Genomic DNA, 87,431 nt, shown 5'->3' with positions numbered 1-87,431 from the left:
CGAGCCGCCTCGACCCGGCCCTTCCATTTCTCGTTGCCGAGCAGCCAGTCAAAGGACTCGGTCTGCAAGGCGAGAAGGTCGGGGACTTCGAGCGGCTCATCGATACGTGCAAAAGACACGGTACGGGGGCCGGCGGGTACGGCGGAGGCGTTGCGCGAGGCTGCCAACAGATGTCCTTCCGAGGGCTCGCGGACTGACTACACGCACGCCAGACGACCAGAGACTAAGCATTACTCAGAGAGACGGTCGTCAAAGGGCAGCGCAAAGGGGCAGTGTAGCCGATAGGCATACACCTGTCCACTCCGCTCTCGCTCTGCGCTCCACGTTGGTGGCAGCATCACCCGTCCAGGCCGAAACGTCAAGCCCGAGAGCCCACATTTCGCCTAACTGACGGGCACCACGCTGGGTGTTTCCCATCCGTTCGGCGCGCGAACTCCATCGGAACCTCTCCCTACCCGAGAGCCGGTCGAGGTAACGTTCCGTCACACGCACGAGCCAACGCTGACCGATGATCGACGTTGCCGTGCCAAAGGGTCTTCCCCGTTAAGTGCGTCCTAAACACAACCTTTGCGAACAATTGAATAAACCGCCTCAGCGGGCGGGCGTGTCCCCCAGCAGCGTCGACAGGTCGGCCGCCCGCCAGCCATCGCCGTCCGTCACCAGCACGAGGCGGGCCCTGCCCTGGCTCACCTGCTGCTCCGGATCTTCACCCTCGGCGCCGGCGCCGCTCCTGATCATGTTGACGAACACCAGCACCCGCACCTCCTCCGGGGTCGCGCTCTCGACGCCCGCCGCCGCCACCACAGCCTGCTGGACCAGCCGGCGGCGCCGGGCCTCCTCCGGGAGCGTCGCCGCCAGCTCGCCGTAGCGTCGCGCCAGCGCCCCCGTCGCGCGATCCCGCGCCCGCCGAAGATCCTGATCGATCGTACGGTAGTCGTACGACAAAAGATCAGGCGCCATGGTCCGGGCGGCCGCCAGAGCCGACGCTGACGCCGCGTCGGCCGCCTCGACCCTTCTCAGGTCCAGATACGTACGGCAGGCCGTCACGGCGAAGACCACGGACGCCCCCGCCAGGAGGACCAGGAGGACCAGGAGCAGGCGTCTCACTGCACGAGCTCCGACCGGGAGACCAGCCAGATGCCGCCGACCTTGCTGACCTCCATGCGCCAGCGGAAGAAGCGCTCCTCGGGAGCGGCCTTCCTGCCATCTTCCCAGTGGATCACCGCGTCCGCCGCGATCAACACCTCGGCCGACGTCCGGTCGGCGGACATGGATTCCAGCCCGGTCGCCCGCAACGCCCCCGTCTGGACGACCTTGTTGTCGAGCGTCGCCTGACGCAGCGCCGGCTCGCCCCGGATGAACTCCTCACGCTGCTCGCCCGTGGAGGTCGCCTCGACCCGCTTCATGTCGGCCTCGATGGTCCTGTGGTCGATCGACAACAGGCTGACCGCGTGCGCCGCGGCCGCACGAGTGGCTACTCGTCCGGCGTCCTGGAGCACCTGCGCCGCGTCACGTGCCTCGCCCAGCCGTACGGCCGCCGCGGCCAGTGCGGCGGCGACCACGAAGGAGACGATCAGCGTGCGCCACATGCGGCCCACCCCCGATCATGTCGCCGGACGCCGGATCCTATCCCGCAACATAGATCACCAGGCCGTGCCTGCCCATAGGGTCTGGATCCCGTACGGCCGGGCCCGGACATGCGAAAGGGCGGGTACACCCGGCACCTGGGTGGACCCGCCCTTCCGGCGAGGTGTTACTTGACGGTGACGCTGGCGCCGGCACCCTCGAGGGCGGCCTTCGCCTTCTCGGCCTGCTCCTTGTTGACCTTGCCGTCGAAGACCGGCTTCGGAGCGCCGTCGACCAGGTCCTTGGCCTCCTTGAGGCCCAGGCTGGTCAGAGCGCGGATCTCCTTGATGACCTGGATCTTCTTGTCGCCGGCGGCCTCGAGGATGACCTCGAACTCGTCCTGCTCCTCGGCCTCCTCAGCGGCGGCGGGGGCGCCGGGCGCACCCGCGGCGGCGACGGCGACCGGGGCGGCGGCCTTGACGTCGAAGGTCTCCTCGAAGAGCTTCACGAAGTCGGAGAGCTCAAGGAGGGTCATCTCCTTGAAGGTGTCGAGCAGCTCGTCGGTGCTGAGCTTCGCCATGGTGTTCCTCCAGTGGATCTAGCTAAAAACGATGAAAAGGGACCGCGGTGCGCGTCCCCCGCCCGCTTGCGCGGGACCTACTCGCCCGTCTCTTCGCGCTTGGCGCGCAGAGCCTCGGCGAGCCGAGCCATGGTCGTGGGCAGCGCGGCGAAGGTGGCGGCAGCCTGGGACTGCTTGGCCTTCAGCGCACCGGCCAGCTTCGCGAGGAGAACCTCACGGGACTCGAGGTCGGCAAGCTTCGTGATCTCCGAGGGGGTCATCGACTTGCCGTCGACGACGCCGCCCTTGATCACCAGGAGGGGGTTGGCCTTGGCGAATTCACGCAGACCCTTGGCCGCCTCGACGACATCGCCCTTCACGAAGGCGATGGCGGTCGGACCCTTGAGCAGGTCGTCCAGGGCGGTGATCCCGGCGCCGTTGGCCGCGATCCTGGTCAGCGTGTTCTTCGCCACGGCGAACTTCGCATGCCCACCGAGAGAAACGCGCAGCTCCTTGAGCTGGGCGACGGTGAGACCGCGGTATTCGGTCAGAACGGCGGCGCTGGAGCCTTCGAACTCACTCTTGAGTTCGGCAACCGCACCGCTCTTGTCCGCCTTCGCCATGGGCCTCCTTCCAGATGTGCCGCCGGCGAAGACCCGGAGAAACGAACAAGCCCCGGCGCAGGCGCACGGGGCTTGGGGGACGTGACACGTCCCTAAGCTCTCTTCACACCTACGCGGGTCGTCCGCTCACGCGGAGCCTTCGGTCGCCGTGCTACGAAACAGCCCGGCGACGACCGGCGGTCTTTGGCAGAAGACAGGATACGTGTCAATCCACAGGACGCCAAATCAGCCGAGAGGCACGTTGGTCGGCATCTCAGCGATCTGGCTGGCCGGCGGAGCAGTGATCTCCAGCTTCTCGTTGAACGACTTGAAGGTCATGGTGATGTCGACGGTGCCCTGCCCGCCCGCGTCGCTCTTGATCACCATCTTGCGGGGCAGGCCCTCGCCGTCGATCCAGACGTCGAACTTCATGTCCTTCATGCCCTTGAGCTGGCCCTTGAGCTGCTCCTGGGTCTTGGCGGGCAGCTGCTTGAGCGCCGCGTCCAGGGGGTAGCTGCCCGCGAAGTGCGTGGTGTCGACACCGCCGACCTTCTCACTGCCGACCTGCTTGACGTCCTTGGAGGCCGTCAGCATGGCGATGTTGGTCCGCATGTCCATCTGGTTCGCCTGGCCGAGGAGCTCGTCCATGTTCAGCCCGGACTGGGCGCCGAGCTTCTTGAGGTCGAGCTTGATCCATGCCTTGTCGCCGCCCATGAGCTGCTTGAGCATGTCCATCTTCAAGTAGGCGACGTCGCCGTTGAGGATCATCCGCATGCCGCCCGGGATGTCCTGGCCGCCGCTGGAGATCTTGTCGAGGGTCATGTCCATCGCGAGCTTCGGGCTGGTCTGCGCGCGCATGCTGCCCTGGATGTTCCCCGAGTCGCCCGTGGGACTGGCCATGTCCATGGCGATGTCCGCCGTGTAGGACGTGACCTTCTCGGCCTTCTGCGCCGTCTGCTGCAGGACCTCGGCCGCCGACAGCTTGACCTTGTCCAGGGCCGGGGTGTTGTTCGCGGTGGTGCTGCCGCACCCCGCCGCCGTGATCGCGACCGCCACTCCGGCGGCCACCAGGAATCGGCGCATCCGTATTTTCCTTTCATTCCCCCAATAGGTGCTCCCCGACCCTATGCCCGCGGGACCCCGCGCGCGCTGATTTATCGGAAACAACCGACATATAACCAGCCCTCAAACGGTACAAACAGGACGTTTTCTCCGTTAAACGATGGGGGTCGCAATAAAGCTGTAATAAGGAATCCGAGGAACGACCTGATCACACGGCCTGCCGCATGAACATGCACCCGGCCGTACGAACACAGCAGACACACCCGTACGGAAGATCCACAGAAAGCGAGAAACCTCCGCCCGGACGGGCGGAGGTTTCTCCAAAATTGTTGATCAAGGCCGGGAAGAGGCCCGGATCAGATTGATCAGGCGTCGATCTCGGCGGTCAGCGCCCGCGTCTCGTTCGGGTCGACCGGGATGCCCGGGCCCATCGACGTGGTGAACGTGACCTTCTTGAGGTAACGACCCTTGGCTGCCGACGGCTTGAGACGCAGCACCTCGTCGAGAGCGGCCGCGTAGTTCTCCACGAGCTGACGCTCGTCGAACGACGCCTTGCCGATGATGAAGTGAAGGTTCGCGTGCCGGTCGACCCGGAACTCGATCTTTCCGCCCTTGATGTCCGTGACGGCCTTGCCGACGGCGGGCGTCACGGTGCCGGTCTTCGGGTTCGGCATCAGACCACGCGGGCCGAGCACACGGCCCAGACGGCCGACCTTGCCCATCAGGTCCGGCGTGGCGACGACCGCGTCGAAGTCGAGACGGCCCTTGGCCACCTCGTCGATCAGCTCGTCGGAGCCCACGATGTCGGCGCCCGCGGCGCGGGCCTCCTCGGCACGGTCACCGGTGGCGAAGACCAGGACCCGGGCGGTCTTGCCGGTGCCGTGCGGGAGGTTGACGGTGCCACGGACCATCTGGTCCGCCTTACGCGGGTCGACACCCAGACGCAGGGCGACCTCGACGGTGGCGTCGAACTTGGTGGTGGCGGTCTGCTTGGCCAGCCGGACGCCGTCCAGCGGGTTGTACAGGGCGTCGCGGTCGACCTGCGCCGCCGCGTTCTTCCAGCTCTTGCTGCGCTTCATTACAGCTCCTCATGGAGTTCGTGGTGCGGGCCGGCGCACGGCCCTTCCACTGTGTCTGATTTGCCTCGCTTCGCGAGGCTGTTCGGGTCGCCTCCAGGCGAGAGCTTCCCTCGTCACGCTTGGTCGCTCCGCTCCCGCACGCTCCTCAGTCCAGCCCCTCGCCGCGACCCTCACGGTTTGATTTGCCTCGCCTCTGGCGAAGCGGCCGCCGTGGGTCAGTCGCCGATGGTGATGCCCATCGAGCGCGCGGTGCCGGCGATGATCTTCTCGGCCGCCTCGATGTCGTTGGCGTTGAGGTCCTGCATCTTCGTCTCGGCGATCTGACGCAGCTGGTCCTTGGTGAGCTTGCCCACCTTGTCCTTGTGCGGGACCGCGCTGCCCTTCTGCAGGCCGGCGGCCTTCTTGATCAGCTCGGGCGCCGGCGGCGTCTTCGTGACGAAGGTGAAGGTGCGGTCTTCGAAGATGGTGATCTCGACGGGGATGATGTTGCCCCGCTGAGCCTCCGTCGCCGCGTTGTACTGCTTGACGAATTCCATGATGTTGACGCCGTGGGGACCGAGGGCGGTACCGACGGGCGGCGCGGGGGTGGCCTGGCCAGCGGGAAGCTGGACCTTCACCAGGGCCGCGACTTTCTTCTTAGGAGGCATCTGTCCTTCTCCGGGTCCTTTGTCCTACAACACCTCACAGCGCACGGAAAGCCGGTTCGTCGACCGGCTTCCCGTTGTGCGCGTGAGGACGACTAGAGAGTCTATGTGACGTGCTCAGATCTTCGAGACCTGGTTGAACGACAGCTCGACCGGGGTCTCCCGGCCGAAGATCGAGACAAGCACCTTCAGCTTCTGCGATTCGGCGCTGATCTCGCTGACCGTCGCCGGCAGCGTCGCGAACGGCCCGTCCATGACGGTGACGGACTCGCCGACCTCGAAGTCGACTGTCGCGGCCGCGGCCTTGGAGGTCGCCTTCTTGACTTCCTCGCTCGGCTCGGGCGCGAGCAGCTTGGCGACCTCGTCGAGGTTGAGCGGGCTGGGCTTGTTGGACAGGCCCACGAAACCGGTCACCCCGGGCGTGTTGCGGACCGCGGCCCACGACTCGTCGGTCAGGTCCATGCGGACGAGCACGTAGCCGGGAAGGACACGCTCCTTGATCGGAGTCTTCTTGCCGCCCTTGAACTCGGTGATCGTGTGGGTCGGCACCTCGACCTGGAAGATGAAGTCCTCCATGTTGAGGGACCCGGTGCGGCTCTCGATGTTCTGCTTCACGCGGTTCTCGTAGCCGGCGTAGGAGTGGATGACGTACCACTCGCCGAACTGGCCGCGGAGCTGACGCTTGAACTCCTCGATCGGGTCGACGTCCGGCAGGATGTCGCCGTCCTCGTCGACCTGCGCGACGGCCTCGGTCGAGTCGGCGTCACCGTCGACACCGTCGGAGTCGGCGACCTCGTCGCTGACTTCTTCTACGGCTTCTACGGCCTCGTCCGGCTCGGACTCCCACTCATCGCGGGAGCCATCGACCGGGAGCGGAGACTCGGACACGGGACTCTTCCTTCTTCGATCGGTGAAATGGTGTGCTGACACACCTCGGGCTGGATCAGGATCCGCCGAAGACGGCCAGCACCACCTTCCCCAGCAAGGAGTCGATCCCGAACACGATCCCGACCATGATCACGACAAAGACGAGAACCACGGTCGTGTAGCTGATCAGATCGTTGCGCCGAGGCCAGATGACCTTACGAAGCTCGGCGACGACCTGACGGTAGAAAACAGCGGGAGAGGTGCGCTTGGCCTTCTTCTCACCGCTCGGCTTGCCTGGCTTTCCAGCGGTCTCGCCGCGGGTGTCGATCGCCACAGTCCTCACCTGATCCGTCGTGTCCATCGCATCTTGCGGCGCGCTCTAACGCCTTGGTGCGCGGACCGCACTCCGCAGGGCACGAGGGACTCGAACCCCCAACCGCCGGTTTTGGAGACCGGTGCGCTACCAATTGCGCTAGTGCCCTAAGCCGTGCACCACAATACCCGAGAAACGCGTGAGTTCGGCCTAACGTTCCTCGGTACATGGTCCACTAGACGCTGGAGTCTACGGGGGATCCGTCCCCACGTCGAACCAATACGTCCCGCGCAGCTCAAAGCTACCGCCCAAGTGCGTCCGGATCGCGGATACCGAGGGGAAACCGAGGGGCGCGTCTGGAACGATGGTGCGCATGACCCGACCTCGCATTTCCGCGCGTATCTCTGCGATCTCCGAGTCCGCGACGCTCGCCGTGGACGCTAAGGCCAAGGCGATGAAGGCGGCCGGTCGCCCGGTCATCGGCTTCGGCGCCGGCGAGCCGGACTTCCCGACGCCCGACTACATCGTCGAGGCGGCGATCGAGGCGGCCCGGAATCCGCGGTTCCACAAGTACACCCCGGCCGGAGGCCTGCCCGAGCTCAAGCAGGCGATCGCCGACAAGACGCTGCGCGACAGCGGGTTCCAGGTCGACGCTTCGCACGTCCTCGTGACCAACGGCGGCAAGCAGGCCGTCTACGAGGCGTTCGCCACCCTGCTCGACCCGGGTGACGAGGTGCTCGTGGTCGCCCCGTACTGGACGACCTACCCCGAGGCGATCAAGCTGGCGGGGGGCGTCCAGGTCGACGTGGTCACCGACGAGACCACCGGCTATCTGGCGTCCGTCGAGCAGCTCGAGGAGAAGCTGACCGACCGCACCAAGGTCCTTCTGTTCGTCTCGCCCTCCAACCCGACCGGGGCGGTCTACTCCCCCGCGCAGGTAGAGGAGATCGGCCGTTGGGCTCTGGACAAGGGCCTGTGGGTCGTCACCGACGAGATCTACGAGCACCTGGTGTACGGCGACGCGACCTTCTCCAGCATCGCGACGGCCGTGCCCGAGCTGCGTGAGCGCGTGGTCGTGCTGAACGGCGTGGCCAAGACCTACGCCATGACCGGCTGGCGGGTGGGCTGGATGATCGGCCCGTCGGACGTCGTCAAGGCCGCGGCGAACCTGCAGTCCCACGCGACGTCCAACGTCGCGAACGTGTCCCAGGCCGCCGCGCTCGCCGCCGTCACCGGTGACCTGTCGGCCGTGGCCCGGATGCGCGAGGCGTTCGACCGTCGCCGCCAGACCATGGTCAGGATGCTCAACGAGATCCCCGGAGTCGTCTGCCCCGAGCCGCTGGGCGCGTTCTACGCCTACCCCTCGGTCAAGGCCCTCCTGGGCAAGGAGATCCGCGGCAGGCGCCCGCAGACGTCGGCCGAGCTCGCCGAGCTCATCCTCGAGGAGGCCGAGGTCGCCCTCGTGCCCGGCGAGGCGTTCGGCACTCCGGGCTACTTCCGGCTGTCGTACGCGCTGGGCGACGACGACCTGGCCGAAGGCGTCAGCCGGATGGCCAAGCTCCTCGGTGAGGCCCACTGAGCATGTGAACGAGGGCCCGGGCCGTACGGTCCGGGCCCTCGTGCTGTCCGGACGGCCGTGCTCAGCCCCAAATCGCGCAGATCGGAGCCGCGATGATTCTCTCGCCGAGCTCGTAGACGCGCGGCCCCGTGTGCAGAACGACTCCTGCCACGAAGCGATCACCCAGCTCATCCCGGAGCCAGGTCAGATGCTTGGCGGCGTCTGCACGAGGGGCCGCGCCCGAGTTGACCTCTATTCCGATAATTAGTCCCATCCCCAACTCGAGGATGATGCCCACCTCGTGGCGCCCTGGTCCTGCCTGACGTGATACATCCGCGGCCGGCTTGCGCACACCGGCACCTCGGCGCGCAGCTGCTCGTACAGGGTTTTGTCAGTCACCACTCCGGCGGTGTTGAGGGCGAGCGCCTCCAGGTAGGCCCTCAACCGGACGGGATCGCGACGCCCGTCGAGCGTCTCGACCTGCCATTCGTCGAGGAGAACCGGCTCAGGCACCCTGCCGAGGGCGGCGTCCGCATCAGCCACGAATGCGGCATTCTCCTTTTCACGGTCAAGCCGGATCACCGTCTCGACGCGCCGGGCGGCCGTAGTGGTCTTCCCCGTTGCCCGGGGACCCACCAGCATGATCGCGGGCAATGTGCTGAAGATCTCATCGATCAGAGGATCCACCAGCCGTGGAATGTACGCGTCACGTGCTACAAGAAGCCGCGCTACCAATCTCCCCCAGGCTTCAGTACAAAGATGACCCAGCACCCGGGCCTCGCCGCGGGCTTCACCGAATCTCAGCGCGGCGGCCGGCTCGGTCGTCCGGCGGTCCGCGGTGGCCGTACGAGGCTTTCTCCGGCGTGACGTGCGAGGTCACGACGAGGACGAGAGGCGGATGCGGCAGGATATGGAGATGCCGCGCCCACTCGACATGCTCCCCAAGGCCCACCTGCATCTCCACTTCACCGGATCGATGCGGCATTCGACGCTCATCGAGCTCGCGCGTGAGCACGGCGTCCATCTGCCCGACGCGCTCGAACAGGACTGGCCTCCGCGGCTCCGGGCGACGGACGAGCGGGGCTGGTTCCGCTTCCAGCGGTTGTACGACATCGCGCGATCGGTGCTCAAGCGACCCGAGGACGTCTACCGGCTGCTGCGGGAGGCCGCTGAGGACGAGGCCGCGGAAGGCTCTCGCTGGCTGGAGATCCAGGTCGACCCGTCCGGCTACGCCCAGCGGTTCGGCGGGCTGACCGCGACCCTGGAGCTCGTCCTCGACGCCGCGGAGGCCGCTGCCTCGTCAGCCGGGATCGGCATGGCCGTCATCGTCGCCGCCAATCGCACCCGGCACCCTCTCGACGCCCGCACCCTCGCCCGTCTGGCCTCGCAGTACGCCGGCAGGGGGGTCGTGGGCTTCGGCCTGTCCAACGACGAGCGGCGCGGCCGGGCCAGAGACTTCGACGCCGCCTTCCGCATCGCCAAACGTGCCGGCCTGCTCGCCGTGCCGCACGGGGGCGAGCTCATGGGCCCGGCCAGCGTGGCCGAGTGCGTCGACGATCTCGGGGCGGATCGCGTCGGCCACGGGGTGCGCGCGGCCGAGTCGCCCCGCCTGATGGAACGGCTGGCCGACCGGCAGGTCACCTGCGAGGTCTGCCCGCTGTCCAACGTGGGCCTCGGCGTCGCGGGAAGCCCGGAGGACGTGCCGCTGCGCCGGCTGTTCGACGCGGGCGTGCCGATCGCGCTGGGCGCCGACGACCCGTTGCTGTTCGGCGCGCGCCTGCTGCCGCAATATCAGCTCGCCCGTGACGTGTACGGCTTCTCCGACGCGGAGACCGCCGAGCTGGCCCGGCAGTCGATCCGCTCCTCGACCGCCCCGGATCCGATGAAGAAGGAGCTCATGACCGAGATCGACGCCTGGCTGGCCACCGAATAGTCCGAAGAGTCCGTATGGCCGGGTCAGCGGACCGAATCGGCGATTCGCAGCGCCTCGTCCCGATCCGGCCCCTCCAGCCGGAGCCCGACCAGCCCGCGCTGCCAGATGAGCGTCGGCCCCGCCACCTGCTCCTCCTCCGGCTCGCCGCTGCGCGCGGGCACGTACGACACGCCGTGCGGCTGCTCGATCCACCAGCCCGGGAGCGCCGCGATCTGCTCGGGCCAGGGCGCTCCGAGTTCCTTCCTGAAGACCACTCCCAGCGTCCCGTCGTATTCGTCGAGCCGAACCCCCGGCCAGCGCAGGGTCACGACCCTGCCGCCGTCGGCGATCCGGACATCCGCAGGCTCCCCCAGGGCCGACGGCACGGCGACCGGGAAAGCCACCTCACGCTTCGCCTGGTCGAGCGTCACCCTCCGCTCGGACGGCAGCGGGCTCGGCGTGCTCGTCGGCAGGGGACGGGAGTCGTGGACCTCGATCTCGACGCCCGCGAACCTGAGCACGGACACGACGGCCGCGCGGCCCTGCGGAGTGGCCGCGATCAGCACGGCGAGGAACACCGCGACCGCCGCGACGGCCTTGCGGGGCGACGTCCACGGCCGCCGGCGCGCGGGCCGCGGCTCTTCCCTCGCGCCTTCGAGCCGGGTCCGTACGGCACGGGCCACGTCGGCGGGAGGGGGCGCGGGCGCATGCAGCGTCTCGCCGAGCGCGAGGAGTTCGGCCTCCAGCCCGGTCACCGGCTCGGCGAATCCGTCAATGCTGCGATCGCCTGGTGCGCCGGCCGCACCGCGGATCTCGTTGCCGAACCGGTCGTCGCCGGTCTGGTCTCCGGAACGCTCGTCAGAGGAGCTCATTGCCCACCCCCTCTCGCAGGCGCCGAAGGCCGCGGGACGTCCGCGACTTCACCGTTCCGAGCCGTACGCCGAGGACTTCGGCGGTCTCCGCCTCGGACAGCTGTAAGAAATACCGGCAGACCACCGCCTCGCGTTCCCGATCAGGCAGTCCGCGCACCGCGTCGAGAAGCCGGCGCCTGCCGTCGGCGGCGACCGTGAGGCTCTCGGGCTCCTCGGCGGCTCCTCGCTCGGGTTCCCGGCCCAGCCGTACGGCGAGGTCGGCGCGACGGCCACGGGCCCGGGTGAGGTTGTGGGTCTCGTTGGCGACGATACGCAGCAGCCAGGGCCGGAACGCCCCGTCCCTGCGGAAGCTTCCCAGGTGGCGGAACGCCTTGACGAACGCCTCCTGGACCACGTCTTCGGCCTCGTCACCCGCGCCCAGCAGGCCGGCCGTACGGTGGGCGACCATGCTGTAGCGGGCGACCAGCACCTCGTAGGCGTCAAGGTCGCCGGACAGTGCCCGCGTTATGGCTTCGTCGTCGTCCATCAATCATCGCTTTTGGAAATGACCAAGGAGCCTATTACGACGAATCGGACTGTGGCTATGGGAGGGCACTAGACTTTCGGGCACCCGTCAGAGCGCGTAAACGAGGATCGTATGTCTGGGTATGACCGTGTAGTCCAACCCGCCGCCGGAGACGAGGCACTGGAAAACCACCTGGGTGGGGACGAGGCCAAGAACTATCGGCAGTACGAGTTCGACATGGTCGCACCCCATGTCGGGCGGTCCATGCTGGAGATCGGGTCCGGCCTCGGGCATTTCGCGGAGCAGTTCCTGCCGCGGCTCGACCGGCTCGTGGTGAGCGACTTCGACCCCTACTGCGTCGAACAGCTCGGCAAGCGGTTCGCGGGCCGCGACGACATCTCGGTGCTGCAGTTCGGCCTGCCGACCGAGATCCCCCTGGACGACCCGGTGGACACCGTGATCATGATGAACGTCCTCGAACACATCGAGGAGGACGTCGAGGCGCTTCGTTCGCTCGCCAAGGTCACCAAGCCGGGCGGCCGGATCGTCATCTGGGTTCCCGGATACATGCAGCTTTACGGGGACTTCGACCGCAAGGTGGGCCACGTCCAGCGCTACACGCCCAAGACCCTCGGCGCGACCGTCGCCGGGGCCGGGCTCACGGCCGAGGTGCTGAAGCCGATCAACTTCCTCGGCGGCATCGCGTGGTGGGCGGCCGTACGCAGGGGCGGCGTGGGCTACCCCGACCCGCGGCTCGTGAAGATCTACGACCGGACCGTCGTGCCCGCCACCCGGCTCATCGAGCGGCTGATCCGCCCGCCGTTCGGGCAGACCGTGTTCTGCGTCGCCCGCGTCCCCGAATAGTGCGACTTGTCCCGGTAATCCGGCCTATACCAGAGCTGGCTACTCACTATTAGTAACCAGGCGTAACGTCGTAGTCATCGACCGCCTCTGGAGGCCGCGATGACCGATTACGCCAAGGCACGGGAAGTCGCCGAGCAGGCCCGCGAGAAGGAGTGGGCCCGGCCGAGCTTCGGAAAGCAGCTCTTCCTGGGCGACTTCCGGCTCGATCTCGTGCACCCCGCGCCGCGGTTGAGCGCGCGGGACGTCGAGAAAGGCCAGGAGTTCCTGCGGGCACTGCGGAGATTCCTGCAGGACAGGGTGGACCCGGCGCTCATCGAGCGCACGGCCGTGATCCCGGACGAGGTGGTCAAGGGCTTGGTGGCCCTGGGCGCGTTCGGGATGACGATCGACGAGGAGTACGGCGGGCTCGGGCTGAGCCACACCTATTACACGCGGGCGTTGCAGCTCACCGCGTCGTACTCCCCCGCGCTGAGCGCGTTGTTGTCGGCGCATCAGTCGATCGGGGTGCCCCAGCCGCTCCGGCTGTTCGGCACGCCCGAGCAGAAGCAGCGGTTCCTGCCGCGGTGCGCCGCCGGGGAGATCTCAGCCTTCCTCCTGACCGAGCCCGACGTGGGGTCCGACCCGGCCCGTCTGGCCACGACGGCGGTCCGCGACGGCGATTCCTACGTCATCGACGGGGTCAAGTTGTGGACGACCAACGGTGTCGTCGCCGACCTGCTCGTCGTGATGGCCAGAACGGGCCAGAAGATCTCCGCTTTCGTCGTCGAGGCCGACAGCCCGGGCATCACGGTCGAACGCCGCAACGCGTTCATGGGCCTGCGCGGCATCGAGAACGGCGTCACCCGCTTCCACCAGGTCCGCGTGCCCGCCGCCAATCTGATCGGCCGCGAGGGCCAGGGCCTCAAGATCGCCCTGACCACGCTTAACACGGGGCGCCTGTCCTTGCCTGCCACGTGCGCGGGCGCGGCCAAATGGGCCGCGAAGATCGCCCGCGAATGGTCCGCTCAGCGGGTGCAGTGGGGTCGCCCGATCGGCGGGCATGAGGCGGTGGCCAAGAAGATCGCCTTCATCACCTGTACGGCATACGCCCTCGAAGCCGTGGTGGAGCTGGCCGGCCGCCTGGCCGACGACGAGAACAACGACATCCGCATCGAGGCCGCCCTGGCCAAGCTCTACGGCTCGGAGATGGCCTGGCAGATCGCCGACGAACTCGTGCAGATCAGGGGCGGGCGCGGCTACGAGACGGCGGACTCGCTGCACGCCCGCGGCGAACGCGGCGTGCCCGCCGAGCAGGTACTGCGCGACCTGCGGATCAACCGCATCTTCGAAGGCTCCACCGAGATCATGCACCTGCTGATCGCCAGGGAGGCCGTCGACGCCCATCTCTCGGTCGCGGGCGGGCTCATCGACCCCGCCGCCGGCCTGCGGGAGAAGGGACGGGCGGCCACCAAGGCCGGCGGGTTCTACGCCAGATGGCTGCCCGGTCTGCTCACCGGGCCAGGGCAGCTGCCCACCTCCTACGCCGAGTTCGGCGGGCTGGCCCATCACCTGCGCTATGTCGAAAGGACCAGCCGCAAGCTGGCGAGGGCCACCTTCTACGGCATGTCCCGCTGGCAGGGCAGGCTGGAGCACAAGCAGGGCTTCCTGTCCCGGATCGTCGACATCGGCGCCGAACTGTTCGCCATGACCGCGGTGTGCATCCGCGCCCAGGAGGACGCCATGGAGCTCGGCAGCCGGCCGTACGAACTGGCGGACACCTTCTGCCATCAGTCGCGGCTGAGAGCCGAAGCGCTCTTCGACCGGTTGTGGGAGAACTCCGACGCCCTGGACAGCAGGATGGCCAAACTCGCGCTGGGCGGGCGGTACACGTTCGTGGAGGACGGCATCCTCGACCCCTCGATCGACGGGCCGTGGATAGCCCCCGCCACTCCCGGGCCGGCCACGTCGGCCGACGTGCACCGTCACGTGCGCTGACGAGCGGTGTGACTTCGCCGCCTTCGTCACCTGATGCGAGGGCGGCGGAAAACCCTTTGAGCGTTGCCGGGCCGGCTTGTTACGGTCGTCGCATGCGCATCTACCTCTGACGCGACCGCTGATCAGCCGACTCGGCTCATCAGTCGCGACTCAGCTTTCTGGCCAAGTCCGTCCTGACGCGGCAGCTGAGTGAACGGCACCTCGTGCCGCGTTCTCGTCACCCCAAGGAGATCTCGCATGCGAACCCGCGCGTCCCAAAAACACGGCAAGGGCGCTCCCAGCCAGGCGCAACCGCAGTACGGCAGGCCGTCGGCACCCCAGAGGACGCCCATGCCCCGCCAGCCCGTCCGGCCGATGCGGCAGCCGCGCAGGCTGCCCCGATCGAAGTGACGGTCTCTGAGCTCGTTTGATCAGGGTGCTCGCCTGATCAGGGTGAAGGGCACCCGCCGACCTGGGTGCCCTTCACGCTCTGCGTCACGGCCGTGACGACGGCCGTACCCGGATCATAGGCGCTCGATGACGGTGACGTTGGCCTGGCCGCCGCCCTCGCACATCGTCTGCAGGCCGTACCGTCCGCCGGTGCGCTCCAGTTCGTGCAGGAGCTTGGTCATCAGGATCGCCCCGGTGCCGCCGAGCGGGTGCCCGAGGGCGATCGCGCCGCCGTTCGGGTTCGTCTTCTGCGGGTCGGCGCCGATCTCGCGGAGCCACGCCAGGGGCACCGGGGCGAACGCCTCGTTGATCTCGACGACGTCGATGTCCTCGATGCCGAGGCCGGCTCGCTTGAGGGCCTTGCGCGTCGCGGGGATGGGCGCCGTCAGCATGTAGACGGGGTCGTCTCCCGCAAGCGCGAGCGTGACGATCCTGGCGCGCGGCGTCAGGCCGTGGTCGCGAACCGCCTGCTCGGAGGCGATCAGCAGCGCGCCGGAGCCGTCCGAGATCTGCGACGACGTCGCAGCGGTGATCCTTCCGTCCGGGCGGAGGGTCCTGAGCTCGGCCATTTTCTCCAGCGTCGAGTCGGGCCGGGGGCCCTCGTCGTCCTCGACTCCGGCGATCGGCGCGATCTGCTCCTTGAAGTAGCCGTTCGCGATCGCCTTGGCCGCCCGCTGGTGACTCTCGTAGGCGTACCGCTCCAGTTCCTCGCGGCTCAGGTTCCACTTCTCGGCCATCAGCTCGGCCCCGCGGAACTGGGTGATCTCCTGCATGCCGTACCGCTCGACCCACTTCTCGCCGAAGGGGAACGGCATGTCCTTCACGATGCTCGAGCCCATCGGCACGATCGACATCGACTCGACGCCCGCGGCGACGACCAGATCCTGCGTGCCGGACATGACCCCCTGGGCGGCGAAGTGGATCGCCTGCTGGGAGGAGCCGCACTGCCGGTCGACGGTGACACCGGGGACGCTCTCCGGAAGCCCGGCGCTGAGCCAGGCGTTGCGGGCGATGTCCAGCGACTGCGGGCCGACCTGCATGACGCAGCCCATGACCACGTCCTCCACGGCGGCGGGGTCGACGCCGGTCCGCTCGACGAGCGCGGAAAGTGTGTGCGCGGCCAGGTCCGTGGGATGAACGGCCGACAGCCCGCCTTTCTTCTTGCCGACCGGCGTGCGGACCGCACCGACGATGTACGCCTCAGCCACAGGTCCTCCAGACACAGTGCCTCCAGAAGAGAACCGAGCAATGTTCGGTTAATTGAGAGCGTACATCAGAACTTTTGTCGGTGAGAGTCCCTGCACGTCTGCATAAATCCGGCGGACCGGCCCGCTGAACAGGTCAGACGTAGCGGGCCGGGAGGATGTCCTCGGGTTCGGCGAGCTGGAATCCGCCCTGGTCGGTGGCGATCCCCTGCAACCGGTTCGCGAGGGCCAGCGCCAGGGAAACCCGGGCGAGTAGAGCCTCCTCGTCGAACTCCTCGGCCGCCTCACCCGGTTCGTCGTCCGCCGCCGCGTCCTCGGCCGGATCGGCCGCCGGAGGCTCGGCGCCCTCGCCGGTGCCCGCGTCGTGATCGATGTCGTGATCGGCGTCGGCGGCCCCGGCGGTTTCGGAACCCGCCGGCCCGGAGTCGGCCGCGCCGTCCGCCGTCTCATTGCCCGGCGCGTCGTCCTCGGTATCGGCCTCAGAGGCGGGCGCGGGTTCGAGCACGGAGACCCGCGCGACCACGATCTCGGTCAGGTACGGCCAGTGCACCTGGGCCGCCGGAGGAATGCGGTTGCCCTCCTCGATCGTGACCATGACGTCGGCGCCGGCGTACGCGTCGGTGACCACGCCACGATTCACGGGGATGTGGACGATGCCGTGAACGAGTTCGCCGTCCGGCCACCGGTCGGAATCCAGGGACTCGACCGGGCGCACGGTCTCGCCGAGCAGCGCGACGACCTCCTCCGCATCGGGCGCCGCAGGCAGGTAGACGAGCGCGCCGCGTTTGTCGCTGTCGGCGAGATCGGTCGGCTCGCCCTGGGTCAGCGACCACCCGCCGAGGCGGTAGGCGATGCCTTCGGCCAGCCCCTTGTCGAAGTAGTCGATCGGCAGCGGGCCTTCGGCTGCGACACGGCAGGCCCAGAGTTTTTCGGTGTCGGTGACGCCGAGCTTGCCGAGGATCTCGCCGGCCAGCTCGACGGGGGCGAGGATGCGTGAGCCGCCCGCGATGACGTCGTCGCCGTCCAGGCGGGCGTCCGGATCGGCCAGCTGGGCGATGGCCAGCAGCGTCTTCGGATCGGGCCGCTCCGGCAACAGAGCCGTGGGGCCCGTGCGCAACCTGCCCGGCAGCAGAAGATTCGACAACCAGCCCACAGGGCCCTCCTCGTGACGAGTCGAAGAGACGATAGCCCTCAGGAGCCGTGTCCCATGGGCCGTTGCCGGAACGGACCGGCGCTCAGGACTTCCCCGAGGCAGGACGCGTGCCGGTCATCCACGCATAAACGATGATGTTATCCAGATAATGACCAGTTGTTTGGTTATACGCTCCGCCGCATGTGATCAGCCTAAGTTCGGCGTCTACGCGGGAGCCGTACACCCGATCCGTCGGGAACGTCTGCTTGTTCGCCTGCTCCACGCCGCCGACGGTGAAGATCGCAGTGGTGCCGTCGAGCCGGACGACCTCGATCGTGTCGCCGCTGCGGATCTGGTAGAGCCGGCTGAAGACGGCGGACCGCGAGACGGTGTCCTTGTGCCCGAGCATCACGGCCGGGCCCGCCTCGCCCGGAGTGGGCCCGCCCCGGTACCACCCGACCAGATTGGCGTCGTTGATCGCCGGGGTCTCGATCGCCCCGCCCTTGTCGAGGCCCACCGACTCGACGGGCGCGTTCACACCGAGCTTCGGGATGATCAGCCGCTTCGGCGTCGACGGCATCAGTGGCGGGGCCGGGGGCACGGTCGGCCGCGGCGGAGGCGCGGTGGGGGCCGCCTGAACCAGCGCGGATCCTCCCGGCCCGACTGTGGGAGCCGGCCCCTGCACCTTCAGCACAGAGCGGGCGGGCGACTCGTACTCCTCGGGCGATCTCAGGATGAGGACCAGCCCGAAGACGATGGCCACCACGCCCGCCACCGCCGCCAGGAAGAGGCCCGCGCGGATCACTCCGGTGCCCGCCCCCGAACCCTCGGGCTCCTGCGGGAGGGGCGCCTGCGCCACGATCACGGGATGGAAGACCTGCGCGCCGTACACGACGTGCCCGGCGGAACCGGGCTCAGGCGTCCACCCGGCCTCCTCCGGCGACCTGTTCACCGTCGCACTCCTGGCAAGTCTCGCGACCCCGGCTAGTGCCGTACGGCACGGCGGCGGGCACGCAGCACCAGCCCGCCGCCCGCCGCGGCCAGGACCAGCGCGCTACCCGTCAGCAGGAACAGCCGCCCGTCGGGACCGGCTTCGCCGCCGCCACCGGTCGCGGCACCGCCCTCGGGTGTCTCGGTGACCTGTGCCGTCTCGGTGACGTAGACCGTCCTGGTGGTCTGAGGAGTGACCTTGATCGACAGGGCTGCCGCGGTGGTGTTGGCCGCGGCGGTCGTCGAGATCGAGCACGAGTACCACGTGGTGGGCGATCCGCTCGGGCCCACCCCCAGCGTGAACTTGTCGGCCTTCACGGAGATCGTTCCGGTCGCGGTCGGGGTGACCAGCGCCGTGAGCGTCGGCAGCGGCACGGGAGACCCGCTCGCGACCTCCGCTGCGGGCGTGCCGGTCGCGGTCGCCTGGACGGTCCTGGTCCCGGCGGGGCTCGGCCCGGCGACGATGAGGTCGCCGACGATGACGACGCGGTCGCCGGCGGGGATCGCGGCCGGTGCGGTGATGATCTGATCGGTGCCGGACGGCTGCTGGTTGACCCACGTCAGCGTGACCGCCTGCGACGGGATGGCGCCGGTCGGCCCGTTCAACGCCACGGTGAGGTTCGGCGAGGCCGTGGCGGTCGCGGGACCGGAAGGGGCGCAGACGTAGGCCACGGTCTTGGTGTCGGCCTGGGCCGCGATCGCGAAGAGACCGCCGGTCACAATGGCCGTGCCCGCCGCACCGGCCGCGGCCGTCCTCATGACGATTCGACGCCGTGCCTGCGCTCTCAGCACCGCCTGTCTCCCATCCCCGCCGTGTCAGCCTCATGTTGCGTACACATTTTGTTCATGACTTGCACGTGATCCTATGCAGTAAGCGGGAAAATCGCCGCCCCCCTTTGCGAATGGGCGATACTCCTGCCCAAAATTACGCTGTTGTCCGCAAATGTCCGTTTATGAATTTTCGCGCGACAGGGAACCTTCTGCGCGCCACAGGTGTATCCGCACCGGAGGTGCTCAGATGAGACGAATACTTGTGGCACTCGGCGCGGCGGTGATGGCGATCGCCGCGGCGCTTCCCGTTCACGCGGAGACCCGGGCGGGCGGCTGGGCGACGACCGAGCTCGATCCGCTCCCCGACAAGCTCGTGGCCGACAAGGCGTACACGATCGGATACTGGGTCCTCCAGCACGGGACCCATCCGTTCGACGTTCAGGGGGAAGACCTCGGCACTACCGGTCTGCGCCTGATCAGCACGTCGGGGGGAACCACGCTGAACTTCACCGGCACGCCCCTCCCCGAGCCGGCCCACTACGCGGTGACCATCAAGATCCCGGACGGCCAATGGCGGCTCCAGGGCGTCCAGGGGATCTTCATGCCGCACGAGATCGGAACCTTGGTAATCCCGGGCGGGCTAACCCTGGCCCCTCCGCAGTTCGCGAGGGGCGTCGGCGCCGAGGTCGTCGACTACTGGGGATCGATCAAGCCTCCAAGCTTTCCGTGGGACGGCAAGGTCACCTCGTCGCGACCGCCCGCCGTGTCCGCGCCCCAGCCGAGCGCGCCCCAGGCGCCGGCGGCCGCTCCTGCGCCCTCACCCCAAAGGACGGCCACCCCGGCCTCCGGTGACGACGGATGGTCCGTGCCGTACCTGCCGATCGTCACCGCACTGCTGGCGATCGGCGCGACGCTCCTGGTTCAGCGCGCGGCCCGGGCTCGGGTACGGCAGGGCCCCGCGGACGGCGCGGCCCGAGGCGGCACGACGCCGGACGAGACGGGGCCGACACCGCCAGGTGACGCGGCGCAGCCCGGGCAGCCCGGCTCCTCCGCCGCGCGGAAGCCGTCCGAGCAGACGGAGGAGGACGTGATCACGATCGGCCGGGACTGACGACGATCGACCCGGGCGGTAACAGAATCGTATTCTGGCCGCGGAAACGAACCTCCGAGCCGGAAGGCGTACCGATGCGGCGAAACCTCTTCGAGGAGGAGCACCAGCTCTTCCGTGAGACCGTTCGTGAGTTCCTGGCTCGTGAGGTCGTCCCCCACCACGATCAGTGGGAGACGGACGGCATCGTGCCGCGCGAGGTCTGGAAGAAGGCCGGCGATCTGGGCATGTTCGGCTTCTCCGTCCCCGAGGAGTTCGGCGGGGCCGGCGTCACCGACTTCCGCTACAACGCGGTCGTGGTCGAGGAGATCCTCCGCATCGGCGCCACCGGCCTCGGCTTCTCGCTCCACAACGACGTGATGGCGCCCTATTTCGTCGACCTCACCGACGACGGGCAGAAGCAGCGCTGGTTGCCCGGATTCGTCTCCGGCGAGTTGATCACGGCCATCGCGATGACGGAGCCGGGTGCGGGCAGCGACCTTCAGGGTGCCCGCACCACGGCCGTCCGCGACGGAGACCATTACGTGATCAACGGCCAGAAGACGTTCATCACCAACGGCATCAACTCCGACCTCGTGGTGGTCGTCACCAAGACCGACCCTGCGGCGGGTGCGCGCGGCACCACGCTGTTCGTCGTCGAGCGCGGGATGGAGGGCTTCACCCGTGGCCGCAACCTGGAGAAGGTCGGCATGCACGCCCAGGACACGGCCGAGCTGTTCTTCGAGAACGTGCGCGTCCCCGTCGCCAACCGGCTCGGCGACCAGGACGGCCAGGGCTTCGCCCAGCTCATGCGCAACCTCCCGCAGGAGCGCCTGTCGATCGCCGTGGGAGCGGTGGCCGCCGCGGAAACGGTGCTGGAGACGACCATCGAATACTGCAGGAACCGGCAGGCGTTCGGCCAGAGCATCGGCCGGTTCCAGAACACCCGGTTCCTGCTGGCCGAGCTGGCCACCGAGGTGGACATCGCGCGGAACTACGTCGACACGTGCATTTCAGCCCTGAATGCCGGGGAGCTCACCGCGGTCGACGCCGCCAAGGCCAAGTGGTGGACCACCGAGCTGCAGACCAAGGTCATCGACCGCTGCCTCCAGCTCCACGGCGGCTACGGCTACATGCTGGAATACCCGGTGGCCAAGGCGTGGCTGGACAGCCGCGTACAGACGATCTACGGGGGCACTACGGAGATCATGAAGGAGATCATCGGCCGCTCGTTCGGCTTCTGAGCAGGCCGCGCTCAGCGGAATTGTTGCCCCCAGACGGCCAGCATGACGAGCACGAACACGATCATCACGCCGGCGTACGCCACCTGGCTCAGCCGGAAGAACTTGCGCACCTTGTTCAGCAACCACGCGAACAGGAACGCCAGGAAGATCAGCAGAATGAGGCCGGAGTCCACACCGATCAGTATGCGGCGGTTCCTCCGTGCGTGCGGGCCTTAATCGCGACTGTTCTCGAGGATGACCCGCGCCACCAGGGCCGGGTCATCACTCATCGGAAGGTGTCCGCACCCCGACATCAGCACCACGCGCTCCTGCGCCCACCGGGCCGCCCGGACGGCCTGGCGGCGCGGGAGCAGCCGGTCGCGCTGGCCCCATGCGATGGTGATCGGCACCTTGGGCGGCGGCGGCGGCGCCATCCAGACGCACGAATCGAGCGTGCCCGCGAACCCCGCGCTGCCTCGCAGCGCCTCTGCGGCCTCCCGCACCGCGGTCCCCGGAACCTGGGACGGCCGGGCCGTCAGCAACCCCATCGCCATCATCCTGCCCTGCCGGGTGGAGGCCAGCCCGGCGCCGCCCCGGCAGGCCATCTGCGCCGACGTCCGCAGCAATTTCAGGACCGTACGCGCGTACAGGTGCTCGCTCCTCGACCAGAAACCCGCCGGCGACAGGGCGACGGCGGTCGAGACGACCCCGCGCGCCGCCAGGTCGAGCGCCACATATCCGCCGAACGAGTTGCCCGCGACGTGCGGGTCCTTCACACCCAGCAGCCCCCAGAACTCTTCGACCGCGGCCCCGAGCGTCTCCGCGTTGTACGGCAGGCCGGCCGGCAGCGGCGGCGACTCCCCGAAGCCGGGGAAGTCGACGGCGATCACGTCATGCCGCTCCGCCAGCAGGTCGAGCACGGGCAGCCATCCCCGCCGGTGATGCCCGAGTCCGTGCAGCAACACCAGTGGTGATCCACTGCCACAGCGGTCGTAGGCGAGCTCCATATCTGCGAGTCAACCATCGTGAGCTCCGCCGTACCAGCGGCTCTGGGCTCCCGAAACGGCCTGGTGACCAGGGCTTTGACGTGCGGAGACGCCGCGTTCAGCGACCCCCGATGGGGATCTCGAACCAGACGGCCTTGCCCTCCCGCGTCGGGCGCGAACCCCAGCGTTTGGCCAGCTGGTCGACCAGGTAGAGACCGCGGCCGCCTTCGTCGTTCTCCCCGGCGCTGCGGATGCGGGGCAGCCGGAGGTCCTGGTCGAACACCTCGACCCAGATCGACTTCTTGCCGCGCCGCAGCCGGAGGGTGAACTCCTTGTCGCCGCCCGCGATCTCCTCTTCGAAGCCCGGGATCTCCCAGGACTCGTCGAACGGCAGCGGCGGCCCGTCGAGCGCCAGCTCGCGGCGGGGCATGTTCGCGCTTGCGGCGTGCAGCACCACGTTGGTGACGACCTCGGACACGAGCAGGCAGGCCAGTTCGGCACGTTCCTCCGGGACCAGCCAGTCCTTGAACGCCTCCAACGCCATGCGCCGGGCCTCGCTGACCATGATGGGCTGGGCGGGGAACGTGCGCTCCTCGATCTCCAGCTCGGTGCCGACAGACCGCACCACCAGGATCGCCATGTCGTCGTCGATCTCGCCGGGAACCGCCACGGTCGCGGTGTCGGCGATGCGCTCGACGGACTCCTCCGAGATCTTGGCGAGCTTGTCGCAAAGGATCCGCAAGGTTTCGTCGTCGCTGAGGACCGGACCTTCCGTGTCACGGGGAGGCCGCCGGTCGAGCAGGCCGTCGGTGTAGAGCAGGAGCGTCGCGCCCGGCGGGAGCGTGCGCGTCTCCTCCTTGTAGACCAGGTCGGCGTGCACGCCCTTGGCGCGGACGCCGAGAGGCTGGCCGACCTCGGTGATGTCCAGCTCGGTGATGGTGCCGTCGACGATCAGCAGCGGCGGGGCGTGCCCGGCGTTGGCGAACGACAGCTGCCGCGACCAGGCGTCGTACACGAGGTATTGGCAGGTCACCAGCGGCGGGTTGGTGATGTCCTCCCCGAAGTCGTCACGCTCGGGATGGGCGACCACCCTGGTCCACTCGTCGAGGCGGGCCAGGATGTCCGCCGGGGGCTTGTCGTCCTGCGCGAAGGCGCGCAGCGCCGCCCTGAGCTGGCCCATGACCGCGGCGGCCTTGGCCCCCCTGCCCTCGACGTCGCCGATGACGATGCCGACGCGGCCTGCCGACAGCGGGATCACGTCGTACCAGTCGCCGCCTACCTGGGTCTGGATGCCCTGGCCGTGCGAGGCCAGCGGAGCCGCCGGGAAGTACCGGTGGGCGATCTCCAGCCCGTCGAGGGTGGGCACCTCACGCGGCAGGAGGTGCTTCTGGAACGACTCGGCGGTGTGCCGCTCCTCCTCGAACAGCAGCGCGTTGTCGACGGCCACCGCCACCCGTGTGGCGATCGCGCCCACGAAGTCGCGGTCGAAGGCGTCGTAGTGGGGCGAGCGCCGGTCGGTGAGGTTGGACAGGCCGAGGTACATCAGGCCGAGCGTCTCGCCGCGGGCGCACAGCGGCGCGACGATCGCGGAGGTCATGCCGACCTCCCCGCAGATGCGGGCCGCGCCCTCACTGGGCGAGGGATAGCTGACCTGGGAGAAGTCTTCGACCAGGATGGTCTCCTGGCGGCGCTGGGCGGTGTCGGCGTAGTGCCCGGGGGGATACTTGATCTCCTCGCCGACCGCCTTCCAGGTGTCCGGCGGCGGGGTCCACCCGTTGACGTGCGTGGAGACCTTGCGCACGAGCCGGTCGTTCTCCACCAGCTCGATGAAGCAGTGATCGGCGAACTGCGGCACGAGCATCTCGGCGACCCGGTTCAGCGTCTCCTCGACGTACAGCGAACCCGCGAGCCGCTCGCCGATGCGCTCCAGCAGGCCGAAACGATCTTTCTCCCGCTCGTTGCTGCGCATCGCCTCGCGTGCGGTGACGACGATCCCGGTCACCGAGCCCGACTGATGGCGCAACGGCACCGCCTGCGCTCTGACGTAGATCATCGTGCCGTCGCCACGCACGACGTCGAAGGTGCCCTCCCAGACGCCGCCCCGAAGCACATGCCTGGCGAGCTCGACGGCCAGGGGGTGGTCCTTCTTCATGATGCCGAGGGACAACAGCGACTCCCGGCCGGAAGGGCCGCCGGGAGCGCCGAACAGTTGCTCGGCGAAGGGATTCCAGTACAGGACGTTGCTGAAACGATCGGTGACGACCACCGCCATCTCCGCCTGGTCCAGCACGGACCCCGCGGTCAGATGGTCGGCGGTGTCCTGCGACAGATCCCCCCAACGCTTCATCCCAGGACCACCCTTTGGAGAGTGACGATCACGATGCCGGACACGGGCACTCCTGCGGGGCTGGGGTGTCGCGGGAGAGGGGGAGGGGGATCCTGTGGGGACTCAACCAGTCTCTGTTCTTTCCGTCATCGCCTGGTGACGAAAACGTGCGACGCGACATCGCGCGGAAGTTCCGCGGAAGTGCTGTCCGCATCGCAGTCCCCTGTCACCCGCACACCGTCGTCGCTAGCCGCGAGCGTCACCTCGCGTCCGGGTTGTATCCCAACTTGCTTGAGTTTAAGCATCAGGGCGGGATCGCTTTGCACTTGTTCGCTAATTCGGCGAACGACAACCGGAACCATGGCCGGACCAGCCAGATCTGCCATCGGAGACATAGCCTCATCTTTGGTCAAACCGGACTGTGCGACGCCGAGTTCACTGAGACCGGGGATCGGATTGCCGTGAGGGCAGGCGATCGGGTTGTCGAGAAGCTCGACGAGCCGCGTCTCCACCGACTCCGACATCACGTGCTCCCAGCGGCACGCCTCGACGTGAACGTCTTCCCAGGGAAGCCCGATCACCTGGGTGAGCAGGCACTCGGCGAGGCGGTGCTTGCGCATCACCCTGATGGCGAGCTTGCGTCCAAGGTCGGTCATGCTCAGGTGGCGATCGCCCTCGACCCTGACCAGCCCGTCCCGCTCCATCCGCGCGACCGTCTGGCTGACTGTGGGCCCGCTCTGCTGCAGCCGCTCCGCGATGCGCGCGCGCAGCGGAACGATGCCTTCCTCTTCCAATTCGAAGATCGTGCGGAGATACATCTCCGTCGTGTCGATCAGGCCATGTGCCGTCACGGTTCCTCCAGTTCAGTATCGATGCTACGACCTCCTGGAGCGTTCGCAGCCGAACCTATTGGGAAGCGATCCTAGGGTGACAAACATCGGAGCCGAGCGATTCCTTCCGGCCGAGGTGAGCCTGTCCGCGCTGCGAGAGGCGGCCCGCGGCTGCGAAGGTTGCGAATTGTTCAGAAACGCCACTCAGACGGTCTTCGGGGAGGGCGATCCCAGCGCGAGGTATCTACTCGTGGGAGAACAGCCCGGCGACCAAGAAGATCGTACCGGTGCTCCATTCGTCGGACCGGCCGGGCGAATGCTCGACCGGGGGCTGGGCGAGGCCGGTATCGAGCGCGGCGCCGTCTATGTGACCAATGCGGTCAAGCACTTCAAGTTCGTGCTGCGCGGCAAGCGCAGGATCCACCAGAAACCGACCGCCGCGGAGATCGACGCCTGCCGGCCGTGGCTCGACGCGGAGATGCGGCTCGTCGACCCGGCGGTGACGATCGTGCTCGGCGCCACGGCGGCCCGCGCCCTGCTGGGGCCGTCCTTCAGGGTCACCCGGCAGCGCGGCGTGCCCGTCCCGAGGCGGGAGGGGGCCTTCTACGTCGCCACCATTCACCCGTCGGCGATCCTGCGGGCCCCGGAGCCCGAGGACGCGTACGCGGGTTTCCTCGCGGACCTGCGGACCGCCGCCGCGCTCGGGTCCGCGACCGGATGAGCGGCCTGGTGATCGATGCGGCAGAGATCAGGGGGCCAGGCGCTCGCGGGTCCACGTGCCCGCCCGTCCCGCCCTGCGGCCGGAAAGGCGGTAGCGGATCCGGTCGTGCATGCGGTCGGTCTGGCCCTGCCAGAACTCGATCTCCACGGGGTCGACCCGGAATCCGCCCCAGAAGTCGGGCACCGGCGGATCCTCCGGCCAGCGCTCGGCCAACTCCCGGTAGCGCGCGTCCAGTTCCTCGCGCGAGCGGACGACGGCCGACTGCCGCGACGCCCACGCCCCGATGCGGGAGCCGTACGGGCGGCTGTGGAAGTAGGCGGCGGTCTCCTCCCTCGGAAGCTTTACGGCCTGGCCCTCGACGCGGACCTGGCGCCTGATCGGGTGCCAGGGGAAGAGCAGGCAGGCCCGGGGGTTCTCGGCGAGGTCGCGGCCCTTGCGAGACTCGTAATTGGTGAAGAAGGTGAAGCCCCGCTCGTCGAAGCCCTTGAGCAGGACGGTCCTGGCGGACGGGCGGCCTCCCGCCGAGGTGGTGGCGAGGATCATCGCGTTGGGCTCGGGCAGACCGGCGTCGACCGCCTCGGCGAACCACAGGGAGAACTGCGCCATGGGGTCGTCGGCAAGGTCGGATTCGAGCAGCGGCAGGCCCTCATAGCTACGCCGAAGCCCGGGGAGTTGCGATGCGCTGTCCACGGGACGATATTGTCGCGTGCTTGGCTGATGTGTGACGCAGCACCCCCTACCTGGGACAACGGCGTTTCAGAGGGACCGGGGGCAGACCAGTGCCGCCCTGAGGGTTAAATTGACCCGCCGGTATCTCGACATCAAGGCTTTGGACTTCACAAGAGAGAGGCAGCCGAGAATGTCCGACTTCAAACCCGGGCTCGAGGGCGTGGTCGCGTTCGAGACCGAGATCGCGGAACCGGACAAAGAAGGGGGCGCCCTTCGCTATCGGGGCGTCGACATCGAAGAGCTCGTGGGCAACGTCTCCTATGGACATGTCTGGGGCCTGCTCGTCGACAACGAATTCCAGCCGGGTCTGCCCCCGGCGGAGCCGTACCCCGTTCCCGTCCACTCGGGCGACATCCGTGTAGATGTGCAGAGCGCGCTGGCCATGCTCGCTCCCGCCTACGGATTCCGTCCGCTGCTCGACATCGACGACGCTCAGGCCCGCGACGATCTCGCCAGGGCCTCCGTCACCGCCCTTTCCTTCGTGGCCCAGTCCGCTCGCGGTCTGGGCCTTCCCATGGTTCCCCAGAAGCGGGTCGACGAGGCCGAGAGCATCGTCGAGCGCTTCATGATCCGCTGGCGCGGTGAGCCCGACCCCAGGCACGTCAAGGCCATCGACGCCTACTGGACTTCGGCCGCCGAGCACGGCATGAACGCCTCGACGTTCACCGCCCGCGTGATCGCCTCCACCGGTGCCGACGTGGCAGCGGCCCTGTCCGGCGCGGTGGGCGCGATGTCCGGTCCCCTGCACGGCGGCGCCCCCGCCCGCGTTCTCCACATGATCGAGGGCGTCGAGCAGATGGGCGACGCCAAGAAGTACGTCCAGAGCGAGCTGGACAAGGGCCAGCGGCTCATGGGCTTCGGCCACCGCGTCTACCGTGCGGAGGACCCCCGCGCCCGGGTGCTTCGCCGTACGGCCAAGGAACTGAACGCGCCCCGCTACGAGGTGGCCGCCGCGCTGGAGACCGCCGCGCTCGAGGAACTGCACGCCCGCAAGCCCGACCGGGTTCTGGCGACCAACGTGGAGTTCTGGGCGGCGATCATCCTCGACTTCGCCGAGGTCCCCTCGCACATGTTCACCTCCATGTTCACCTGCGCGCGTACGGCCGGCTGGGCCGCGCACATTCTCGAGCAGAAGCGCACGGGCAGGCTGGTCCGCCCCAGCGCCAACTACGTGGGCCCGCCGCAGCGCTCGGTCAACGACGTTCCCGGCGCCGTCGACGTCGTCGGCAAGGTCTGAGCCCCTCTCACGGTCGATGGCCCGCTCGCCCGAGCGGGCCATCTTCATGTCCGGGCCCGGCCGGGAGGCCGTCGCGGAGCGGGGATCCGGTCTCGGCTCCCGGCCTCATACTTCTCACATCCCGGACCCGTGGAACGAGCACCGATGCGGCTAACTACGCTTGGTCGGGTGGCTGACATCGTGATTCCCGCTGACATCAAGCCCGCCGACGGCCGTTTCGGCTGCGGGCCCTCGAAGGTACGCCCGGAGCAGCTCGCGGCGCTCGCCGGAGCCGGCGCGAGCGTGATGGGCACGTCCCATCGGCAAAAGCCCGTCAAGAATCTCGTCGCCCGCGTCCGGGCCGGGCTCTCGGAGCTGTTCTCCCTCCCCGAGGGATACGAGGTCGTGCTCGGCAACGGCGGCACCACGGCGTTCTGGGACATCGCGGCCTTCGGCCTGATCCGGGAGAAGTCTCAGCACCTGCACTTCGGCGAGTTCTCGTCCAAGTTCGCGGCCGTGGCGAAGAAGGCGCCCTGGCTGGCCGAGCCGACCGTGATCAAGTCCGAGGTCGGCAGCCACCCGTCCGCCGTGGCCGAGGAGGGCGTGGACGTCTACGCGCTCACCCACAACGAGACCTCGACCGGCGTCGCGATGCCGATCAAGCGGGTCGGCGACGACGACTCCCTCGTGCTGGTCGACGCCACGAGCGGGGCCGGCGGCCTGCCCGTCGAGGCGCAGGAGTTCGACGTCTACTACTTCGCGCCGCAGAAGAGCTTCGCCTCCGACGGCGGCCTGTGGCTGGCGCTCTTCTCGCCCAAGGCCCTGGCCCGGGTGACGGAGATCGCCGACAGCGGCCGGTTCGTCCCCGAGTTCTTCAGCCTGCCGACGGCGATCGACAACTCGGTCAAGGACCAGACCTACAACACGCCTGCGGTCGCGACGCTCTTCCTGCTGGCCGACCAGCTCGACTGGATGAACTCCCAGGGCGGCCTGGCCTGGACGACGGCCCGCACGGCCGACTCGGCCTCCCGGCTCTACACCTGGGCGGAGAAGACCTCCTACACCACGCCGTTCGTGGCCGACCCCGCGCAGCGCTCCAACGTCGTGGGCACGATCGACTTCGACGACGCGGTGGACGCCGCCGAGGTGGCGAAGGTCCTGCGGGCCAACGGCATCGTCGACACCGAGCCGTACCGCAAGCTGGGGCGCAACCAGCTCCGCATCGCGATGTTCCCGGCGATCGACCCCGCCGACATCGAGGCGCTGACCGTCTGCGTCGACTACGTCGTCGAGCGTCTCTAGCCGCCCTCGCTCCGCCGTACGGCCCGGCCCGCGCCGAGCCGTACGGCAGGGCCGGTGAGAGCCGGTCGAGGGTCAGGAGACCTCGCGGCGGCGGCGCAGGGCCCACGCCGCGACGACGCCGCCGATGAGGCCGAACAGGTGGCCCTGCCAGGACACGCTCGGGTCGTTGGGCAGCGCGCCCCACAGGATCGAGTAGTAGAGGACGGCGACGATCACGCCCAGGACGATGTCCAGGGTCCGCCGGTCGAACAACCCTCGCGCCACCACATACCCGAAATATCCGAAGACGAGGCCGCTCGCGCCGATTGTCAGGGTGTTCGGAGGGGCGGTGAGCCACACCCCCGCCCCGCTGATCAAGATGATCACGAGGCTGGCGGCCGCGAACCGCCCGAGGCCCCGGATGGCCGCCACGAAGCCCAGGATGAGCAGCGGCACCGAGTTGGCCATGAGGTGGGCGAACCCGGCGTGCAGGAACGGCGCGAACAGGATGCCGGGCAACCCGTCCGGCTCGTGCGCGATGATCCCGTACCGGTCGAGTGCGCCGTTGTCGATGTAATCGATGATTTCCAGTGCCCACATGACGGACAGCAGGGCGATCATCACGATGGCACTGCCCAGCGCGCCGCCGAGCAGCCGTGTCGTGCGGTCCTTCATAGACCCGCCGGACGGGGGAAGGCCGGTCCCGGAATCGCTCATGGCTTTACCGTACGCATTCCTGTTCACGGCCGTGGAAACTGCCCGGCTCCGGCGTGACCATGCGCCGCGGAGCCGGGCGGTTCGCGCCGGTGAAGAGGGGCCTTATTCGCCCTTCCATTCGGGCGCGCGCTTCTCGGCGAAGGCCGCCGCCCCCTCCATCGCGTCCCTGGACCCGAAGACGGGGTTGATGATGGCCTGCTGCTTGGCGAACATCTCCTCGCGCGACCAGTCGGCCGACTCGACGATCACCTTCTTGGTCGCGGCCAGGGCCAGCGGCGCGTTGGCCGCGATCGTGCGGGCCAGTTGGACGGCGCCGTTCAAGGCCTCGCCCTCCAGCGTGAGCCGGTTGACCAGTCCCAGCTCGTGGAGCCGCGTGGCGGGATAGTGGTCTCCCGTCAGAGCGATCTCCATGGCCACGTGATACGGGATGCGCCGCGGTAGGCGCATGATGCCGCCAGCGCCCGCGACCAGGCCGCGCTTGGGCTCCGGCAGGCCGAAGACGGCCCTCTCCGAGGCGACGACGAGGTCGCACGCCAGGGCCAGCTCGAAGCCTCCCGCGAGGGCGTATCCCTCGACGGCGGCGATGACCGGCTTGCGCGGAGGCGCCTCCGTGATGCCGCCGAAGCCGCGCCCTTCGACGACCGGAAGGTCACCGGTCAGGAACCCCTTGAGGTCCATGCCGGCCGAGAAGGTGCCGCCCGCTCCCGTCAGCACGATGACCGACACGTCCTTGCGCTCGTCGAGCTCGTCCACGGCCGCGGCGATGCCGCGGGCCACGGCCCCGTTGACCGCGTTCCTCGCCTGGGGCCGGTTGATCGTGATGACGGCCACTCCGCCGTCGGCCTCTACCAGAACCTCATCGGACATGACGTCTCCCTGGACTCGGCGGGGGCCTACTTGGGCTGGAAGCGGATGCCGCCGTCGAAGCGGATGACCTCGCCGTTCATGTAGTCGTTCTCGATCAGCGCGCGGACGAGGTGCCCGAACTCCGACGCCCGCCCGAGCCGCTTCGGGAAGGCCACCGGCCCGATGAGCTTGGCCTTGAACTCCTCGGCGTTCTTGTCGCCGATCGTGCCGTAGATCGGGGTGTCGATGATGCCGGGGGCGATGGTCAGGACGCGCACGCCGATCGCCGCGAGGTCACGGGCGGCGGGAAGCGTCATGCCGATGATGCCGCCCTTGGAGGCCGAATAGGCCACCTGGCCGGTCTGGCCCTCGATGCCCGCAACCGACGCGGTGTTGATCACCACGCCGCGCGCGCCGTCGGCGTCGACCGGCTCGGTCTTGGCGATGGCGGCCGCGCCGATGCGCATGAGGTTGAACGTGCCGATCAGGTTGACGTCGATCACCTTGCGATAGGAGGCGAGGTCGTGCGGCGAGCCGTCACGGTTGACGGTCCTGGACGCCCACCCGATGCCGGCGCTGCTGATCACCGCGCGCAGGGGCTTGCCGGTGGCGACCGCGGCGTCGACGGCGGCCTGCACCGAGGCCTCGTCGGAGACGTCGGTCTGGGCGAACACCCCGCCCAACTCGTCGGCGAGCGCCTTGCCGCGCTCCGCGTTCAAATCGGCGATGACCACGGTCGCGCCGATGCCGGCCACCTCACGGGCCGTGGCCTCGCCGAGGCCGCTGGCACCGCCCGAGATGATTACTGCTGCTCCGTTAAGGTCCATAGGCGGACCCTAACGCGAGAACCGAATGAAGTTCTACTCGGGATGGCGCAAAATCGCGGTGTCGACATCGGGGTAGACCTTGATGCGTCGGTCAAGTCCGGTGGTCCTCAGGATGCGGGCCACGGGCGCCTGCGGTGAGGCCAGGCAGACGCCGCCGCCCTCGCTCGCCGCCAGCCGCCACGCCTCGATCAGCACGCTCAGCCCGCTGGAGTCCATGAACGACAACGCGGCGAGATCGAGAACCAAGGTGGGACCGTCCTGCTTGATCGCGTCACGCACCTCATCTCGCAGGAACGGGGCCGTGAACAGATCGAGCTCGCCTTCAACCGCCACGACGACGGCACCCGAGAGCGAACGGCGCGCGAGCCGCAGCTTCATCGTTGAAACCTCCTCCGCGCCACTTTACTTGCGCATCACCGTGGGTGAGCAGGCGGCGCGAAGCCGTACGGCAATTCGAGGCGGTGCGCGGCGAGCAGATCGCCGTCCCCGAGGAGCTTATCGGTGGGCCCATCTGCGACGATCACACCCCCGGACAGGATGAGCGAGCGCTCGCACAACTCCAGCGCGTACGGAAGATCGTGCGTGACCATCAGCACCGTCACATCCAGATTTTTCAGAATCTGGGCGAGTTCACGGCGTGAGGCGGGATCGAGGTTCGACGACGGCTCGTCGAGCACGAGGATCTCCGGCTCCATGGCCAGCACGGTGGCGACCGCCACCCGCCTGCGCTGGCCGAAGGACAGGTGGTGCGGCGGCCGGTCGGCCACGCCCGCCATGCCCACCCGCTCCAGCGCGTCGGCCACCCTGCGCTCCAGCTCCGCACCCCGCACACCCATGTTGGCCGGGCCGAAGGCGACGTCCTCCCGGACGGTCGGCATGAACAGCTGGTCGTCGGGATCCTGGAAGACCAGGCCGACCCGTCGGCGGATCTCCCTGAGCGTGTCCGCTCGGACGGGCAGCCCCGCCACCTCCACCGAACCGTGCCCCGGCGTCAGAATGCCGTTGAGGTGCATGACCAGGGTGGTCTTGCCCGCTCCGTTCGGTCCGAGCAGCGCGACCCGCTCCCCGCGCGCGATGCTGAGATCGACGCCGAAGAGCGCCTGCGTGCCGTCCGGATAGGCGTAGGCCAGGCGCCGGACCTCAAGCGAGACGGCGCCTTGGGGCTTCACGCCAGGCTCCAGGCGAGCGCGGCCGTCGCCAGCGCGAGACCGGGCAGGGCGGCGGCCACGGCCCAGTCGCGCCGAGGGGCCGGCAGTTCGTGGATCACCGGCATCTGCCCGGTGTACCCGCGGCTGAGCATCGCGAGGTGCACCCGCTCTCCTCTCTCGTATGACCGGATGAACAGGGCGCCCGCCGACCTGGCCAGGGTGGGGGCGTGACGGATGTCCCGGGCGACGAACCCCCGCGACTCCCGCGCGATCCGCATGCGCCGCGCCTGATCGATGATCACGTCCATGTAGCGGAGCATGAACGTGGCGATCTGGACGAGGAGCGACGGCAGGCGGAGCCGCTCCGCGCCGAGAAGCATCATGCGCGGCTCGGTGGTCGCCGCCAGGAGGATGGAGGCGACCACCCCCAGCGTGGCCTTGACCAGGATGTTCCAGGCGGCCCAGAGCCCGGCCACGCTCAGGGACACCCCCGCCACCTCGACCCGCTCCCCGAGTCCGATGAACGGGATCGCCACGGCGAACAGCACGAACGGCACCTCGATGACCATGCGGCGCAGAACGAGGGCGGCGGGGACCCGCGCGACGGCCGCGACACCCGCCAGCAGCAGCACGTCGACCGCGAAGGCCCACCAGGCCTCCCGCGGGGTCGCCACCACCGCCACGGCGAACCCCACGGCCGCGAGCAGCTTGCACTGCGGCGGCAGACGGTGGATTGGGGTGTCGCCCGGCAGATAGAGGGTGTGATGGTGACCCGCGCTCACCCGCGACTCCCCCGATTCCGTACTCCCAGGCCTTCAGGCCGGGCTTCCCGGCTCACGCGGCGACCTTGTCCTGACGCCGCCTCCGTACCGTGAAGAAGATCGCACCGCCGGCGAGCACGGTGATCCCGACACCCGCGATCCCGGCGAGGCCGCCGGACAGCCGCTCGTCTTCGACTCCGCTGACGCCGTATCCGGCGAGGGGACCGGTCTCGAGGTCGTGGGGCCTCTCGTTCGCGTTGAAACCCTTGTCGGCGGCCACCTTGTTCAGGCCGTCGGGTGCGCTCGATGCGTAGAAGGAGACGAATCCGGCCAGCACGAGAGCGACGAGTCCCCCACCGAGCAGGATCGGTCGCAAGCTCCGCTTCGGAGCGTCGACGGGCTGCTCGGCGGGCTCCTCGGCTGGGACCTCGCCGTCCGCCGTGCGGAGCACCAGGGGCGCGGCCAGACCGCGTGCGCCGTACACCAGGTCGGGCCGCACGGCCAGCACGCTGCTCACGGTCAGCCCGGTGATCAGGCCCTCGCCCAGGCCGATCAGCACATGGACGCCGCCCATCGCCGCGGCCACGGACGACACCTCGATCGGCGCGGTCCCACCGAACCGGAACAGCACGGTGAACGCGAGCGCGGCGGCCGGAACCGAGATCAGCGCGGCCAGGAACGACCCCACGACCACGGCGGTACGGCTGCGCGGCGCGCTGCGGGTCACCAGCCGGAAGACGGCCCAGCCCACGGCGGCGGTGACGACCGCCATCAGGGTGATGTTGACGCCGAGCGCCGTGAGCCCGCCGTCGGCGAAGAAGAAGCCCTGTACGAGCAGCACCACGGCCACACACAGGACGGCCGTATAAGGACCGACCAGGATCGCTGCCAGGGCGCCTCCCAGCAGATGGCCGCTCGTCCCGGCGGCGACGGGGAAGTTGAGCATCTGGACGGCGAAGATGAAGGCCGCGACGAGTCCCGCCATCGGGGCGGTGCGGTCGTCCAGTTCCTGCCGGGCCCGCCGCAGGCAGACCGCGACGCCGGCGGCCGCGACCACACCGGCTCCAACGGACACGGGGACGTTGAAGAACCCATCAGGCACGTGCATGGACAAGCCCCTCCACGATGGCGAATACGCCATCACCTTAGAGGAGCTTGTCGCAGTTGCATATAACTGGCAATTAACTCGGGCCTAACTTACGCATCGCGGAACCGAGCAGGGTGAACGGCGTGGAAACATGCACCGATGTGCTGAGACGGCGGTTCACCGCGGTGGCATACGGACGGACGGTCCATCGCCTGAGACCCGACCACCACCGCGCGGACCGGCCGAGTTCGTCCGGCCGGTCCACCCGGACGGGGAAGCGCACGGGCGGGCCGCCCACATCGAGCTCCAGGTAGGCGTCCCAGGTGCCGGCCGCGAAACCGTCCACCACGGCCGCGAACGAGTTGGAGCCGGTCGCCAGCACCGCACCGCGTCGCTCGCGTCCCGAGGCCCGCTCGCGCCAGACCAGCTGCCGGACGGCCTTCGCCCCCGGCGCGCCGCCCACGTACACCTGGCCCTCGACGCGCAGCCGGTGTCCCACCCATACGGCACGGGCCAGCCGTACGTCGCCGGGCACCCGCAGGAGATGGCCGCCGACGTCGAGCGCGAGACAACCCTGCGACCGGGTCAGGAAGGGCATCACGACGGAGCCGGACGTGAAACGAGGGCCGGGGACGGTCATGACGGGGTCGCGCTCGGGCCGCAGCCGGGCCATCCTGCGCACTCCCTCACATTCGACGGCGACGTGCACGTCCCACACGCCGGAGGGCAGCGCGCCGACGTCGATCGAGGCGCCGAACCGATCCGCCACCCGCGTGACCGGCACCCGCCGCTCCCCCGACGAGCCCCGCTCCCTCAGGACCAGGCCGGCCTCGCCGTCGAAGCCCGCGAGCGTGACGCTTCCCGAGACCGTCAGGCTGCCTCCCGCCCATTCCAGCCCGGCGAGCCGGTGGCGCAACGTGGCGGTCTCGATGCCGGCCAGCCGTACGAGCCTTGCGGGGTCGTCGAGGGAGTCGACGCGCAGCCGTTCTGCGGGGTCGAACAGGTCGCGCACGCCCTCGGTCAGCCATTCGGCGCAGATGTCGGCGACCTCAGTGATGATCTTCTCGCGTGCGGCGTCGCAGGCCGCGAGGAAGGGAGCGCCGAGCAGGGCGAGCACGTCGGCCCGCAGGTGGCGCAGCAGCAGGCGGTCGCGCAGGGGCCCGGCCGGAATGTGCCCGGCCATCAGCTCGATCGGCGCGCGGATCATCCTGAGCCAGGCCAACGGGTCGTGCCCGGCGACCTCGGCCATGGGGACGCCGCCGTTGTGACGGGAGACCAGGTGATAGCAGTCGTGGCCGGCGACCGCCGACACGACGTCCGCGTGGCAGTAGGCGTGCACCGAGAACAACATGTCGTCGCCGGCGAGGAGCGCCTCGTCGAACCGGATGCCGTGCCGTTCGATCAGGTCGCGGCGGAAGAGCTTGGCGCAGGAGAGGCTGTCGTAGGCGTCGGGAAGGGAGACGTGGGCGGCGTCGTCGCGGAAGGGGAACTCGGCGAGGCGGACGGGGTGGCCCGCGGCCCTGCCGGGCCGTGCGGGAGAGCGCACGATCTTGCCGAGGACCACGTCGGACCCGTTGGCGTCGGCCATCTCCACCATGCGCCGCAGCGCGTCGGGGCCGAGGTGGTCGCCGCCGTCGCAGAAGAAGAGGTACCGGCCTTTCGCCTCGGCCAGGGCCCGGTTGCGTAACCGGGCCGGTACGGCCCAGCCGTCCTGGTAGACCGGCACCACGACGCCGGGGTGGTGGTCGGCGTAGAGCGAGAGCAGTTCGCGCGTGCCGTCGCGGGAGCCTCCGTCGACGACGATGATCTCCTTGGCGACGCGCTGGACGAGCAGAGAGGTGAGGCACCGGTCGAGATGCGCCCGGCAGTCGCGCGCGGGCACGAGAACACTCACATCGACCTGGTGGTCACCGTCCGTAAACATCGGAACCCATTATGTGACCGCACAGAGTGTCTCACGTGCTCCTTCCGCATTGGGGGCGCTCGTGTCGGAGCCTCACGCAGGCACCCGGGTCAGGCGGCGTCGCTCACCCGGAGGAACAATCCCAGCTGGCCGTAGTGCTCCAGTTCGTTGAAGTAGACGCGGTAGTTGACGATCAGGCCGTCCTCGACCTGGCCGGCGGAGCATCCGTGGAGCACGACTCTGCGGTGGGTCGGCTCGATCGGCTCGCCGTGGGGCCCCAGGACGACTCCCCTGTGCGTGCCGGTGAATGTCCACTCGGTCATCGTGAGATCACCGGTCGACATCCTGGTCAAGCACTTGTAGTGCAGATCCGGGTACGCCTCGAGCAGGGACTCGTAGAAGGACCGGATCTGGTCGTGGCCCTCGGCCATCCCCGCGATGTTGATGTAGACCGCGTCCGGGCCGAAACACTGCTCTGCGGTGTCGAGATCGTGGCGGTTCAGCGCATCAAACAGACGATCCGTGACATATCGAGCAGTAGACACCAAAAGCCCCTTTCAGCGAAATCACGCTACCAAGGGCTCGGCAAACAGCTTTTCGACCATTTGGGCGGGGGAACCAAGGAACGTCCAAGGCGGGACCGGAATGCCGTAGATACAGGCGGGAGGCCGTCCTCGTGGCCGGGCACACGACCCGGTCACGAGGACACCGCGATCAGGTGACCGGCACGTCCCGCCGCCGGAAGGCGGCCAGACCGAACACCACGAGGGCTGCGGCGATGGCGGTCAGCAGCACGAGCGGCAGTGCGGACACGTCGCCGCCCGGCACCCGCGGAATGTGGGTGAACGGTGACACATCAAGCGCGGCCTGGCTCAGTTGAAGGGCCGCGCCGAGCTGGCCGAGGAACAGGCACAGGCCGAGCGCGCTCCAGGCCACCGCAGGCGCGAGCCGGGGCAGGAGACCGAAGATCGCGGCGGTCAGGCCGGCCAGCACCCAGACCGCCGGCAGCTGCACGAGGGCGGCGGCCAGTCCCCGCGGCAGTTGGCCGCCGACGTCGCCGATGCTCGCCCCGTAGGTGAGGCCGGTGGTCAGTCCGGCGGCCACCATGACCAGGGTCGGGCCGAGGAGGGCGAACACCAGGTGGCTCGCCGCCCACGTCAGCCTGCCCACCCCTGTGGCCAGCAGCGGCTCCAGACGCAGGCCCGCCTCCTCCGTCCGCATGCGCAGCGCCGCCTGGACGGCGTAGCCGGACGCGATCAGAGCGGTGATGCTCATCGTGGCGGCGATGAAGAGGTCGCTGAGCGCGGAGGTGCCGCCCATGCGCTCGAAGACCTCCAGCAATTGCGGGTTGTCGGCGAGCATGTCCTGCGTGGTCTGCGCGGCGCCGCCGAATATGGCACCCAGCGCGATGAATCCCGCGGCCCAGGCGAGCAGGGTGCCGCGATGCAGGCGCCAGGCCAGCGCGAGCGGCGTACGGAGGGCGGGTGAGGCCTCGGCCGGGCCGAGCCGCGGCGGCAGCAGGCCGGCCGCGACGTCCCGGCGGGACTGCAGGACGAAGGCCACCGCCGTGAGCACCGCCACGAACGCGACGGCCAGGGCGAAGATCCACCAGCGTTCGTCGCGGAACGCGTGGACCTGTGCGGTCCAGCCGAGCGGTGACAACCAGGACGGCCACGCTGGGTCGGCGCCCGTACCGCTCACGTCACCCACAGCCCGGAGCACGAAGGCCACCGCCGCCACCGTGACGCCGATGCCACGAGCGGCCCCGGCGCCTTCGGTGAGCTGGGCGACGAGCGCCCCGACCGCGGCGAACATTGCGCCGGCCGCCGCCCAGGCGAGGCCGAAGGCGAACGCGCCGCCGGCCGGCAGATCCTGGCCCATCAGGCCGAGCGCCACCAGCACGGCCAGCACCAGGTTGGCGCCGATCGTGGCGATGAGCGCCGCCGCCAGACCCGCGTGCCTGCCGACCACCGCCGACCCCACGAGCTCGCGGCGGCCGGCCTCTTCCTCGGTCCGGGTGTGCCGGATCACCATGAGCAGGCTGATCAGCCCGACTACGAGCATGCTGAAGCCCGCACGCCAGAAGGTGAGGCCGCCCAGGCCGGCGTCGTACACCCGCCCGTAGAGCATGACGAAGGTCGAGTTGCCGAAGGACTCGGCGGCATACGCCTGCCGGGCTGCCTCCGTCGGGACCAGTTCCTTGATCGACGATAAGAGGGCAAGCGGGATGACGGCCATGAAGAGCACCCAGATCGGCATGAGGATGCGATCCCGCCGCACGATCAACCGGATCAGGGCGCCGGTGCCGGCGAGCGTGTTCACCGTGTCCCCTCGGTCTGATAGTGGCGAAGGAACAGCTCCTCCAGCGTGGGCGGCTGGCTCACAAGGCTCCGCACTCCCGCCGACGTGAGCTCTCGCAGCGCGGAGTCCAGCATCCGGGTGTCCACCTCGAAGCGCACGTGCGAGCCGTCGACCTGCAGGTCGTGCACGCCGGGCAGGTCCGCCAGGCCGTTCGGCGGATTCGCCAGGTCGGCGGAGATGGTGGTGCGGGTCAGATGCCGCAGCTCGGTGAGGGTGCCGGTCTCGACAGTGCGGCCGCCCCGGATGATGCTGACCCGGTCGCAGAGCGCCTCGACCTCGGACAGGATGTGGCTGGACAGCAGGACGGTGCGGCCGTCGCGCTTCTGCTCCTCCGCGACGACCTGCCGGAACACCTCCTCCATCAGCGGGTCGAGGCCGGAGGTCGGCTCATCGAGCAGCAGTAGCTCCACGTTGGAGGCGAGTGCGGCGACCAGGCCGACCTTCTGCCGGTTGCCCTTGGAGTAGGCCCTGCCCTTCTTCTTCGGGTCGAGGGCGAACCTCTCCAGCAGCTCGTCTCTGCGCTTCTTGTCCAGGCCGCCCCGCAACCGGCCGAGCAGGTCGATCACCTCGCCGCCCGACAGGTTGGGCCACAGCGTGACGTCACCGGGGACGTACGCGAGGCGGCGGTGCAGGGTGGTCGTGTCGTGCCACGGGTCCTGGCCGAACAGCTGTGCCGTGCCGCCGTCCGCCTTCAGCAGGCCGAGCAGCACACGGATGGTGGTGGTCTTGCCCGAGCCGTTCGGGCCGAGGAAACCGTGCACCTCGCCGCGCCGGACCTCCAGGTCCAGGCCGTCGAGAGCGCGGGTCCGGCCGAAGCTCTTTTGGAGACCCGACGCGGTTATGATGTTTTCCACAGACCAGAAGCTACATTAGTTTCACAAATCTGTGAATACTGATCGGCGCGCAGGGCGTCAGTAATGTGTCAAGATCGCTAAGGGGGCGGGAGGAAGCCGTGATGGCCGAGCACGACGACAGGACGGATGCCGGGCGCGACGAAGAGGCGGTCCGGGACTACGTCGAACAGATGGCCATGACGTTCGCCAGGTTCGGCTTCCCGAGAATGCCCGCGCGCATCCTCTTCGCCCTGATGGTCTCCGACGATGGTGCGCTGACGGCGGGCGAGCTCGCGGAGCAGCTCGACGTCAGCCCGGCCGCCGTCTCCAACTCCGTGCGCTATCTCATGCAACTCGGGATGCTCGTGCGCGAGCCGGTCCGGGGCTCACGCAGGGACAGGTACCGCCTGCCGGAGCACGCGTGGTACACAGCGAGCGTGAGCCAGGGGCACATCTACGACCAGATCGCCGATCTCGTCCTCACCGGCGTCAAAGCCCTGGGCGGGCCGGAATCCGCGGCCGGCGCCCGCGCCGTGGAGATGGCGGACTTCCTCCGGTTCTTCCACCGGGAGATGGACGGCGTCCTCGATCGCTGGAGGGCGACGCGGCTCGATGGCGCCTCCCCCGCCTGAGGCACCGCAGTTCCGATCCGCAAGAACGTCACCGGCCTGAGCCGACGGGCCATTCCGAGGCGGCTGTCATCCGCCTGAGACGGCGGGAGGCTTCATCACCTTGAGGCCGCCGGTGCCCGACGCGGCGTCGGCGATCCGCCGGCGCATCGGCCGCCTGTTCAGGGCGTCGAGCGCCTCTGTGACGAGCCTGCTCAGCGGAAACGACAACTCTCCTTCCAGCTCGGCTGCCGCGGCGGCGGTCGCCGCCCATTCCGCCTCCAGCGCCGGCAGCAGCGAGCGGGCCTTCGGCGTGAGCCGTACGACCCGTTGCCTGGCGTCGTCGCCCGATGCGATGGCGACGAGGTCGTCCCTGGCCATCTGCGCCACGGTCTGGCTCGCCGCGGAGTGGGTCACCCCGACCGCCTGAGCGAGGTCGCGAATCGAGCGGGGCTCCGACGCGGCCAGCACCCGGACGATCGGAGTGAACCGCGGGCGGAATCCCGCCAGCCCGAGATCGCCGTAGACGGCCGCGACGTCTCCGTCGAGCAATTCCAGAAGGTGGCGCAGCCGGGTCCCCAGAGACTCGGGCCCGAATGCATATGTGGTCATATCGGCTAATGTAACAGCACTGTTGCATCGTGAAGGGGCCTGGGTCAGTGCGCGAGTTGTATCCGCCGGTCGAACCGTACGAGACCGGGATGCTGGACGTCGGCGACGGCGACCTCGTCTATTGGGAGGTCTGCGGCAATCCCGAGGGCAAGCCCGCCGTCGTGGTCCACGGCGGGCCCGGGTCGGGATGCACGCCCCTGGACCGCCGGCTCTTCGACCCCGACCGCTACCGCATCGTGCTGTTCGACCAGCGCAACTGCGGGCGCAGCACCCCGCACGCGAGCGACCCCGCGACCGATCTGCGGCACAACACCACCGGCAACCTGGTCGCCGACATGGAACGCCTCCGCGAGCATCTCGGCGTCGAGCGCTGGCTGCTGTACGGCGTCTCCTGGGGCTCGACGCTGATCCTCGCCTACGCGGAAAGGCACCCGGAGCACGTGTCGCAAATCGTCATCTCGAGCGTGACCACGACCCGCCGGTCGGAGATCGACTGGCTCTACCGGGGCGTCGGCAGGTTCTTCCCCGAGCAGTGGGAACGCTTCCTCGCCGGGACGCCGGGCACGCCGCGCGACGGCGACGTGGTCGGGGCCTACGCCCGCCTGACGGAACACCCCGACCCCGCGGTGCGCGACAAGGCGACGGCCGACTGGTCCGACTGGGAGGACGCGGTGCTGTCCGGGGAGACCCGCGGCAGGGCCAGGCCGTACGGGGACCGGCCCCCCGCCGCGCGCACGGCCTTCGTCCGCATCTGCTCGCACTATTTCTCGCACGGCGCGTGGCTGGAGGAGGGGGCGCTGCTGCGCGACGCCCATCGGCTGGCCGGCATCCCCGCCGTGCTGGTCCACGGCCGCCTCGACATCGGCGGACCGCTCGACACCGCGTGGGAACTCGCCCGCAACTGGCCCGGCGCCGAGCTGATCACGGTCGAGGACGCGGGCCACATGGGCAACGCCACGACCCGAAGCCATGTCGTCGAGGCGCTCGACCGGTTCGCCCGTCACTGAGGCACACCGCCACGGCCACGCCTGCTGTGCACGCGGAACGCCCCTGCCGTTTCAGGTAGGGGCGTTCTCGCTGTTCAGAGGTCCGAGCGCGGCTTCATCTCATTTTTTCCGTACATGTACGGATCTCACTACGGATGTTCAAGTTCGCTCTGTGGACCTAGCGTCGCGGCCAGGCAAGCTCAGCCGGCCTCCACAAAAGGAGCGACGAGAAAGTGCCCTCTCCCACCTTCCCTCCGTAGCCGCCGCTCCCGCCATGGGAGACGCGCCCGCCCGATGAGGCCATCCCCTCCGGCCCCGTGACGGCGAGAGTCACCATCCATTTCTCTCATCACCCCCCAACTCCCACACCGCGTCCGCCGCCGGGCCACGCCCGACGGCGCGATCGCCGCTGCCCGCTCACCGGCGGCATGGGAGGCAGAGAAAGGAAGACGCCCATGAGGCGCACCGCTTTACTCGCGGTGACCGTGGCACTGGCCACGGTCGCCGTCGGGCTCCCCGCGACCTCCGCCGCGGCGCAGGCTCCGGCCGCGGCATCCTCCAGCCAGTCCGACCCCAAGCAGCTCGCCACCGCCGCCGCCGACCGGGCCGTCGCCAGCGGCCTGGACAAGCTGCGCAGACGGCCGGACGAGACCTATCGCCGCACCTCCGTGACGGCGAGCGCGGGCGGGATGTACTCCGTCACCTACGAACGCACCTACAAGGGCCTGCCCGTGGTGGGCGGTGACGCCGTCGTGGTCACCGACTCCAGCGGCCGCGTCCGCGACACGGCGTCCGCGGCGACCACCACGCAGGCCGTGACGACCACGCCCACGGTGACCGCCGACCAGGCGCTCGAGACGGCCAAGACCACGCTGTCGCGGGTGGACGACAACGCCGCCCCGCGCCTGGTCGTCCTCGCCTGGGGCACCAAGCCGCGCCTGGCGTGGGAGAGCCTCGTCTCCGGCATATCCGACGGCAAGCCGAGCAAGCAGCACGTGTTCGTCGACGCGACCACCGGCGAGATCGCCGACAGCTACGACGAGGTGCGCGCGGGAACCGGCAACGGCTACTACTACGGCCAGGTCACCCTCGACACGAGCGGCTCGGGCACCTCCTACTCGATGACCGACCCCACCCGCAGCGGCCTTCGATGCGGCGGCCAGAACGGCTCGGCCTACACCGGAACCGACAACGCGTGGGGCAACGGCTCGGGCACCAACCTCGAGACCGCCTGCGTGGACGCGCTCTACGCCGTGCAGCGCGAGTGGGACATGCTGGGCTCCTGGCTGGGCCGCAGCGGCATCAACGGCAACGGCGGCGGCTTCCCCGCGCGGGTCGGCCTGAACGACGTCAACGCGTACTGGAACGGCAGCTACACCAACTTCGGCCACTCGCAGGACAACGCCCGCCAGGCCACGCCGATCGACGTGGTGGCGCACGAGTTCGGCCACGCCATCTTCCAGACCACCCCGGGCGGCGCCGGCTCCGGCAACGAGAACGGCGGCCTGAACGAGGCGACCGGCGACGTCTTCGGCTCCCTCACCGAGGCCTACGCCAACAACCCCAACGACCCGCCGGACTACCAGGTCGGCGAGGAGCTCAACCTCGTCGGCGACGGGCCGATCCGCTACATGTACAACCCATCCCTGGCCGGCGACCCCAACTGCTGGTCCTCGTCGATCCCGAGCACCGAGGTGCATTCCGCGGCGGGCCCGTTGAACCACTGGTTCTACCTGCTCGCCGAGGGTTCGGCCCCCGGCGGCGGCAAGCCGAACAGCCCGATCTGCTCGGGCGGCCCCTCGTCGGTGACCGGCATCTCGATCCAGAAGGCCGGCAAGATCTACATGGGCGCGCTCCAGCGGAAGACCTCCACCTGGAAGTACGCCAACGTGCGCTCCGCGTCGCTCGCCGCCGCGGTCGAACTGTACGGCGCGAACAGCCCCGAGTGCGCCGCGACCAAGGCGGCGTGGAACGCGGTCAGCGTCCCCGTGCAGTCGGGTGAGCCGACCTGCACCTCGTCGAGCAACGACTTCTCGCTGTCGCTGAGCCCGGCGTCCGGCTCCGTCGCGCCGGGCGGCGCGGCCACCGCGACCGTCGGCACGACGACGACCGCGGGCAGCGCGCAGACGGTCGGCTTCAGCGCCTCCGGGCTCCCGTCGGGCGCCAGCGCGAGCTTCAGCCCGGCGTCGGTGACCTCGGGCGGCTCGTCCACCCTCACCGTCAGCACGAGTTCGTCGACGCCCGCGGGCACCTACTCGGTGACCGTCACGGGCACCGGCTCGACCGGCTCCCACACCGCGACGTACACGCTGACGGTCACCGGATCCGGCGGCGGCACCCGCACCTTCACCAACGGGACCAACGTCACCATCCCTGACCTGTCGACCATCACCAGCTCGATCACGTCGACGGCGACCGGCACCGCGGTCTCCCCGGTCCAGGTGAGCGTGACCATCTCGCACACCTGCGCAGAAGACCTGCGGATCCGGCTCCGCGGCCCGAACGGCACCTACTACACGATCGACACGAGCGGCGGCTCCAGCTGCACGTCCTACGGCACCAGGACCTACTCCGTCCCGGTCTCGCAGCAGGCGTCCGGCACGTGGACCCTCGAAGTGGCCGACCAGTATCGCCTGGACACCGGCTTCCTCGACTCGTGGACCATCACCGTCTGACCCTGATGACCCGCTGACACAGCCGCTCTGACGAGACGGACACCGGCCCCCGGGACCACCCGGTCCCAGGGGCCAGTGTGTTCCGGGCCCGACGGCGGTGTCAGCCGGGAGGTGCGACCTGCGTGCGGGAACGCACGCCGAGCTTGCGCAGCACGGTCGCCACGTGGCTCTCGACCGTGCGCGTCGAGAGGAAGAGCACGTCGGCGATCTCCCGGTTCGTACGGCCGAGCGCGACGAGCCGGGCGACCTCCTTCTCCCGCTCCGACAACACGCCGGCGTTGCCCCTGCGCCCGCGCGGCAGCGGGACGTCGACGCCGATGTCGCGCAGCACCCGCCTGCACCGGGCGGCGTCATGGGTGGCGCCGAGCCGAGTGAAGGCGTCGGCCAGCTCCGTGAACGCCGAGGCGGCTCCGCCGTCTCCGAGCGCGAGCCGCGACCGTGCCGCGCCTTCGCCCGCCCGGGCGGCCGCGTACGGGTGGGGCAGCGCGGCGTAGGCCTCGCGGGCCCGCTGGTAGAAGCCGGCCGCGTCGGCGTGCCTGCGCTCGGCCGCGGCCAGCGAGCCCCGGGAGAGGTCGAGGGCGGCGGCCGCCGCCGGCGCGACGCACCCCGCGATCCCGGCGGAGTATTCGGCGACCAGGTCGGCGGCCGTCTTCACCCGGCCGCTCCAGGCGAACGCGGTGACGGCCGAGGGAACCAGGTAGGCGCCCCACACCCACACGCCTTTGCGGCGCAGCCGGGCGACCGACGCGTCCGCCTCTGCCGTCGCGCGGTCGAACTCACCACGCGCCAGGTGAAGGTCGATGAGCCCGCCTGCCGCCGCCACGGTGATCGGCACGTAGCGGTCGTCGGGCGCGTCGAGCCCCGCCGTACGGAAGTGTTTGACGGCCTCGTCCCATTCGCCCCTGGCGAGCGCGAGCATCCCGAGCACCAGCCAGACGTCCACCGCGATCAACGGCGTCTCGGTGGCCAGCTCGCCGAGCGCCGACGCCCGGTCACGCAGCCCGTCCCATCGCCCGGTCAGCCAATCGCGGCGCACGGTCGACACGTCGAGCAGGTAGGCGGGATATTGCGCGCCGGTCTCCACGGCGAGCCGTCTCCCCTCCCGGGCGAACCGCTCGGCCTCGGCGTACAGGCCCAGGCTGGTCGCCGAGTCGTGCAGGTTGTTGTAGGCGCGGGCGACCTGCCGGCGTACGGCGGTGCGGGGGTCGGAGACGGGCAGTCTGGCGGCGATCGTGAGCGCGTCGGGCGAGCCGACCGACAGCTCGAAGGAGGCCCGGTTGGCCAGGACCGCGGCCGCCACCTCCGGGTCGTCGGCGGTCGCCACGAGCGTCTCGGCGCGGGCCATCCACTGCCGGTGCGTCTCCAGCGACTCGGTGCCCCAGGCGGGCATGGCGAGCACCGCCCACCCGCGCGCCGCGAGCGTGGGCCGGTCGCTCAGCTCCTTGAGGGCGACCAGGATCTCCACGCGGCCCGCGGCGGTGTCCCCCGCCTGGTTGGACAACACGACGCCCAGGTTGAGCCGCACCTCACCACGGGTGGCGCGCGGGAGGAAGTCGTCCCGCAGAACGTGACGCAACAGCCGTACGACCCGTTGGTGTGACAGGCCGGTGGCGGCGAAGCGGCTCAGCATCAGCGCGAGCGGGCCACGGTGGTGGGCGGGAAGGCCGGGATCGCCGAGCATGCCCTCGATCACCTCGACGGCGAGCGCGGTGTCGCCGAGCGCGGCGGCCTGCTGGGCGGCGGCCGTGCCGTGGTGGAGCCAGGCCTCGGTGTCCTCGGCATGCCTGGCGTGGAAGGCGAGCTGGACCAGGGGCGGGGAGCCCACCGCCCTGAGCGCCGTCATGGCCCTCTCGTGTCCCGACCTGCGGTCGGGGCCGGGCATGGCGTCGTAGACGGCCTGTTGCGCGAGCGCGTGGCGAAAGCCGTACCGGCCTCCGGGCTGCTCGTGCAGCACGCCGGCGCGCAGCGCCTCGCCCAGCCCGGCGGAGTGGCCGCCGACCGCGATGATGAGCTGCTCGCTCGCGGGCAGCCGCAACACCGCCGCGGCCCGGACCGCGGCCGCGGCGGGCGGGGACAGCCCGGCCATGCGTTCCGCCATCGCCTCGCGCAGCAGCAGTGGCACCCCCGCGCGGTCGAGCGCGTCGGGCTGCTCGGCGTCGGACACGGATCTGACCGTCTCCTCCACGACGAACGGGATGCCCGCCGTACGTTCGTGCAGCCGGGTGACGAACGCCTGCGGAAGATCGGAGCGCTCCAGCAGCGCGCACGCCAGGCTGCCCACGTCATCCGGGCCGAGTGGCGCGAGCGGCACGACGACGCTGGTCGTGTCCGGGTGGTGCAGGTAGGCGCGGCTGAGAGGAGAGCGCGCGTCGTTCTCCCGCCGGTGCGTCGCCACGACCGCCAGGCCCTCCGGCGGCTGGTCTGTCAGGAATCGCAGCAGGTCACGGGTGCCGTCGTCGGCCCAGTGCAGGTCTTCGATGACGAGTACGGCGGGCCCGACCGCGGCCAGCAGCGCACGGATGGCGCGGAAGAGCCGGTGGCGTTCCGCACGTGTGTCGTCGAGCGGCGGCAGTGCGGGCGGCAGCGCGTCCGCGAGCTCGGGCAGGTGGCCGCGCAGCACGCCCGTCACGGGGTTGAGCCGGCCCGGAAGCCGCCCGGCGATGTCGCGCAACGCCTCGAAGACGGGCCCGTACGGGAACGGCTCCCGGATCTGATGGCAGTAGCCGAGGAGCACCGTCCGGCCTGCGGGGAGACGGGCGAGCGCGGTACGCACGAGCCGGGTCTTCCCGATCCCGGCCTCGCCCTCCAACAGCACGACCGCGGGGGGCCGGGTCATCGCATCGGTCAGGATCCGCAGCTCGGAGGCGCGTCCAACCAGCGCAGGCGAGGGCATACTGCTCATCCACGGCTCCCGGGTATGAGTCGGCGGTATCCCCCGGGACAGTTATCTCCGCACCTCAGCCTGAGGTCAACCCTTGAGCGTTACGCGCTTGTTGCGAATGCGGTCAAGTCAGGGGATACAGGTGCCGCACGTTCGAACCCGGGGAAACGCACACGAGGGTGCTCATGTCCGTCACCGGACGTGAGCACCCTCGTGCTTCCATTCCCTTTCGGATCGGAGGACTACGCCTCGTCCACCTGAGCGATGAGCGCCTCCGCGTCGCGGACCAGCGCGTCACGCGCGGCGGCGTCGGTGACGTTGCTCGGCCTGCCGGCGAACCCGGCGAACCGCTCCAGTGCACTGATCGCGTTTTGCGGCTTGTCCTTGTCCGCCTGCTTCTCGGCCACGTTGAGCTGCGCACCGAGGACGTCCGCGCCGTCGGCCGTGAGCGAGCCCGCCTCGGCGAAGGCGTCGAGGAGCGCCCGCACGTCGGCGAAGGAGGTCGTGACCTCGAACGACACGGTCTTCGTCGTGGTGTGACCCGCCTTGTCCTTCGCGGTGACGGTCAGCTCATGCTCACCGAGCGCCAGCCGCCACAGGGCGACCGGCTCGCCTGAGGACACCTCGTCGTCGTCGATCTTCGCGGTCACGATGTCGACGCCCGACGTCGTGTCCGCCGCCGAGAAGACCGGTGTGACCGAGCCGGAGTCTCCGTACGTCTTCGACTCGACGCCGCTCACCGACAGGGTGGGCGCGGTCTTGTCGATCCGGACCGTGACCGATCCGACCGGTGACACGTTGCCGCCGCTGTCGGTCGCGCGGTAGCGCACATCGTGGACGGCCTCCGCGCTCAGCGTCACCGGGTTGTTGGCGTTCAACCAGGTGGCGCCGCCGTTCAGGGAGTACTGCCGGCTTGACACCGTGACGTTGTCGGTCGCGGTGACGGTGAGCGTGACGTTGCCGGTGTACCACCCGTTGGCCCCGTTCGGCTGGGCAGGGTTGAGGGTCGCCGTCACGGTCGGCGGCGTCTTGTCCGCGATCCCGGCGCCCACGAACGTGAACGCGTCGACGTCCACGCCGCCGGACGAGGTGACATAGAGCTCGCCGCTGCCCGCAGGGGCGTTCGGGAGTGCTGTGTTCACCGTCTGCCAGCCGTCCCCGGCGGGCACCGTGATGGTGGCGAACGGCTCCGCCGACGGTGAGTTCCATCGCAGGGACAACGTGCCCGCGCCGGATGCCCGGGTCGTCACCGCCGTGATGCCCGAGAAGTTCACCGGGTCGTACGCGATCCAGTCGCCGGGGTCGAATGAGGTGACCTTGAAGAGGGCGGACGCCGTATCGTCCGCGACCTCGGTGACCCCGCTGCTCGTGTCCGCGTGCTCGGCCTGCAACGCTTTCGGGTTGATGATGAGCGTGGCCTCGCCGAGCGCTCCCGGGACGCCGCTGTGCCCGTTGTCCCGGTAGCTCACGACCACGACGCCGAAGATGTTCTCGGTCTCACCGTGTTCGGGGGCGTCGGCGGGAGCCGCCCAAGCGCCGGAACATCCCGTTCCGGTCGTCAGCGGGTGAGCGTGGCTGTCGTGGCCGAGGCCGAAGGTCCACTGCACCCGGCTGCAGACGGGATTGTCGCCGTCCTCGGCGTCGGACACCGCGATCCGGAACGGCACCACGTCGCCCCAGTCGACGAAGCCTCCGTCTCCTGGAATCTGGATGGTCACCTGGGGCGCGGTGTTGCCCACGGTGATCTCCGTCGTGGCCAGCCCGGACCTGCCTCCCGCGTCGGTCACCCGGAGCCGGGCGGTGTACTGCCCGAGTTCGGTGTAGGTATGCGAGACCGTCACACCCGACGCGTCGAAGGACCCGTTGCCGTCGAAGTCCCACTCGTACGTCAGCGTCCCGGGTTCCTCGTCGCGCGACGCCGCCGCGCTGAACTCGACAGTGAGCGGTGCCTCGCTGCTCGATGCGCGATCGGTGCTGATCTTCGCCTGGGGCGTCTTGTTTCCCGGCGCGTAGTCGATCCGGTAGAGACCGGCGTCGGGGTTGGCACGGAAGAAGCCGTCGCCGTAGTCGAGCACGTACAACGAGCCGTCGGGGCCGAATTCGATGTCCATCGGGCTGTCGGTGATGGGCATCGCCATCGAGGTGAGTGCGCTGTTCGGCAGGAACTGCTCGATCGCGCTCACCGGCCCGTCGGGGGTGGTCGCGGTGAACGCCGCGAGGTAGTCCTGGGAGAACTCGGCGAAGAAGAACTTCTTGTCCCAGTATTCGGGGAACTTCGTCGGTGACGGGTTCGCCGGGTCGTAGTGGTAGACGGGACCGCCCATGGGCCCCTGTCCGCCTTGCGGATCGAAATCGGTCAGCCCCGCCCAGGCCGCGGGCTGGTGGGTGTTGTTGTCACCGTAGTAGAGGTCCGCCGGTGTCGCGGGCGGGAGCTTGTCCAGACCGGTGTTCCACCGTGACGTGTTCGCCGGACCGCCCGCGCAGTCGAACCACTCGCGCGGTGTGGCGGTCGCGTAGTTCCAGTTGTTGTAGTTGAAGTTGTCACCGGTGCAGTACGGCCAGCCGCTGTTCATGGGCTTGTCAATGGGCGTGACGTTCCACTCGACGTAGCCCATCGGCCCCCGGTTGGGGTCGGGCGCGCCGGCGTCGGGACCGTAGTCGCCCCACGACACCGTGCCGGTGATCGAATCGACGTCCATGCGGAACGGGTTCCGCACCCCCGTGACGAAGATCTCCGGGCGGGTCTTGGGAGTCCCCTGCGGGAACAGGTTCCCCGCGGGAATCGTGTAGGAGCCGTCCTCCTCCACATGAATCCGGAGGATCTTGCCGCGCAGGTCGTTGGTGTTGCCCGAGCCGCGACGCGAATCGAATCCTGGGTTCATCCCGGGGGCGTCGTTGTTGGGGGCCATGCCGTTGGCCCCGGGCGTGCTCGCCGGGGTGTTGTCTCCAGTGGAGAGGTAGAGGTTGCCGTCGGCGTCCCAGTCCACGTCGCCGGCGACGTGGCAGCACTGCCCGCGCTGCGTGCCGACCTTGATGATGACCTGCTCGGTGGACAGGTCGAGGGCGTCGCCGGTCCACTTGAACCGGGACAGCTGGTTGTAGCCCTTCCACTGGTTCCAGTACGACTCGTCGGCGCCGGCGGGCAGGGAGTTCGGCGCCGACCCGGTGGGAGTCGTCTCGGGGTACGGCGCCGTCATGGTCTTCGGCGCGTAGTAGATGTAGACCCACTTGTTCTCGGCGAAGTGGGGATCGATGGCGACCGTCTGGAGGCCGTCCTCCGAGTTGTTGTAAACGGAGAACGTGTTGACGATCTTTGTGATGCCGGTCGCCGGATCGGTCAGCCGGAGGTCGCCCGTACGCGCGGTGTGCAGGACTCGTTTGTCGGGCAGCACCGCGAGGTCCTCAGGCTCGCCGACGTTCTTGGTCAGGGTGATCTTCTCGTAGTTGGTCCACTCCGTGGCCGGGTCGTGTCCCGGATGGGCGAAGGCCGGTGCGGCGCCGGGCAGCGCGAGAGGAAGTGTCGCTGCCGCCAGAAGTACGCCGAGCATCATGCGAGTACGCTTCAATTGCTGCGTCTCCTCTTCCGAGGGGTGACAGGAAAGTTAGGCGGGCCGCCACTCGTGCCGCTGCAACGGTTCGAAGACGTGGCGGTCCGCTGAGACACATCGGGAGCGGCGGACGGTCGCTGTGCGGCCAGCCGCCCAGCGTCAACCGCCCAGTGTCAGCCGCCTTGTGTTAGCCGCGCAGTGCGGACATGTTGGCGTAGCTCAGTTCGGCGTACTGCAGGGACTGACCCGGGTTGGCCGTTCCTCCGGGCGCGTTGTCCTGTTCGTACATCGGGTTGTGGTAGCCCTTGGCTCCCATCTGGGAGAAGAAGGCGGCGTAGTCGATGTCGCCGGTGCCGAACGGGACCATGTTGTAGCCGTCGCCGGTGGCCGGGTTGTGCTTCCCGTCCTTGGCGTGGAACAGCGGGAAGCGCGTCGTCTGGGCCTGCACGACGCCGAGCGGGTTGAAGATGCTTTCCTGCACGGACCCGTCGGGCGCGGTGAAGGTGCGGTACCGGAACTGGGCGACATGCGCCCAGTAGATGTCCATCTCCAGCCAGACGTTCTCGGGGTCGGTGATCTGGAGGAAGTACTCCAGGCGCCGGATGCCCGAGGAGCGGGTGGGTCGGCCCCGTGAATCGAGCGGACCGCTGTCGAGCAGGAAGCTGTAGGCCACGTCGTGGTTGTGCGTGTACAGCTTGATGCCGGCCGCGGTCGCGATCTGGCCGAGCTGGTTCCACTTGTCGGCGGCGACGTCCCAGTCGGCCTTGTACGCGCTGCCGGTGGGGTCGTTGCCGGTGCCCACGTGGCCCATGCCGAGGATGTCGGCGATCTCCAGGTGCAGCTTGAACCGGTCGAGGTCGGCCGGGCTGAGCGGCCACGAGCCGGGGATGAAGCCGTGGTTGCCCTCGGCCTCGAGGCCGTTGTCATCGAGCCAACGGCGCAGCAGCCGGGCTCCCTCGACGGTCTCGAGGTTGGCGCCGCCCTCGGCGTTCGCGTGCTGGCCGTAGCCGGCGAACTCCACCTGCTTGTAGCCGATCCGCGCGAGCTCCTCGAACACCCTGCGGAAGCCGGAGGGCAGGTTCGTCGACAACGGGTCGCGCGAGGTCGCGTCACGGACGGTGTAGAGGATGATGCCGCGCTTGCCGGGCGGCACCAGCGTGCCGTTGGGGCCCGGGGCCGCCTTCGCGGCCGACGCGAGCGGACCCATGCCTGCGACGGTCGCCGCCGCCGTGAGTCCTGTGGTGGCTGCGAGGAACTGACGCCGGTTGAGGCCCAGCCCGCGGCGTAACGCACCGGCGGTCTGCATCTCTTCTTCGTGCGCACTCATGTGCTCTGACTCCATTGGGTGGACGGAATCGCTTGCTTGATCCCCCGATGCCTCTGCCGAGCTGGGTGTGGCTCCTTTCCGGTACGGGACCTCGGCGTACGCTCGCCGCAGCCGCGGCGGTCTCACATCGCGGCGGTGACTCGTTGCAGAGATCTTGACCTGGAAGTTACGCCACTTTTCCCGACATGGGAACGACTTTCGTCGTGATTGATAAAACTTTGTGTTATTCGTGGACAAAGTGTCAGCTCGGTCCCCGTGGCGACCTGGGGGCACGGTGCCAGACGGCTGCGGCGAACAGGTGATCGCTGATCATGGCGGCGGCACCGATGACCCCGGCGGTGGTCAGTGGAGCCGGCCGTCCTGGTGGAGGTGGTCGAAGATGAGCTGGTCGACCGGGGACACGCGATCGCGGTCGGCGTAGGTCAGCCAGACGAGCTCCTCGATCTCGCTGCTCGCCTTCGGCGTTCCCTCGTGGTCGGCGGTGTAGCAGGTCATCCGTACGGTGACACCGCCGGCGTGGCCGTGCGCCTGCGCCTGGAAGGTGCCGAGATGCGCGGCGCTGGCCGGGACGATGGCGACGGCGAGTTCCTCGTCGATCTCACGAACGAGGGTGTCGAGATCGGTTTCGCCTGGTTCGCGCTTGCCGCCGGGGAGGTAATAGACGTCCTTGCCACGCGAGCGGCTGCTGAGGATCTTGCCGTCCCGCAGATGAATCCAGGCGATCTTGTCGATGGTGGTCACGGGTTCGTCCTGTCTGCACGGGTTCCGGGCAGTCGGACGGTACACCCGCGGGAATGTCGGTGGCTCTCCCTAGGGTCGCGGCAGCCGAAGGGATCAAGGCGAAGCGAGGAACCGATGAGTTTCGATCTGGGCGTGTGGTTCGAACCCGCGCGCATAACGGGCGACGCCGCCACGGAGAAGTACGTACGGCTGTGCGAAGGGGACGCGACGGGTTTGGTCGAGCCTCCGGCGGTCGGCGCGTTCCATGCGGAGCTGACGGCCGAGTTTCCCGACCTCGACGAGCTGGACGATGCCGCGGGCTCACCGTGGTCGGCGGCGTTGACGGTCTCAGAGAGCCATGTGCTGATGTCGATGATCTGGTCACGCGCGGACGAGATGGCCGCCCGTGTGGTCGAACTCGCCCATCGCCATGGCCTGGTGTGCTTCGATCCACAGTCGGCGACCCTCCACCTGCCGCCTGCTCTGCGGCTGCCCGCCGCGCTGCGCCTGGAGAGATGCGTGGGCCAGCCGGTGACCGATCCCAGCCCGGACGTGCTCGAACGGGCCGTGCGGCGGCTGTCGGGCTCGAACTGGTTCCTCATCCTCGAAGCGGGCGAGCAGCGCTATGTTCAGATCGGGCTCGGGCCCTCCGCCGGGGTGGAGGCCGGGTGGTTCGCGCTCGAGCACAGGGACGGGTCGCCGGACCGCCATGTGCGGGCTCTCGTCCGGGATCGGGGGCCGCTGGTCACGGCCTTGCTCGGCTTCGCTGCGGGTGATCGTGGCTGGGCCGACGGGTTTTCGTGGACGAAGCTCGACCTCTCCTGACACGAGCCGGGCCGCGCAGGCGTGACGCCGCCCCCGAGACGTCACGCCTGCGTGTGTGCAGCCGCGGGCGCGTTCACGACTTGGGGGCGTTGCGCCACAGGGGGGCGGTGGCGAGGACGACCGCGACCGCGGAGACGGCCGTCAGCACGCCGCCCTCGCCGACGAACCAGCCCGAGTGCGCCGTGGGAGCGGTCATGGCCGCGCAGACGAAGTAGATGGACGCGTTGAGCGTGGCGTGCATGACCAGGACCGGCCAGATGCTGCCGGTGCGCAGCCGCAGCCACACGAGCGGGAAGGCGAGGGCGGTCGTGTCCACCGCGAACCACAGCAGCGCCCACGCCGTCGGCACGCCCTTCTCGACCGCGCCCGGCACGAACAGCATCAGCGGGAAGTGGGAGACCGACCAGGCGAGCCCCACGATGAGAGCGGTGACGTCCTTGCTCCTGGTCTGCGACAACCGCACCGCGAGAACGGAGCTCCAGCCGATCTGCTCGCCGAACGCCAGCACCATGTACGGCACGATGCCCGGCACGAGCCCGAGCAGCACGCCGAGCACGGGGTGGAGTCCGGTGGCCTCGGCCAGGTTGCCGGGGTCGAAGCCCGCGGCCCCGGTCAGCCAGGCCGCGACGTACGCCGGCGCGATGCACAGCACGGGCAACGCCCACGCGAGGAGGATCGTCCGCCAGGGCACACGGCGGAAGCCCCAGTCGAAGCCGCGTAGCCCTCTGCCGCCCGCCAGCCAGGCGGCCAGCCCGGCGATGCCCGGCATGAAGCCGCCGGCGTAGGTGGCGATCTGCGCGGCGATCGGCGCCTCGCTGATCCGGTTGAGGTCGAGGCCCTGCGACACCGCGTAGGCCAGGGACGGGAGCACGAGCGCGGGAAGCACCAAGGCGAAGACCCAGAGTTGGCGCCGGGTCAGATCTCCTTCCCGCGAAGGAGTGGTGATCGTATGCATGACGGCAGTTCATCCGCCCGGCGGTCCTGTTCGCCTGAGCCGGTGGTCCTGCCGGGGTCCCGCGCCCATTGTGAGCAGAGCCGCGGATATCCCACTATGTGCGAATGCGTGCGTATCGATGGCCGTGGGCGATTCCGGGCGCGTCAACCGCCGCCATCCTGGCCGGCGTCGCCCTGACGTCCCAGGTGCCGGTCCCCGACACCACCTACCTCATGCTCGATGCCGTCGTCGGTCTGACCTTCCCCCTGGTCGGAGCCCTGATCGTGACACGCAGGCCGCGCAACCCGCTGGGCTGGCTGTTCTGCCTCAGCGGCGCCGGGCTCGCCCTGCAGGCGCTGGCGGGCGGCTACGCCGTGTACGGCGAAGCGCACGCGTGGCCGGGCACCGCACTGGCGGCGTGGGTGGTGAACTGGGTGTTCTTCACCGGGTTCGGCCCGTTGTTCCTCCTGCCGATCCTGCTGCCCGACGGCCGGCCGCCGTCGCCGCGATGGCGCTGGGTGCTCGCGACGCTGGTGGGGGCGGCCGCCGTGCTGCAGGTCCTCCTGATGTTCAGGGACCGGATCTGGGTGTGGGGCAGGGAGGACCCCAATCCGCTCGGCTTCGTCCCGACCGGCCTCGCCTCGGCGTGGTTCGCCGTGGTGATCGTCGCCATGGCCGTCGCCGGCGTCGTCGCGCTGGCCATCCGGGTGCGCTTCGCCGAAGACCGGCGTCAGCTCCTGCCCGTGCTCGCGGCGGCCCTCGCCATCGCGGTCGCGGTCGTGGTGGACGCGACGCCGCCGGATGATCTTCCCCTGCTCGGCGTGTGGCTGGAAGCCCTGACGCTGCCGCTGCTCCCCGCCGCGACCGCCGTCGCGATCTTCCGGTACCGGCTGTTCGACGTCGAGGTGCTGATCCGCCGCACGGTGGTCTACGTCGTGGTCACCGGCGTGCTGCTCGGCGCCTACCTCACGACGGTCGCCACCTTCGCCGCGCTGCTGCGCGAGCACGACGGCGTGCTGGAGCCGCTGCTGGGCACGGCGGTGGTGGCGGTGGCGTTCGCGCCGGCACGCCATGCGGTGCAGCAGGCCGTGGCCCGTCTGCTGTTCGGCAACCGGGGCGACCCCGCGGCGGCGTTGTCCCGGCTCGGCCAGCGGCTCGAGGCGTCGGCCGACCCGACGCGGCTGCTCGACGGCGCGGCGGAGACCGTGGCGCACACGCTCCGGCTCCCGTCGGTCGCCGTCATGGCCGCCGACGGTTCGCCCGTGTCCGTCGTCGGCGGCGTGCCCGAGACGGGCGTACGGCTCCCGCTGCTCAGCGGCGGGCACCTGGAGGGTGAGCTGCGGGCGGCCCCGCGCTCGCCGGGCGAGGAGCTGTCGCCGCTCGACCTGGCGGTGCTCGACGACCTGGGCCGCCACCTGGCGGTCGCCCTCGCCGCGGTACGGCTGGCCGGCGAGGTGCAGGCGTCGCGCGAACGGCTGGTCATCGCGCGTGAGGAGGAGCGCCGCAGGCTCCGTCGCGACCTGCACGACGGTCTCGGCCCCGGCCTCGCAGCCATCTGCATCCGGCTGGATCTGATCCGGGCCACCGCTCCCGCCGGGCTCAACGACACGCTGAGCAAGGAACTGGGCGAGGTGCGCCAGCTCACCCACGGCATGGTCGGCGACATCCGCAGGATCGTGAACGACCTGCGGCCGCCCGCGCTGGACGAGCTCGGCCTGGGCGGCGCGCTCGAAGACCTCGTCCTGGACACCGCGCCCGACCCCGGCTCAGGCCCGGTCGTCGCCGTACGGGTTCCCGAACCCCTGCCCGACCTGCCCGCGGCGGTGGAGGTGGCCGCCTATCGCATCAGCCAGGAGGCGCTGGCCAACGCGCTCAGACACGCGGACGCCTCAAGCGTGGAGATCTGCGCCAGGGCCGAGCCGCAGCAGCTGCTGCTGGAGATCCGCGACGACGGCCGCGGACTGCCCGACACTGTCGTCGAAGGAGTCGGGTCGGGCAGTATGCGGGAACGCGCCGCCGAGCTCGGCGGCCTGTTGCGAAGGACGTCCAGCCCGGGCAAGGGCACGATCGTTGAGGCGGTGCTTCCCCTATGAGCTCCGGCGCTTCCCCCGGCGCTTCCTCTCCGGACCCCGGCGCTTCCTCTATGAGCTCGGGCGGCCCGGATCGCTCCGCCGCGTCGCCGGACCCCGGCGCTTCCTCTCCAGCGGATGCCGAGCCTGCGGGCGGCCCGATCCGTGTGCTGCTCGTGGACGACCATCCGCTGCTCCGGCACGGGTTGCGTGCCCTGCTCGAACAGGTCGGCGGGGCCGAGGTGGTCGGTGAGGCGGGCTACGGCGAGGAGGCGGTCGCACTCGACCTGGCGCTGAACCCGGACGTCGTCGTGATGGACCTGGTGATGCCCGGCATGACGGGCATCGAGGCGACCCGGCGGCTGATCGACCGCCGCCCCGACCTCGGCGTGCTCGTGCTGACCATGAGCGAGGACGACGCCTCCGTCTTCGCCGCGTTGCGCGCCGGCGCGCGCGGCTACGTGCTCAAGGGCACCGACGGCGCCGACTTCCTGGCCGCGGTACGGGCCGTCGCCAAAGGAGAGGCCGTGTACGGCCCGGCGGTGGCCCGGCGCATCCGGCGTTTCCTCACCACCGGCCCGGCGAGCGGGCCCTTTCCCGAGCTGACCCAGCGGGAGCGGGAGATCCTCGATCTGCTCGCCTCGGGCAAGTCGAACGCCGAGATCGCCCGCGGGCTCTTCCTCAGCCAGAAGACCGTCAAGAACCACCTGACCTCGATTTTCGCGAAGCTGCAGGTGGCCGATCGCGCCCAGGCCGTGGTGCGGGCACGGCAGGCTGGTCTGGGCGACTGACGTCAAGGTAGCCTCGCCGTACCAAGAAGGGCGATATATGCCCCTTCGTCCTATTTTTGGCTGAAATATCTCGGCCGAGTTGTCGAACTTTCCGGAGGGCCGCCGCATCCAGTGGGGGGCGCCGCGCGCGCCGGAAGGGAGATCGGTGTGCTGACGGAGTCGGATGTCGAGTTGGTGCTCGCCGCGCAGTCGGGAGACGCGGCGGGCCTCGGGGTGCTGCTGTCGCGCCACATGGCCGGCATGCAGGCGGTGGCGCTGAGCCTGCTCGGATATGGGCCGGACGCCGAAGACGCCGTCCAGGACGCCATGCTGGTGGCGGTGCGGCGCATCGGTGACCTGCGCGACCCGGCCGCCGCCGGGCCGTGGCTGCGGACCGTCGTCCGCAACGTGTGCAGGATGCGGCTCAGGGAGTCGCGCGCACTGCCGTACGGGGACATGGAAGCCCTGGGCCTGCCGTCGGCCGAACCGACGCAGGAGGAGTTGCTCGACGGCGGCTCGATGCGCGACTGGGTGTGGCACGCGCTCGGAGAGTTGTCGGAACCGATCCGCCTGGTGGCCCTGTTGCGGTACTTCAGCGACGTCTCGTCCTACGACCAGATCGCCGAGCTGTGCGGCGTGCCGGTCGGCACCGTCCGCAGCCGGTTGAACCAGGCCAGAGCCAAGCTCGCCGACGCGCTGAGGGCCACCGCCGACCTGGCGCACGACGACTCGGCGTCGTTCACCAGGGCCCGCCGGCAGGAGGCCGAGGAGATGATGGCCGCCGCCCAGCGGGGCGCCTTCGCCGACGTGGTGAAGGAGCAGTGGTGGCCCGAGGCCGAGTTCGTCGGCCCCAACGGTGAGCGGCCCGGCCCAGGAGGCGGCTCCGGGCGCGACTTCGCGGTCTGGGCGATGGATTTCGACCTGTCCAACGGTGTCCGACAGCGCATCTCCAACGTGGTCGCCGGCCGGGATCTGACGATCTGGGAGGCCGAGTTGATCAGCCCGCCCGACAATCCCGATCACTGCCCGCCCGGCGTGGTCTGGCTGCACGGTTTGCGTGAGGGACGGGTCCGGCGGTTGCGGCTGTTCCATCCGCGCCCCGCGCTCTGAGGTAAAAAACACGACCGGCGAGCGAACTTCTCCCCGGGCCCCCGCATCTGGTCGGCGACAGATCAGGCCCGCTCCCTGAGGAGCGGCGGTTTCGGGGAGATCCGAATGAACATCGCCACGCCCACGCTTTCACCGGGCACGCACGAGATCGACGTCGACGGCGTGCGGCAGGTCTTCCACGTCCACGGCGCAGGGCCGGTGTGCGTGGCCCACTCCGGCGGCCCCGGCATCGGCTGGGAGTACCTCCGCATGCCCGCACTCGAGCGGCACCTGACCATGGTGTATCTCGAACCGGTCGGCACCGGGGCCTCGGGCCGCCTGGCCGATCCTCGCAACTACCGCCTGGACACCTACGTGCGATTCCTCCACGCCGTCGTCGAGCACCTCGGCCTACCGGAGGTGTTCCTGCTCGGCCATTCGCACGGCGGGTTCGTCGCCCAGCGCTACGCCCTTGAGCACGGGGATCGGCTCTCCGGCCTCATCCTCTTCGCGACCTCGCCGGTCACCGGTGAGGAGTTCTGGGCCGCGGCGATGGCCAGTGTGGGCCGCTTCCCCGAACTCCACCCCGACTGGCCCGAGGCGGCAGAGATGCCGGGGGCGTTCCAGGAGGCTCTGGCCGCTGCCGACGACGACGCCTACACCGGCGCCCTGCGCCGGATCCTCCCGCTCTACTTCGCCGACTACTGGGCCCGCGAGAGCGAGTTCGCTGCGATGCGCGGCGCCGTACGCGCCTGGATCGACCCGATGCGCGGGGAGGAGCCGGCGCCGTTCGACGTGCGGGACGCCCTCGGTTCGCTCGCTCCCCCTGCGCTGGTCGTCACCGGGGCGCACGACTTCATCTGCGGCACCCGCTGGGCCCACATGCTGCACGACGGCATACCGGGCTCCCGCCTGACCGTGCTGGAGGGCAGCGGCCACATGGGCCATCTGGAGCAGCCCGCGGAGTTCACGGACGTCATCGCCCGGTTCGTCGCGGAAACACGGCCGTGACTCCGTGATCGCCGTGACCGTCGGCCCGCCGTACGAAGGAGCACGGCGGGCCGCCGTTCCCGCGCAGGCGGGTCAGCCGAAGACCGATCCGGTCTCGGTGAACAGCGCGTCGAGCACGCGGAGCCCGCGCCACGCCTTCGTCATGCCGAACTGCGCGGAGAACCGCACCACGGCACGGACGTCGTCGGGCGTGGCCCCTGCGCCGAGCGCCCGGGTCACGTGCAGCCGGAAGCTCTCCTCCAGCGTCTGGTACAGCACGTCGACGGTCACGGTGGCGAACGCGCGCTCACGTACGCTCAACCGCCGCATGCCCGCGCGCATGCGTGACTGCAGGTCCATGTAGTCGGCGAAGCGTGCGTCCAGGTTGCGTACGGCCTGCCTCGCGGATGCGGGGATGGGGCTCCCCGAACCCTCGGCGTTCACCTCATGGCCCTGCCCGGTGGGACCGGCCAGGCCGTGTTCCCTCTCGATGGCGGTCACGCGGGTCAACGCCTCGATCGCCGCAGGGTAGCCGCTGTCGTAGGCGATGAAGCGCAGCAGCTCTCGCAGGTCGTCGGCGGAGACGCCGTGTTCCCTGCCCATCGTCACGTGCAGCTCGAACGGCAGGCCGAGGGTCTGCTGGCAGACGTCGGCCACGACCGACAGCAAGACCTTCTCCCGCGTCGTCAGCTCCGGGGTCTCCTCCCACGCCTTGTGGTAGGTGGCGGCGGTCATCTCCGCGAACACGGGGTCCAACTCCTTGACCTGATCCATGGGCTCCCCTTCTAGGTGAACAGCTGTAGCGCTACAACCGTAGCGCAACGATCGTCCCCCTACAATGGCGAAACATGGAGGCGACATCCGCCGGAAACGGCACACAGCGGAGCGGCCGGGGCCGCAACCCGCGCGGCCAGGGCGAACGGCTGCGCGACGACATCGTCTCCGCCGCCATTCGAATGCTCGACGAGCTCGCCGACGACCAGGCCCTGTCTCTGCGGGCCGTGGCGCGCGAGGTCGGCATCGCCGCGACCTCGGTCTACATCCATTTCGCCGACAGGGACGCGCTGGTGCTCGCCGCCCTGGAGCGCTTTCACCGCGACCTCGTTCAGGCCGTCGACCAGGCGGAGGCCGGCTCCGCCGACCCGGTGACCGCACTGCGCGCCCGCGTCTTGGTGCTGGGTACATGGGTCCAGCGGCACCCGGGCCTCTACAAGGTGCTCCACGAGAGCACGCTCAACCAGCGCGCGGCCATGTCGTTCAAGCAGGAGTTGGGCGAGCGCACCACCGCCGCGGTCCGGCGATGCATGGACGCCGGACTCGCCCCCGCCGACGACGCCGCGACGGTGTCACTCGACCTGCGGGCGGCCGTCCACGGCAGCGTGTCGATGCGCGTCAACCAGCCCGACCTCCCGTGGCCGCCGCTGGAGGACCAGATCGACCGGTTCCTCACCAAGCTCGTCGGCGTCACGCTGTAGCGCACCGTTCGTACCGGGTTCAGCGGCACAAGCCGCGCCCGCGGCATGATCATCGCCATGACGTCGCCCCCCACCGCGCCCGCCGGCAACCTGTGCCCCTCCTGCTCCTCCCCCGTCCAAGAGGACCCGAGGTTCACCTCGTGGTGCCCGGCGTGCAACTGGAACGTCGACCTCGAACCTGCCGAGGAACGTCACGGGCGCTCAGCCCGGCGGCACGAGGCCCGGCGGACCTCCGACCGCGCGGTCGTCGAACGCCTGTACGCGGAGGTGTCCGACTCGACGGACGCGCGCCCACGGCACGACAAGGAGCATCTCGCCGCGATCACCATCGCCGGAGCTGTGCACCTGGCCACCCTGCTCCTTGCGGCCGGCTCGGTATGGCTGCTGGTCGCAGAAAACCCCTGGGTCAAATTCCTCGGACTGGTGGGGCTAGCCGTCACTTTCGTCGTCCGCCCGCGTTTCGGCCGTTTCAAGCGAGACAAATGGTCGTTGAGCCGTGACGAGGCGCCCCGCCTGTACGACCTCGCCGACCGGGTGGCCACAGAGATAGGAGCGCCGCCGATCGACCTGATCCGGGTCACACCCGAGTTCAACGCCTCGTACGGGAGGACGTCGCTGAGCCGTCGCAGCATTCTCACCATCGGACTGCCCCTGTGGGAGTTGCTCGAGCCACAGGAACGCGTCTCAATATTGGGTCACGAATTCGGGCATGCTCGCAACGGTGACACCCGCCGTGGCATATGGCTCCATTCGGCGGAGAACGCGCTCGTCCGGCTGCTGCACATCACCTATCCCGGCAGGACGTCCTTCCATTCGGACCTGACCAGCGTGATCGCCGACTGGGTGGTCAGTGTGATGCTGTTCGTCCCCTACAAGGTGACCGGGCTGGTCCTCAGCCTGCTCCGGCGCTTCACCCTGCGGGCCGGCCAGCGGGCCGAATACCTCGCGGACGACCTGGCAGCGCGGGTCGGCTCGTCGGCGGCGTCCCGGTCGGCCCTCGCAACCCTCGTCCTCGGACCCAGCGTGGAGCTCGCCCTGCAGCGAATGGCGCTCGCCCCGCAGAAGGGCGGACCCGTGCGAGCCGGATCACGCGACGCGGAGCGCCAGGACCTGTGGGAAAAGCTCCGGGAGTTCGTCGCCTCGATCCCCGAGACCGAGCGCCTCCGGCGCTTCCGGGCGTCGGCCCTCCACATGACGGCAGTGGACGAGAGCCATCCGCCCACCCACCTCCGGGTGCGTCTGGCCGCCGAGCGCCCGCCGGTGGACGGCGCGATCATCCTCGCCGAGCCGGAGATCACCGCCCTCGAGACCGAAATGGCGCCGATTCGCGCCCGGGTCGCCCGGGCCGTGCTCACGTCGAGCTTCTGACCGCACGCATGGCCGGGCCGCCGCGACCACATGACGGGTCATGCGGTCGCGGCGCGAAACGCCCAGGCAGGATCATCGCCTGCGGGCGAGCGTGACGCCGTCGCGCACCGGCAGCATCACCACGTCGACCCGATCGTCGGAGACGAGCAGATCGTTCAGGCCGCGCATCACCTGATGGCGCTCTTCCTGGTACGCCGGGTCGGCGACGCGGCCACCCATGAACACATTGTCCAGGACGACGAGACCACCCGGCAGCAAGCGCTGGACGATCTCCTCGTAGTAGTCCGGATATCCCACCTTGTCCGCATCGATGAAGGCGAAGTCGATGTACGGCTCGGCGGGAAGCGCCCGCAACGTCTCGATCGCCGGGCCGATCTTCAGGTCGATGCGGTCGGCCACGCCCGCACGCTCCCAGTAACGCCTGGCGACAGAGGTCCATTCGTCGCTCACATCGCAGGCGAGAAGCCGGCCGCCGTCGGCCAGACCCCGGGCTATGCAGATCGAGGAGTAGCCGGTGAACACCCCCACCTCGACGGCGCTCCGCGCCCCCACGAGGCGGACCAGCATGGTCAGGAAGGCTCCCTCGTCGTGGGAGATCTGCATGCCCGAGACTTCGCCGGTGGTCTCCCGCGTCTCGGCGACCAGGTCATGGAGCACGTCGTCGGCGGGCGTGCAGTGCGTGAGCAGATAGTCGCCCACGACGGGGTCGAGGATCTGCATGGTGGCCGCGTCGGCAGGCGCCGTCCAGGCGACGTCGAGCGTCTCCTGCGTGGCGAAACGCAGGAGGTGACGGGTGACGACATCCTGAACCGCTGCGACGGCCGTGGCGTCCCCGGCCGCGACGATCAGCTCAAGGTGGCCGACCGACGGCGCCAGCACGCAGGTCCCCGCATCGAACGTGATGGTGCCCCGGCCGTCGCCGGTGAGCTGCGCCGTGGCTTTGTGGCCCAGGTGCGATATGAGCTGCTTGATGTAACGGTCAGGGCGAGCGGTTCGGACGAGTGCCGTCGACGTGGGCATAAAGGTCCTTCAGGTCGAAGAGGGGCCGCAAGATCCGAGAATATTCGACACTTTGGCGAGCCCGTCTCCCGATGACGAGTGATTAATTGCAGTTAAAAGATAGGAATATAGGGTTTCCGCCGTACATGTGAACTTCCTGAGAGTTCTCCCGGTGGACTCCACATGAATTCTTAGGAAAAAGAAGTAGTCTCTTCCGTTATGGCCTGGCAACGGAAGGTCAACAATGCCTTCGTCAAATACGCGGGATTTCAGCTAAACAGAGTAGGAAAAGAGGATTCGGCTCCCGAGCCGGAGGAGGAGATCCGGCCGCCCGCAGAGCCGGCGATCGATCGGCTGCTGGTCGCGCCCGTCTTCATCCTGTCCCCGGTGCGCTCGGGCTCCACTCTGCTGCGGGCGATGCTCAACGCACACCCGATGTTGCACGCCCCGCACGAACTCCACGTACGACGCCTGCTCGTGAACTTCGGCACCCCGCTGGCCGAGACGGCCATGGACGCCCTCGGCCACAACAAGACAGATCTGGAGCATCTGCTGTGGGACCGGGTGCTCCACCGGGAACTGACCAAGAGCGGCAAACGGTTCATCGTGGACAAGACCCCGGCCAACGCCTTCGCCTACCAGCGCATCTCCACCTGCTGGCCGGACGCGCGTTTCATCTTCCTGCTACGCCATCCCGCGTCCATCGCGGCCTCCTGGCATGAGGCCGACCCGGAAAAGCGCACACCCGAGGAGGCCGCGATCGACGCCTTGCGGTACATGAAGGCGGTTCAGCGGGCGCGCAAGGCGTTGCCGGGCCTGACCGTGCACTACGAGGACCTGACGGCGGAGCCGGAGAAGGAGACCCGCCGCATCTGCGACTTCCTCAACATTCCATGGGAGGCGGAGATGCTGACCTACGGCTCGCAGACCGTGCTCGAGAAGGGGCTCGGCGACTGGAAGGACAAGATCCGTTCCGGCAGCGTGCAGCCCGGCCGCGACCTCCCCGGTGAGGAGGAGATCCCCGAGGTGCTCCGGCCGATGTGCGTGCGCTGGCGCTACCTCCCCCGTACGGCGGAGCCCAAATGAGCCCAGAGCACGGTGGATCGATGACGATCCGCTACATGCTCCTCCACGCGTACGGCATGGGCGGCACCATCCGCACGGTCGTCAACCAGGCCAACGCCATGGCGGCCGCCGGCCACCGGACGGAGCTGATCAGCGTGGTCCGCCGCCGTGACCTGCCGCAGTTCGACATCGACCCCCGGGTCGGCGTCACGACGCTGGTCGACCAGAGAGACGGTGTCCGCGCCGACTCGGCGGGCCGCCGGGCCTGGCGGGTGATCCGGGGCAGGATCGTCCCGCCCGGGGAGTTCAAGGCCGGCTACTTCACCGAACGGGTCGAACGCGCCGTCATCGACTACGTCTCCGGCCTGAGAGACGGGATCCTCGTGACCACCCGGCCCGCGCTCAACCTCATCTCGGCCCGCCGTACGCCGGAGAGCGTCATCCGTGTCGCGCAGGATCACATGAACCTGGGCACCTACCCCGCCACCGTGCGGGACGCGATCGCCCGGCACTACCCGCGATTCGACGCCGTTGTGACTCTCACCGAGACCGACCAGGCCGAATACCGGGAACTGCTGCCCGGCACCTCGGTCACCTGGATACCGAACGCGGTCCACACGCTGAGCCGTACACGGTCCCGGCTGGAACGGCCGCTCGTCGTCGCGGCCGGCAGGCTCGTCGCCCAGAAGGGCTTCGACCTGCTCATTCCGGCGTTCAAGCGGGTCGTGGAGCATCACCCCGAGTGGCGTCTGCGCATCTTCGGCACCGGCCGGAAGAAGGCCGAACTCGCCGCGCTCGTCGACGAGCACGGGCTGCGCGACAGCGTCACGCTGATGGGCCGCAGCGACCGGTTGCATGAGGAACTGGCTGAGGCGTCGATTTACGCGCTCAGCTCCCGGTTCGAGGGGCTCCCGATGGTGATGATCGAGGCGATGAGCCACGGGCTGCCCGTGGTCGCGTTCGACTGCCCGACCGGCCCCGCCGACGTGCTCACCCATGAGACCGACGGGCTGCTCGTGCCTCCTGGCGACGTCGAAGGGCTGGCCGCGGGCCTCGGCCGCCTCATCGCCGACCGCGACCTGCGCATCAAAATGGGTGCCGCGGCCGCCACGACGGCTTTACGGTATTCCCCCGAGACCGTGATGCCGATGTGGGAGAACCTGTTCGCCGGCCTCGCCGCGAACCGCTGACGCCCGATCGGTCCCGGCACCGAAACACGGAGACAACAACACAGAAGGGCGAGCAGCCATGACCGACTCCCGGCCTGCGCAGACCGACGTCCCGGAGACCCCCGACGGCGCCGCCACGCCGCCCGTCCTCCCGGGGATGTTCCTGCTCGAACTCGTCCCGGTGCCCGTCTCGGACGTCGACAGGGCCAAGGCGTTCTACAGCGGCCTCGGTTTCAACGTCGACGTGGACGTTCGGCCGGCCGACGGCGTCAGGGTCGTGCAGCTCACCCCGCCGGGTTCGGCCTGCTCGATCACCCTGACCGAGGGCATCGCCTCCCTCGACATGCCCGTGGGCACGCTGCGGGGCCTGCATCTGGTGGTGAGCGACATCGAGCAGGCCCGCGCGACGTTCATCGAACGCGGCGCGGACGTCGGCCCTGTCGAGGACATGGGCGGCGTCTTCTACGCGGCCTTCGCCGACCCGGACGGCAACACCTGGACCCTTCAGCACATGCCCTGGCGGTAGCCCGGGGGCGCTGCTCGTGCGGGCCACTGTCGCTGTTCTCCGGCACGCCGTGGCGACGGGCGGAGCGGCGATCGGCTTCACCGAGGTCTGCTGAATGCCCGCATGCCGTCTGACCAGGGTTTTCGTGCGATGGCACCATTGCGGCACACATTGGTGCCATTGATGGCTTCACATGGTGCCAAACGTGTGCCATGATGATGCCATGGACCTCACGCCATACGTCGACAACCTCCGGCACGAACTCGCGGTCGCCGCGGACGCGGGCGGAGACGAAGCCCGCGCCCTGGCCGAGCGGCTCACCGCCCCCTTGGAGTCGGCCACCAGGCTCACCCTGCTCAACGCACTGTCCGCCGCCATGAGCGAGGTCACTCGCGACCTGGCGCCGGGTTCGGTCGACGTACGGCTCCGCGGCGTCGACCCCGAGTTCGTGGTGACCCTGCCGCTGCCGCAGGAGCCGTATGAAGACGCCGCGGAATACGAGAGCGCGCCGAGCGTCGTGCACGCACCCGTCACCGCCGCGCCACCTGACACCGACGAGGGCGGCTCTGCGCGGATCAATCTCCGCCTGCCCTCCCACCTAAAGACGCGGGTCGAAGACGCCGCAGGCCAGGAGGGCCTCTCGGTCAACGCCTGGCTGGTCAGGGCGGTCGCCGCAGCCCTCGACTCCGGCGAGCGCGGGCGGCCGGCCCCCCGCAGCCGCCGTCGGGACAAGCAAGGCTTCACCGGCTGGGTGCGCTAGGCGCGCCCGGCGTCGCCCACATCTTCTTCCGGCCGCTCTACCAGCGGGCACACACACCAGAGTCAAGAGGACGGGACAACCATGCCTACTTTCGACACACCCGAGCCCATCTCCGCCACCATCGAATTCGACGTCGGATACGCCCGGATCGTCGCCGGGGAGCGCACCGACACGGTCGTCGAGGTGCTGCCGAGCGACAGCGCCAACGAGGCCGACGTGCGGGCCGCACGTGAGACGACGGTCACCTGCTCCGGCGGCAGGCTGCTGGTCAAGGGCCCCAGGAAGCGCTCGCTGTTCGGCAAGCCCGGCTCGCTCGACCTGCGCGTCGAACTACCGGCCGGGTCGGACGTCGAGGCCGTTACGGCCCTGGGAGACTTCACCTGCGACGGACTCCTCGGCCAGTGCCGGCTCAAGACCTCCATGGGCACCATCCAGGTCGACGAGGCGGGAACCGCTCGCCTGAAGACCGACCACGGTCACATCCGCGTCGACCACGTGGCCGGGGACGCGGAGGTGTCCGGGTCGGGCCGCATCGATGTCGGCGACGTCGGCGGCAAGGCCACGGTCAAGAACATGAACGGCGACACCGAGATCGGCTCGGTGAGGGGCGACCTGCGGGCGAGCACGGCGAACGGCCAGATCTCGGTCGGCGTCGCGCACGCCGGAGTCGACGCCAAGGCGGCCAACGGCGCCATCCGGATCGGCGAAGTGGTGCGCGGACAGGTCGCGCTCCAGACCGCGGCGGGCGACCTCGAGGTCGGCATCCGTGAGTCCACCGCGGCCTGGCTCGACGTGCACACCGACTTCGGCAGGCTGCGCAACTCCCTCGACTCGTCCGACGGCCCCGGAACCTCCGGCGAGACCGTCGAGGTCCGCGCCCACACCGCGCTGGGTGACATCCTGATCCACCGCGCCTGACCCCACGCACCACCTCCCCCGTCACCGACCTCCGTTCCAGGCCCGCTCACCTCCCCGCCGGGACCCCCGCACCCGGTCCGGCGACGCGTTCACGGCCTCTCGGCCGGCCGTCACGCCTGACCGGGATTCCCCGGCCACGTCGCGATCCGTCATGCCCCGCCGATGGGCGCCGCGATTCACCGCCCTCGCGTGCCCGCCGGGCCCAGCGGGTTCACCGATCCCGCGCTTCCTCCCCGCCGAGCCACGACCAGGCGTTCGCGCGACCTTCGGCGCGCCCGGATCCACCGCTCCGCCACGCCGGCGGCAGCACTCCTGATCACCCCACGAAGCCCAGGAGACATGACCACCATGGCCTCTTCATCTGCGACGACACTCAAGCCGGCCATCAGCGCCGCCGGGTTGTCCAAGTCCTACGGCGACAAGGTGGTGCTCGACGGCATCGACCTGCGCATCCCCGAGGGCTCGATCTTCGCCCTGCTCGGCCCCAACGGCGCCGGCAAGACCACCACCGTGAACATCCTCTCGACGCTCATACCTGCGGACGCGGGCCAGGCGCACGTGGCGGGACACGACGTGGCCCGCGAGGGCGACGCCGTCCGTGCCGCGATCGGCGTCACGGGCCAGTTCTCCGCTGTGGACAACCTCCTCACCGCCGAGGAGAACCTGCTCCTGATGGCGGACCTGAACCACCTGCCCCGCCGCGAGGGCCGCCGCCGCACCGCGGACCTGCTGGGGCGCTTCGACCTCACCGAGTCCGCCAGGAAGCCCGTCGTCACCTTCTCCGGCGGCATGCGGCGCAAGCTCGACCTCGCGATGACGCTGGTCGGTGACCCGCGCATCATCTTCCTCGACGAGCCCACCACGGGACTCGACCCGCGCAGCCGCAGGATCATGTGGGAGATCATCCGCAGCCTGGTCGCGGACGGCGTCACGATCTTCCTGACGACGCAGTACCTGGAGGAGGCCGACCAGCTCGCCGACCGCATCGCCGTCCTGGACCACGGGAAGCTGGTCGCGGAGGGCACCGCGGAAGAGCTGAAGCGCCGCATCCCCGGCGGCCACATCCGGTTGCGGTTCGCCGACGTGAGCACGCTCGAATCCGCGGCGGCGCTCTTCGGTTCGGTGACGTCCGACCGCGACGAGCTCACCCTGAACATCCCCAGCGACGGAGGCGTGCCCGCCCTGCGCTCCGTCCTCGACGTCCTGGACGGCGCCTCGATCGAGGCCGAGGCGCTCACCGTGCACACCCCCGACCTCGACGACGTCTTCCTCACCCTCACGGGTCACCCCCGGTCCGGCGACGACGCCCCCGCCCAGAAGGAGAGCATCCGATGAGCTCCATGTCCTACGCCCTGCGCGACTCGATGACGATGTTGCGGCGCAACCTCAAGCACGCGCAGCGCTACCCCGGCCTGACGTTGTCGATCGTCGGCACGCCCATCGTGCTGCTCCTCCTCTTCAACTACGTCTTCGGCAGCGCCCTGGCCGCCGGCATCAGCGGGACGCCGACAGGCGGAGGCTCGTACATCGACTACCTCGCCCCAGGCATCATCCTGATGACGGCGACCGCCGGAGCCCTGGTCACCGCGGTCGGCGTCTGCACCGACAAGACAGAGGGCATCGTCAACCGGTTCCGCACGATGGCGATCTCCCGCGCGTCGTTCCTGACCGGGCATGTCGTCGGCAGCGTGATCCAGACGCTGGTCAGCATCGCGCTCGTCGTCGGGGTCGCGCTGCTCATGGGTTTCCGGCCCAGCGCCACGTTCCTCGAGTGGATCGCGATCGCCGGAGTCCTCACGCTGCTCACCCTGGCCCTCACGTGGCTGGCGGCCGGGATCGGCCTGGTGGCCAGGAGCCCGGAGAGCGCCAGCAACATCCCGCTGCCGCTGCAGTTCCTCCCCTTCCTCGGCAGTGCCATCGTCCCGACGGACTCCATGCCCGCCGGGCTGCGGTGGTTCGCCGAGTACCAGCCGTTCACGCCGATCATCGAGACACTGCGGGGCCTGCTGATGGGAACCCCGATCGGCGACAGCGCGGCCATCGCGCTCGCGTGGTGCGTCGGCCTTACGTTCGCCGGTTACCTGTGGGCGAGGTCCGTCTTCGCCCACGGCGCCACGGGCTGAGCTGTACGACCCACCGCTTCGGCCGTACGGCGGGAGCCGTGCAGGGCAAAGCGGGAAACCCCCGACCGGGACCACCCCGGCCGGGGGTTTCGCATGCACCGTCTCAGATCAGGCCCCCGGGAGACGACTGGGCGAATCGGAGGCCGATCGTCACATGACGGGGGCGCTCGAGTGGCTGTCCTGGTGCTGCCACGGGTTGGCGTGGTCGTTGCCCGCCTGGAACGGCGACACGACCAGGGTGAAGTCACGCATCAGGTGCTGGTTCTGGTGCTGGCGCTGCCGGTTGTGCTGGAACTGCCTGTTGTGGTTGCGGTTGTGGTTCCGGCCGCAGCCCCCACCGCAGCTCCGGCTGCAGCTCCGGCCCCAGCCGCAGCCCCCACCGCAGCCGCCGCCCATGACGGTGCCGGCGCTCGCGGCGTTGGTGGTGACGGCGCTGCCGAGCGCGACGGCGCCACCGGTCAGTGCGGTGCTGAGGGCGAGCGCTCCAGCGAGGCTCTTGAAGTTGGGCATTTGTTCCCCCGTGAAGAATTTTTATCTCTACGCTGAGACGCCTTCCTATTAACACGGAAAACGCCTTTCGGGTGACCTTTGTCAGGTCATGCCTGCATTGTCTTATTTTCCGTGCCCACAGCATGACAAACGGTACTCACCGGGTTTTGTCTGTGCTTATCTCTTTATTGACACCATTGAACCAATAGAGATCGTTTTGATCACAATTGTGGTTTATGTCTGATTTGTACGGTGGGGATATGTACGATATGTCCGTTATCTGGCGTAATGGCCACGGCAGTCGGCGCCACGCAGGCGGTCGTGGACAGGGGTGCCGACTAGGCAGGACCGGGCCGCATTAGCAGGCCGGTCCTGCAAGAAAATGCGCGGCAGCCGAGGCGGGAATTCACGCCGGGGTCGCGTGAATGAAGGAAATCCGCGGCCTCGCCGGAGCCGTTCGGCCCTGTCGAGAAGATGAACGCAACCGGCGGCGGATCACATCAGTTCGTACTGCGACTCGCCTTCCTCGTGGAGGGCCACGGGCAGGAAGTCGGGAACGGTGCGGGAGGCGGCGGCGCGCAGGCGGGCGACCGCCTCTTCGGCCGACGGTGGGGTGACGCCGAGAAGGCTGATGAGTTCGGCACGCGCGACCGGGTAGTCGGGGTCGTCCTCGCTCATCATCTCCTCCATCTCGTCGGCCGAATGACCGTGAAGCAGATCGCGCCAATAGGGATGTGCGGCGATCAGAGTGATCGCCTCCACCAGGTCGGCGGCCATCAGGGTGGCCTGGCCCTCGGAGTCGGCGAAAAGCACCGGGCGGGTGGTGCCGGCCGGTCCGCACAGGAAGTAGGTGCCGCCGGAGGCGTCTCCGGCGATCGCGGTGAGGGACAGCCCGGAGGGCAGGCTGAGTTCTTCGACGGGGTCGCGGCGCTCGATGTCGAAGTCGCCGGGCCAGACCAGCAGGGCGGCCAGTTGAGGAGTGGTCTCGATCCGGTGGAGAAGTTCGTCGGCTGGGGTCATGGGCGGGACTTTAGCGACACGGACCGACACAGACCGACCAAGATCGGCGGAATACTGGCGGGAGGAACTCCGGGCGGAAGGACACTCGGTATGGCGGATCAACCGAGGCTCATCCATACGGGGCGGGCCATGGCGGCGGCCACCCTGGTCTCGCGCATCACCGGGTTCGCCCGCACCGTGGCCCTCATCGCCGCATTAGGACTCGGCACACGCTTACTCGACGCCTACACGGCGGCCAACGTCACACCCAACACGATCTACGAGCTCGTGATGGGCGGGGCGGTCGCAAGTGTGCTGGTCCCGCTTCTGGTCCGCACCGCCGCCGACAAGAGCGTCGACGGCGACCTGTTCGCGCAGCGACTGTTGTCCCTGGTGGTCTACGGTCTCGCGGTGGTGGTGATCGTGACGATCGTCGCGGCGCCGCTCATCGTCGGCCTGACCGTGCCCGGGTTCAGCCCGGCGCAGCACGATCTGGCCGTCGTCTTCACCCGCTTCTTCATGCCGCAGATCCTCTTCTACGGCATGAGCGCGACGCTTGCGGCGATCCTGAACGCCCGTGGCCGCTTCGCCGTACCGATGTGGGCTCCTGTGGCCAACAATCTGGTGGTCATCGCCACCGCGCTGATCTTCCTGGCGATCGGCGGGTCCGGCCGGCTAGTGGAGCTGACGCGCGCGCAGACGCTCCTGCTCTCCGTAGGCACCAGCACCGGGGTCGCTGCCCAGATGATCGTTCTGGCCGTGGCAGGTCGCAGAGCGGGATTCCCGCTGCGGCTGCGCGCCGACCCCCGGGGCATCGCCGTACGCAGGATCGCCGCCATGGCTGGATGGACGGTGGCCTCGGTGGCCGCTGCCCAGGTCGTGTTCGTCGTGCTCACGCGTCTGGCCTCCCAGGCCGGCCCCGGTGCGGTCAGCGTCTATTCCAACGCGTACACGTTGTTCCAGCTGCCGTACGCCGTCATCGCGGTGACCGTGATCACCGGCGTGCTGCCCCGCATGAGCCGGTCGGCCGCCGCGCGCGACCTTCCCCAGATCACCGCCGACCTGTCACAGAGCCTGCGGCTGACCGGCGTGGCGCTGGTGCCGGTCGCCGCCGCCCTCATCGTGCTCGGCCCCGACCTGACCACCATGCTGTTCGACCACGGGAACGCCTCGGCCGGCGCGGCGCACCTCACCGGCGCGGTACTCGCCGCGTACGGGCTGGCCTTGGTGCCGTTCGCCGGTTATCAGATCATGTTGCGGGTCTACTTCGCCCTCGGCGACAGCCGTACACCGGCCCTGATCAGCGTCACGGTCTCCGCCGCCATTCTGGCGACCAGCCTGACCGCCACACGCGTCGCCTCAGGCCCGGACCTGTTGATCGCTCTGGCGGGATGCTCCGCCGTGGCCTACGCACTCGGGTGCGCCGTCACCGCCCAGCTGCTCCGGCGCCGGATCGGCCGCATCGACGGCCACCACCTCATCGCCTCACACTCCCGGATGCTGGTGGCCGGGGCCGTCGCGGGACTCGGCGCGGCCGCCGTCGCCCACGCCCTCGGGCCTTCCGCCGGTTCTGCCGTCATCATCGGTGCGGCGGCCGCCGCCGGAGCCGGGGTCTACGCCCTTGCCGCCCGCTTGCTCCGCATCAGCGAGTTCACGGCGATGACGGCGGCGCTGCGCGTCCGCGGCGCCTCCTGACAAGGCTGCGCTTCGTCGGGGTTTTTGAAGGATTGCTACGGGGACCACTGAAAGCGTCCAGGAGCGATGCGCTCGAGGTGATAGCGCAGGACGCCCAGGGCCTCGTCCGCGGTGCGCTGCCCGAGCAGCACGCTGGTGCCCAACCCCGCGGACATGGCGAGCAGCCCCGCCGCCTCGGCCTCGGGGTCGAGGCGAGCGGCGATCTCCCCTCCGTCCCGGGCTTTGTGTAGCTGGTCGGTGAGGAAGGCCTGCATCTCGTTCGGGCCGTCCATGAAGGGCTGTGTGGCGAGCGCGGAGTCTGTCACCGACAAGACGGCGTATGCGGTGTACACCAGATGGAAGACCCGGCTCTCCTCATCCTGCGGAAGCGCCTGGGTAAGGACGGCGTCGACGACGCGCAGGGGGCTCGCGGCCTGACCCGTCGGGCCCACGTGCGCCCAGACCCGCTCGCCCATTCGCCGCGCCAGGTGCTGCAGCCCGAAGAACAGCAGTTTCTCCTTGGACTCGAAGTAGTACTGCACGACGGCCACGGCGAAGCCAGCCTCCGCCGCGACCGACCGCATGGTGACCGCATGCAATCCCTTGCTGCCGGCGATGCGCAGCAGGGCCTCGGCGATCTGAGCGCGACGCTCACCATGGTCGGCCAACTTCGGCACGTGCCCCCACTCCCTCCGTATCTTCTTTGGTAGTACGAGTGTACTATCAAAGCGAGTCGAGAGGAGACCGCCACGATGACCAGGACCGCCGTCGGCCACTTCGTCAACGAGCAGGCGCGAGAGAGGTTTCTGCAGGCGTACGACGACGCCATGGGCCTGTGGCCAGGTGCGCGAGACGAGCACGACATTGAAACCCGATTCGGCACCGTGCACGTTCACCGCTCGGGCGCCGAGCGGGGAGAGCCGATCGTTCTGCTGCACGGCCACGGCGCCAACTCCTCCAACTGGTACCCGCAGATCGAGGCATTGGGGGAGCAGCACCCTCTCTACGCCGTGGACACCATCGACGACCCGGGCCGCAGCGTCCAGCGCGTGGTCGTGAAAGACTCCCAGGACAACGCCGCCTGGCTGAACGACGTGCTCGCGGGCCTCGGACTGGACAGGGTGCATCTTGTCGGCCTGTCCTACGGCGGATGGCTGACGCTCAACCAGGCGGTCTACCGGCCTGAGCGCCTCGCTTCGATCACTCTGCTGGACCCCGGCGGCTTGGAGAAGGTGCCCGCCCGCTTCCTCCTTGGCACGATCGCCGGCCTGTTCGCGATGCTCGCCCCGCGACGGATGCGACCCTGGTTCGCGCGGGTTCTGGCCAACCATGCGCTGATCGCCCCTGCCCGGCTGATGGCGCCGATCATGTTGAGTACGCGGACGTTCCGCCCGTCTCACCGTCCTTCGGCCAGGCCCTTCACTGACGACGAGCTGCGATCGGTGAACGTGCCGGCGCTGGTCCTGCTGGCAGAGCGCAGCGTCTTGCTCAGGGCAGGCAAGGTGCTGCCGCGTGTGCGGGAGCTGATCCCCGGCGTGTGCGCCGAGATCGTGCCAGGCATCGGCCACGGGCTGCCGCTGGAGGCTCCCGACCTGGTCAACTCGCGCGTGCTGCGCTTCATATCCTGCTCAGCACAATCGGAGGCCTATTCGCGATGCTCTTCCCACGACGGCTAAGGCCGTGGTTAGCCCGGGTGCCGGCCAACCATGCCATGCGCATGCCACGTGCGCTCATGGCGCAGGTCCTGCCGGCCAGCCCGACGTTCCGATCTTTTTCGCGCTCGTGCCTTGAGTGACGTTCAAGGAGGCATTGGTGATCGACAGGGGCGTGCTGGTCCACACGGTAAGCGGGACAACGCGCGGAGACAGAAAAGACGACCTCGCGGTCTTCTTGGGAATTCCCTACGCGCAGCCGCCGGTCGGCGCCCTGCGTTTCGCCGCACCGCGGCCTCCCCATACCTGGGACGGTGTGCGCGACGCGACGGACTACGGCCCGCCACCGCCGCAGTCCTGGCCCTTGCCCGCGGCCATGCCAACCGGAACGGAGTGGCTCACCCTCAACGTCTGGTCACCCGACCTGGGCGGCGCCCGGCTGCCGGTGCTGGTGTGGATCCACGGTGGCGCGTACATCGCCGGCGCCTCCAGCGACCCGATGTACGACGCGGCACCGATCGCCAGTCACGGGCTCGTCGTGGTGACCATCAACTACCGCGTGGGAGTCGAGGGCTTCGCGCAGATCGAAGGCGCCCCGGCCAACCGGGGCCTGCTGGACCAGATCGCGGCGCTGGAGTGGGTGAAGCGGAACATCTCCGCCTTCGGCGGCGATCCGGAACGCATCACGGTCGCCGGGCAGTCGGCGGGAGCGGGATCGATCGCCGCGTTGCTGACCATGCCGCGCGCCGTCGGCCTCTTCGGCCGGGCCATCACGCACTCCGTGCCGGGCGCCTGCTGCACTCCCGCCCTCGCGACTGACGTCACCGCCGCCTTGGCCGCTCGGCTCGGCGTGTCCCCGACCGTCGCCGGGCTCGGCTCAGTCGATCCGCAGCGCATCGCGAGCGCGGCCGGTGCGCTGATGGGCGACATGCCCAGGTACGGCAAGCGGTGGGGGCGGGCCGCCCATTGGACAATGCCCTTCTGTCCTGTGCTGGATGGCGAGGTCCTGCCGGATACACCCTGGAGAGCGCTCGGCAACCGCGGCGCCGTCGACATCGAACTGCTGGCCGGCTGCAATCGCGACGAGTTCCGGCTGTTCATGGCCATGGCAGGCCTCCTGGGCAAGATCACCGAAGACCACGCCGAGGAGGCCCTGCGCAACTTCGCCCCCAGCATCAACGGCGGGCGCGCCTATCGCGCGGGTTACCCGGACGCCACGGCGGAAGGGCTGTTCGAGATCGTCCACGGGGACGCGCTATTCCGCATGCCGACGCAGCGGCTGGCGGAGGCCCATTCGCTCACAGACGGCACCGCCTATTTGTACGAGCTGGGCTGGCCCTCGCCGGCACAGGGAGGAATCCTGGGCGCCTGCCACAGCCTCGACCTCCCGTTGCTCTTCGGCTCCTTTGGCAGTCCCGCGGGCCGATCAGTGCTGGGCGATCAGGAACCCGCGGCCGAAACCCTGGCCCTGGCCGGCCAGATCCGGCGCGCCTGGACCCGGTTCGCCGTCACCGGCGATCCCGGCTGGCCCGCTCACCGCCCCGATCAGCGACTCACCCACACCCTCCACACCACTCCGGCCACAACCCCCTACCCGCACGAACCGTCCCGGCGCATCTGGGACGGGCACGACATAGAGCCGTTTGACCTCCTTTGACGCCGGTCAGATCGCGCGATGTCAATGGGCCGTGTGGGCCGGCCAGTGGTGTTGATAAGTCTGCTCACTGGCCCTCCACTTCAGAAGAAGACGCCCATGACCGCGTGCTGGTGCCCATCACGCACCGTCGAAGCCAACAGCGAAAGCACGCTTGAGGTAGTCCCAGGCCGGGCCGGTGACAAGTCCCTTCGTCGCGGCTTCGGGCCCCTGCCGGTCGATCTTCGCGTAGAGCGCCGAGAGGACGCTCGTGTCAGCCCCGGTCATTTCCCTGACTGTCTTGGACCATTCGCGGGCCAGTTCCTGGACCTCCGGGTCGGCGGGATCCGTGGCCCGCTCCGCGTGGGAGGCCACCCGGCCGGCCAGTTCCCCCATCCGCTGCCGCCACCGGGCGACCCCGTCGTCGCCGACCTCCTCATGCAGTTGCCTGAGCCGCGCGAACTGCTCGGCAGTGAAGTTTTTGGCCTGCATCGCCGCCTCCATCGCGTGAATGAGCTGGTCGATCGATGGCTCTCGAGCCTCGCGCAGGGTGTTGGCCAGGCTCTGCAGTCGCCGCTGAAGCGCGCGGTGCAGCGCCATCTGATGTTCCACCTGGTCGAGTTGCCGGACGATCACCGTCCGCAGATCTCCGCTGTCGCCCTCCAGGACCTTCGCGATCTGACCGAGGGATAGCCTCAGCTCGCGCAGCGCCAGAATCCGGTACAGGCGGCGCACGTCATCGCCGGTGTAGAGACGGTGGCCAGCGGCCGACCGCTCGGCCGGGCACAGCAGCCCGATCTGGTGGAAGTGGTGCAGGGTCCGCACCGTCAAACCTGTCGCTGCGGCAAGTTCGCCGATCTTCAAGCGTCGTTCTGTCACATCGATCACCTGTCAGGGACGCTATGTGCTGACGTCGCGTCAGATGCAAGCGCATCACAGTGTTGCGACGACCCCCTCGAATGCGCCGGCGATCGCCGTCCCGGGCTTGTCGCCGTCCCAGGGCTCGAGAAGCTGCTCATCATCGGCGCCGACCCGCACCGCCGCGGCGTACCCGACCCCGAACAGCCCCTGTTCCCTGAGCAAATGTTCGGCGAGGCCGGCCTCGTCTCCTACGTCGTTGACGACGCCGCGAAGGTCGAGCGCGTGTACTTGATCATCCGGGCAGGCTGACACCCGTTCACCCGGGATGCCCCCGACGCGCCGCATCCGGCGACAGTCGCGTTCGCGGGAGTGTCGCAGAGACACCGCCGACACTACTGTGCGCCTTCCTCCTCGGCGCGTTCGACCTTCGCGGGAATGCCCGCCCATTCCGCGTAGCGGCGGATGATTCGCTGAGCCGCGCCGATGTCCGCGAGCGCACCCTCGATCCCGGTGAGTGGGGGCTCCTCTTCAGTGACGAATCGGTTGAACGCGATGAGTTGCCGCTCGAACGCCTCCGCGATGTCCCGGTAGACCGCCTTACGCTCGGTCGTGCCGACGCGTGACGTGACGGTGAGGGTGGTCGGGGCGTTCAGCAGGTAAGGGGTCAGGAAGTCCAGTTCCAGCGAGCCGTGCTCGTGATGGACGGCCACCGTCTCGTGGTAGGCGGGGTAGCTCGGCAGGCAGTGCCGCCGCAGGCCGTACCTGCCGCATCCGGAGTCGAGCAGCACCCCGCTCACCTCGATCGACGGCGGGAAGACGTCGGCAGGCCAGACGGACACGTGGTCCACGGTGGCGGGCACGCCGAAGAGCAGCCGCATGAGGGCCAACTCCTGGCCGACGCCTCCGAGCACGACCTGGGCGTAGAGACGCCGCAACCGTTCCGAGTCGGTGCCGAGAGCGGCGGTGAGCACCTCGTCGTCGGCTTCGCGTTGCACGGCGAGCCGTTCCGACACCGGCCGGGACGCGCGGGCCCGGGCGAAGAGCAGCTGGGACTCGTCGGACGGATGAAGGATGGAGATGTCCATCTGCCGTACGGCTCCCGCCCCGCCGACCTTGTGCAGTTCCTCCTGCAGCCGGTACGTGGCGGGGTCGTACTGCTTCGCGCAACCGACCATGAGGCGTGCGTCGCCGGGGATCCCGTTCAGCTCGGCCCTGCTGTAGGCGAGGGGGCTCTCGCACAACACCCAGTAGCGCCGGTCGAGGGCGTCCTTCACCAGCCGCGCGTGGGACCCGGCGGTGAGGATGATCACAGCCTCGAATCCGCCCGCGTCCATCATGGCGGCCGCGTCGTCGTATGCCGGGACGCTCAGCTCGCGCCCGAGCGTCTCCGCGTGGTTCCGGTCCAGGTCGCAGACGGCGCACACCTTGAAGACGTCACGCCGGCGGGCGAGCAGCGGCAGGTAGACGACCTGGGCCATCACGCCCAGACCCACGACGGCCACCCTCAGCGGATCCATGCCTCACCGTGCCCGGGCTAGGCCGACAGGACGACCTTGTTGCAACCGTCCAGCTTGTTCTTGAACAGGTCGTAGCCACGCGCCGCGTCCGACAGCGGGAGGCGGTGCGTGATGACGAAGCTCGGATCGATCTCGCCGTTCTCGATTCTGCGAAGCAGCGGCCTGAGATATCGCTGCACGTGGCACTGCCCCGTCCGCAGCGTGAGAGACCGGTTCATGAGCGACCCCATCGGGAACTTGTCGAGGAACCCGGCATAGACCCCGATGACGGACACGATTCCGCCGTTGCGGCACGCCATGATGGCCTCGCGAAGGACGTACGGCCGGTCCGTCTCCATGCGTGCCGCCTGCTTCGTCCTGTCATAGGCGTACATGGCGGGGTTGGGGTAGTGCGCCTCCATGCCTACGGCGTCGATGCACGCGTCCGGGCCGCGGCCGGCGGTCATGTCCAGCAGCGCCTCCTGGACGTCGACCTCCTCGTAGTTGATCGTCTCCGCCCCGGCCCGCTCGGCGATCTCCAGCCGGTACGGGAATCGGTCGATGGCGATCACCCGGTGGGCCCCCATCAGGTACGCGCTGGCGACCGCGAACTGGCCGACGGGGCCGGCGCCCCAGACGGCGATCACGTCGCCCGGCTTGATGTCGCACATCTCGGCGCCCATCCATCCGGTGGGCAGGATGTCGGACAGGAACAGCACCTTCTCATCGGGAAGCCCGTTGTCGATCTTGATGGGGCCGACGTCCGCGAACGGCACCCGGGCATACTCCGCCTGCCCGCCCGGATATCCGCCCAGCATGTGGGAGAACCCGAAGACGCCCGCCGGGGAGTGGCCCATGAACCTCTCCGCCAGCCCGGCGTTGGGATTGGAGTTCTCGCACAACGAGAACATCTCGTGCGCGCAGGCGGTGCAGTATCCGCAGGCGATGGGGAAGGGCACCACCACTCGGTCGCCGATCCGGAGGTTCGGCACGGAGGGCCCCACGTCGACGACCTCTCCCATGAACTCGTGGCCGAGGACGTCGCCCTTCTTCATGGTCGGCACGTATCCGTCCAGAAGATGCAGGTCCGAGCCGCAGATGGCGGTCGACGTGATGCGCACGATCGCGTCGCGGCTGTTGAGGATCTTCGGGTCGGGTGTCTCCCGCACCTCGACGGTGTTGCGGCCCATCCAGCAGTTGGCCTTCATGGGAGCCTCCTCACGCCACCGGCTGCGCGCGCCGCTGCAGTGCCTGTCGTAGTGCCCGGGTGCCTTCGGGACTGCCCTCCGACCTGACCACTTCGCCGGTCTCCATGACCTGCTTGAACCGGCGCAGGTCGTCTTGGACCTGCTGGTCGGGGTGCTCGCCCAGCAGCCGGGCGATGGCGGCTGCCATCCTGCCTCCGGGCAGGTGATACCGCAGGTTCACCCGCACTTCGGTGCCGCGTCCGCCGGGGGCGTCGTCGAAACGCACGGAGCCGCTGTTCGGCACGAGGGAGCTCTTGGACGACGACCAGGCGATGAGCTCGTCCCGCCGGTCCTCCACGATCGCGGCGTCCCACTCCACGGCCCTTCCCGCCGGACCCCGGACCCTCCAGTGCGTCTGCCCGTCGCTCATATCGACCGAGTCGACGTGCACCATGAATCGCGGGAAGTTCTCGAAGTCGTGCCAGAACTCGTACACCTCCGGCCGGGGGCGCCTCACCGTGATGGCGGCCCGCACGCTCATCACGCCCCGCGCCTCACCCTGCTCCTTGCCCGCGACCCGCTGCCGGGACCGGCGAGCTCGCAGCACGGCGTACACGTCGGCGGCGGTGACGGCGAGGACGACACCGGTGACGGCGGCCACCCGGCGGCGCCGTTTCCCCGTACGGCGGGCCATGGCGGCGGAGAGCGACGTGACGTCGGCGGCGTCCCCCGCGAGCCGGCTCCAGAGCCCCACGGAGTGCTTCCTGCCGCGAAGGAGAGTCTCCGCGTGAAGCAGGTTGCGCATGCCTGCCAGCGGTACGGTCGCCCGGGCCGCTGGCGAGTCGTCCACCCCGATGACCCGCGCGACGACACGCGGTGCGGCGACTTGCATCGCCCCCAGGGCCACGCCGGCCCATCCGAGCATGTGTGCGAGCCGGTCTGCCATGGGGTCGTGAGTGTCACTCATGTCGTCCTCGCAAGGCTCTCGCTGTTCAGGCTCGACGTGCCCGCGGCTCCCCTTCGGCGACCGCCGACGCACCGCGGATCAACCCAACTCAGGACATCCAGTGATATATGGCGCCAAATCTCCCTGCTGGCCGTACCCGGATGACGCCGAGACGACACCTCGGCGCGCGCCGCACTACCAGCTGGGATGGATGACGACCTTCGTCCAGCCGTAGTCCCGCCGGTCGAAGTGCTCGTAGCCGGCGGGCGCGTCGTCCAGGCCCAGCTCGTGTGAGACCACCCAGGAAGGCCGGGCCTTCTCCTCGTGGATGAGCGTGCAGAGCTGCCGGTTGTAGTTCTTGACGTTGCACTGGCCGTTGCCCATCGTCTGGCCCTTGAACCAGAACATCCCGTAGTCGAAGGCGATCTCGCCCTCCTTGTAGAGGTCGTCCGGGCTACCCGGGTCGAACGGGAGGAAGACGCCGACGACGCCGATGGTCCCGGTGAACTTGACCGAATTGACCAGGTTGTTGAGCGTCATGTTGGGATGCTCGTGACCCTGAGGGTCGTGCGCCTGGTAGCCCACGCACTCGCAGCCGCGGTCGGCCCCCATGCCCTGGGTGAGCTCCATGACCTGATCCACCGGTGAGGTCCTGGAGTCGTCAATCGCGATCGCCCCGATCTCCTCGGCCTTGGCGAGACGGTCGGGATGACGGTCGACGACCATCACCTTGCTCGCGCTCTGGAGCGTGGCGGAGTAGGCGGCCATCAGACCGACCGGCCCGGCCCCGTAGACGACGACGGAATCGCCCGCCTGCACGGAGGCGAGCCGGGTCGCGTGCCAGCCGCTGGGCCAGATGTCGGCGAGCATCACGTAGTCGTTCTGTTTCTCCTTCGCGTCGTCCGGGAGGACGAGGCAGTTGAAGTCGCCGTACGGCACACGCAGGAACTCGGCCTGGCCGCCGCTGTAGGGGCCCATGTCGGCGAAGCCGTAGGCCGCCCCGGCGATGCCCGACTCGGGATTGGTGGTCAGGCAGTAGGCCGTCAGGCCCTTCTCGCAGTTCGCGCAGAAGCCGCACGCGATGTTGAACGGTATGCAGACCGTGTCGCCGACGGCGATGCGGTCGACGGCAGATCCGACCTCGACCACCACACCGAGGTTCTCGTGACCGAGGACCCGTCCCCTCTCGAGGTCGGTCCGGCCTTCGTACATGTGCAGGTCCGACCCGCAGATGTTGGCCGTGGTGACGCGGACCAGGACATCGGTGGGCCGCTCTATACGCGCATCGGGGACGTTCTCGACATGAACCTGTCGAGGCCCCTCGTAGACGACGGCTTTCATGGCTTCCCTCACAGGCGTTGACGGCGGTTTCCCGATCTCCCTCCTTTGCGCTAGACGAGCAGCTCGAACACCGACATCGCGCGTTCCCACTGCTCGGTGGCGGGATTCTTCTGGTCCGGATTCATGATCTTGAAGGTGCGCGCCAGCGCCAGGGACAGCCCTCCGGCGACCTCCGGCAGGCGCCGCATGACCTCCTCGCTGACCGACAGGTCGAGCAGGGGAAGCCGGGCCAGTTGCTCCAGGATCGGCTTGAGCTCGATCTCCTCGTCGAGTTCGCGGAACCGGTGAATGCTCTCCTGGATGCCTTTGGTGAGGGGCAGATCCCAGGGCTCGATGATGTCGCGGTGGCCGGCCTTGGCGTGGGCCATGCCGATCACCAGGAGGTCGCGGAGTTTCTCGTTGACGAAGTCGCTGTAGCGCCGGAGGTCTTCCTTGTCGACGTTCACTCCGGCGGCCCTGCGGAAGAACCGCTCGAACCTCGGCACCGCCATAAGCACCATGGAAGCCTCCTTCTTGTCCCCTTCGTGTCCGAACGGGCGGGGCCGGCCCCATCAGGATGGTCCGGCGTCTCGGCGATCTCAGGCGGCCAGCGCACCGTCCACCCACTCCCGCAGCACGGGCGCCGGCGCCGCGCCCGCGCGCCTGGTGACGACATTTCCCTGTTTGACCACGAGGAGCGTCGGGATCGCCTGAACCTCGAAGCGGCCCGCCAGCCCAGGGGCCGCGTCGACGTTCACCTTCACCAGCTTCACCCGGCCGGCGAGATCCGCCGCGACCTCTTCGAGCGCGGGGCTGACCATGCGGCACGGGCCGCACCAGGGCGCCCAGAAGTCGACGACCACCGGGATCCGCGAGGCCTCGACGACGTCGGCGAAGTCGTCGTCTCCGGCCTGGGTCACCCATGGCAGGGGCCGATGGCAGTTCCCGCAGTGCGGGGTGCCCGATGCGGCCCTGCCCGTCAGGGTGGTCGAGGTCGCCGGGAGCCGGTTCCTCCGCCCACACTGAGGGCAGGCGATCACGCTCGCAGTGCCGGATGCGGCGCCGGACGGTCCGGCCGTCGTCATCGTCGCACCTCCGGGTTCTCGTAGGTGACCGTGAGCTCAGCGCCGGACATGCCGACACGGATGGTCGCGCCGTCGAGGACGTCGCCGGCCACCAGGGCGCGGGCGATGCGGGTCTCCACCTCTCGGGCGATGAAGCGGCGCAGCGGCCGCGCCCCGTAGACCGGGTCGAAGCCCCGCTCGGCGATGTGCCGGACCGCCTCGTGGCTGACCTCGAGCGTCATCCGGCGACCGCCGAGCCGCGTCCTGATGTCCTTGAACATCAAGGTCACGATCTGCTCGATCTCCGCCTCGGTCAGCGGCTTGAACAGCACGATCTCGTCGATCCTGTTGAGGAACTCGGGCCGGAAGCGCGCGCGCAGCTCCGCCATGACCATTTCGCGCACCTCGGGGTCGATCTCGCCCGTGGGGGCCGCCTTCTCGCTCAGGTAGTGCGACCCGATGTTGGACGTCATGATGATCACGGTGTTGCGGAAGTCGACCGTACGGCCCTGCGCGTCGGTGAGCCGGCCGTCGTCGAGCACCTGCAACAGGGTGTTGAAGACGTCCGCGTGGGCCTTTTCGATCTCGTCGAACAACACCACCGAGTACGGCTTACGCCGCACGGCCTCGGTGAGCTGGCCGCCCTCCTCGTAGCCGACGTACCCGGGGGGCGCGCCGACCAGGCGGCTGACCGTGTGCCGCTCCTGGTACTCGCTCATGTCGACCCGGACCATGTTGTCCTCGGTGTCGAACAACACCTCGGCGAGCGTCCTGGCCAGCTCGGTCTTCCCGACGCCCGTGGGGCCGAGGAAGATGAACGACCCGATCGGGCGGCGCGGGTCCTTGATGCCCGAACGTGCCCGGATGATCGCATCGGCGACCGCCTGCACGGCCTCGTCCTGGCCGATCACCCGCTCGTGCAGGATCTCGTCCAGCCTCAGCAGCTTGTCCCGCTCGCCCTCCTGCAGGCGCTGGACCGGGATGCCCGTCCAGCGGGATACGATGCCGGCGATCTCCTCCTCGGTCACCACCTCGCGCAGCAGCCGATGGCCGCCCTGCTTGGACTCCAGTTGCTCCTCCCCGGCCTGGAGCTTGCGTTGCAGCTCGGGCAGCCTGCCGTGCCTCAGCTCCGCCGCACGGTTGAGGTCGTAGTCACGCTCGGCCTGCTCGGCCTCGCGGCGCACGGCCTCGATCTCCTGGCGAAGCTGCTGCACCTTGCGCAGGGCGTGCCGTTCGGCCTCCCACTGCGCACGCATCGCGTCGGCATTCGCCCGCAGGTCGGCCAACTCGGCGCGCAGCGCCTCCAGCCGGGCAGCGCTCGCCGGGTCCTCCTCCTTGGCCAGCGCCGCCTCCTCGATCTCCAGGCGTGTCACCAGCCGGGTCAGCTCGTCCAGCTCGGCCGGCATGGAGTCGATCTCCGTACGGAGCATCGCGCACGCCTCGTCGACCAGGTCGATCGCCTTGTCGGGCAGGAACCTGTCGGAGATGTAGCGGTGGCTCAGCACGACCGCCGCGACCAGCGCGGCGTCCTGGATCTTCACGCCGTGGAACACCTCGAGCCGCTCCCGCAGGCCGCGCAGGATCGAGATCGAGTCCTCCACCGACGGCTCGTCGACGAACACAGGCTGGAGACGGCGTTCCAGCGCGGCGTCCTTCTCGATGTGCTTGCGATATTCGGTGACCGTCGTCGCGCCGATCATGTGCAGCTCGCCGCGGGCCAGCATCGGCTTGAGCATGTTGCCCGCGTCCATGGCGCCCTCGGCGGCACCCGCGCCGACGACGTTGTGCACCTCGTCGACGAACAGCAGGATGCGGCCCTGCGCGGCGGTCACCTCGGTGAGCACGGCCTTGAGGCGTTCCTCGAACTCGCCGCGGTATTTCGCCCCGGCGACCAGCGCGCCCACGTCGAGGCTGAAGATCTCCTTGTCCTTCAGGCCCTCGGGAACGTCGCCCCGGGCGATGCGCTGGGCCAGGCCCTCCACGATGGCGGTCTTGCCGACCCCGGGGTCGCCGATGAGAACGGGGTTGTTCTTGGTCTTGCGGGACAGGATCTGCACCACCCTGCGGATCTCCGCGTCCCTGCCGACGACCGGGTCGAGCCTGTCCGCCCGCGCGGCGGCGACCAGGTCACGGCCGTACTTCTCCAGGGCCTCGTAGGCCACCTCCGGCATGGCGGAGGTCACCCGCTGGTGACCGCGCACCTGCGTGAGGATCCCCAGGAAGCGCTCGCGGTTCAGCCCATGCGCCTGCAGCAGTCGTCCGGCGGCGCTGTCGGTCCCCTCGTCGAGCAACGCCAGCAGAAGGTGCTCGACCGAGACGTACTCGTCCTTCAGCCGCTTCGCCTCCCGATCCGCCGCATCCATCAGGCGGGACAAGCGCTGGGTGACGTACACCTGGCCGGGTGCGGCGCCGGGACCGGTGACGCGGGGCCGGCGTTCCAGCTCCGCCTCCAGGTCCGTGCGCAACCTCTCCGGGTCCGCGCCCGCGGCGGTGATCAGGCGGGGGGCGAGCCCTTCGGGCTGTTCGAGCAATGCCAGCAGAAGGTGCTCACCGTCGACCTCCGTGTGCCCGTGACGGATCGCCTTGGTCTGGGCGTCGTGGAGGGCTTCCTGGGACTTCTGGGTCAGCCGGTTGATGTCCACGTTCTGCCTCCCCTCGTTCTGGAGCTGATGCGCAGAGCCGCCTCCAGCTCCGCGATGCGGTCGAGGAGGTCCGTCACCAGACCCAGGGAGGCGTAGTTGACGGCCAGGTCCGCGTGCAGACGTTGCAGCCGGCCGGCCGCGGAGAGCTGGGAAGGCGGAAAGCACAGCTCGCCCGACGGACCCGGATAGGCCTCGATCAGGCCGAGCGCCACCAGGCGGCACACCAGCCCGGGATGCAGGCCGGTCGCCCGCGAGAAGGACTCCAGATCCAGGTGCGGGAGCCGTACGAGGGGATGGCTCATCACGAACTCCTCCTTCCGGCTCGCGGATTGAAGGCGGAGGCGGCCGCGAGCTGCTCGTACAGGCGACGGTCCGCGTCGGTCAGCGTGCCGGGCACCATGATCCGCGCCTCGGCGAACAGGTCGCCGGGGCTGCCGCGCGGGTTGGGCATGCCCTGCCCGCGAAGGCGCAGGCGGCGGCCGGAGGAGGTGCCGGGAGGCACCTTGACCTTCGCCTCCCCGCCGGGCGTCTCGACCACGACGGTGGCGCCGAGGGCGGCCTCCGCAGGAGTGAGAGGGAGCAGGACGTGCAGGTCGCGCCCGTCGACGCGGTAGCGCGGATGCTCGGCGATCCGTGTGATCAGGTAGAGGTCGCCGGCCTTGGCGCCCTCACTGCCCATGCCTCCCTGACCCGTCAGCCTGATGCGCCGGCCCTCGGTGACGCCCGCGGGAATGGTGACCGTGAGCGTCCGCGGCCCTCCCCGGCCGGGCAAGGTGATCGTGCGCCGCCCGCCCCGGTAGGCCTCCTCCACTGTGAGAGGCAGCTCGGCCTCCTGGTCGGCGCCGGGGACCGGCCCCCACCCCCGCCCGGCGCCGCGGCGCCTGCGGCCGCCGAACATCTCGCCGAGCAAGTCCCCCAGGTCGACGTCCTCGCCGAACCTGACCTCCTCGGCGAACGGGCCACGGCCCCGTCCGGCGGCCCCCGCCCCGGCGCGGGCCCGGGCGTACGCCGCGGGGTCCACACCCTCGGGCACCTGACGGAAGTCGCGGCCGAAGGCGTCGTAACGCCGCCGCGTCTCCGGGTCGGACAGCACCTCGTAGGCCTCCGCCACCTCCTTGAAGCGGTCCTCCGCTCCAGGGTCCTTGTTGACGTCGGGGTGGTAGGAGCGTGCGAGCTTCCGGTAGGCCCGCTGAATCTCGTCCTGCGAAGCCGACCTCGCCACCCCGAGGATCTCGTAGAAGTCGCGGTCCGCCATGTCACGCCCAC

General features: G+C 69.3%; 84 protein-coding genes and 1 tRNA gene. 29 read left to right on the top strand and 56 right to left on the bottom strand.

What is annotated here, in order from left to right:
• Positions 1-591: 591 nt before the first annotated feature.
• The 10 genes from Pth03_RS32495 to Pth03_RS32450 all read right to left on the bottom strand — a co-directional run bounded on the left by Pth03_RS32495 (position 592) and on the right by Pth03_RS32450 (position 6,861).
• On the bottom strand, positions 592-1,107 hold the full coding sequence (locus Pth03_RS32495) for an Rv1363c family protein (protein WP_203948268.1): 516 nt from the start codon (positions 1,105-1,107) through the stop codon (positions 592-594).
• On the bottom strand, positions 1,104-1,589 hold the full coding sequence (locus Pth03_RS32490; protein ID WP_203948267.1) for an Rv1363c family protein: 486 nt from the start codon (positions 1,587-1,589) through the stop codon (positions 1,104-1,106). Before Pth03_RS32490 ends, Pth03_RS32495 begins: the two co-directional genes overlap by 4 nt.
• A gap of 164 nt (positions 1,590-1,753) precedes the next feature.
• The gene (rplL, locus tag Pth03_RS32485; protein WP_203948266.1) at positions 1,754-2,146 is read right to left on the bottom strand and encodes a 50S ribosomal protein L7/L12; all 393 of its coding nucleotides are present in this window, start codon (positions 2,144-2,146) and stop codon (positions 1,754-1,756) included.
• A gap of 77 nt (positions 2,147-2,223) precedes the next feature.
• A complete protein-coding gene (rplJ, locus tag Pth03_RS32480) occupies positions 2,224-2,748 on the bottom strand; it encodes a 50S ribosomal protein L10 (RefSeq protein WP_203948265.1) in 525 nt (174 codons plus the stop codon).
• 225 nt (positions 2,749-2,973) lie between these two features.
• Complete coding sequence (locus Pth03_RS32475; RefSeq protein ID WP_203948264.1) at positions 2,974-3,810, bottom strand: SCO4651 family lipoprotein; 837 nt, start codon at positions 3,808-3,810, stop codon at positions 2,974-2,976.
• A 344-nt stretch (positions 3,811-4,154) separates the two neighbouring features.
• Positions 4,155-4,868, bottom strand: a complete 714-nt coding sequence (gene rplA, locus Pth03_RS32470; RefSeq protein ID WP_203948263.1) for a 50S ribosomal protein L1 — start codon at positions 4,866-4,868, stop codon at positions 4,155-4,157.
• A gap of 215 nt (positions 4,869-5,083) precedes the next feature.
• Positions 5,084-5,515: a 50S ribosomal protein L11 gene (rplK, locus tag Pth03_RS32465; RefSeq protein WP_203948262.1), complete on the bottom strand. Its 432-nt coding sequence runs from the start codon at positions 5,513-5,515 to the stop codon at positions 5,084-5,086.
• A 114-nt stretch (positions 5,516-5,629) separates the two neighbouring features.
• Positions 5,630-6,400: a transcription termination/antitermination protein NusG gene (nusG, locus tag Pth03_RS32460; protein WP_203948261.1), complete on the bottom strand. Its 771-nt coding sequence runs from the start codon at positions 6,398-6,400 to the stop codon at positions 5,630-5,632.
• A gap of 55 nt (positions 6,401-6,455) precedes the next feature.
• Positions 6,456-6,713, bottom strand: a complete 258-nt coding sequence (gene secE / locus Pth03_RS32455) for a preprotein translocase subunit SecE (protein WP_239094956.1) — start codon at positions 6,711-6,713, stop codon at positions 6,456-6,458.
• 75 nt (positions 6,714-6,788) lie between these two features.
• Positions 6,789-6,861 (bottom strand) — tRNA-Trp (locus tag Pth03_RS32450).
• A 204-nt stretch (positions 6,862-7,065) separates the two neighbouring features.
• Here Pth03_RS32450 and Pth03_RS32445 point away from each other — a divergent pair.
• Complete coding sequence (locus Pth03_RS32445; RefSeq protein ID WP_203948259.1) at positions 7,066-8,271, top strand: pyridoxal phosphate-dependent aminotransferase; 1,206 nt, start codon at positions 7,066-7,068, stop codon at positions 8,269-8,271.
• 61 nt (positions 8,272-8,332) lie between these two features.
• Here Pth03_RS32445 and Pth03_RS42810 read toward each other — a convergent pair whose 3' ends face one another.
• Together Pth03_RS42810 and Pth03_RS32440 are read right to left on the bottom strand one after the other, a co-directional pair.
• Positions 8,333-8,524 carry a DUF4143 domain-containing protein gene (locus Pth03_RS42810; RefSeq protein ID WP_505874319.1) on the bottom strand — a complete coding sequence of 64 codons (192 nt, stop codon included), beginning with the start codon at positions 8,522-8,524 and terminating at the stop codon, positions 8,333-8,335.
• A complete protein-coding gene (locus Pth03_RS32440; protein WP_203948258.1) occupies positions 8,515-8,793 on the bottom strand; it encodes a hypothetical protein in 279 nt (92 codons plus the stop codon). The genes Pth03_RS42810 and Pth03_RS32440 overlap by 10 nt, the downstream gene beginning before the upstream one ends.
• Before the next feature lie 373 nt (positions 8,794-9,166).
• Here Pth03_RS32440 and Pth03_RS32435 point away from each other — a divergent pair, with 373 nt between their 5' ends.
• Complete coding sequence (locus tag Pth03_RS32435; RefSeq protein ID WP_203948257.1) at positions 9,167-10,183, top strand: adenosine deaminase; 1,017 nt, start codon at positions 9,167-9,169, stop codon at positions 10,181-10,183.
• 23 nt (positions 10,184-10,206) lie between these two features.
• On the opposite strand, the gene Pth03_RS32430 is transcribed toward Pth03_RS32435, so the two are convergent.
• Positions 10,207-11,034: a hypothetical protein gene (locus Pth03_RS32430; RefSeq protein WP_203948256.1), complete on the bottom strand. Its 828-nt coding sequence runs from the start codon at positions 11,032-11,034 to the stop codon at positions 10,207-10,209.
• Positions 11,021-11,560 (bottom strand): RNA polymerase sigma factor, encoded by a 540-nt coding sequence (locus tag Pth03_RS32425; protein ID WP_203948255.1) that lies wholly within the window; start codon positions 11,558-11,560, stop codon positions 11,021-11,023. The genes Pth03_RS32430 and Pth03_RS32425 overlap by 14 nt, the downstream gene beginning before the upstream one ends.
• Positions 11,561-11,671: 111 nt before the next feature.
• On the opposite strand from Pth03_RS32425, the gene Pth03_RS32420 reads away from it, so the two are divergent.
• Positions 11,672-12,403 (top strand): class I SAM-dependent methyltransferase, encoded by a 732-nt coding sequence (locus Pth03_RS32420; RefSeq protein ID WP_203948254.1) that lies wholly within the window; start codon positions 11,672-11,674, stop codon positions 12,401-12,403.
• 99 nt (positions 12,404-12,502) lie between these two features.
• Positions 12,503-14,377, top strand: coding sequence for an acyl-CoA dehydrogenase family protein (locus Pth03_RS32415; protein ID WP_203948253.1), 1,875 nt, complete (start codon positions 12,503-12,505; stop codon positions 14,375-14,377).
• Positions 14,378-14,880: 503 nt separating this feature from the next.
• Here the strand turns inward: Pth03_RS32415 and Pth03_RS32410 are convergent.
• The 4 genes from Pth03_RS32410 to Pth03_RS32395 form a co-directional block, all read right to left on the bottom strand.
• On the bottom strand, positions 14,881-16,014 hold the full coding sequence (locus tag Pth03_RS32410; RefSeq protein ID WP_203948252.1) for an acetyl-CoA C-acetyltransferase: 1,134 nt from the start codon (positions 16,012-16,014) through the stop codon (positions 14,881-14,883).
• 133 nt (positions 16,015-16,147) lie between these two features.
• Positions 16,148-17,164: a hypothetical protein gene (locus Pth03_RS32405; RefSeq protein ID WP_203948251.1), complete on the bottom strand. Its 1,017-nt coding sequence runs from the start codon at positions 17,162-17,164 to the stop codon at positions 16,148-16,150.
• Positions 17,165-17,246: 82 nt separating this feature from the next.
• Positions 17,247-18,095 (bottom strand): class F sortase, encoded by an 849-nt coding sequence (locus tag Pth03_RS32400; protein ID WP_203948250.1) that lies wholly within the window; start codon positions 18,093-18,095, stop codon positions 17,247-17,249.
• 32 nt (positions 18,096-18,127) lie between these two features.
• Positions 18,128-18,892, bottom strand: coding sequence for a hypothetical protein (locus tag Pth03_RS32395; protein WP_203948249.1), 765 nt, complete (start codon positions 18,890-18,892; stop codon positions 18,128-18,130).
• A 259-nt stretch (positions 18,893-19,151) separates the two neighbouring features.
• On the opposite strand from Pth03_RS32395, the gene Pth03_RS32390 reads away from it, so the two are divergent.
• Entirely contained in the window at positions 19,152-20,015 is an 864-nt protein-coding gene (locus tag Pth03_RS32390) for a hypothetical protein (RefSeq protein ID WP_203948248.1), read from the top strand.
• A 74-nt stretch (positions 20,016-20,089) separates the two neighbouring features.
• Entirely contained in the window at positions 20,090-21,235 is a 1,146-nt protein-coding gene (locus Pth03_RS32385; RefSeq protein WP_203948247.1) for an acyl-CoA dehydrogenase family protein, read from the top strand.
• A gap of 11 nt (positions 21,236-21,246) precedes the next feature.
• Here Pth03_RS32385 and Pth03_RS32380 read toward each other — a convergent pair whose 3' ends face one another.
• The 4 genes from Pth03_RS32380 to Pth03_RS32365 all read right to left on the bottom strand — a co-directional run bounded on the left by Pth03_RS32380 (position 21,247) and on the right by Pth03_RS32365 (position 25,377).
• Positions 21,247-21,408, bottom strand: a complete 162-nt coding sequence (locus Pth03_RS32380; RefSeq protein WP_203948246.1) for a hypothetical protein — start codon at positions 21,406-21,408, stop codon at positions 21,247-21,249.
• Positions 21,409-21,447: 39 nt separating this feature from the next.
• Positions 21,448-22,221, bottom strand: coding sequence for an alpha/beta fold hydrolase (locus Pth03_RS32375; RefSeq protein WP_203948245.1), 774 nt, complete (start codon positions 22,219-22,221; stop codon positions 21,448-21,450).
• A gap of 97 nt (positions 22,222-22,318) precedes the next feature.
• The gene (locus Pth03_RS32370) at positions 22,319-24,547 is read right to left on the bottom strand and encodes an ATP-binding SpoIIE family protein phosphatase (RefSeq protein ID WP_203948244.1); all 2,229 of its coding nucleotides are present in this window, start codon (positions 24,545-24,547) and stop codon (positions 22,319-22,321) included.
• 125 nt (positions 24,548-24,672) lie between these two features.
• Positions 24,673-25,377 carry an iron-dependent transcriptional repressor DtxR gene (locus Pth03_RS32365; RefSeq protein ID WP_203948243.1) on the bottom strand — a complete coding sequence of 235 codons (705 nt, stop codon included), beginning with the start codon at positions 25,375-25,377 and terminating at the stop codon, positions 24,673-24,675.
• 76 nt (positions 25,378-25,453) lie between these two features.
• Here Pth03_RS32365 and Pth03_RS32360 point away from each other — a divergent pair, with 76 nt between their 5' ends.
• Entirely contained in the window at positions 25,454-26,077 is a 624-nt protein-coding gene (locus Pth03_RS32360; RefSeq protein WP_239119528.1) for a UdgX family uracil-DNA binding protein, read from the top strand.
• Positions 26,078-26,104: 27 nt separating this feature from the next.
• On the opposite strand, the gene pdxH is transcribed toward Pth03_RS32360, so the two are convergent.
• Positions 26,105-26,767: a pyridoxamine 5'-phosphate oxidase gene (gene pdxH / locus Pth03_RS32355; RefSeq protein ID WP_203948241.1), complete on the bottom strand. Its 663-nt coding sequence runs from the start codon at positions 26,765-26,767 to the stop codon at positions 26,105-26,107.
• Positions 26,768-26,936: 169 nt separating this feature from the next.
• On the opposite strand from pdxH, the gene Pth03_RS32350 reads away from it, so the two are divergent.
• Positions 26,937-28,043, top strand: coding sequence for a citrate synthase 2 (locus Pth03_RS32350; RefSeq protein ID WP_203948240.1), 1,107 nt, complete (start codon positions 26,937-26,939; stop codon positions 28,041-28,043).
• Positions 28,044-28,187: 144 nt separating this feature from the next.
• Positions 28,188-29,324 carry a phosphoserine transaminase gene (gene serC, locus Pth03_RS32345; protein WP_239119527.1) on the top strand — a complete coding sequence of 379 codons (1,137 nt, stop codon included), beginning with the start codon at positions 28,188-28,190 and terminating at the stop codon, positions 29,322-29,324.
• 72 nt (positions 29,325-29,396) lie between these two features.
• Here the strand turns inward: serC and Pth03_RS32340 are convergent, their stop codons facing one another.
• The 11 genes from Pth03_RS32340 to Pth03_RS32290 all read right to left on the bottom strand — a co-directional run bounded on the left by Pth03_RS32340 (position 29,397) and on the right by Pth03_RS32290 (position 39,807).
• The gene (locus Pth03_RS32340; RefSeq protein ID WP_239119526.1) at positions 29,397-30,020 is read right to left on the bottom strand and encodes a rhomboid family intramembrane serine protease; all 624 of its coding nucleotides are present in this window, start codon (positions 30,018-30,020) and stop codon (positions 29,397-29,399) included.
• 102 nt (positions 30,021-30,122) lie between these two features.
• Complete coding sequence (locus Pth03_RS32335; RefSeq protein ID WP_203948238.1) at positions 30,123-30,887, bottom strand: crotonase/enoyl-CoA hydratase family protein; 765 nt, start codon at positions 30,885-30,887, stop codon at positions 30,123-30,125.
• 26 nt (positions 30,888-30,913) lie between these two features.
• On the bottom strand, positions 30,914-31,693 hold the full coding sequence (locus Pth03_RS32330; protein WP_203948237.1) for an SDR family NAD(P)-dependent oxidoreductase: 780 nt from the start codon (positions 31,691-31,693) through the stop codon (positions 30,914-30,916).
• A 33-nt stretch (positions 31,694-31,726) separates the two neighbouring features.
• Positions 31,727-32,071: an STAS domain-containing protein gene (locus Pth03_RS32325; protein WP_203948236.1), complete on the bottom strand. Its 345-nt coding sequence runs from the start codon at positions 32,069-32,071 to the stop codon at positions 31,727-31,729.
• A 35-nt stretch (positions 32,072-32,106) separates the two neighbouring features.
• Positions 32,107-32,862, bottom strand: a complete 756-nt coding sequence (locus tag Pth03_RS32320; protein ID WP_203948235.1) for an energy-coupling factor ABC transporter ATP-binding protein — start codon at positions 32,860-32,862, stop codon at positions 32,107-32,109.
• Positions 32,859-33,623, bottom strand: coding sequence for a cobalt ECF transporter T component CbiQ (gene cbiQ, locus Pth03_RS32315; RefSeq protein ID WP_203948234.1), 765 nt, complete (start codon positions 33,621-33,623; stop codon positions 32,859-32,861). The genes Pth03_RS32320 and cbiQ overlap by 4 nt, the downstream gene beginning before the upstream one ends.
• A gap of 52 nt (positions 33,624-33,675) precedes the next feature.
• Positions 33,676-34,710 carry an energy-coupling factor ABC transporter permease gene (locus tag Pth03_RS32310; protein WP_203948233.1) on the bottom strand — a complete coding sequence of 345 codons (1,035 nt, stop codon included), beginning with the start codon at positions 34,708-34,710 and terminating at the stop codon, positions 33,676-33,678.
• A gap of 73 nt (positions 34,711-34,783) precedes the next feature.
• Positions 34,784-36,613: a glycosyltransferase family 2 protein gene (locus Pth03_RS32305; protein WP_203948232.1), complete on the bottom strand. Its 1,830-nt coding sequence runs from the start codon at positions 36,611-36,613 to the stop codon at positions 34,784-34,786.
• Between the two features lie 89 nt (positions 36,614-36,702).
• Positions 36,703-37,137, bottom strand: a complete 435-nt coding sequence (locus Pth03_RS32300; protein ID WP_203948231.1) for an ester cyclase — start codon at positions 37,135-37,137, stop codon at positions 36,703-36,705.
• A 169-nt stretch (positions 37,138-37,306) separates the two neighbouring features.
• Positions 37,307-38,914, bottom strand: coding sequence for an ABC transporter permease (locus tag Pth03_RS32295; protein ID WP_203948230.1), 1,608 nt, complete (start codon positions 38,912-38,914; stop codon positions 37,307-37,309).
• The gene (locus tag Pth03_RS32290; RefSeq protein WP_203948229.1) at positions 38,911-39,807 is read right to left on the bottom strand and encodes an ABC transporter ATP-binding protein; all 897 of its coding nucleotides are present in this window, start codon (positions 39,805-39,807) and stop codon (positions 38,911-38,913) included. The genes Pth03_RS32295 and Pth03_RS32290 overlap by 4 nt, the downstream gene beginning before the upstream one ends.
• A gap of 101 nt (positions 39,808-39,908) precedes the next feature.
• Here Pth03_RS32290 and Pth03_RS32285 point away from each other — a divergent pair, with 101 nt between their 5' ends.
• A complete protein-coding gene (locus Pth03_RS32285) occupies positions 39,909-40,418 on the top strand; it encodes a GbsR/MarR family transcriptional regulator (RefSeq protein ID WP_203948228.1) in 510 nt (169 codons plus the stop codon).
• A gap of 66 nt (positions 40,419-40,484) precedes the next feature.
• Here the strand turns inward: Pth03_RS32285 and Pth03_RS32280 are convergent, their stop codons facing one another.
• Complete coding sequence (locus Pth03_RS32280; protein ID WP_203948227.1) at positions 40,485-41,006, bottom strand: MarR family winged helix-turn-helix transcriptional regulator; 522 nt, start codon at positions 41,004-41,006, stop codon at positions 40,485-40,487.
• A 47-nt stretch (positions 41,007-41,053) separates the two neighbouring features.
• Between Pth03_RS32280 and pip the strand changes: the two genes are divergently transcribed.
• Both pip and Pth03_RS32270 read left to right on the top strand, forming a co-directional pair.
• A complete protein-coding gene (gene pip, locus Pth03_RS32275) occupies positions 41,054-42,013 on the top strand; it encodes a prolyl aminopeptidase (protein WP_203948226.1) in 960 nt (319 codons plus the stop codon).
• A gap of 434 nt (positions 42,014-42,447) precedes the next feature.
• The gene (locus Pth03_RS32270; RefSeq protein ID WP_203948225.1) at positions 42,448-44,667 is read left to right on the top strand and encodes a M4 family metallopeptidase; all 2,220 of its coding nucleotides are present in this window, start codon (positions 42,448-42,450) and stop codon (positions 44,665-44,667) included.
• A gap of 100 nt (positions 44,668-44,767) precedes the next feature.
• On the opposite strand, the gene Pth03_RS32265 is transcribed toward Pth03_RS32270, so the two are convergent.
• The 4 genes from Pth03_RS32265 to Pth03_RS32250 all read right to left on the bottom strand — a co-directional run bounded on the left by Pth03_RS32265 (position 44,768) and on the right by Pth03_RS32250 (position 53,164).
• Positions 44,768-47,569: an ATP-binding protein gene (locus Pth03_RS32265; protein ID WP_203948224.1), complete on the bottom strand. Its 2,802-nt coding sequence runs from the start codon at positions 47,567-47,569 to the stop codon at positions 44,768-44,770.
• A 221-nt stretch (positions 47,570-47,790) separates the two neighbouring features.
• The gene (locus Pth03_RS32260; protein WP_203948223.1) at positions 47,791-51,114 is read right to left on the bottom strand and encodes a PQQ-dependent sugar dehydrogenase; all 3,324 of its coding nucleotides are present in this window, start codon (positions 51,112-51,114) and stop codon (positions 47,791-47,793) included.
• A 169-nt stretch (positions 51,115-51,283) separates the two neighbouring features.
• Positions 51,284-52,423, bottom strand: a complete 1,140-nt coding sequence (locus tag Pth03_RS32255) for a sugar phosphate isomerase/epimerase family protein (protein ID WP_203948222.1) — start codon at positions 52,421-52,423, stop codon at positions 51,284-51,286.
• A gap of 342 nt (positions 52,424-52,765) precedes the next feature.
• Positions 52,766-53,164, bottom strand: a complete 399-nt coding sequence (locus Pth03_RS32250) for an NUDIX hydrolase (RefSeq protein WP_203948221.1) — start codon at positions 53,162-53,164, stop codon at positions 52,766-52,768.
• A gap of 114 nt (positions 53,165-53,278) precedes the next feature.
• On the opposite strand from Pth03_RS32250, the gene Pth03_RS32245 reads away from it, so the two are divergent.
• Positions 53,279-53,968, top strand: coding sequence for a hypothetical protein (locus tag Pth03_RS32245; protein WP_203948220.1), 690 nt, complete (start codon positions 53,279-53,281; stop codon positions 53,966-53,968).
• A gap of 73 nt (positions 53,969-54,041) precedes the next feature.
• On the opposite strand, the gene Pth03_RS32240 is transcribed toward Pth03_RS32245, so the two are convergent.
• Positions 54,042-54,923 (bottom strand): CPBP family intramembrane glutamic endopeptidase, encoded by an 882-nt coding sequence (locus Pth03_RS32240; protein ID WP_203948219.1) that lies wholly within the window; start codon positions 54,921-54,923, stop codon positions 54,042-54,044.
• A gap of 104 nt (positions 54,924-55,027) precedes the next feature.
• On the opposite strand from Pth03_RS32240, the gene Pth03_RS32235 reads away from it, so the two are divergent.
• The 4 genes from Pth03_RS32235 (at position 55,028) to Pth03_RS32220 (ending at position 59,841) form a co-directional block, all read left to right on the top strand.
• Positions 55,028-56,995, top strand: a complete 1,968-nt coding sequence (locus tag Pth03_RS32235; RefSeq protein WP_203948218.1) for a sensor histidine kinase — start codon at positions 55,028-55,030, stop codon at positions 56,993-56,995.
• A 50-nt stretch (positions 56,996-57,045) separates the two neighbouring features.
• Complete coding sequence (locus tag Pth03_RS32230) at positions 57,046-57,762, top strand: response regulator (RefSeq protein WP_239119525.1); 717 nt, start codon at positions 57,046-57,048, stop codon at positions 57,760-57,762.
• Between the two features lie 147 nt (positions 57,763-57,909).
• Positions 57,910-58,851, top strand: coding sequence for an RNA polymerase sigma factor (locus Pth03_RS32225; RefSeq protein WP_203948217.1), 942 nt, complete (start codon positions 57,910-57,912; stop codon positions 58,849-58,851).
• 105 nt (positions 58,852-58,956) lie between these two features.
• Complete coding sequence (locus Pth03_RS32220; RefSeq protein ID WP_203948216.1) at positions 58,957-59,841, top strand: alpha/beta fold hydrolase; 885 nt, start codon at positions 58,957-58,959, stop codon at positions 59,839-59,841.
• Between the two features lie 72 nt (positions 59,842-59,913).
• Here the strand turns inward: Pth03_RS32220 and Pth03_RS32215 are convergent, their stop codons facing one another.
• Positions 59,914-60,594 carry a carboxymuconolactone decarboxylase family protein gene (locus Pth03_RS32215; RefSeq protein WP_203948215.1) on the bottom strand — a complete coding sequence of 227 codons (681 nt, stop codon included), beginning with the start codon at positions 60,592-60,594 and terminating at the stop codon, positions 59,914-59,916.
• 74 nt (positions 60,595-60,668) lie between these two features.
• On the opposite strand from Pth03_RS32215, the gene Pth03_RS32210 reads away from it, so the two are divergent.
• Together Pth03_RS32210 and Pth03_RS32205 are read left to right on the top strand one after the other, a co-directional pair.
• Positions 60,669-61,295 (top strand): TetR/AcrR family transcriptional regulator, encoded by a 627-nt coding sequence (locus tag Pth03_RS32210; protein WP_203948214.1) that lies wholly within the window; start codon positions 60,669-60,671, stop codon positions 61,293-61,295.
• Between the two features lie 57 nt (positions 61,296-61,352).
• Positions 61,353-62,663 carry a M48 family metalloprotease gene (locus Pth03_RS32205; RefSeq protein ID WP_203948213.1) on the top strand — a complete coding sequence of 437 codons (1,311 nt, stop codon included), beginning with the start codon at positions 61,353-61,355 and terminating at the stop codon, positions 62,661-62,663.
• Between the two features lie 72 nt (positions 62,664-62,735).
• Here Pth03_RS32205 and Pth03_RS32200 read toward each other — a convergent pair whose 3' ends face one another.
• Positions 62,736-63,683: a DUF2218 domain-containing protein gene (locus Pth03_RS32200; protein ID WP_203948212.1), complete on the bottom strand. Its 948-nt coding sequence runs from the start codon at positions 63,681-63,683 to the stop codon at positions 62,736-62,738.
• A gap of 198 nt (positions 63,684-63,881) precedes the next feature.
• On the opposite strand from Pth03_RS32200, the gene Pth03_RS32195 reads away from it, so the two are divergent.
• The 7 genes from Pth03_RS32195 (at position 63,882) to Pth03_RS32165 (ending at position 70,202) form a co-directional block, all read left to right on the top strand.
• Positions 63,882-64,748 carry a sulfotransferase family protein gene (locus Pth03_RS32195; protein WP_203948211.1) on the top strand — a complete coding sequence of 289 codons (867 nt, stop codon included), beginning with the start codon at positions 63,882-63,884 and terminating at the stop codon, positions 64,746-64,748.
• A gap of 20 nt (positions 64,749-64,768) precedes the next feature.
• Positions 64,769-65,917: a glycosyltransferase family 4 protein gene (locus tag Pth03_RS32190; RefSeq protein ID WP_203948210.1), complete on the top strand. Its 1,149-nt coding sequence runs from the start codon at positions 64,769-64,771 to the stop codon at positions 65,915-65,917.
• Between the two features lie 58 nt (positions 65,918-65,975).
• Positions 65,976-66,422, top strand: coding sequence for a VOC family protein (locus Pth03_RS32185; RefSeq protein WP_239119524.1), 447 nt, complete (start codon positions 65,976-65,978; stop codon positions 66,420-66,422).
• Between the two features lie 202 nt (positions 66,423-66,624).
• Positions 66,625-67,161, top strand: coding sequence for a hypothetical protein (locus tag Pth03_RS32180; RefSeq protein ID WP_203948209.1), 537 nt, complete (start codon positions 66,625-66,627; stop codon positions 67,159-67,161).
• Between the two features lie 81 nt (positions 67,162-67,242).
• Positions 67,243-68,079 (top strand): DUF4097 family beta strand repeat-containing protein, encoded by an 837-nt coding sequence (locus Pth03_RS32175; protein ID WP_203948208.1) that lies wholly within the window; start codon positions 67,243-67,245, stop codon positions 68,077-68,079.
• 339 nt (positions 68,080-68,418) lie between these two features.
• Positions 68,419-69,414, top strand: coding sequence for an ATP-binding cassette domain-containing protein (locus tag Pth03_RS32170; RefSeq protein WP_203948207.1), 996 nt, complete (start codon positions 68,419-68,421; stop codon positions 69,412-69,414).
• Entirely contained in the window at positions 69,411-70,202 is a 792-nt protein-coding gene (locus Pth03_RS32165) for an ABC transporter permease (RefSeq protein ID WP_203948206.1), read from the top strand. Before Pth03_RS32170 ends, Pth03_RS32165 begins: the two co-directional genes overlap by 4 nt.
• Positions 70,203-70,352: 150 nt before the next feature.
• On the opposite strand, the gene Pth03_RS32160 is transcribed toward Pth03_RS32165, so the two are convergent.
• A complete protein-coding gene (locus Pth03_RS32160) occupies positions 70,353-70,712 on the bottom strand; it encodes a hypothetical protein (RefSeq protein ID WP_203948205.1) in 360 nt (119 codons plus the stop codon).
• 474 nt (positions 70,713-71,186) lie between these two features.
• On the bottom strand, positions 71,187-71,711 hold the full coding sequence (locus Pth03_RS32155; RefSeq protein ID WP_203948204.1) for a hypothetical protein: 525 nt from the start codon (positions 71,709-71,711) through the stop codon (positions 71,187-71,189).
• 90 nt (positions 71,712-71,801) lie between these two features.
• Between Pth03_RS32155 and murJ the strand changes: the two genes are divergently transcribed.
• The gene (gene murJ, locus Pth03_RS32150; protein WP_203948203.1) at positions 71,802-73,385 is read left to right on the top strand and encodes a murein biosynthesis integral membrane protein MurJ; all 1,584 of its coding nucleotides are present in this window, start codon (positions 71,802-71,804) and stop codon (positions 73,383-73,385) included.
• Positions 73,386-73,420: 35 nt separating this feature from the next.
• On the opposite strand, the gene Pth03_RS32145 is transcribed toward murJ, so the two are convergent.
• The gene (locus tag Pth03_RS32145; RefSeq protein WP_203948202.1) at positions 73,421-74,041 is read right to left on the bottom strand and encodes a TetR/AcrR family transcriptional regulator; all 621 of its coding nucleotides are present in this window, start codon (positions 74,039-74,041) and stop codon (positions 73,421-73,423) included.
• A gap of 75 nt (positions 74,042-74,116) precedes the next feature.
• Between Pth03_RS32145 and Pth03_RS32140 the strand changes: the two genes are divergently transcribed.
• On the top strand, positions 74,117-75,040 hold the full coding sequence (locus Pth03_RS32140) for an alpha/beta fold hydrolase (protein ID WP_203948201.1): 924 nt from the start codon (positions 74,117-74,119) through the stop codon (positions 75,038-75,040).
• A 136-nt stretch (positions 75,041-75,176) separates the two neighbouring features.
• Positions 75,177-76,673, top strand: coding sequence for a carboxylesterase/lipase family protein (locus Pth03_RS32135; protein ID WP_203948200.1), 1,497 nt, complete (start codon positions 75,177-75,179; stop codon positions 76,671-76,673).
• A gap of 117 nt (positions 76,674-76,790) precedes the next feature.
• On the opposite strand, the gene Pth03_RS32130 is transcribed toward Pth03_RS32135, so the two are convergent.
• The 11 genes from Pth03_RS32130 to Pth03_RS32080 form a co-directional block, all read right to left on the bottom strand.
• Positions 76,791-77,537 (bottom strand): MerR family transcriptional regulator, encoded by a 747-nt coding sequence (locus Pth03_RS32130; RefSeq protein ID WP_203948199.1) that lies wholly within the window; start codon positions 77,535-77,537, stop codon positions 76,791-76,793.
• 45 nt (positions 77,538-77,582) lie between these two features.
• Entirely contained in the window at positions 77,583-77,855 is a 273-nt protein-coding gene (locus Pth03_RS32125; RefSeq protein ID WP_203948198.1) for a hypothetical protein, read from the bottom strand.
• 47 nt (positions 77,856-77,902) lie between these two features.
• Positions 77,903-79,027 (bottom strand): Gfo/Idh/MocA family protein, encoded by a 1,125-nt coding sequence (locus Pth03_RS32120; protein ID WP_239119523.1) that lies wholly within the window; start codon positions 79,025-79,027, stop codon positions 77,903-77,905.
• Between the two features lie 17 nt (positions 79,028-79,044).
• Entirely contained in the window at positions 79,045-80,214 is a 1,170-nt protein-coding gene (locus tag Pth03_RS32115; protein WP_203948197.1) for a zinc-dependent alcohol dehydrogenase, read from the bottom strand.
• A 10-nt stretch (positions 80,215-80,224) separates the two neighbouring features.
• Positions 80,225-81,160, bottom strand: coding sequence for an SRPBCC family protein (locus tag Pth03_RS32110; protein WP_239119522.1), 936 nt, complete (start codon positions 81,158-81,160; stop codon positions 80,225-80,227).
• Between the two features lie 174 nt (positions 81,161-81,334).
• Positions 81,335-82,480, bottom strand: coding sequence for a glutathione-independent formaldehyde dehydrogenase (locus Pth03_RS32105; protein ID WP_203948196.1), 1,146 nt, complete (start codon positions 82,478-82,480; stop codon positions 81,335-81,337).
• A 50-nt stretch (positions 82,481-82,530) separates the two neighbouring features.
• Positions 82,531-82,980, bottom strand: coding sequence for a DUF1931 family protein (locus tag Pth03_RS32100; protein WP_203948195.1), 450 nt, complete (start codon positions 82,978-82,980; stop codon positions 82,531-82,533).
• Between the two features lie 78 nt (positions 82,981-83,058).
• Entirely contained in the window at positions 83,059-83,544 is a 486-nt protein-coding gene (gene trxA / locus Pth03_RS32095) for a thioredoxin (protein WP_203948194.1), read from the bottom strand.
• Positions 83,541-86,165: an ATP-dependent chaperone ClpB gene (gene clpB, locus Pth03_RS32090; protein WP_203948193.1), complete on the bottom strand. Its 2,625-nt coding sequence runs from the start codon at positions 86,163-86,165 to the stop codon at positions 83,541-83,543. Before clpB ends, trxA begins: the two co-directional genes overlap by 4 nt.
• Entirely contained in the window at positions 86,147-86,467 is a 321-nt protein-coding gene (locus Pth03_RS32085; protein ID WP_203948192.1) for a chaperone modulator CbpM, read from the bottom strand. Before Pth03_RS32085 ends, clpB begins: the two co-directional genes overlap by 19 nt.
• On the bottom strand, positions 86,467-87,431 hold a 965-nt coding region (locus tag Pth03_RS32080; protein ID WP_308442400.1), incomplete at its 5' end, for a DnaJ C-terminal domain-containing protein. The genes Pth03_RS32085 and Pth03_RS32080, both read right to left, overlap by 1 nt.

Source organism: Planotetraspora thailandica (assembly GCF_016863335.1).
In the GTDB taxonomy this organism is placed as follows: domain Bacteria; phylum Actinomycetota; class Actinomycetes; order Streptosporangiales; family Streptosporangiaceae; genus Planotetraspora; species Planotetraspora thailandica.
This window is presented reverse-complemented; position numbering and strand designations above follow the sequence as displayed.

Excerpts from the sequence above, each read along its gene's own strand:
- Pth03_RS32490 (WP_203948267.1), bottom strand. The coding sequence starts at position 1,589 with ATGTGGCGCACGCTGATCGTCTCCTTCGTGGTCGCCGCCGCACTGGCC.
- rplL (WP_203948266.1), bottom strand. The coding sequence starts at position 2,146 with ATGGCGAAGCTCAGCACCGACGAGCTGCTCGACACCTTCAAGGAGATG.
- rplJ (WP_203948265.1), bottom strand. The coding sequence starts at position 2,748 with ATGGCGAAGGCGGACAAGAGCGGTGCGGTTGCCGAACTCAAGAGTGAG.
- Pth03_RS32475 (WP_203948264.1), bottom strand. The coding sequence starts at position 3,810 with ATGCGCCGATTCCTGGTGGCCGCCGGAGTGGCGGTCGCGATCACGGCG.
- rplA (WP_203948263.1), bottom strand. The coding sequence starts at position 4,868 with ATGAAGCGCAGCAAGAGCTGGAAGAACGCGGCGGCGCAGGTCGACCGC.
- rplK (WP_203948262.1), bottom strand. The coding sequence starts at position 5,515 with ATGCCTCCTAAGAAGAAAGTCGCGGCCCTGGTGAAGGTCCAGCTTCCC.
- Pth03_RS32445 (WP_203948259.1), top strand. The coding sequence starts at position 7,066 with ATGACCCGACCTCGCATTTCCGCGCGTATCTCTGCGATCTCCGAGTCC.
- Pth03_RS42810 (WP_505874319.1), bottom strand. The coding sequence starts at position 8,524 with ATGGGACTAATTATCGGAATAGAGGTCAACTCGGGCGCGGCCCCTCGT.
- Pth03_RS32435 (WP_203948257.1), top strand. The coding sequence starts at position 9,167 with ATGCCGCGCCCACTCGACATGCTCCCCAAGGCCCACCTGCATCTCCAC.
- Pth03_RS32430 (WP_203948256.1), bottom strand. The coding sequence starts at position 11,034 with ATGAGCTCCTCTGACGAGCGTTCCGGAGACCAGACCGGCGACGACCGG.
- Pth03_RS32425 (WP_203948255.1), bottom strand. The coding sequence starts at position 11,560 with ATGGACGACGACGAAGCCATAACGCGGGCACTGTCCGGCGACCTTGAC.
- Pth03_RS32420 (WP_203948254.1), top strand. The coding sequence starts at position 11,672 with ATGTCTGGGTATGACCGTGTAGTCCAACCCGCCGCCGGAGACGAGGCA.
- Pth03_RS32415 (WP_203948253.1), top strand. The coding sequence starts at position 12,503 with ATGACCGATTACGCCAAGGCACGGGAAGTCGCCGAGCAGGCCCGCGAG.
- Pth03_RS32395 (WP_203948249.1), bottom strand. The coding sequence starts at position 18,892 with ATGAGGACGGCCGCGGCCGGTGCGGCGGGCACGGCCATTGTGACCGGC.
- Pth03_RS32390 (WP_203948248.1), top strand. The coding sequence starts at position 19,152 with ATGAGACGAATACTTGTGGCACTCGGCGCGGCGGTGATGGCGATCGCC.
- Pth03_RS32385 (WP_203948247.1), top strand. The coding sequence starts at position 20,090 with ATGCGGCGAAACCTCTTCGAGGAGGAGCACCAGCTCTTCCGTGAGACC.
- Pth03_RS32375 (WP_203948245.1), bottom strand. The coding sequence starts at position 22,221 with ATGGAGCTCGCCTACGACCGCTGTGGCAGTGGATCACCACTGGTGTTG.
- Pth03_RS32370 (WP_203948244.1), bottom strand. The coding sequence starts at position 24,547 with ATGAAGCGTTGGGGGGATCTGTCGCAGGACACCGCCGACCATCTGACC.
- Pth03_RS32350 (WP_203948240.1), top strand. The coding sequence starts at position 26,937 with ATGTCCGACTTCAAACCCGGGCTCGAGGGCGTGGTCGCGTTCGAGACC.
- serC (WP_239119527.1), top strand. The coding sequence starts at position 28,188 with ATGCGGCTAACTACGCTTGGTCGGGTGGCTGACATCGTGATTCCCGCT.
- Pth03_RS32340 (WP_239119526.1), bottom strand. The coding sequence starts at position 30,020 with ATGAGCGATTCCGGGACCGGCCTTCCCCCGTCCGGCGGGTCTATGAAG.
- Pth03_RS32335 (WP_203948238.1), bottom strand. The coding sequence starts at position 30,887 with ATGTCCGATGAGGTTCTGGTAGAGGCCGACGGCGGAGTGGCCGTCATC.
- Pth03_RS32330 (WP_203948237.1), bottom strand. The coding sequence starts at position 31,693 with ATGGACCTTAACGGAGCAGCAGTAATCATCTCGGGCGGTGCCAGCGGC.
- Pth03_RS32325 (WP_203948236.1), bottom strand. The coding sequence starts at position 32,071 with ATGAAGCTGCGGCTCGCGCGCCGTTCGCTCTCGGGTGCCGTCGTCGTG.
- Pth03_RS32310 (WP_203948233.1), bottom strand. The coding sequence starts at position 34,710 with ATGCACGTGCCTGATGGGTTCTTCAACGTCCCCGTGTCCGTTGGAGCC.
- Pth03_RS32305 (WP_203948232.1), bottom strand. The coding sequence starts at position 36,613 with ATGTTTACGGACGGTGACCACCAGGTCGATGTGAGTGTTCTCGTGCCC.
- Pth03_RS32285 (WP_203948228.1), top strand. The coding sequence starts at position 39,909 with ATGGCCGAGCACGACGACAGGACGGATGCCGGGCGCGACGAAGAGGCG.
- Pth03_RS32280 (WP_203948227.1), bottom strand. The coding sequence starts at position 41,006 with ATGACCACATATGCATTCGGGCCCGAGTCTCTGGGGACCCGGCTGCGC.
- Pth03_RS32270 (WP_203948225.1), top strand. The coding sequence starts at position 42,448 with ATGAGGCGCACCGCTTTACTCGCGGTGACCGTGGCACTGGCCACGGTC.
- Pth03_RS32265 (WP_203948224.1), bottom strand. The coding sequence starts at position 47,569 with ATGAGCAGTATGCCCTCGCCTGCGCTGGTTGGACGCGCCTCCGAGCTG.
- Pth03_RS32255 (WP_203948222.1), bottom strand. The coding sequence starts at position 52,423 with ATGAGTGCGCACGAAGAAGAGATGCAGACCGCCGGTGCGTTACGCCGC.
- Pth03_RS32245 (WP_203948220.1), top strand. The coding sequence starts at position 53,279 with ATGAGTTTCGATCTGGGCGTGTGGTTCGAACCCGCGCGCATAACGGGC.
- Pth03_RS32240 (WP_203948219.1), bottom strand. The coding sequence starts at position 54,923 with ATGCATACGATCACCACTCCTTCGCGGGAAGGAGATCTGACCCGGCGC.
- Pth03_RS32235 (WP_203948218.1), top strand. The coding sequence starts at position 55,028 with ATGCGTGCGTATCGATGGCCGTGGGCGATTCCGGGCGCGTCAACCGCC.
- Pth03_RS32230 (WP_239119525.1), top strand. The coding sequence starts at position 57,046 with ATGAGCTCGGGCGGCCCGGATCGCTCCGCCGCGTCGCCGGACCCCGGC.
- Pth03_RS32220 (WP_203948216.1), top strand. The coding sequence starts at position 58,957 with ATGAACATCGCCACGCCCACGCTTTCACCGGGCACGCACGAGATCGAC.
- Pth03_RS32215 (WP_203948215.1), bottom strand. The coding sequence starts at position 60,594 with ATGGATCAGGTCAAGGAGTTGGACCCCGTGTTCGCGGAGATGACCGCC.
- Pth03_RS32210 (WP_203948214.1), top strand. The coding sequence starts at position 60,669 with ATGGAGGCGACATCCGCCGGAAACGGCACACAGCGGAGCGGCCGGGGC.
- Pth03_RS32205 (WP_203948213.1), top strand. The coding sequence starts at position 61,353 with ATGACGTCGCCCCCCACCGCGCCCGCCGGCAACCTGTGCCCCTCCTGC.
- Pth03_RS32200 (WP_203948212.1), bottom strand. The coding sequence starts at position 63,683 with ATGCCCACGTCGACGGCACTCGTCCGAACCGCTCGCCCTGACCGTTAC.
- Pth03_RS32195 (WP_203948211.1), top strand. The coding sequence starts at position 63,882 with ATGGCCTGGCAACGGAAGGTCAACAATGCCTTCGTCAAATACGCGGGA.
- Pth03_RS32190 (WP_203948210.1), top strand. The coding sequence starts at position 64,769 with ATGACGATCCGCTACATGCTCCTCCACGCGTACGGCATGGGCGGCACC.
- Pth03_RS32185 (WP_239119524.1), top strand. The coding sequence starts at position 65,976 with ATGACCGACTCCCGGCCTGCGCAGACCGACGTCCCGGAGACCCCCGAC.
- Pth03_RS32180 (WP_203948209.1), top strand. The coding sequence starts at position 66,625 with ATGGACCTCACGCCATACGTCGACAACCTCCGGCACGAACTCGCGGTC.
- Pth03_RS32175 (WP_203948208.1), top strand. The coding sequence starts at position 67,243 with ATGCCTACTTTCGACACACCCGAGCCCATCTCCGCCACCATCGAATTC.
- Pth03_RS32170 (WP_203948207.1), top strand. The coding sequence starts at position 68,419 with ATGACCACCATGGCCTCTTCATCTGCGACGACACTCAAGCCGGCCATC.
- Pth03_RS32165 (WP_203948206.1), top strand. The coding sequence starts at position 69,411 with ATGAGCTCCATGTCCTACGCCCTGCGCGACTCGATGACGATGTTGCGG.
- Pth03_RS32160 (WP_203948205.1), bottom strand. The coding sequence starts at position 70,712 with ATGCCCAACTTCAAGAGCCTCGCTGGAGCGCTCGCCCTCAGCACCGCA.
- Pth03_RS32155 (WP_203948204.1), bottom strand. The coding sequence starts at position 71,711 with ATGACCCCAGCCGACGAACTTCTCCACCGGATCGAGACCACTCCTCAA.
- murJ (WP_203948203.1), top strand. The coding sequence starts at position 71,802 with ATGGCGGATCAACCGAGGCTCATCCATACGGGGCGGGCCATGGCGGCG.
- Pth03_RS32140 (WP_203948201.1), top strand. The coding sequence starts at position 74,117 with ATGACCAGGACCGCCGTCGGCCACTTCGTCAACGAGCAGGCGCGAGAG.
- Pth03_RS32125 (WP_203948198.1), bottom strand. The coding sequence starts at position 77,855 with ATGCGGCGCGTCGGGGGCATCCCGGGTGAACGGGTGTCAGCCTGCCCG.
- Pth03_RS32120 (WP_239119523.1), bottom strand. The coding sequence starts at position 79,027 with ATGGATCCGCTGAGGGTGGCCGTCGTGGGTCTGGGCGTGATGGCCCAG.
- Pth03_RS32115 (WP_203948197.1), bottom strand. The coding sequence starts at position 80,214 with ATGAAGGCCAACTGCTGGATGGGCCGCAACACCGTCGAGGTGCGGGAG.
- Pth03_RS32110 (WP_239119522.1), bottom strand. The coding sequence starts at position 81,160 with ATGAGTGACACTCACGACCCCATGGCAGACCGGCTCGCACACATGCTC.
- Pth03_RS32105 (WP_203948196.1), bottom strand. The coding sequence starts at position 82,480 with ATGAAAGCCGTCGTCTACGAGGGGCCTCGACAGGTTCATGTCGAGAAC.
- Pth03_RS32100 (WP_203948195.1), bottom strand. The coding sequence starts at position 82,980 with ATGGTGCTTATGGCGGTGCCGAGGTTCGAGCGGTTCTTCCGCAGGGCC.
- trxA (WP_203948194.1), bottom strand. The coding sequence starts at position 83,544 with ATGACGACGGCCGGACCGTCCGGCGCCGCATCCGGCACTGCGAGCGTG.
- Pth03_RS32085 (WP_203948192.1), bottom strand. The coding sequence starts at position 86,467 with ATGAGCCATCCCCTCGTACGGCTCCCGCACCTGGATCTGGAGTCCTTC.